107 protein-coding genes, 4 tRNA genes and 1 riboswitch (2 of these 112 running past the window's edge) are annotated in these 112254 nt (G+C 70.6%); of the genes, 70 read left to right on the forward strand and 41 right to left on the reverse strand.

The annotated features are described in order from the left end of the window. Positions 1 to 313, reverse strand: the 5' portion of a protein-coding gene (locus SB754_RS06110) for a YbhB/YbcL family Raf kinase inhibitor-like protein (protein ID WP_410781456.1). It extends 233 nt beyond the left edge of the window; only the first 313 of its 546 coding nucleotides appear in the window; it begins with the start codon at positions 311 to 313; its stop codon lies off the left edge, out of view. A 160-nt stretch (positions 314 to 473) separates the two neighbouring features. Between SB754_RS06110 and SB754_RS06115 the strand changes: the two genes are divergently transcribed. The 4 genes from SB754_RS06115 to SB754_RS06130 are packed head-to-tail and all read left to right on the forward strand — an operon-like array spanning position 474 to position 4694. Beyond that, a complete protein-coding gene (locus SB754_RS06115; protein WP_410781457.1) occupies positions 474 to 830 on the forward strand; it encodes a YraN family protein in 357 nt (118 codons plus the stop codon). Continuing rightward, positions 830 to 2371: a YifB family Mg chelatase-like AAA ATPase gene (locus SB754_RS06120; RefSeq protein WP_410781458.1), complete on the forward strand. Its 1542-nt coding sequence runs from the start codon at positions 830 to 832 to the stop codon at positions 2369 to 2371. The genes SB754_RS06115 and SB754_RS06120 overlap by 1 nt, the downstream gene beginning before the upstream one ends. A 23-nt stretch (positions 2372 to 2394) precedes the next feature. Next, a complete protein-coding gene (gene dprA, locus SB754_RS06125) occupies positions 2395 to 3672 on the forward strand; it encodes a DNA-processing protein DprA (protein ID WP_410781459.1) in 1278 nt (425 codons plus the stop codon). Between the two features lie 59 nt (positions 3673 to 3731). After that, positions 3732 to 4694, forward strand: a complete 963-nt coding sequence (locus SB754_RS06130; RefSeq protein ID WP_410783270.1) for a tyrosine recombinase XerC — start codon at positions 3732 to 3734, stop codon at positions 4692 to 4694. Between the two features lie 69 nt (positions 4695 to 4763). Here the strand turns inward: SB754_RS06130 and SB754_RS06135 are convergent, their stop codons facing one another. Then, positions 4764 to 5336 carry a murein hydrolase activator EnvC family protein gene (locus SB754_RS06135; protein ID WP_410781460.1) on the reverse strand — a complete coding sequence of 191 codons (573 nt, stop codon included), beginning with the start codon at positions 5334 to 5336 and terminating at the stop codon, positions 4764 to 4766. Positions 5337 to 5635: 299 nt separating this feature from the next. Here SB754_RS06135 and SB754_RS06140 point away from each other — a divergent pair, with 299 nt between their 5' ends. The 10 genes from SB754_RS06140 to SB754_RS06185 all read left to right on the forward strand — a co-directional run bounded on the left by SB754_RS06140 (position 5636) and on the right by SB754_RS06185 (position 14017). Next, positions 5636 to 7072: a sugar porter family MFS transporter gene (locus SB754_RS06140; RefSeq protein WP_410783271.1), complete on the forward strand. Its 1437-nt coding sequence runs from the start codon at positions 5636 to 5638 to the stop codon at positions 7070 to 7072. Between the two features lie 229 nt (positions 7073 to 7301). Then, positions 7302 to 8282 carry a 30S ribosomal protein S2 gene (rpsB, locus tag SB754_RS06145; protein WP_410781461.1) on the forward strand — a complete coding sequence of 327 codons (981 nt, stop codon included), beginning with the start codon at positions 7302 to 7304 and terminating at the stop codon, positions 8280 to 8282. A 51-nt stretch (positions 8283 to 8333) separates the two neighbouring features. Beyond that, positions 8334 to 9164 (forward strand): translation elongation factor Ts, encoded by an 831-nt coding sequence (tsf, locus tag SB754_RS06150; protein WP_410781462.1) that lies wholly within the window; start codon positions 8334 to 8336, stop codon positions 9162 to 9164. Between the two features lie 105 nt (positions 9165 to 9269). Beyond that, complete coding sequence (gene pyrH / locus SB754_RS06155) at positions 9270 to 10013, forward strand: UMP kinase (protein ID WP_410781463.1); 744 nt, start codon at positions 9270 to 9272, stop codon at positions 10011 to 10013. A 58-nt stretch (positions 10014 to 10071) separates the two neighbouring features. After that, entirely contained in the window at positions 10072 to 10626 is a 555-nt protein-coding gene (gene frr / locus SB754_RS06160) for a ribosome recycling factor (protein ID WP_410781464.1), read from the forward strand. 3 nt (positions 10627 to 10629) lie between these two features. Beyond that, positions 10630 to 11619, forward strand: coding sequence for a phosphatidate cytidylyltransferase (locus SB754_RS06165; protein WP_410781465.1), 990 nt, complete (start codon positions 10630 to 10632; stop codon positions 11617 to 11619). Between the two features lie 12 nt (positions 11620 to 11631). After that, on the forward strand, positions 11632 to 12177 hold the full coding sequence (locus tag SB754_RS06170; RefSeq protein ID WP_410781466.1) for a DivIVA domain-containing protein: 546 nt from the start codon (positions 11632 to 11634) through the stop codon (positions 12175 to 12177). 54 nt (positions 12178 to 12231) lie between these two features. After that, positions 12232 to 12945 carry a lytic transglycosylase domain-containing protein gene (locus tag SB754_RS06175; protein ID WP_410781467.1) on the forward strand — a complete coding sequence of 238 codons (714 nt, stop codon included), beginning with the start codon at positions 12232 to 12234 and terminating at the stop codon, positions 12943 to 12945. A 35-nt stretch (positions 12946 to 12980) separates the two neighbouring features. Continuing rightward, a complete protein-coding gene (locus SB754_RS06180; protein WP_410781468.1) occupies positions 12981 to 13280 on the forward strand; it encodes a hypothetical protein in 300 nt (99 codons plus the stop codon). After that, positions 13277 to 14017: an alpha/beta hydrolase gene (locus tag SB754_RS06185; RefSeq protein ID WP_410781469.1), complete on the forward strand. Its 741-nt coding sequence runs from the start codon at positions 13277 to 13279 to the stop codon at positions 14015 to 14017. The genes SB754_RS06180 and SB754_RS06185 overlap by 4 nt, the downstream gene beginning before the upstream one ends. Before the next feature lie 160 nt (positions 14018 to 14177). Here the strand turns inward: SB754_RS06185 and SB754_RS06190 are convergent, their stop codons facing one another. Both SB754_RS06190 and SB754_RS06195 read right to left on the reverse strand, forming a co-directional pair. Next, positions 14178 to 15215 carry an AI-2E family transporter gene (locus SB754_RS06190; RefSeq protein WP_410781470.1) on the reverse strand — a complete coding sequence of 346 codons (1038 nt, stop codon included), beginning with the start codon at positions 15213 to 15215 and terminating at the stop codon, positions 14178 to 14180. A 13-nt stretch (positions 15216 to 15228) separates the two neighbouring features. Next, on the reverse strand, positions 15229 to 18063 hold the full coding sequence (locus SB754_RS06195; protein ID WP_410781471.1) for a DivIVA domain-containing protein: 2835 nt from the start codon (positions 18061 to 18063) through the stop codon (positions 15229 to 15231). A gap of 186 nt (positions 18064 to 18249) precedes the next feature. Between SB754_RS06195 and SB754_RS06200 the strand changes: the two genes are divergently transcribed. From SB754_RS06200 to SB754_RS06210, 3 genes are all read left to right on the forward strand, one after another. Continuing rightward, complete coding sequence (locus SB754_RS06200; RefSeq protein ID WP_410781472.1) at positions 18250 to 20136, forward strand: hypothetical protein; 1887 nt, start codon at positions 18250 to 18252, stop codon at positions 20134 to 20136. Between the two features lie 62 nt (positions 20137 to 20198). Further along, positions 20199 to 21179 carry a tetratricopeptide repeat protein gene (locus SB754_RS06205; protein ID WP_410781473.1) on the forward strand — a complete coding sequence of 327 codons (981 nt, stop codon included), beginning with the start codon at positions 20199 to 20201 and terminating at the stop codon, positions 21177 to 21179. 70 nt (positions 21180 to 21249) lie between these two features. Further along, complete coding sequence (locus SB754_RS06210; RefSeq protein WP_410781474.1) at positions 21250 to 22047, forward strand: SDR family oxidoreductase; 798 nt, start codon at positions 21250 to 21252, stop codon at positions 22045 to 22047. 41 nt (positions 22048 to 22088) lie between these two features. Here SB754_RS06210 and glgB read toward each other — a convergent pair whose 3' ends face one another. Together glgB and SB754_RS06220 are read right to left on the reverse strand one after the other, a co-directional pair. Continuing rightward, entirely contained in the window at positions 22089 to 24314 is a 2226-nt protein-coding gene (glgB, locus tag SB754_RS06215; RefSeq protein ID WP_410781475.1) for a 1,4-alpha-glucan branching protein GlgB, read from the reverse strand. Between the two features lie 80 nt (positions 24315 to 24394). Beyond that, on the reverse strand, positions 24395 to 26482 hold the full coding sequence (locus tag SB754_RS06220; RefSeq protein ID WP_410781476.1) for an alpha-1,4-glucan--maltose-1-phosphate maltosyltransferase: 2088 nt from the start codon (positions 26480 to 26482) through the stop codon (positions 24395 to 24397). A 58-nt stretch (positions 26483 to 26540) separates the two neighbouring features. Here SB754_RS06220 and glgP point away from each other — a divergent pair, with 58 nt between their 5' ends. Continuing rightward, the gene (glgP, locus tag SB754_RS06225) at positions 26541 to 29114 is read left to right on the forward strand and encodes an alpha-glucan family phosphorylase (protein ID WP_410781477.1); all 2574 of its coding nucleotides are present in this window, start codon (positions 26541 to 26543) and stop codon (positions 29112 to 29114) included. A gap of 99 nt (positions 29115 to 29213) precedes the next feature. Here the strand turns inward: glgP and ybaK are convergent, their stop codons facing one another. Continuing rightward, positions 29214 to 29714: a Cys-tRNA(Pro) deacylase gene (gene ybaK / locus SB754_RS06230; protein WP_410781478.1), complete on the reverse strand. Its 501-nt coding sequence runs from the start codon at positions 29712 to 29714 to the stop codon at positions 29214 to 29216. Then, positions 29714 to 31801: a glycogen debranching protein GlgX gene (gene glgX, locus SB754_RS06235; RefSeq protein ID WP_410781479.1), complete on the reverse strand. Its 2088-nt coding sequence runs from the start codon at positions 31799 to 31801 to the stop codon at positions 29714 to 29716. Before glgX ends, ybaK begins: the two co-directional genes overlap by 1 nt. Before the next feature lie 48 nt (positions 31802 to 31849). On the opposite strand from glgX, the gene SB754_RS06240 reads away from it, so the two are divergent. The 12 genes from SB754_RS06240 to SB754_RS06295 all read left to right on the forward strand — a co-directional run bounded on the left by SB754_RS06240 (position 31850) and on the right by SB754_RS06295 (position 46589). Beyond that, the gene (locus SB754_RS06240; RefSeq protein WP_410781480.1) at positions 31850 to 33031 is read left to right on the forward strand and encodes a cysteine desulfurase family protein; all 1182 of its coding nucleotides are present in this window, start codon (positions 31850 to 31852) and stop codon (positions 33029 to 33031) included. Positions 33032 to 33241: 210 nt separating this feature from the next. Beyond that, complete coding sequence (gene mnmA / locus SB754_RS06245; RefSeq protein WP_410781481.1) at positions 33242 to 34342, forward strand: tRNA 2-thiouridine(34) synthase MnmA; 1101 nt, start codon at positions 33242 to 33244, stop codon at positions 34340 to 34342. A gap of 126 nt (positions 34343 to 34468) precedes the next feature. After that, positions 34469 to 35110: a hypothetical protein gene (locus tag SB754_RS06250; protein ID WP_410781482.1), complete on the forward strand. Its 642-nt coding sequence runs from the start codon at positions 34469 to 34471 to the stop codon at positions 35108 to 35110. Positions 35111 to 35200: 90 nt separating this feature from the next. Then, positions 35201 to 37459 (forward strand): NAD-dependent DNA ligase LigA, encoded by a 2259-nt coding sequence (gene ligA, locus SB754_RS06255; protein ID WP_410781483.1) that lies wholly within the window; start codon positions 35201 to 35203, stop codon positions 37457 to 37459. 273 nt (positions 37460 to 37732) lie between these two features. Beyond that, positions 37733 to 39028, forward strand: coding sequence for an alpha/beta hydrolase (locus SB754_RS06260; RefSeq protein ID WP_410781484.1), 1296 nt, complete (start codon positions 37733 to 37735; stop codon positions 39026 to 39028). A gap of 52 nt (positions 39029 to 39080) precedes the next feature. After that, entirely contained in the window at positions 39081 to 40910 is a 1830-nt protein-coding gene (locus SB754_RS06265; RefSeq protein WP_410781485.1) for an alkaline phosphatase family protein, read from the forward strand. A 118-nt stretch (positions 40911 to 41028) separates the two neighbouring features. Then, a complete protein-coding gene (gatC, locus tag SB754_RS06270; RefSeq protein WP_410783272.1) occupies positions 41029 to 41316 on the forward strand; it encodes an Asp-tRNA(Asn)/Glu-tRNA(Gln) amidotransferase subunit GatC in 288 nt (95 codons plus the stop codon). 6 nt (positions 41317 to 41322) lie between these two features. Then, on the forward strand, positions 41323 to 42870 hold the full coding sequence (gatA, locus tag SB754_RS06275) for an Asp-tRNA(Asn)/Glu-tRNA(Gln) amidotransferase subunit GatA (RefSeq protein ID WP_410781486.1): 1548 nt from the start codon (positions 41323 to 41325) through the stop codon (positions 42868 to 42870). Next, a complete protein-coding gene (gatB, locus tag SB754_RS06280) occupies positions 42870 to 44387 on the forward strand; it encodes an Asp-tRNA(Asn)/Glu-tRNA(Gln) amidotransferase subunit GatB (protein ID WP_410781487.1) in 1518 nt (505 codons plus the stop codon). Before gatA ends, gatB begins: the two co-directional genes overlap by 1 nt. A 12-nt stretch (positions 44388 to 44399) precedes the next feature. Further along, a complete protein-coding gene (locus SB754_RS06285; protein WP_410781488.1) occupies positions 44400 to 44957 on the forward strand; it encodes a YbaK/EbsC family protein in 558 nt (185 codons plus the stop codon). 10 nt (positions 44958 to 44967) lie between these two features. Next, positions 44968 to 45888 carry an oxygenase MpaB family protein gene (locus tag SB754_RS06290; protein ID WP_410781489.1) on the forward strand — a complete coding sequence of 307 codons (921 nt, stop codon included), beginning with the start codon at positions 44968 to 44970 and terminating at the stop codon, positions 45886 to 45888. 194 nt (positions 45889 to 46082) lie between these two features. After that, complete coding sequence (locus SB754_RS06295; protein WP_410781490.1) at positions 46083 to 46589, forward strand: PaaI family thioesterase; 507 nt, start codon at positions 46083 to 46085, stop codon at positions 46587 to 46589. A 16-nt stretch (positions 46590 to 46605) separates the two neighbouring features. On the opposite strand, the gene SB754_RS06300 is transcribed toward SB754_RS06295, so the two are convergent. Together SB754_RS06300 and SB754_RS06305 are read right to left on the reverse strand one after the other, a co-directional pair. Further along, positions 46606 to 48327, reverse strand: coding sequence for a long-chain-fatty-acid--CoA ligase (locus tag SB754_RS06300; RefSeq protein ID WP_410781491.1), 1722 nt, complete (start codon positions 48325 to 48327; stop codon positions 46606 to 46608). Positions 48328 to 48337: 10 nt separating this feature from the next. After that, positions 48338 to 49000: an SDR family oxidoreductase gene (locus SB754_RS06305; RefSeq protein ID WP_410781492.1), complete on the reverse strand. Its 663-nt coding sequence runs from the start codon at positions 48998 to 49000 to the stop codon at positions 48338 to 48340. 144 nt (positions 49001 to 49144) lie between these two features. Here SB754_RS06305 and SB754_RS06310 point away from each other — a divergent pair, with 144 nt between their 5' ends. The 4 genes from SB754_RS06310 to SB754_RS06325 all read left to right on the forward strand — a co-directional run bounded on the left by SB754_RS06310 (position 49145) and on the right by SB754_RS06325 (position 51519). Next, positions 49145 to 49450, forward strand: coding sequence for a DUF6412 domain-containing protein (locus tag SB754_RS06310; RefSeq protein WP_410781493.1), 306 nt, complete (start codon positions 49145 to 49147; stop codon positions 49448 to 49450). 82 nt (positions 49451 to 49532) lie between these two features. Continuing rightward, complete coding sequence (locus SB754_RS06315) at positions 49533 to 50306, forward strand: YidC/Oxa1 family membrane protein insertase (RefSeq protein ID WP_410781494.1); 774 nt, start codon at positions 49533 to 49535, stop codon at positions 50304 to 50306. Between the two features lie 135 nt (positions 50307 to 50441). Next, a complete protein-coding gene (locus SB754_RS06320) occupies positions 50442 to 50762 on the forward strand; it encodes a hypothetical protein (protein WP_410781495.1) in 321 nt (106 codons plus the stop codon). 52 nt (positions 50763 to 50814) lie between these two features. Further along, positions 50815 to 51519, forward strand: a complete 705-nt coding sequence (locus SB754_RS06325; RefSeq protein WP_410781496.1) for a hypothetical protein — start codon at positions 50815 to 50817, stop codon at positions 51517 to 51519. 191 nt (positions 51520 to 51710) lie between these two features. Here SB754_RS06325 and SB754_RS06330 read toward each other — a convergent pair whose 3' ends face one another. Next, positions 51711 to 52715 carry an aldo/keto reductase family protein gene (locus SB754_RS06330; protein WP_410781497.1) on the reverse strand — a complete coding sequence of 335 codons (1005 nt, stop codon included), beginning with the start codon at positions 52713 to 52715 and terminating at the stop codon, positions 51711 to 51713. A 58-nt stretch (positions 52716 to 52773) separates the two neighbouring features. Between SB754_RS06330 and SB754_RS06335 the strand changes: the two genes are divergently transcribed. The 7 genes from SB754_RS06335 (at position 52774) to SB754_RS06365 (ending at position 58411) form a co-directional block, all read left to right on the forward strand. Then, a complete protein-coding gene (locus tag SB754_RS06335) occupies positions 52774 to 54048 on the forward strand; it encodes a DNA polymerase IV (RefSeq protein ID WP_410781498.1) in 1275 nt (424 codons plus the stop codon). A 54-nt stretch (positions 54049 to 54102) separates the two neighbouring features. After that, a complete protein-coding gene (locus SB754_RS06340; protein WP_410781499.1) occupies positions 54103 to 54429 on the forward strand; it encodes a spore germination protein GerW family protein in 327 nt (108 codons plus the stop codon). Positions 54430 to 54483: 54 nt separating this feature from the next. After that, positions 54484 to 54594, forward strand: a riboswitch (TPP riboswitch). Between the two features lie 37 nt (positions 54595 to 54631). After that, positions 54632 to 55255, forward strand: coding sequence for an ECF transporter S component (locus SB754_RS06345; RefSeq protein WP_410781500.1), 624 nt, complete (start codon positions 54632 to 54634; stop codon positions 55253 to 55255). A 10-nt stretch (positions 55256 to 55265) separates the two neighbouring features. Continuing rightward, positions 55266 to 56762 carry an ABC transporter ATP-binding protein gene (locus SB754_RS06350; protein ID WP_410781501.1) on the forward strand — a complete coding sequence of 499 codons (1497 nt, stop codon included), beginning with the start codon at positions 55266 to 55268 and terminating at the stop codon, positions 56760 to 56762. Continuing rightward, positions 56759 to 57538, forward strand: a complete 780-nt coding sequence (locus SB754_RS06355; RefSeq protein ID WP_410781502.1) for an energy-coupling factor transporter transmembrane component T family protein — start codon at positions 56759 to 56761, stop codon at positions 57536 to 57538. The genes SB754_RS06350 and SB754_RS06355 overlap by 4 nt, the downstream gene beginning before the upstream one ends. Then, on the forward strand, positions 57522 to 58136 hold the full coding sequence (locus tag SB754_RS06360) for an ATP-binding protein (protein WP_410781503.1): 615 nt from the start codon (positions 57522 to 57524) through the stop codon (positions 58134 to 58136). The genes SB754_RS06355 and SB754_RS06360 overlap by 17 nt, the downstream gene beginning before the upstream one ends. After that, positions 58133 to 58411 carry a hypothetical protein gene (locus SB754_RS06365; RefSeq protein ID WP_410781504.1) on the forward strand — a complete coding sequence of 93 codons (279 nt, stop codon included), beginning with the start codon at positions 58133 to 58135 and terminating at the stop codon, positions 58409 to 58411. Before SB754_RS06360 ends, SB754_RS06365 begins: the two co-directional genes overlap by 4 nt. A 34-nt stretch (positions 58412 to 58445) precedes the next feature. Here the strand turns inward: SB754_RS06365 and SB754_RS06370 are convergent, their stop codons facing one another. The 4 genes from SB754_RS06370 to SB754_RS06385 form a co-directional block, all read right to left on the reverse strand. Next, entirely contained in the window at positions 58446 to 58727 is a 282-nt protein-coding gene (locus tag SB754_RS06370; protein WP_410783273.1) for a metallopeptidase family protein, read from the reverse strand. A 79-nt stretch (positions 58728 to 58806) separates the two neighbouring features. Next, positions 58807 to 59874: a hypothetical protein gene (locus SB754_RS06375; protein ID WP_410781505.1), complete on the reverse strand. Its 1068-nt coding sequence runs from the start codon at positions 59872 to 59874 to the stop codon at positions 58807 to 58809. 59 nt (positions 59875 to 59933) lie between these two features. Further along, positions 59934 to 60725: a hypothetical protein gene (locus SB754_RS06380; protein WP_410781506.1), complete on the reverse strand. Its 792-nt coding sequence runs from the start codon at positions 60723 to 60725 to the stop codon at positions 59934 to 59936. A 332-nt stretch (positions 60726 to 61057) separates the two neighbouring features. Next, the gene (locus SB754_RS06385) at positions 61058 to 62305 is read right to left on the reverse strand and encodes an MFS transporter (RefSeq protein WP_410781507.1); all 1248 of its coding nucleotides are present in this window, start codon (positions 62303 to 62305) and stop codon (positions 61058 to 61060) included. Positions 62306 to 62378: 73 nt separating this feature from the next. Between SB754_RS06385 and SB754_RS06390 the strand changes: the two genes are divergently transcribed. Further along, entirely contained in the window at positions 62379 to 62963 is a 585-nt protein-coding gene (locus SB754_RS06390) for an ArsR/SmtB family transcription factor (RefSeq protein ID WP_410781508.1), read from the forward strand. Positions 62964 to 62972: 9 nt separating this feature from the next. On the opposite strand, the gene SB754_RS06395 is transcribed toward SB754_RS06390, so the two are convergent. Beyond that, positions 62973 to 63287, reverse strand: a complete 315-nt coding sequence (locus SB754_RS06395; RefSeq protein WP_410781509.1) for a thioredoxin family protein — start codon at positions 63285 to 63287, stop codon at positions 62973 to 62975. 96 nt (positions 63288 to 63383) lie between these two features. Here SB754_RS06395 and SB754_RS06400 point away from each other — a divergent pair, with 96 nt between their 5' ends. From SB754_RS06400 to SB754_RS06410, 3 genes are all read left to right on the forward strand, one after another. Next, positions 63384 to 64217: an SGNH/GDSL hydrolase family protein gene (locus SB754_RS06400; protein WP_410781510.1), complete on the forward strand. Its 834-nt coding sequence runs from the start codon at positions 63384 to 63386 to the stop codon at positions 64215 to 64217. Positions 64218 to 64227: 10 nt separating this feature from the next. After that, positions 64228 to 64851 carry an oligoribonuclease gene (gene orn / locus SB754_RS06405; protein ID WP_410781511.1) on the forward strand — a complete coding sequence of 208 codons (624 nt, stop codon included), beginning with the start codon at positions 64228 to 64230 and terminating at the stop codon, positions 64849 to 64851. Positions 64852 to 64899: 48 nt separating this feature from the next. Beyond that, a tRNA-His gene (locus tag SB754_RS06410) sits at positions 64900 to 64975 on the forward strand. Between the two features lie 186 nt (positions 64976 to 65161). On the opposite strand, the gene SB754_RS06415 is transcribed toward SB754_RS06410, so the two are convergent. Together SB754_RS06415 and SB754_RS06420 are read right to left on the reverse strand one after the other, a co-directional pair. Then, positions 65162 to 65234: transfer RNA gene (locus tag SB754_RS06415), tRNA-Arg, on the reverse strand. 31 nt (positions 65235 to 65265) lie between these two features. Further along, positions 65266 to 66570, reverse strand: coding sequence for an MFS transporter (locus tag SB754_RS06420; RefSeq protein WP_410783274.1), 1305 nt, complete (start codon positions 66568 to 66570; stop codon positions 65266 to 65268). A 166-nt stretch (positions 66571 to 66736) separates the two neighbouring features. Between SB754_RS06420 and SB754_RS06425 the strand changes: the two genes are divergently transcribed. Continuing rightward, positions 66737 to 67591 (forward strand): LysR substrate-binding domain-containing protein, encoded by an 855-nt coding sequence (locus SB754_RS06425; protein WP_410781512.1) that lies wholly within the window; start codon positions 66737 to 66739, stop codon positions 67589 to 67591. Positions 67592 to 67612: 21 nt separating this feature from the next. On the opposite strand, the gene SB754_RS06430 is transcribed toward SB754_RS06425, so the two are convergent. Continuing rightward, positions 67613 to 68830, reverse strand: a complete 1218-nt coding sequence (locus SB754_RS06430) for a cation:proton antiporter (RefSeq protein ID WP_410781513.1) — start codon at positions 68828 to 68830, stop codon at positions 67613 to 67615. 89 nt (positions 68831 to 68919) lie between these two features. Here SB754_RS06430 and nadE point away from each other — a divergent pair, with 89 nt between their 5' ends. After that, positions 68920 to 69759, forward strand: a complete 840-nt coding sequence (gene nadE, locus SB754_RS06435) for an ammonia-dependent NAD(+) synthetase (protein ID WP_410781514.1) — start codon at positions 68920 to 68922, stop codon at positions 69757 to 69759. Between the two features lie 112 nt (positions 69760 to 69871). On the opposite strand, the gene SB754_RS06440 is transcribed toward nadE, so the two are convergent. Continuing rightward, positions 69872 to 70615: a hypothetical protein gene (locus SB754_RS06440; RefSeq protein WP_410781515.1), complete on the reverse strand. Its 744-nt coding sequence runs from the start codon at positions 70613 to 70615 to the stop codon at positions 69872 to 69874. Between the two features lie 146 nt (positions 70616 to 70761). Here SB754_RS06440 and msrA point away from each other — a divergent pair, with 146 nt between their 5' ends. From msrA to SB754_RS06465, 5 genes are all read left to right on the forward strand, one after another. Beyond that, the gene (gene msrA / locus SB754_RS06445; protein WP_410781516.1) at positions 70762 to 71286 is read left to right on the forward strand and encodes a peptide-methionine (S)-S-oxide reductase MsrA; all 525 of its coding nucleotides are present in this window, start codon (positions 70762 to 70764) and stop codon (positions 71284 to 71286) included. Between the two features lie 126 nt (positions 71287 to 71412). Further along, on the forward strand, positions 71413 to 71826 hold the full coding sequence (locus SB754_RS06450; RefSeq protein WP_410781517.1) for a single-stranded DNA-binding protein: 414 nt from the start codon (positions 71413 to 71415) through the stop codon (positions 71824 to 71826). 10 nt (positions 71827 to 71836) lie between these two features. Next, positions 71837 to 72346, forward strand: coding sequence for a DUF6993 domain-containing protein (locus SB754_RS06455; RefSeq protein WP_410781518.1), 510 nt, complete (start codon positions 71837 to 71839; stop codon positions 72344 to 72346). Between the two features lie 138 nt (positions 72347 to 72484). Next, positions 72485 to 74167 (forward strand): energy-dependent translational throttle protein EttA, encoded by a 1683-nt coding sequence (gene ettA, locus SB754_RS06460; RefSeq protein WP_410781519.1) that lies wholly within the window; start codon positions 72485 to 72487, stop codon positions 74165 to 74167. 14 nt (positions 74168 to 74181) lie between these two features. Then, positions 74182 to 74694, forward strand: a complete 513-nt coding sequence (locus tag SB754_RS06465) for an acyl-CoA thioesterase (RefSeq protein ID WP_410781520.1) — start codon at positions 74182 to 74184, stop codon at positions 74692 to 74694. Positions 74695 to 74739: 45 nt separating this feature from the next. Here SB754_RS06465 and SB754_RS06470 read toward each other — a convergent pair whose 3' ends face one another. Beyond that, a complete protein-coding gene (locus SB754_RS06470) occupies positions 74740 to 75255 on the reverse strand; it encodes a hypothetical protein (RefSeq protein WP_410781521.1) in 516 nt (171 codons plus the stop codon). 8 nt (positions 75256 to 75263) lie between these two features. Then, on the reverse strand, positions 75264 to 75731 hold the full coding sequence (locus tag SB754_RS06475) for a ubiquinol-cytochrome c reductase iron-sulfur subunit (protein WP_410781522.1): 468 nt from the start codon (positions 75729 to 75731) through the stop codon (positions 75264 to 75266). 122 nt (positions 75732 to 75853) lie between these two features. Between SB754_RS06475 and SB754_RS06480 the strand changes: the two genes are divergently transcribed. Continuing rightward, a complete protein-coding gene (locus SB754_RS06480; protein WP_410783275.1) occupies positions 75854 to 76369 on the forward strand; it encodes a sigma-70 family RNA polymerase sigma factor in 516 nt (171 codons plus the stop codon). Continuing rightward, on the forward strand, positions 76366 to 77121 hold the full coding sequence (locus SB754_RS06485; protein WP_410781523.1) for an anti-sigma factor family protein: 756 nt from the start codon (positions 76366 to 76368) through the stop codon (positions 77119 to 77121). The genes SB754_RS06480 and SB754_RS06485 overlap by 4 nt, the downstream gene beginning before the upstream one ends. A 2-nt stretch (positions 77122 to 77123) precedes the next feature. Here SB754_RS06485 and SB754_RS06490 read toward each other — a convergent pair whose 3' ends face one another. Beyond that, positions 77124 to 77996: an acyl-CoA thioesterase gene (locus SB754_RS06490; protein WP_410781524.1), complete on the reverse strand. Its 873-nt coding sequence runs from the start codon at positions 77994 to 77996 to the stop codon at positions 77124 to 77126. 42 nt (positions 77997 to 78038) lie between these two features. On the opposite strand from SB754_RS06490, the gene SB754_RS06495 reads away from it, so the two are divergent. Further along, positions 78039 to 78737 (forward strand): hypothetical protein, encoded by a 699-nt coding sequence (locus SB754_RS06495; RefSeq protein ID WP_410781525.1) that lies wholly within the window; start codon positions 78039 to 78041, stop codon positions 78735 to 78737. A 106-nt stretch (positions 78738 to 78843) separates the two neighbouring features. Here SB754_RS06495 and SB754_RS06500 read toward each other — a convergent pair whose 3' ends face one another. The 8 genes from SB754_RS06500 to pepN all read right to left on the reverse strand — a co-directional run bounded on the left by SB754_RS06500 (position 78844) and on the right by pepN (position 88680). Then, entirely contained in the window at positions 78844 to 80490 is a 1647-nt protein-coding gene (locus tag SB754_RS06500; protein ID WP_410781526.1) for an FAD-binding dehydrogenase, read from the reverse strand. Between the two features lie 52 nt (positions 80491 to 80542). Continuing rightward, positions 80543 to 80950 (reverse strand): globin, encoded by a 408-nt coding sequence (locus SB754_RS06505; RefSeq protein ID WP_410781527.1) that lies wholly within the window; start codon positions 80948 to 80950, stop codon positions 80543 to 80545. After that, positions 80947 to 82095 (reverse strand): mechanosensitive ion channel family protein, encoded by a 1149-nt coding sequence (locus SB754_RS06510; RefSeq protein ID WP_410781528.1) that lies wholly within the window; start codon positions 82093 to 82095, stop codon positions 80947 to 80949. The genes SB754_RS06505 and SB754_RS06510 overlap by 4 nt, the downstream gene beginning before the upstream one ends. 55 nt (positions 82096 to 82150) lie before the next feature. Further along, positions 82151 to 82825 (reverse strand): response regulator, encoded by a 675-nt coding sequence (locus SB754_RS06515; protein WP_410781529.1) that lies wholly within the window; start codon positions 82823 to 82825, stop codon positions 82151 to 82153. Next, on the reverse strand, positions 82822 to 84192 hold the full coding sequence (locus SB754_RS06520) for a sensor histidine kinase (RefSeq protein ID WP_410781530.1): 1371 nt from the start codon (positions 84190 to 84192) through the stop codon (positions 82822 to 82824). Before SB754_RS06520 ends, SB754_RS06515 begins: the two co-directional genes overlap by 4 nt. 8 nt (positions 84193 to 84200) lie before the next feature. Next, a complete protein-coding gene (locus SB754_RS06525; protein WP_410781531.1) occupies positions 84201 to 85061 on the reverse strand; it encodes an ABC transporter permease subunit in 861 nt (286 codons plus the stop codon). Then, positions 85058 to 85969 (reverse strand): ATP-binding cassette domain-containing protein, encoded by a 912-nt coding sequence (locus SB754_RS06530; protein ID WP_410781532.1) that lies wholly within the window; start codon positions 85967 to 85969, stop codon positions 85058 to 85060. The genes SB754_RS06525 and SB754_RS06530 overlap by 4 nt, the downstream gene beginning before the upstream one ends. A gap of 149 nt (positions 85970 to 86118) precedes the next feature. Then, entirely contained in the window at positions 86119 to 88680 is a 2562-nt protein-coding gene (gene pepN, locus SB754_RS06535) for an aminopeptidase N (protein WP_410781533.1), read from the reverse strand. A gap of 112 nt (positions 88681 to 88792) precedes the next feature. Between pepN and SB754_RS06540 the strand changes: the two genes are divergently transcribed. From SB754_RS06540 to SB754_RS06555, 4 genes are read left to right on the forward strand one after another with little or no spacing between them, the layout of a single operon-like run. Further along, positions 88793 to 89281, forward strand: coding sequence for a ribose-5-phosphate isomerase (locus tag SB754_RS06540; RefSeq protein ID WP_410781534.1), 489 nt, complete (start codon positions 88793 to 88795; stop codon positions 89279 to 89281). Then, entirely contained in the window at positions 89281 to 90270 is a 990-nt protein-coding gene (locus SB754_RS06545) for an Fpg/Nei family DNA glycosylase (RefSeq protein ID WP_410781535.1), read from the forward strand. The genes SB754_RS06540 and SB754_RS06545 overlap by 1 nt, the downstream gene beginning before the upstream one ends. Positions 90271 to 90278: 8 nt before the next feature. Continuing rightward, the gene (locus SB754_RS06550) at positions 90279 to 90917 is read left to right on the forward strand and encodes an FMN-binding negative transcriptional regulator (RefSeq protein WP_410781536.1); all 639 of its coding nucleotides are present in this window, start codon (positions 90279 to 90281) and stop codon (positions 90915 to 90917) included. Next, positions 90914 to 92374, forward strand: a complete 1461-nt coding sequence (locus tag SB754_RS06555) for an amidohydrolase (protein ID WP_410781537.1) — start codon at positions 90914 to 90916, stop codon at positions 92372 to 92374. The genes SB754_RS06550 and SB754_RS06555 overlap by 4 nt, the downstream gene beginning before the upstream one ends. A gap of 34 nt (positions 92375 to 92408) precedes the next feature. On the opposite strand, the gene SB754_RS06560 is transcribed toward SB754_RS06555, so the two are convergent. Next, a complete protein-coding gene (locus SB754_RS06560; protein WP_410781538.1) occupies positions 92409 to 93686 on the reverse strand; it encodes an alpha/beta hydrolase in 1278 nt (425 codons plus the stop codon). A gap of 117 nt (positions 93687 to 93803) precedes the next feature. Beyond that, complete coding sequence (locus tag SB754_RS06565; RefSeq protein WP_410781539.1) at positions 93804 to 94286, reverse strand: Dps family protein; 483 nt, start codon at positions 94284 to 94286, stop codon at positions 93804 to 93806. A gap of 156 nt (positions 94287 to 94442) precedes the next feature. On the opposite strand from SB754_RS06565, the gene SB754_RS06570 reads away from it, so the two are divergent. Both SB754_RS06570 and SB754_RS06575 read left to right on the forward strand, forming a co-directional pair. Then, positions 94443 to 95834: a sensor histidine kinase gene (locus SB754_RS06570; RefSeq protein WP_410781540.1), complete on the forward strand. Its 1392-nt coding sequence runs from the start codon at positions 94443 to 94445 to the stop codon at positions 95832 to 95834. A 128-nt stretch (positions 95835 to 95962) separates the two neighbouring features. Continuing rightward, positions 95963 to 96622 (forward strand): response regulator transcription factor, encoded by a 660-nt coding sequence (locus SB754_RS06575; RefSeq protein ID WP_410781541.1) that lies wholly within the window; start codon positions 95963 to 95965, stop codon positions 96620 to 96622. A 252-nt stretch (positions 96623 to 96874) separates the two neighbouring features. Here SB754_RS06575 and SB754_RS06580 read toward each other — a convergent pair. Next, positions 96875 to 96948 (reverse strand) — tRNA-Gly (locus tag SB754_RS06580). 118 nt (positions 96949 to 97066) lie between these two features. On the opposite strand from SB754_RS06580, the gene SB754_RS06585 reads away from it, so the two are divergent. The 6 genes from SB754_RS06585 (at position 97067) to clpX (ending at position 102182) form a co-directional block, all read left to right on the forward strand. Then, a tRNA-Pro gene (locus SB754_RS06585) sits at positions 97067 to 97141 on the forward strand. A gap of 60 nt (positions 97142 to 97201) precedes the next feature. Continuing rightward, positions 97202 to 98632, forward strand: a complete 1431-nt coding sequence (gene tig, locus SB754_RS06590; protein ID WP_410781542.1) for a trigger factor — start codon at positions 97202 to 97204, stop codon at positions 98630 to 98632. 153 nt (positions 98633 to 98785) lie between these two features. Continuing rightward, positions 98786 to 99271, forward strand: coding sequence for a tetratricopeptide repeat protein (locus tag SB754_RS06595; protein WP_410781543.1), 486 nt, complete (start codon positions 98786 to 98788; stop codon positions 99269 to 99271). A 142-nt stretch (positions 99272 to 99413) separates the two neighbouring features. Beyond that, entirely contained in the window at positions 99414 to 100007 is a 594-nt protein-coding gene (locus tag SB754_RS06600; RefSeq protein ID WP_310129002.1) for an ATP-dependent Clp protease proteolytic subunit, read from the forward strand. Positions 100008 to 100036: 29 nt separating this feature from the next. Further along, entirely contained in the window at positions 100037 to 100705 is a 669-nt protein-coding gene (locus SB754_RS06605) for an ATP-dependent Clp protease proteolytic subunit (protein ID WP_410781544.1), read from the forward strand. Between the two features lie 202 nt (positions 100706 to 100907). Further along, positions 100908 to 102182, forward strand: a complete 1275-nt coding sequence (gene clpX / locus SB754_RS06610; RefSeq protein ID WP_410781545.1) for an ATP-dependent Clp protease ATP-binding subunit ClpX — start codon at positions 100908 to 100910, stop codon at positions 102180 to 102182. Here the strand turns inward: clpX and SB754_RS06615 are convergent. Both SB754_RS06615 and SB754_RS06620 read right to left on the reverse strand, forming a co-directional pair. Further along, positions 102139 to 103443 (reverse strand): ion channel protein, encoded by a 1305-nt coding sequence (locus SB754_RS06615; protein WP_410781546.1) that lies wholly within the window; start codon positions 103441 to 103443, stop codon positions 102139 to 102141. The genes clpX and SB754_RS06615 overlap by 44 nt on opposite strands. Positions 103444 to 103537: 94 nt before the next feature. Beyond that, positions 103538 to 105577 carry a M3 family metallopeptidase gene (locus SB754_RS06620; protein ID WP_410781547.1) on the reverse strand — a complete coding sequence of 680 codons (2040 nt, stop codon included), beginning with the start codon at positions 105575 to 105577 and terminating at the stop codon, positions 103538 to 103540. A gap of 107 nt (positions 105578 to 105684) precedes the next feature. On the opposite strand from SB754_RS06620, the gene SB754_RS06625 reads away from it, so the two are divergent. The 3 genes from SB754_RS06625 to SB754_RS06635 are packed head-to-tail and all read left to right on the forward strand — an operon-like array spanning position 105685 to position 107773. Continuing rightward, positions 105685 to 106320 (forward strand): ArsR/SmtB family transcription factor, encoded by a 636-nt coding sequence (locus tag SB754_RS06625; protein WP_410781548.1) that lies wholly within the window; start codon positions 105685 to 105687, stop codon positions 106318 to 106320. After that, positions 106320 to 107576, forward strand: a complete 1257-nt coding sequence (locus SB754_RS06630) for an MFS transporter (protein ID WP_410781549.1) — start codon at positions 106320 to 106322, stop codon at positions 107574 to 107576. Before SB754_RS06625 ends, SB754_RS06630 begins: the two co-directional genes overlap by 1 nt. Further along, entirely contained in the window at positions 107573 to 107773 is a 201-nt protein-coding gene (locus tag SB754_RS06635; protein ID WP_410781550.1) for a hypothetical protein, read from the forward strand. Before SB754_RS06630 ends, SB754_RS06635 begins: the two co-directional genes overlap by 4 nt. A gap of 42 nt (positions 107774 to 107815) precedes the next feature. Here the strand turns inward: SB754_RS06635 and SB754_RS06640 are convergent, their stop codons facing one another. From SB754_RS06640 to SB754_RS06660, 5 genes are all read right to left on the reverse strand, one after another. Further along, entirely contained in the window at positions 107816 to 108088 is a 273-nt protein-coding gene (locus tag SB754_RS06640) for a hypothetical protein (RefSeq protein WP_410781551.1), read from the reverse strand. Next, complete coding sequence (locus tag SB754_RS06645) at positions 108088 to 108561, reverse strand: GNAT family N-acetyltransferase (protein ID WP_410781552.1); 474 nt, start codon at positions 108559 to 108561, stop codon at positions 108088 to 108090. The genes SB754_RS06640 and SB754_RS06645 overlap by 1 nt, the downstream gene beginning before the upstream one ends. Before the next feature lie 70 nt (positions 108562 to 108631). Continuing rightward, the gene (locus SB754_RS06650) at positions 108632 to 109078 is read right to left on the reverse strand and encodes a GNAT family N-acetyltransferase (RefSeq protein WP_410781553.1); all 447 of its coding nucleotides are present in this window, start codon (positions 109076 to 109078) and stop codon (positions 108632 to 108634) included. Next, complete coding sequence (valS, locus tag SB754_RS06655) at positions 109075 to 111681, reverse strand: valine--tRNA ligase (protein WP_410781554.1); 2607 nt, start codon at positions 111679 to 111681, stop codon at positions 109075 to 109077. The genes SB754_RS06650 and valS overlap by 4 nt, the downstream gene beginning before the upstream one ends. Before the next feature lie 95 nt (positions 111682 to 111776). Then, positions 111777 to 112254: the 3' portion of an MFS transporter gene (locus SB754_RS06660; protein ID WP_410781555.1), read on the reverse strand. Its footprint extends 845 nt past the window's final position; only the last 478 of its 1323 coding nucleotides appear in the window; its start codon lies off the right edge, out of view — the gene reads right to left on this strand; it ends in the stop codon at positions 111777 to 111779.

Genomic DNA, 112254 nt, shown 5'->3' on the forward strand with positions numbered 1-112254 from the left:
CGGCCGCGACACCCGTGAGCGACGGTGAGAACCGCGCCACCGCGTGGGTGATCGGGCGCGAGAGGGGAACGTCGGCGTCCTCGACGATGAGGACGAGCTGCGCGGTTCCCTCGGGGACACCCGACCAGGCCAGTGCGGGCGAGACATTGTCGCCGACGGGTCGCCCGGCGTTGCGCTGCGGGATCGCACTGCCGTCCACGAAGTCGGGGCTCGAGAGGGTCAGTGCGTCGGGGGCGTTCAGTCCCGGCACATGCCAGGCGAGCGTCGACTCACCGGCGCGACGGTTGCGGAGGAGGCGGCCGAGCCAGGTCATGGCGGTCCTTTCGTGAGACGGAGCGGGTCAACGCTAGCCGTTCGACGGCGTCTTTCGGGCATCCTGCTCACAGCCGGCGGACCGCCGGGTCTTCTCCACAGATCTCAACCCCTCCCTCCCTCGGCGCCGCCGACTGGCGAGGCTGGACGCGGAGGTACACATGGCACAGAAAGACGAATTGGGCAGGCGCGGCGAGCAGGTCGCGGCCGAGTGGCTGGAGGCGCGAGGGTACTCGCTCGTCGAGCGAAACTGGCGGTGTCCGTCGGGCGAGCTCGACCTGATCCTGCAAGACGGAACGACGATGGTGTTCGCCGAGGTGAAGACGCGCTCCTCGCTGGAGTTCGGGCATCCCTTCGAAGCGATCACTGCCCGCAAGGCCTCCCGGTTGCGACGGCTCGCCGCCGCGTGGTGCCGGGAGCGCGAGCCGGGAGCGGCCGATGTGCGGATCGACGCCGTCGCGGTCACCGACGCGTGGAGCGAGCGCCCCCTGGTCGAGCACCTGACCGGGATCGCCTGATGGCGCTCGCACGCACGTTCGCCATCGCTCTCGACGGCGTCCGGGGCCACGTGGTCGAGGTGGAGGCGGACATCTCCGCAGGGCTGCCCGCCTTCGTGCTGATCGGGCTGCCCGACACCGCACTGGGTGAGTCGCGCAAGAGGGTCGGTGCAGCAGCGGTCAATGCAGGGTGTCCGTTGAGCCAGAAGAAGGTCACGGTCAACCTGTCACCGGCGTCTCTTCCCAAGCAGGGTTCAGGGTTCGACCTCGCCATCGCCGTCGCAGCCCTTGCGGCGGCGGGAGCGATCCCGGTCGGGGCTGCGGCATCCGCGGTTCACGTCGGCGAGCTCGGGCTCGACGGTCGACTCCGGCCGGTTCCGGGCGTGCTGCCTTCGGTGCTCGCGGCGCGCGATGCGGGCTTCGCACGAGTGGTCGTCCCGGCCGCGAGCGTCGACGAAGCTCGGCTCGTGTCCGGCATCGAGGTGGTCGGCGTGACCGGGCTCCGGGCCGCGGCGATCGTGCACGGCGCTGAACTCGAACCGGTGGACGAAGACCCGGTGCCCGCTCCGCTCGCCGAGCTGCGGCCGGTTCCCGAGCCCGACATGTCCGAGGTGACGGGCAACGAAGAGGCGGTGGAGGCGCTCGTCGCGGCCGCCGCAGGTGGTCATCACCTCTCGATGGTCGGTCCGCCGGGAGCGGGCAAGACGATGCTGGCGAGACGTCTGCCTTCGCTGCTACCCGACCTGACGGATGCCGATGCGCTGGAGGCCACCTGCATCCGCTCCCTGGCGGCACCGGGCGCTGCCGGCGAACTGGTCCGCCGGCCACCGTTCGAGGCGCCTCACCACACCGCGTCGGCCGTCGCCCTGGTGGGCGGGGGGAGCGGCCGGATCGCACCGGGAGCGATCGTCCGCGCCACTCACGGCGTTCTGTTCCTCGACGAGGCGGCGGAGTTCCCGCCCTCTGTGCTCGACGCCCTCCGCCAGCCGCTCGAGAACGGCTGCATCACCATCCACCGTGCGAGCGGAGCGGCGTCCTTTCCGGCACGCTTCCAGCTGGTGCTCGCCTCCAACCCGTGCCCGTGCGGGCACTACGGCTCATCGGATGCCGACTGCACCTGCTCGCCGATGGCTCGGCGACGCTATCTCTCCCGGATGTCGGGCCCGCTGCTCGATCGCGTCGACATCCGTCTCACCGTCCACCGGCTGGGGCTCGCCGCGCTCCGGTCCGTGGCCCACCCTCCGGGGAACGGCAGGAGCAGCCGCGAACTGCGGCTCCGCGTGGAGGCGGCCCGTGCCCGCGCGGCAGAACGGCTCAGCGCGACGGAATGGACCCGCAATGCCGACGTCGCGGGAAGCTGGCTGCGGTCGGCGGAGCGGCGGCTGGGTGCGACGGCCATCGCGCCGCTGGATCGCGCGCTCGAGCGCGGGGCCATCACCATGCGGGGCTACGACCGCACGCTGCGCCTCGCCTGGACGCTCGCCGACCTCGACGATGCGGACTCGCCGGATGTGGACCACGTCGGGCGCGCCCTCTTCCTCCGACGGGGGATCAGCGCATGAACGAGGGCTGCAGGGACTGCGCAGTGGTCGATCACCTGGGGGCGCGACGAGTGGTGCCCGGGCTGACCGACACCGAGCTGCTTCGCGTTCTTCAACCGGTGTCGGCGGCTGAAGATGCCGACGCGTCGCGGCTCGACACGGCGGTTGCGGCGGAACGTTTCGCACGCGCAGCGCTCAGCACGGCGATCGAGCCGGGCGATCTCGACGCCGGGCGGCTGGTCGGGACGCTCGGCGCGGTCGGCCTCCTGAGGGCGATCACCGAGGGAGCCGATGCGGTCGGCGTGCACGAGGACGGCCGTATCGGCGAATGCCTGGCCCGCTGGCGGCCACGTCTGTCGTTGACGGAGGCCGTGAAGACGCTCGATCGCGCCGCACGGATCGGCGCTCGGCTGGTGACGCCAGAATCGACCCTCTGGCCAGGCGGTTTCGATGCCCTCGAGGATGGCCGGCCGCTCGCATTGTGGGTCCGCGGCGACACCGGGAGGATGTCAGGGCTTGCCCGTTCGGTGGCGCTCGTCGGCGCACGGGCCTCCACCCGGTACGGCGAGCACGTGGCGATGGAGAGCGCAGCAGGTCTGGCCGACCGCGGCTTCACCATCGTCTCCGGCGGAGCCTACGGAATCGACGCGGCCGCCCACCGGGCGGCACTTCTGAGTGGTGGAGTGACGATCGCCTTCCTCGCCGGGGGAGCCGACCGGCTCTACCCGGCCGGGAACAGCGAGCTGCTCCGCCGCGTCGCCGCCGAGGGCCTCCTCATCGCGGAGCTCCCTCCCGGGGCGACTCCCACCCGCTGGCGCTTCCTGATGCGCAACCGGCTGATCGCCGCGGCGGCTACAGCCACGGTCGTCGTCGAGGCAGGCCATCGGTCGGGCTCGCTCAACACCGCGGGGCATGCGGCCCAGATGGGGCGCCCGCTCGGTGCTGTGCCCGGAAGCGTCCTCTCTCCCGCATCGGCCGGATGCCATCGGCTGATCCGCGAGTACGGCGCCACCTGCGTGACGACGACGGAGGAGATGGCAGAGCTCGCCGATCCGCTCGGCACGGGCCCTCGTCCGGGCTCGGGCGACGATCCGGACACAGACGACTCCGCCGGATCCGGAGGCTCCGGGAGCTCGGACGACCCAAAGCGATCGGTCCTCGTCGAGCTGCGGCGATCGCGCAGGGTGTCCGCCGATGAGATCGCCGCCCGCTCCGCCCTTCCGTTCTCCACGGTCGCGGCCGTCCTCGGCCGGCTCGACCTGGCCGGCCGTGCCCGGGAGCGCGACGGCGGCTGGACCCTCGTCGACAAGAGGTGCGTCTAGGGAGGCCGGCTCGCGCGTCGCTGCGGGGGAGGAGGTGGGGGGAGCGCGAAGCTGGGGTGGTGAACCTGTCTGCGGCCATCGGCGCCTACGAGCGCCACCTCCGGGTGGAGCGCGGGTACTCGCCTCAGACAGTACGGGCCTACCGGGCCGATCTGACGGCGCTCGCCGAATTCGTGCAAGGGAAAGGCGTCACCTCGCCGGACGGTCTCACTCTCGACCTCTACCGCGACTGGCTCTGGGAGGGATCTCAGCGCGGCCTCGCCAAGGCGACCCTCGCCCGGCGCTCCGCCTCCGCCCGCGGCTTCAGCGCCTGGTGGGCGCGGGCAGCGACCGGCGACGCGGCCGCCGCCGGTGCCGTCGGCGGTGGGAGCGCGGGTCCGGGTGGGGACCTCCCGGTCGACGCGGCCGCGCGGCTTCGAGCGCCCAAGGCCGACAAGACGTTGCCCCGGGTGATCACCAGGGAGCAGATGGACGGCATCCTGGAGCAGCTGGCCGGCCGGGCGCAGGACGGCGACCCGGGTGCGCTGCGGGACGTGGCGGTGATCGAGCTGCTGTACGCGGCAGGGATCCGGGTATCCGAGCTCACCGGTCTCGACGTCGACGACGTCGACCTCGACCGGCTCACCGTTCGGGTCGTCGGCAAGGGGTCGAAAGAGCGCGTGGTGCCGTTCGGCGTTCCGGCGCTGCGGGCGATCCGGGCGTGGCTGGACGGCGGCCGGAGCAGGTTCGCGGTTACGGCCTCCGGCCCCGCCCTGTTCTTGGGCACGCGGGGCGCGCGCCTCGGGAGCCGGGCGGTCTACCAGCTCGTCGCCGGTCTCCTCGCCGACGTTCCCGGCCGCGGGCCGTCGGGGCCGCACGCACTCCGCCACACTGCCGCAACCCACCTGCTCGACGGGGGAGCGGACCTCCGCGCTGTCCAGGAACTGCTCGGTCACGCCAGCCTCGGCACCACGCAGATCTACACGCACGTCTCCACCGAGCGCCTCAAAGAGGCCTACCGCATCGCCCACCCGCGCGCCTGACCAACCGCGCCCGCCGCTTCCGCGCTCCGGCCGCTTCCGCTCTCCCGCCGCTTCCCGAGCGTGCGGCCCTCACGGCCGCCCGAGTGGAAGCAGGATCGCTGCCGGAACGCGATCGAAGAACAGCAACGGCGACACGTACTCGCCATCGACGCGGACACCGACGTGCAGGCACGCCTCCGCACAATGACCTCCGGACGCCACCGCACCGACGACCGCCCCGCGCGCGACCAACGCGCCCACCGGCAGTTCCGACGCGACGGGCTCATAGCTGGACAGCACACCGCCGCCATGGTCCAGGGTCAGCACCGGACGGTCCACCACCACACCCGAGAACCGCACGACGGCATCGCTCGGCGCGATCACCACGGCGCCCGGTACGGCAGCCAGGTCGATGCCGCGATGGCCCGCGGCGTACGGCGTCGCCGGTGCGGCGTACGGGGCCTGGAGAACATGCGGGGAGAGCGGCCATTCCCAGCGCGCGGCCGCGACGGCCGTCCTGACCTCCCCGCGATCCCGCTCCATCGCTTGCGTGGGCGCGCCTCCTGCCATCAGCTGCGACCACAGCAGCGGCACGCTCAGGATCCACCTCGCCCGACGACGGGCGCGCGCACCGGCACCCCGACCGACCGCACCTGTTCGCATCTCCAGCCCCTTCCGTCACCACGAGCGATCCATCCAGGCTCGGTCGACGACGCACCGCAGAGCGGCCGGCAGCGTGATCGGTGCACAAGTCCGCGTGCGACACGCCTGTGAGCACACGCCGAAACCGACGGTTCTCCATGACCGGTTCCCGGCGTACCGTGATGTTCGCCCTCGCGGCGCCCTCACGAGGGGTGACGCGGACAGCGAGGCGACGACAACCGAAAAGGGATGACATGTCTGAACAACGAAGGAACGCAGGCACCACGAGCGACGAGGGCTACCCCCAGCCCACCGCCAAGATGAGACGGCGGGTCACCGGACTCGCGATCGCGGCCGCGGTCGGAGGCTTCCTCTTCGGCTTCGACTCCTCGGTCATCAACGGCGCCGTCAATTCTGTTCAGAAGAACTTCGGCCTCAACGCGTTCATCACCGGCTTCATCGTCGCCGTCGCGCTGCTCGGCTGCGCTGTCGGCGCCTTCATCGCCGGCCGACTCGCCGACCGCTGGGGCCGCCTCAAGGTGATGCTGCTGGGCGCCGTGCTGTTCCTCGTCAGCTCCATCGGGGCAGGACTCGCGTTCTCCGCCTGGGACCTCGGCCTCTGGCGTATCGTCGGCGGCCTCGGCATCGGCATCGCGTCGGTCGTCGCGCCGGCCTACATCGCCGAGATCTCGCCGCGCCAGTCGCGCGGCCGTCTGGCGTCGCTGCAGCAGCTCGCCATCACCATCGGTATCTTCGTGGCCCTGCTCTCGGACGCGCTGCTCGCCGGAATCGCCGGATCGGCCTCCGACCAGCTGTGGTTCGGCCTGGAGGCCTGGCGGTGGATGTTCCTGGTCGGCATCATCCCCTCGGTCGTCTACGGCATCCTCGCGCTGACGCTCCCGGAGTCGCCGCGCTTCCTGCTCGCCAACGGGCGCCACGACGAGGCGCGTGCGATCTTCGCCACCCTCGTCCCCGAGGGCGACATCGACCGGCAGATCGGCGACATCGAGAACGCGATCAAGGAGGACAGCCAGGGCGCGAAGGCGACCCTGGCCGGCAACCGCTTCGGCCTCAAGCCGATCGTCTGGATCGGGATCATCCTGTCCGTGTTCCAGCAGTTCGTCGGCATCAACGTGATCTTCTACTACTCGACGACCCTGTGGAGGGCCGTCGGGTTCACCGAGAGCAACTCCCTTCTCATCACGGTGATCACCTCGATCACCAACGTGGTGGTGACGATCGTCGCGATCCTGCTCGTCGACCGCGTCGGCCGCCGGCCCATCCTCCTCACCGGATCGGTGGGGATGGCGCTGTCGCTCGGTGTCATGTCCCTGTCGTTCGCCTTCGCCGTCAAGCAGGACGGCGCCGTCAGCCTCCCGAACCCGTGGGGCCCGATCGCCCTCATCGCGGCGAACGTCTTCGTCGTCTGCTTCGGTGCGTCGTGGGGACCGCTGGTCTGGGTGCTCCTCGGCGAGATCTTCCCGAGCCGGATCCGCGGAAAGGCACTGGGTGTCGCAGCGGCCGCCCAGTGGATCGCGAACTTCCTGGTGACCATCTCGTTCCCGCCGATGGCCGACTTCTCGCTGCCGTTCACGTACGGGATGTACGCCATCTTCGCGGCGCTGTCGTTCTTCTTCGTGTTCTGGAAGATCCCGGAGACGAACGGCATGGCCCTCGAGCAGGCCGAGACCCTCTTCAAGAACTCCGGAGGCCGCGGTCGCGGCGTGCAGGTGCGGTCGAGCGGCGACCCTGCCTAGTCCCGGTTCCTGCTAGACTCTTTCCAGCACTCCGCTCGTCGGAGTGACTACGCGTGCCCGCATTCCCTGCGAAGGGCGCCCTCCTCGAGGGCGGCGCACGCATCCACCGGTCTCCCATCCTCTCCACGGCTGCGTCGTGCGGGCGGAGGGCTGCGGATGCGCGCGGGGGCACCAGGAGTGGCGGCCGTCCCGGCCGTCGCAGACAACCGCAACCAAAAGGAGAACGGCAATGGCCGTCGTCACCATGCGCCAGCTGCTCGACAGCGGCGTCCACTTCGGACACCAGACCCGCCGCTGGAACCCGAAGATGAAGCGCTTCATCCTCACCGAGCGCTCGGGCAGCTACATCATCGACCTCCAGCAGTCGCTGGCCTACATCGACAAGACGTACGACTTCGTGCGCGAGACGGTCGCCCACGGCGGCACCATCCTCTTCGTCGGCACCAAGAAGCAGGCCCAGCAGGCGATCGCCGAGCAGGCGACCCGCGTCGGCCAGCCGTACGTCAACCAGCGGTGGCTGGGTGGTCTGCTGACCAACTTCTCGACCGTGTCCAAGCGCCTCGCCCGCATGAAAGAGCTCGAAGAGCTCGACTTCGAGGGCACGACGAGCGGCTTCACCAAGAAAGAGCTGCTCATCAAGAAGCGCGAGCTGGACAAGCTCCACAAGTCGCTGGGCGGCATCCGCAACCTCAGCAAGACGCCGAGCGCGCTCTGGGTGGTCGACACCAAGAAGGAGCACCTGGCGATCGACGAGGCCAAGAAGCTGGGCATCCCGGTCATCGGCATCCTCGACACCAACTGCGACCCGGACGAGGTCCAGTACCCGATCCCGGGCAACGACGACGCGATCCGCTCCGTCACGCTGCTGACCCGCATCGTGGCCGACGCGGCCGCCGAGGGCCTCATCCAGCGCCACCAGAAGCCCGAAGAGGGCGCAGAGCCGGCCGAGCCGCTCGCCGAGTGGGAGCAGGAGCTCCTGAAGCAGGGCTCCGACGAGGTGCAGTCGAGCGCCGAGACCACCAAGGCGGCAGACGCCGACCTGGCCGACGCGAAGGCCGACTCGGCCGACGTCGTCGCCGAGGGTGAGGCCGACGCCGCTGAGGCCGACGCCGCTGAGGCCGACGCCGTCGACGCAGCTGAGGCCGACGCCGCAGAGGCCGAGGCTGCTGCTCCCGCCGAGGACGAGGCCGACGCCTCCGCCTCCGCCTGAGCACCCCTCCCCACCACAAGTCTTCGAGAAGAAGAAGGTTCCAGTCAGAACATGGCAAACATCAGCATCGCCGACATCAAGGCTCTCCGTGAGCAGCTCGGCACCGGCATGGTCGACACCAAGAAGGCGCTCGAGGAGGCCGATGGCGACATCGAGAAGGCCACCGAGATCCTGCGCCTGAAGGGTGCGAAGGGCAACGCGAAGCGCGCCGACCGTTCCACCAGCGAGGGACTCGTCGCCGCCAAGGACAACGGCACCGGCACCGCCACGATGATCGAGCTCGCCTGCGAGACCGACTTCGTCGCGAAGGGCGACAAGTTCGTCGCCCTGGCCGACAAGGTCCTCGACGCGGCAGCCGCTGCGGGTGCGACCACCGTCGAGGAGGCCCTCGCGGCCGCTGCCGGCGGCAAGACCGTCGCCGAGCTCATCGGTGACGAGGCCGCCATCCTGGGCGAGAAGGTCGAGCTCCGCCGTATCGCCGTCGTGAACGGCGAGCAGTTCGCGATCTACCTGCACAAGACCTCCAAGGACCTGCCGCCGCAGGTCGGTGTCGTCCTCGGCTACGCCGGCGACGACGCGGAGACCGCCCGCAGCATCGCGCAGCACATCTCGTTCGCGAACCCGACCTACCTCGCCCGTGAGGACGTGCCGGCCGACGAGGTCGAGAACGAGCGTCGCATCGTCGAGGAGATCTCGCGCAACGAGGGCAAGCCGGAGGCCGCGCTCCCGAAGATCATCGAGGGACGCCTCGGCGCCTACTTCAAGCAGGTCGCCCTCCTCGAGCAGGAGTACGCCCGCGACAACAAACTGACCATCAGCCAGGTGCTGAAGGACTCGGGTCTCACCGTGTCCGGCTTCGCCCGGTTCAAGGTCGGCGCCTAGCAGACGATGAAGGAGTCCGGATCGTGTCAACGATCCGGACTCCTTTTCTGTGCCCGGCACCATTAGCGTTAACCAGAACCACAGACGGAAGGACGTTGATCACGCATGTCGACAGCCACCCAGGGGAATCCTTCACTGAGACACCCCTCACAGCGGCGCAGAGTCCTTCTGAAGCTCTCCGGCGAGGCGTTCGGCGGAGGCCAGCTGGGCGTCAACCCGGACATCGTCAGCAGTATCGCCCGTGAGATCGCCCAGGCGGCGGAGGATGTCGAGATCGCGATCGTGGTCGGCGGCGGCAACTTCTTCCGCGGCGCCGAGCTCTCGCAGCGCGGCATGGACCGTGGCCGGGCGGACTACATGGGCATGCTCGGCACGGTGATGAACTCGCTGGCCCTGCAAGACTTCCTGGAGCAGGCGGGCGCCGAGACGCGCGTCCAGTCGGCGATCTCCATGACCCAGGTCGCGGAGCCGTACATCCCGCGCCGCGCCGAGCGCCACCTCGAGAAGGGCCGCGTCGTCATCTTCGGCGCAGGCGCCGGACTCCCGTACTTCTCCACCGACACGGTCGCCGCCCAGCGCGCGCTCGAGATCAGCGCCGACGTGGTGCTGGTCGCGAAGAACGGCGTCGACGGCATGTACGACGACGATCCGCGCACGAACCCGGACGCCCGCAAGATCGACCAGATCAGCCACCAGGAGGCGCTGCAGCAGAACCTGAAAGCGGTCGACTCCACAGCGCTGAGCCTCTGCATGGACAACGGCATGCCGATGCGGATCTTCGGGATCGAGCCGGCGGGCAACGTCACCGCCGCCCTGCTGGGCGCCGAGATCGGGACACTGCTCGGCTGAGCCGAAGCACCCGCGCAATAGACTAGAGACCGACCCACCTGAGTTTGAAGGAGACACCGTGATCGCGGATGTGATTTCCGATGCCCGCCAGCGCATGAGCAAGACCGTGGACGCGGCGAGGGAGGACTTCGGCACCGTGAGCGCGGGCCGTGCCAACCCGGCACTGTTCCAGAAGGTGCTGGTCGACTACTACGGCTCCCCGACGCCGCTGGCCCAGCTGGCCGGCCTCCAGAACCCGGAGGCGCGGGTCCTCCTCGTCACGCCGTACGACAAGTCGGCGCTGAAGGAGATCGAGCGGGCCATCGTCACCATGCCGAACCTCTCGGCGAATGTGGGCAACGACGGTGAGATCGTCCGGGTCACCCTTCCGGAGCTGACGGAGGACCGCCGCAAGGAGTTCGTCAAGATCGTCCGCAGCAAGGGCGAAGACGCGAAGGTCGCGCTGCGCAACATCCGCCGCAAGGCCAAGGACGACCTCGACGCCCTCAAGGGCGAGGTCGGCGACGACGAGCTGGCGCGCGGCGAGAAGGAGCTCGAGGCCCTGACGCGCACCCACGTCGACGCGGTCGACGAGGCGCTGAAGCGCAAGGAAGCCGAACTTCTCGAGGTCTAGCCCATGACCGACGACAGCAGCCCCGGGATGCCGGATCCCGCTCCACGCGGCAAGGCGAGGTCCCGGGAGGAGTTCCGCGCCCAGGTGCAGGCGACGCGAGCCGACTTCGAGCGCCAGGTCCAGGCGCGGAAGGCGCAGCTCGACGCGACGAACGAGCGGATCGCCGAGCGCACCGGGCGCAATCTGATCCTCGCGACCCTGATCGGTCTCGCGGTGGGCGCCCTGGTCGTGGTCAGCCTCATCTTCATCAAAGAGCTGTTCCTCGTCTTCGGCATCGCGATGGCCGGATTCGCCAGCTTCGAGCTGGCGCAGGCGTTCCGCATGGCGGGGCGGCGCGTCCCGCGCATCCCGACGATCGTCTCCGCCGCCGGCATGGTCCCCGTCGTGTTCTTCCTGCACGCAGGCGGGCAGCTGGTCTCGCTCTGGGCCGGAATCGTCCTGATCGTCGTCTGGCGGCTGGTGGAGGAGCTGGCGGTCCCCGCCGCACGCCGCGGCCCCAGGGCCCTGGGCCGAGACCTCCTCTGGTCGGTCTTCGTCCAGCTCTACGTGACGCTCCTGGCGAGCTTCGTCATCCTGCTGCTCGCCGAGCCGGGTGGGGAGTGGTGGGTGCTCGCCTTCCTGATCCTCGTCGTCTCGGTCGACACGGGCGCCTACGTGAGCGGGCTCTCGTGGGGGAAGCACCCGATGGCGCCGACCATCAGCCCGAAGAAGACCTGGGAGGGATTCGCGGGTGCGGCAGCCGCGGCGATCATCGCGGGCATCCTGCTCTCGATCTTCATGCTCGGCGAGTCCTGGTGGTTCGGCATCGTCTTCGGTGTCGTCATGCTGCTGACGGCGACGGCCGGCGACCTGGCGGAGTCGCTGATCAAGCGCGATCTCGGCATCAAGGACATGAGCTCGTGGCTGCCCGGCCACGGCGGCTTCCTGGACAGGCTGGACTCCATCCTGCCGTCGGCAGCGGCCACCTACGTCCTGTTCCTCATCTTCCGATGACAGAATGGGGGAGTGAGCACCTTCCCCCGCAGCCCCAAGTCGAAGCCGGGCTACGACGTCGAGCAGGTGGACGAGTTCCTGTCTGCGGCGCGCCGCGCGTACGACGCAGACCCGGCCGCGCCGGATCTGACCGCGGCCGACATCCGGCACACCGCCTTCGCCATGATGAAGGGCGGCTACTCCACGACGCACGTGGACGCTGCCCTCGAGCGCCTCGAAGACGCCTTCTCCGCCCGTGAGCGCGAGACGGCGCGCGCCCGCCAGGGCGACGGCGCGTGGTTCGAGGAGGCGCGGACGACGGCGCAGGTCATCCTGAACCGGCTCGACCGCCCGCTCGGGCATCGCTTCGAGCGCGTGAGCTTCCTCACGCTCGGCTACAACCGCAACGACGTCGACCGCTTCGCGAACCGTCTGGTGCGTTACTTCCAGGACGGCCGCCCGATGAGCGTGGAGGAGGTCCGGACGGTGACGTTCCGCGAGCAGCGGGGCGGATACCGCGAAGTTCAGGTCGATCTCCTGCTCGACAGCGTGACCGACGTGATGCTGGCGGTTCGCTGAGTGCGGGGGTCGATTCTTGGGTTTTCCGGTGATCTCCGTTATCGTTCTGTGATCGTGGGTAGACGAGCAGAAGCAGCAGCAGAGATCGTGCCGCTGACTCCGGCCAACCCGGTCGGCGTCGCGTTCAAGCGTTCCCGGCGACCGCACATCCGGTCGCGGGCAGCCGTCTGGGGCTTCGCGTTCACCGCGGCCGTCGGCTTCGCCCTCGTCAACGTGGTCGATCCGTTCTCTGGTGCGACGACGACTCCCGCCTACGCGGAGTCGCTGCAGCAGATCCCGACGACCTCCCGGTACGAGGGTGCTGCGACCCAGAATCTGACCGCGCCGGACGCTGCGGCCCTGACGATCACACGCGACGCGGTGACCGTGAAAGAGAAGCCCAAGCCCACGCCGACCCCCACTCCGACTCCGACGGCCTCCAAGAAGTCGTCCTCTTCGTCGTCCGGCGGCAGCGCGCCGTCCGCACCCGTGCCTGACCCGGGGACCGCGAAGGCGATCGCCTACCAGATGGTCCACGACCGCGGGTGGGGAGACGACCAGTACTCCTGCCTCGTGCAGCTCTGGAACCACGAGTCCGGCTGGCGCGTGAACGCGTCCAACCCGAGCGGGGCCTACGGCATCCCGCAGGCTCTACCGGGAAGCAAGATGGGTCCGGGCTGGGAGACCGACGCGAGCGTGCAGATCAGCTGGGGCCTCGGGTACGTCGGCGGCCGTTACGGCACGCCGTGCGGTGCGTGGGGCGTCTGGCAGTCGCAGGGCTGGTACTGAGCGGTCCGCGGTCTCCGCGCGCCTAGACTTGAGGCATGCCGCGCTCCAACCGTCCCCGAGGCCGCTCCGGCGGCCGGCCGGCGGAGGACCCGGACGGCCTGGAGCGTCTCCTCGCCGGCTGGCGACGCATCGAGACCCGTCGTGGCGCCGAATGGAATGTGCAGCCGGTCTCGGCCGTCCAGGCGCAGAAGGTCTACATCTGCCCCGGCTGCGGTCGTGACATCGCGCCCGGCACGGCACACCTGGTCGCCTGGCGCGCCGACGGCGTCCTCGGCGACGCCGCCGACCTGGCGGCGCGACGGCACTGGCACGAGTCCTGCTGGAGGATCGCATGAGCGCAGAGAGCACGACGATCGAGATCCGCGGAGGCGTCGAGCTTCCCGCGCGTCGTGAGGAGATCGAGCTCCACACCGACGACGGCCTGACGCTGGTGGGGGAGCTGTCGAGCCCGCTCGACGGGGAGCCGGTGGCCACGCTGGTCACGCTGCACCCGCTCCCGACGGCCGGCGGCTTCATGGACTCGCACATCCTGCGCAAGGCCGCTGCGCGCCTTCCCGCGCTGGCGGACATCGCCGTGCTGCGCTTCAACACCCGCGGAACCTCGTCGCCGCGTGGCCGCAGCGAGGGCTCGTTCGACGACGGCGTGGGGGAGCGCTACGACGTGGAGGCCGCGATGGCATTCGTCGCCGATCGCGGCCTGCCGCATCCGTGGCTGCTGGGCTGGTCGTTCGGGACGGAGCTGGCGCTCATGTACGGGCGGGAGTTCCCGGTCGACGGCGTCATCCTGCTGTCGCCGCCGCTGCACCGGGCCAAGCCGGCGCATCTCGCCGCGTGGGCGGGGGACCACCGCCCGGTGGTCGCCCTCATCCCGGAACTCGACGACTTCTTGCGCCCGGCGGAGGCCGCTGAGCGGTTCGCGCCCGCGCCGCAGATCGAGCTGGTCGACGTGGAGGGCGGCAAGCACCTCTGGGTGGGCGAGAACCAGACGCGCCGCGTCCTCACCGAGATCGTGCAGCGCACCAACCCCGCCGCTCTGCCCCTCCCCACCGAGTGGCCCGCAGCCTCCTCCTAGCCTCCGCCCACCCCCCGATTCGTGACGATTGTGGTGTTACCGCGCGCGTAACCCCCGATTCGTGACGAATGTGTCTCTGGGTCCGTTACCCCGATTCGTCACGAATGTGGGCTCTGGCAGCGCAGAAGCCCCGATTCGTGACCAATCGGGGTGGGCGGAGTCAGAGCTCGTTCTGGCGGGGGATGACGACCTGCTTGACGATGAGCAGGATGGCCGCGGCGAACGGGATGGCGACCAGCGCGCCGAGGATGCCGAGCAGCGTGCCGCCGGCAAGGGCGGCGACCACCACGAGCGCACCGGGCACCGAGACCGCACGATTCATGATGCGCGGGCTGAGAACGTACGCCTCCACCTGCATGTACACGAGGTAGTAGATCGCTGCGGCGATGGCGGTCGGCGGTCCCGAGAGGAAGCAGACCGCGACGATGATCACGGAACCGGTGATGGTTCCGACCAGCGGGATCAGCGAGAAGAAGAAGGCGATCGACGCGAGCAGGATGGGGAACTTCGCGCCGATGACGGTCAGGAAGATCGCGCTCAGCACGCCGTTGACCAGGGCCAGCGAGACCTGACCCATGACGTACTTGCCGACGGAGTCGGTGATCTGGTCGCCCAGGTCGGCGAACCGGGCCCGGCGCGAGGCCGGAACGAGCTGGTAGGCGGAGCGCTTGATGCTCGGCAGCGAGGCCGTGAAGTAGATCGTCAGGATGACGACGATGATGACGCCGAAGGCGCCCTGGATTATCCCGACGCCGGTCTGGAGGACCTTCGACGTGATGTCCGGCAGGTTCTTCTGCAGCCACTGGGTGACGGCATCGATGTTCTGCTGGTTGACGATGGAGGGGAACTGGTGCTGGAGGCTGAGGAACCACTGCTCGGCGCTGCCGTTGTTTACCCAGGAGACGGTGTTCTGCACCAGCTGCGACGCCTGGTCGACCGCGATCGGGACGATGGCCCAGATCAGGCCGATGAACGCCCCGATGATGACCGCGAGCGCGACGACGAGCGCCAGCCACCGCGGGAAGCGGCGCCGTTCGAGGAACGAGATCAGGGGCTCGATGCCGAGCGCGAGGAACAGCGCGGCGCCGATGTAGGTGATGATCGTCGCCAGGCTGGTGACGGCGCTGAGGATGAGGATCCCGAGTCCGACCCCCAGGGTGCCGATGAGGCCGAGGCGGAACGGATTCTGGATCTTCACGTGTTCCCCCTGGTCAGTCGCGGTCGACAGTCACCTTCTCGGCCTGCTGGAGGACGCCTCGGAGGTTCTCGAAGTAGCCGGCGACGGCCTCGCGCTCAATCCTAATCTGCGCCAACCGCTCCTCGGCGTCAGCCACGAGGCGTTCCGTGCGCTCCTCGGTCTCAGCGAGAAGCGCCGCTGCGCGCTCCTCGGCGTCGTGGATGACCTCGGCGGCCGTGTCCTCCGCCTTCTTCCGGGCCTCGGTGACGGTGCGGCGCGCCTCCGTCTCGAAGGCTTCCGCTTCGGATCGCGCCTGCGCCGTGCGCTTGACGGCGTCGGCCAGCTGGACGTTCGCCTCGTCGAGGTACTTCTGCGTCTGCGCGACGGCCTCCTGGTGGCGGGACAGGTACTCCTTCTCGGCCTCGTCGCGCCGGGCGCGGAGCTCGACGTCGAGGTCGATGCGCGCCTGCTCCATCTCGCGGGTGCGGGCCTCCACCTCTTCGAGCGTGGTGTTCCGCAGCTCCGTTAGCTCGGTGTCGAGCGCGGCACGGGCGGTCGCCGCCTCCTTCTCGAAGGCGGCGGTGCGCTCGGCCAGCTCGGCGTGCAGGGAGGTGCGCGCCTCCGCGACCTCGCGGGCGAGCTCGGCGCGCGCTTCCGCGGTCTCCTTCTCGAGGGCGACCCTGGTCTGCTGCGCCTCGTCTGCCAAGGCGACGCGCGTGCGCTCTGCCTCGCGCTCCAGCTCCAGCCTCTGCTGTTCGCGCTGGTCGGCCAGCTCGTTGGCGGTGGATTCGCGCCGGTCGGCGAGCTCTGCCGTCGTGCGCCGGACGTCTTCGGCCAGCCGGCTGCGCGTCTGCTCCGACTCGGCGGCGAGCGCGCTCGTGGTCTGCTCGACGTCGGTGGCCAGCGCCTTCTTCGTCTGCTCGACCTCGGCGGCGAGCGCCGACTTGGTCGTGGTGACCTCCGCCTCCAGAGCGGACTTCGTCTGCTCGACCTCGGCGGCCAGTGCCGTCGTGGTCTGCTCGACCTCGGCCGCGAGTTCGGTGCGCGTGCGCTCGACCTCGTCCGCCAACCCGGCCTTGGTGGTGGTGACCTCGGTCTCGAGCGCCTTCTTGGTCTGCTCGACCTGGGCAGCCAGGGCGGCCTTCGTGGTGGTGACCTCGGTCTCCAGCGCCGATTTCGTCTGCGAGACCTCGGCAGCGAGTGCGGAGGTCGTCGTCTCGACCTCCGCGGCCAGACGTGCCCGCTCCCCGGCGAGCTCCGCGTCGACGGTGCTCCGCTGGCGGGCGATTTCGTCGGCGAGGGCGGTGCGGGCGGAGTCGACCTCGGCGGCGAGCTCGGCACGCAGCTCGGCGGCCTCCGTGTCGAGGGCGCGGCGTTGACGCTCCGCCTCGGCGGCGAGGCGCGCGCGCGTCTGCTCGACCTCGGCCGCGAGTTCGCTCGCGGTCTGCTCGCGGTCCGCCGCCAGCCGGGCGGCGGTCTCGGTGCGGTCCGCCTCCAGGGCGGCGCGGGTCTCCGTGGTCTCCTTCTCGAGGGTGGTCCGGGTCTGCAGCCTGTCGTCCTCGAGCTGCTTCGTCGTCCGCTCCACGTGCTCGGCAAGGGCCGACTTCGTGGTGGTCACCTCGTTCTCCAGCGAAGCGCGCGTGGAGGTGACCTCGTTCTCCAGAGCCGCGCGCGTGGTCGAGACCTGGGTCTCGAGCTCTGAGCGGGTGCGCGTGACCTCTTCGGTGAGCGCGGAGCGGGTCCGGGTGACCTCGTCGGCCAGCTCGGCCTTGGTGCGCTCGACCTCGTCGGCGAGGGCACTGCGAGCCGTGGTGACCTCAGCGTCGAGTGCGGAACGGGTCTGCTCCACCTCGGCCGCCAGGCCGGCCTTCGTCTGCTCCACCTCGGCGGCGAGAGCCTTGGTGGTCTGCTCGACCTCCGTGGCGAGGGCGAGCCTCCTGGTCTTCTCCTCGTTCTCGAGGTCGGCGCGGGTCTGAGCGGCGGAGGCCGCGAGCTCGGAACGCTGCTCCTCCACCTCGGCCGCCAGGTCGGCGCGGGCCTGCGCGGCCTCTGCGGCCAGCGCGTTGCGCGTCTCGGCCTCCTCGGCGGCGAGGCGGTCGGTGGTCTCGGCGACCCGGCGGTCCAGCTCGAGGCGGGTCTGCGCGGCCTCGCGCTCGAAGGCGGCGCGATCCTCCGCCAGGGCGGTCTCGAGCTCTGTGCGGCGCGCGGCGATCGTCCGGTCGAGCTCCGCCGCCTCGGCGCGCGCCCGCTCGGCCTCGCGGGAGGCGACGGCCTTGAGCTCTGCGGCCTCGCGGTCGGCCTCCGCACGCACGGCGGCGGCCTCGCGCTTGCTCGTCGCGCGGAGCTCTGCTGCCTCGGTGGCGACGGCGCCGCGAATGGCGGCGGCCTCGCGCATGGCGTCGTTGAGCAGCGTCTCTTTGTCGGCGCGCGTCTTGGTGAGCAGCTCGCCGGACTCGATCTGAGCGTCCTCGAGCAGCGTGGTCGCCCTGGCCTGCGCGTCGGCCAGGATGCGCTCCGCCTGGGCGGCCGCGGCCTTCTTGACCTTCTCGATCTCGGCGGAGACGCCGGCGCGCAGCTTCTCGGCGTCGATGTCGGCCTGGGCGATGAGCCGGGTGGACTGCTCCTCGGCGACGCGGAGGGTGTTCTCGAGCTTGGTGCCGAGGCCGGAGTAGGTCGGGCTGCCCACTTCTTCGATCTCGGCGTTGAGGTCGTCGATGCGGGCCTGGAGGCGCTTGAGCTCTTTGGCAGAGTCGGCCGCCTGCGTGTTCGACTTGATGAGCTCGCGCCGCAGCTCCTGGAGGGCCTTGTCGACCTCGTCCTTGTCGTAGCCGCGGAAGACTTGCGTGAAGGTGGAATCGTCGGTGGCCACTGTGGTCGCTCCTGAGGGATGTTCGGGTGGGCCCGCTGCGCGCGTGCCGGATCGATCCTACAAGCGGCCGCTCGGCGCCCGCACGGGAGGGGGTGGGCGTCCAGCCAAGGGTTAGCTCCCTTTCAGGTGGTTCCGGTATCGTCGGGTGACTGTGCCCGCCCCCGAATGGCACATGAGGAGCCCTGTTTGCGTTTCGTACTCGCCATCGTCGCGTTCGTCGTCGCCGCGGTCATGATCGTGGCCGGTATCGCGCAACGAACCGTTTTCGCCCCGCCGAGCCACATCGAAGCAGCGACCACCGTCTCCGGAGACCCCCGCTACGTGGTCATCGACGGCTCGGTGCTCAACGCCCATCCCGGGCAGCAGACGCTGACCGTCACGGGTGCGCCGCAGGGTGCCAAGCAGCTCGTCGCTTACGGCCGTACAGCGGACGTGAAGGCGTGGCTCGGTGACCAGAAGTACGTCGCCGTGCGCTATCAGAAGGCGACAGGCGACCTGGCCACGAAGGCCGTGACTCCGAAGCCCGCCCGGTCGACGGGCACCGGCACGTCGGGCTCCACGGCGACCCCCACTCCGGCTGCGACCCCAACGCCCACTCCGTCCGCGACCGCGGGCGCCGCCTCCTCCGGGAAGACGGCTGCCACCACGGCGGGCCCGAACCCGGCGGGCAGCGACCTCTGGCTGGAGGAGTTCGACGGCACCGCCGCGCAGGTCACCCGCATGAACATCCCCGACGACGTGAGCGTGATCGTCGCCTCCGACGGGCAGAAGCCCGCGCCCTCGAACGTCAGCGTCACGTGGCCGGTCGACTCCAGCACGCCGTGGGCGTTCCCGCTCATCATCGGCGGCCTCGTCCTGCTCGTGATCGGCATCGCCCTGTACCTGTGGGGCCTCTACACCCACCGCCGCTCGCGCGGCCCGCGCCGCAAGAGCGGACCGAAGATGCCGAAGCTGCCCAAAGCCCCGAAGTACAAGCCCACCGCCATGATCGAGACGACTCCCCGCGGACGCCGTTCCACTCGCCGCGCGCGCGTCATCCTGCCCGTCGCCCTGGCCGGCGCGCTCGCCCTCACCGGCTGCACAGCCGGGACGAACGCGGCGTCCACCCCCTCGAAGACGGCGACGCCGCTCGCCACGGAGGCGCCCGACGCCGCAGGCCAGCTGCCCCCCGCCGTGACCGTTCCGCAGCTGGAGCGCATCGTGAAGCGGATCTCCGAGTCGGCCGCGCAGGCCGACGCCAAGGCGAGCGCCGACCTCGCCAAGGAGCGCTTCGTCGGGCCGGCGCTCGAACTGCGTGAGGCCAACTACGCCATCCGCGCGCACAAGTCCGACGAGCCGGCGCTCCCGGCGATCCCGGCCAGCCCGATCGTGCTGTCGCTGCCGCAGGCGACGGACACGTGGCCGCGCACGGTCGCTGCCGTGATCCAGAGCCCGAAGGACGCCAAGGGCAATGAGCAGGCTCCGATCGCGTTGACGCTCGTGCAGAAGACGCCGCGCGACAACTACCAGGTCGAGTACGCCGTGTCGCTCGAGCCGAAGGCCAAGGTGCCGAACCTGGCCCCGGCGAGCATCGGCGCCGCCGTCGTCCCGCCGGACTCCAAGCTCCTGGAGCTGCCGCCGGAGAAGGTCGCGGCCGCCTACGGCGACATCCTGATGAACGGCGACAAGAGCCAGTACGCGAGCCAGTTCAACCCGGAAGGCGACACTCTGCGCACGCAGGTCGGAGCGGACTGGAAGGCGAAGCAGAAGGCCGCCGTCCCGGCGACCGCATCGCTGACCTTCACGAGTCAGCCAGGTTCGGGCGCCGACGTGGCCATGGCGACGAACGACTCCGGCGCGATCGTCTGGACCGACCTGCAGGAGTCGCAGATCCTGAAGGTCGTGGAGGCCGGGGCCGACGCCAGCGCCGGGGCAACCGCCGCGGCTCTGAGCGGTGTGGCGTCGTCGAAGACGGGCATCCAGTCGGACTTCGGCTACCAGCTGGCGTTCTACGTGCCGCCGGCGGGGTCGAAGGAGAAGATCACCCTCCTCGGCTTCGCCCAGGGCATGGTCGCAGCGAAGCAGATCCCGTAACGGGAAGCCCGTTCGCGAGTATCCTTGACTCTCGTGCCGTACCGCGCTCGTCTGGAGGATCAATGAGCAACGTCCCGCCCCCGCCCACCAGCCTGCGGGGGGCTGTCGACCTCAGTTCCCTCGTCAACCGCCCGGCCCCGGCCGGAGCGGCAGCGCCCGGTGGGGCGGTGTCCGGCGCCGACGCGCCGGCCGCCCTGTCCCTCCCGAGCCTGTTCTTCGAGGGCACCGATGCGAACTTCAACGACTTCATCGACCTGTCCGCTCGGGTGCCCGTCGTGGTCGACCTGGGCACCGCCCGCTCCGAGCAGTCCGCCCAGTTCTCCGCGGTGCTCGACCGCGTCGTCGGCGGCTTCGGCGGCCGGCTGGTGCTGGTCAGGATCGACGCGGACGCCAACCCGCAGCTGACCCAGGCGTTCCAGGCGCAGGCGCTGCCGACCGTCGCCGCGCTGGTGGCTGGCCGTCCGGTCCAGCTGTTCGCCGGCGTCGTGCCGGAGGAGCAGCTGCGCGATGTCTTCGAGCAGCTGCTGCAGCTCGCCGCCCAGAACGGCGTGACCGACACGGTCACCGTCGAGGGCGCCCCCGGCGAAGCAGACGGCGATGCAACGCCGGAGGCTCCCGCCGAGCCGCCGCTCCCTCCGCTGCACGCCGAGGCGTACGACGCGATCGACCGCGGCGACTACGAGGGTGCGATCCGCGCCTACCGGACCGCCCTCGCGCAGGATCCGCGCGACACGATGGCCGCCGCCGGGCTCGCGCAGGTGAGCCTGCTGGCACGACTCAGCGGCCACTCCGCCGACGAGCTCCGTGCCGCGGCAGCGGCCGCGCCCCGGGACGTGACGGCGCAGCTCGGCGTCGCCGACCTCGATGTCTCCGGCGGTCACGTGGAGGACGCCTTCGACCGGCTCCTCACCCTGTTCCCGGCGCTCGACGCCGCGGGCAAGGAGGAGGTGCGGACGCGCATCCTGGACTATTTCGAGATCGTGGGTGTGGACGACCCCCGCGTGGGCAAGGCCCGGGCTAGGCTGGCGTCGCTGCTGTACTGAGGCCGTCCGCTCCCGGACGGCGCCCGGCGGCATCCCACGCTCGCCTCATCGCCTGGAGGAGTGATCGCGCATGTCCCGTGTGCTCGTCGTCGGAGGCACAGGCCTGGCCGGCCGTGCCGTGACCGCCGAAGCGATCGGGCGCGGTCATGAGGTGGTGGTCGCGGCCCGGCGTGTTCCCGACGACGACGCCGAGTCGTACGTCACGGGCGCCGCGTACGTGACGGCCGACCTCGTCACCGGAGACGGGCTCGAGGAGGCCGTGGACGGCGTCGACGTGATCGTGGACACGAGCAACGCGGTGGGCAAGCAGGCGGCGCACGTCTTCGCCACCGGTGCGCAGAACCTCGTCCATACCGCTGCGCGGTTCGGAGTGCACCGTGCGGTGCTGCTCTCCATCGTCGGCGCGGACCAGTCCGGCTACGCGTACTACCGCGCGAAGGCGGCGCAGGAGCGCGCCTACCTCGACTCGCCGCTCGACACGCGCATCGTCCGGGCGACGCAGTTCCACGACTTCGTCACCGCTATCTTCGACCGCGGACGTCCGCTCGGCGCCGTGCTCGCCCCGACCGGGACGCGGTTCCAGCCGATCGCGGTGAGCGATGTGGCATGCGTGCTCGTCGACGCGGCCGAAGGCGGCGGGGAGGGCCGAGGAGAGCCGGACACCGTCATCCACGTGGGCGGTCCGCGCGTCGAATCCGCGCGCTCGCTCGCAGAGCAGTGGAAGCGGGGGAGCGGCAGCCGCCGCTACATCCTGCCGATCCGGCTCGGGGGAGCGCTCGGCTCCACCTGGCGTGCCGGACGCAACCTGGTGCCGGAGCACGCGGTCGACGGGCTCGGCTACAGCGCCTGGGTCGACTCCCGCGCCTGAGAGCGCTGCGGGACGCCGAGACGTCCCGCAGCGCCACACGCTCAGCGCCGAGGCTTCAGCCAGAGCGCTCCGAGCGGCGGCAGGGTGACCAGCGCGGAGGCCGGCCGGCCCATCCACGGCTCGTCGACCGCGGTCACTGCGCCGAGGTTGCCGACGCCCGAGCCGCCGTACGCCTCCGCGTCGGTGTTGAGCAGCTCCTCCCACTCGCCGGCGAACGGCAGCCCCATCCGGTAGTTCGCGTGCGGCGCGCCGGAGAAGTTGAAGAGCACCGCGATGGGGTCGCCCTGGCGGTCCTTCCGCAGGAAGCCGATGACGTTCCCCTGCGCGTCGGAGCCGTCGAGCCACTCGAAGCCCGCCGGGTCGTTGTCGCACGCCCACAGCTGCGGGTTGTCGCGGTAGACGGCGTTGAGCTGCGCCACCAGGTTCCAGAGCCCCTGGTGCGCCGGCTGGTCGAGGATCCACCAGTCGAGGCCGCGCTCCTCGCTCCACTCGGACGGCTGCCCGAACTCCTGGCCCATGAACAGCAGCTGCTTGCCGGGATGCGACCACATGAACGCCAGGAACGCCCGCACGTTCGCCAGCTGCTGCCAGTGGTCCCCTGGCATCTTGGTGAGCAGCGACCCTTTGCCGTGCACGACCTCGTCGTGGCTGATCGGCAGGAGGAAGTTCTCGCTCCACGCGTACACGAACGAGAACGTCAGCTCGCTGTGGTGGTAGCTGCGGTACATCGGGTCCTCGTGGATGTACTGGAGCGAGTCGTGCATCCAGCCCATGTTCCACTTCAGCCCGAAGCCGAGGCCGCCGGAGGAGGTGGGCGCGGTCACGCCGGGGTAGCTGGTGGACTCCTCGGCGATCATCACGGTGCCGGGGTTGCGCTTGTACGCCGTCGCGGTGACCTCCTGCAGGAAGCCCATCGCCTCCAGGTTCTCGCGACCGCCGTGGATGTTCGGCTCCCACTCGCCGGCGTTCCGCGAGTAGTCGAGGTAGAGCATCGAGGCGACGGCGTCGACTCGCAGGCCGTCGACGTGGAACTCCTCCAGCCAGTACAGGGCGTTGGCGACGAGGAAGTTGCGCACCTGCGAGTTGCCGTAGTCGAAGATGTAGGTGCCCCAGTCCTTGTGCTCGCCGCGGCGGGGGTCCGGGTGTTCGTAGAGCGGCTGGCCGTCGTAGCGGGCGAGCGCCCAGTCGTCCTTGGGGAAGTGCCCGGGGACCCAGTCGAGGATCACGCCGATGCCGGCCTGGTGCAGGCGGTCGATCAGGTACTTGAGGTCGTCGGGGGAGCCGAACCGGCTGGTCGGCGCGTAGTACCCGGTGACCTGGTAGCCCCAGGAGCCGCCGAAGGGATGCTCGGCGAGCGGAAGGAACTCGACGTGCGTGTATCCCAGCGCGCCCACGTAGTCGATCAGCTCGTCTGCAGCCTCGCGGTAGCCGAGTCCGGGCCGCCAGGAGCCGAAGTGCAGCTCGTAGACGCTCATCGGGCCGGCGTGCGGGTCCGTGTGCGCCCGGCGGTCCATCCACTCGTCGTCGGCCCAGTCGTGCCGGCTGACGGTGATGCGGGAGGCCGTGGCCGGCGGGATCTCGGCCAGCTGCGCCAGCGGGTCGATCTTCCGCACCCACCGGCCGTCCTGGGCGAGCAGGTCGAACTTGTAGATCTCGCCCTCGCCGAGGCCGGGGACGAACAGCTCCCAGACGCCCGAGGCGCCCATGTTCCGCATCGAGTGCAGGGTGCCGTCCCAGCCGTTGAAGTCGCCGACGACCCGCACGGCACGCGCGTGCGGGGCCCACACCGTGAACGACGTGCCGACGATGCCGCCGAGGTCGCGCACGTGGGCGCCGAGGGCCGTCCACAGCGTCTCGTGACGACCCTCCCCGATGAGGTGGAGGTCGAGCTGGCCGATGGTCGGCAGGAAGCGGTACGGGTCGTCGGCGGTCCACACGGAGCCGTCGTCGTACCGGGCCTCGATCTGGTACGCGCCGGGACCGGTGATGTCGATGCCCTGCCATACCCCGTGGCCGAGGTGACCGAGTTCGACGTGGGCGCCGTTCGAGAGGACGGCGAAGACCTCCTTCGCCAGCGGCCGCAGGGCGCGGATGACCGTCACCGGGTCGGCGATGCCCGGAGCGGCGACCGCGTGCTGACCGAGCACGGAGTGCGGGTCGTGGTAGCTGCCGGACGCGATCGCGGCCAGGAGGGAGTCGTCGAGGCCGGGCAGGTCGACGGCGGCAGCGCCACTGTGCGGGTCTGTCTCTGGGCGGATCGGGGACATGGCGGGACTCCTCTGCTCTGGTTCGGCGGTCGGTTCCGGGCCGGCGGTGGGTTCCGGGTCGGCGGTCGGGGTGTGGTCGGTCACAGCGGCCGGACGGACAGGATGTGGACGGGCTCCGTGAAGGCGTCCAGGCGCACGTAGTTCTCGGTGCCCCAGGTCCAGCGCTGGCCGGTCACGCGGTCCTTCACCTCGAACTGAGCGCCGAACGGGATTCCGAACTGGGACGGGTCGAGGTGGACGATCGTCTCGCGCACCGAGTGCGGGTCGACGTTGGCGACGACGATGACCGCGTCGGCCTTCCCGCTCCGGGTGAACCGGCCGTCGAGGTACTTGGAGTAGACGAGGATGCTGTCGTCGTCGCTCCAGTGGATGCTCAGGTTGCGCAGCTGCCGCAGGGCGGGGTGCTCGCTGCGCGCGCTGTTCAACATCGTCAGGTAGCCCGCGAGGGAGCGGCCCTGGGACTGCGCCTTGGCGTAGTCGCGCGGGCGGAACTCGTACTTCTCGTTGTCGATGTACTCCTCGGCGCCCGGGCGCGCCACGTTCTCGAACAGCTCGTACCCCGAGTAGACGCCCCAGGTCGGAGCCGCCGTCGCGGCGATCGCTGCGCGGACCTTGAACGCCGGCTGGCCGCCGAACTGCAGGTACTCGGTCAGGATGTCCGGCGTGTTGACGAACAGGTTGGGCCGCAGGTAGTCGGCAGTCTCGTGCGCGAGCGAGTCGAGGAACTCCTCGAGCTCCTCCTTGGTGTTCCGCCAGGTGAAGTACGTGTACGACTGCTGGAACCCGGCCTTGGCGAGGGTGCGCATCAGTGCGGGGCGCGTGAACGCCTCCGCGAGGAAGACGACGTCCGGATCGGTCGCGTTCACCGTGTGGATCAGCCACTCCCAGAAGTGCAGCGGCTTGGTGTGCGGGTTGTCCACCCGGAAGATCCGGACGCCGAGCGACATCCAGTGCCGGACGATCCGCAGCACCTCCTGACGGAGGCCCTCGTAGTCGTTGTCGAAGTTGATCGGATAGATGTCCTGGTACTTCTTGGGCGGGTTCTCGGCGTACGCGATGGTCCCGTCCGGGAGCGTCGTGAACCACTCCGGATGCTCGGTCACCCAGGGGTGGTCGGGTGAGGCCTGGAGGGCGAGGTCGAGGGCCACCTCGAGGCCGGCCTGTTTCGCCTTGCCCACGAAGAAGGTGAAGTCCTTCTCGGTGCCGAGATCGGGGTGGATCGCGTCGTGGCCGCCTTCAGGGCCGCCGATGGCCCACGGCGAGCCCGGGTCGTTCTCACCGGCGTCGAGGGTATTGTTCGGTCCCTTGCGGAAGGTGCGGCCGATCGGGTGGATCGGCGGCAGGTACACCACGTCGAAGCCCATCGCCGCGACCTCGGGGAGGCGCTTGGCGGCCGTGCGGAAGGTCCCCGACTGCCAGGAGCCGTCCGCGAGCTTCTTGGCGCCCTCCGAGCGCGGGAAGAACTCGTACCAGCTGCCGACGCCGGCCCGCGTGCGCTCCACCTGGATGGCCCGGGTCGCCGACAGCGACGGCAGGCTGATCACGGGTCGCTCGGTGAGTGCGTGCTGGATGCGGTCGTCGACGGCCGCCTGGAAGCGCTCCTCGACCGTCCGCTTGGTGTCCGCAACGACCTTCGCCGCCTCGGACAGATACCGCCGCTCGGCCGTGCTCCGGCGCTTGTCCTTGGAGGCCGTGACCAGGAGGCCGTGGCCCATCAGCAGCATCAGCTCCACGTCGATGCCGGCGGGGACCTTCACCTCGGCGTTGTGATGCCAGGTCGCGTACTCGTCGGCGTACGCCCGCACCTGATAGCGCCAGAGCCCCGTCTGCTCGAGCTGGACCTCCACCTCCCATCGGTCGGTGCCGGGCGTCAGCGCACGCATGTGGTGCTCGGTCTGAGCGCCCTCCGGGTCGGTCAGCAGGAGGTCGACGCCGATCTTGTCGTGGCCCTCGCGGAAGGCGGTGGCGCGGAACGGGATCACCTCGCCGCTGAACGCGGTCGCCGCCCACAGCCCCTCGTCGACCTGGGGGGAGAGCTCCAGGATGGGGATGCGGGGGAGCAGGGGCTCGTACGGCTCCTGCGGCGGCTGGGCCGCTTCTGCGGGCTGATCCGCGGGAGCGGGCTGGGCCGCCCGGGCTGCTGACCTGGTCGCTGCGTTCTTCACCACGCTCCCGAACGTACACTCATTAACCTGCGCGCAATGAGGCTCGTTTACAGTGGACCGAGTGAAGGCCATCCGTCGATTTACCGTCCGTGCCGTCCTCCCTGAAAACCTCTCCGCATTGGAGGAGATCGCCGCGAACCTCCGCTGGTCGTGGCATGAGCCAACGAAGGAGCTGTTCGCCCGGATCTCTCCCGAGCTGTGGCAGCAGGTCGAACACGATCCGATCGCGCTTCTGGGCGTCGTCGCGCCCTCCCGGCTCGCCGAGCTCGCGGCCGATCAGGGCTACGTGGACTGGGCGAACCACATCCGCGACGACCTCCGCTCGTACCTGAGCGAGCCCCGCTGGTACCAGTCGCTGGGCGACGGCGCGCCGCAGACCATCGCGTACTTCTCTCCGGAGTTCGGCATCGCGGCCACCCTGCCGCAGTACTCGGGCGGCCTCGGCATCCTCGCCGGAGACCACCTCAAGGCGGCGAGCGACCTCGGCGTCCCGCTGATCGCCGCAGGGCTCTTCTACCGCTCCGGCTACTTCTCGCAGGCGATCACGCCCGACGGCTGGCAGCTGGAGAGCTACCCCGTCCTCGACCCGGACGGCCTGCCGCTCAGCGTCCTTCGCAACCCCGACGGCTCGCCGGTCCAGATCTCGCTCGCGCTGCCCGACGGCGTTCTCCACGCCCGCATCTGGCAGGCCGCCGTCGGCCGCGTGAAGCTGCTGCTGCTCGACACCGACATCCCGGACAACGAGGAGCGCCTGCGCTCGGTCACCGACCGGCTCTACGGAGGAGGCGGCGAGCACCGCCTGCTGCAGGAGTTGCTGCTCGGCATCGGCGGCGTCCGCGCCGTCAAGGCGTGGACCGACCTCAGCGGAGTGCCGGAGGCGGAGGTGTTCCACACCAACGAGGGCCACGCCGGCTTCCTCGGGCTCGAGCGCATCTCCGACCTCATCGGCGAAGGCCTCACCTTCGACCAGGCGCTCCAGGTCGTGCGGGCGGGCACCGTCTTCACGACGCACACGCCGGTCCCCGCCGGGATCGACCGGTTCGACCGCTCGCTGGTGCAGCGCTACTTCTCCACCTCGCTGCTCCCTGGCGTCAGCGCCGACCAGGTGCTCCCGCTCGGTGCGGAGGACTACGCGGGCGGGTCGCCGGACGTCTTCAACATGGCCGTCATGGGCCTCCGTCTCGGACAGCACGCCAACGGCGTCTCCCAGCTCCACGGCGAGGTCTCGCGGCACATGTTCAACGGCCTCTACCCGGGCTTCGACCCGCAGGAGGTGCCGATCGACTCGGTCACCAACGGCGTGCACGCGCCGACCTGGACCGATCCGATGCTCCGCGCCCTCGCCCTCGAGCGGCTCGGCACCGAGGACACGACGCACGCCGACTGGGCCAACTCCGCGGCGGTCACCGACATCGACCTGTGGGGCGTCCGCAACCGGATGCGCGAGCAGCTGGTGCAGGACGCCCGCCGCCGGCTGGAGGCCGCGTGGGAGGAGCAGAACCCTGGCGGCATCGCGCCGGCCTGGATGGACGACCTCCTCGACCCGAACGTGCTCACCATCGGCTTCGCCCGGCGCGTCCCGACCTACAAGCGGCTGACGCTGATGCTGCACGACCCGGACCGGCTGCGGAGGATCCTCACCGACCCGCTGCGACCCGTGCAGTTCGTCATCGCCGGCAAGTCGCACCCCGCCGACGACGAGGGCAAGCGCCTCATCCAGATGCTGGTGCAGTTCGCGTCGGAGGCCGATATCCGGCAGCGGATGGTGTTCCTCCCCGACTACGACATCGGGATGGCGCAGCTGCTCTACCCGGGCACCGACGTGTGGCTGAACAACCCGCTCCGGCCGCTCGAGGCGTGCGGCACCTCCGGCATGAAAGCGGCGCTCAACGGGGCGCTCAACCTGTCCATCCTCGACGGCTGGTGGAACGAGTTCTACGACGGCGAGAACGGCTGGGCCATCCCGTCCGCCGACGCGGCCGGTGACGGCGCCGAGCGCGACGCCCTGGAGGCCGCGGCGATGTACGACCTGATCGAGCACCAGATCGCCCCGCGCTTCTACGACCGCGACGGCGACGGCGTCCCGACGGCGTGGGTCTCGCGCATCCGGCACACGCTCGCCACGCTGTCGTCGCCGCTGTCCGCCGAGCGGATGGTCCGCGAGTACGTCGAACGGCTGTACCTGCCCGCCGCCGGCTACGAGAACCGCCTCAGCGAGAACGAGTTCGCCCAGGCCCGGTCGCTCGCGACCTGGAAGCAGCGCGTGGAGGCCGCCTGGCCGGGCGTCGACGTCGCACACGTCGACGCAGGTGGCGTGGATGCGGTGCCGCAGGTCGGCGACGAACTGCACGTGCGCGCTCTCGTGCACCTGAACGGGCTGGAGCCCGGCGACGTGGAGGTCCAGGTCGTCTACGGTCGCAGCCAGGAGGGCGACGAGCTCGTCGACGTGCACCGGCAGGCGCTCGCGGTCGACGACAGCGTTCCGGGAACGCACGACGCGTCCGTCCCGCACGAGTTCGTCGGGACGGTCCGTCTCGCCTGGGCCGGCTCCTTCGGCTACACCGTCCGCGTGGTCCCCGTGAACGACCTCCTGCTGACCCCCGCCGAACTCGGCCTCGTCACCCTCGCCTCCTGACCCGTCGCCCCGGTCGCCCACCGTCGAGTCCACACTTTCTGCACACGACACGCCGCGGCGGCGTGCAAGAAGTGTGTACTCGACGGTGGGGGGTGGGGGCTACTTGGCGAGAGGGGCGTAGGTGGCGGCGGTGATGCGGAGGAGGTCGGCGGGGGAGAGCTCGAGGTCGAGGCCGCGCTTGCCGCCGGAGACGAAGACGGTGTCGAACAGCTGCGCCGTCTCGTCGACGACGGTCACATGCTGCGTCTTCTGGCCGACGGGGCTGATCCCGCCGACGACGTAGCCGGTGCGGCGCTCGGCGACAGCCGGGTCCGCCATCGCCGCCCGCTTGGCGCCGACGGCCGTGGCGAGCGCCTTCAGGTCGAGCGTCCCGGTGACCGGCACCACACCGACGACGAGTCCTGTGTCGGTGTCCGCGAGCAGGGTCTTGAACACCCGATCGGGTTCGACCCCGAGCGCCTCAGCAGCCTCCAGCCCGTAGGAGGGGGCGGACGGGTCGTGCTCGTACGGGTGCACGGTGAACGGGATGCCCGCGGCGGTCAGCGCGACGGTCGCCGGGGTGCCGGCCGAGGCACCGGCCGCCGCCTTCCGGCGCGCCATCAGGGCTCCTCCACCCGCGGCCCGTTCGCGCGGTACAGCTGCATCGAGGTGCCGCCGACCAGGCGCGCAGTGCCGGGGGAGAACTCCGTCGGGTCCTCGGCGATGGGGACCTCGGTGGCCGAGTCCCACAGCAGCTGGTACGAGGTGACCCCCGGCGCGACCGGCAGGGACACCTCCACGTCGTCCTCGACGCCGTGGACGATGAGGAGGATGCGGTTGAACTCCTCCGTGACCGGCGTCGAGGCGGCGAGGTACTGCAGCGTCCGGTTCTCGGGCGAGTTCCAGTCCTCGTCGTCCATGCGCTGGCCGGTGGCGTCGTACCAGTCCATGTGGCTGGCATTGGGCGTCTCCTGCCCGGAGACGGCGTACCGGCTGGGGCGGAGCGCCGGGTTCTCTCTGCGCAGCTGCAGGAGGCGCCGCGTGGTGTCATGCAGTTCGCGCTGCTCGCGGGTGCGCAGCCAGCTGAGCCACGTCAGCTCGCTGTCCTGGCAGTAGGCGTTGTTGTTGCCGCGCTGGCTGCGGCCGTACTCGTCGCCGGCCGTGATCATCGGGACGCCCGCCGAGAGCAGCAGCGTCCCCATCAGGTTGCGGATGGCCTTCGCCCGGGTCAGCAGCACCGCCTCATCCACGGTCGGGCCCTCGACGCCGTGGTTGAAGGACCGGTTGTTGTCGGTGCCGTCGCGGTTGCCCTCCCCGTTGCCGAGGTTGTGCTTGACGTCGTACGCCGTCAGGTCGGCCATGGTGAAGCCGTCGTGCGCGGTGACGAAGTTGATGGAGGCCAGCGGCCCGCGCTCCGGAGAGAACGTGTTGGACGATCCCGCAAGCCGGGTTGCGAATCCGCCGATGCCGACCGGTGCCTGCCCGTTGCGTCGTGTGTCGGCGATGTCGGCCAGCCAGAAGGAGCGGACCCGGTCGCGGTAGCGGTCGTTCCACTCCGACCAGCCCGCCGCGTCGGCCGTTCCGCCGGGGAAGTTGCCGGTCTGCCAGCCGCCGAGTCCGACATCCCACGGCTCGGCGATCAGTTTGACGCCCTGGAGCGCCGGGTCGGACTGTGCGGCGACCAGAAGCGGGTGGTCCCGGTGGAAGGAGGCGTCCGGTCCCCGTCCCAGCGTCGCGGCGAGGTCGAAGCGGAAGCCGTCGATCTGCACTTCGTTCGCCCAATAGCGCAGGGAGTCGAGGACGAGCCGCTGCGGGACGGGGTTGCCGAAGTCGACGGTGTTGCCGCATCCGGTCACGTCGATGTAGGCGCCGGTGTCGTCGTGACGGTAGTAGGTGGCGTTGTCGATCCCGCGGAAGCTGGTCCGCGGCCCGTCGATGCCCTCCTCGGCGGTGTGGTTGTAGACGACGTCGAGGATGACCTCGATGCCGGCCAGGTGGAGCAGCTTCACCATGCCCTTGAATTCGGCGAGCACCGCCTCGGGACCCGCCGCCTGCGCCGCCCGGGACGCGTACGGGGTGTGCGGGGTGAAGAAATTGAGGGTGTTGTAGCCCCAGTAGTTGGTGAGGCCCTCCTGCTGGAGGCGCTGCTCGGACACGAACGCGTGCACCGGCAGCAGCTCAACGGCGGTGACGCCCAGGTCTTTCAGGTAGCCGATGGTGGACTCGTGCGCGAGACCGGCGTAGCTGCCGCGCAGCTCCTCCGGGACGCCCGGGTTGAGCTTGCTGATTCCCTTGACGTGCGCTTCGTAGATCACGGTGTGGTCCAGCGGGGTCGCCGGCTTGCGGGCCTCGCCCCAGTCGAAGCCGTCGGCGACCACGACCGACCGCCAGCCGTCCGTCCCGACCCGCGCCAGCCCCCGCGCGTACGGGTCGATGAGCAGAGCCTCCGGGTCGAACGAGTTGGCGGGGGCGTTCGGGCCGGAGGCGCGCACGGCGTACCGGGTGCCGACGGTGAGGGAGCGCGAACGGCCCACCCACACGCCGTTCGCATCCCGGGTCATGGGAACCGCCTTGACCAGCCAGTTCGGGTCGTTCGCGTCGAACAGGCACAGCTCCATGGCGTCGGCAGTCGCGGAGAACACCCGCAGTTCGCCCCCGTGCGGCCCGACACGGACACCCAGGTTGCGCAGGGGATCGGTCGAGGTCATGCGATCTAGAGTAGTGACACACGCCTGGACACAGCTTCGGAGGGCACCGTGCCGGTCTACCTCGACCACGCCGCCACCACGCCGATGCGCCCGGAGGCGATCGCCGCCTACACCGAGGCCATGGGCGTCGTCGGCAACCCCTCCAGCATCCACAGCCAGGGCCAGCAGGCGCGGCGGATGCTCGAGGAGGCGCGCGAGACGGTCGCGGCGACGCTCGGCGCCGACCCGATCGAGGTGGTCTTCACGTCCGGAGGGACGGAGGCGATCAACCTCGCGATCAAGGGGATGTACTGGGCGCGCAACGACGGCGGTCGCCGGCCGCGCATCCTCGTGCCCGGTGGGGAGCACCACGCGACGGTCGACACGGTGGAGTGGCTGGAACGGTCGGAGGGCGCGGACGTCTCATGGCTTCCGCTCGACGAGCAGGGGCGCATCTCCGTTCCGGAGACGCTCGCGGGAGAGGATGCCGCGCTGCTGACCTTCCTCGCCGTGAACAACGAAGTGGGGACGGTCCAGCCGGTGCGGGCGCTCGCCGCTGTCGCCCGGGAGGCCGGCGTCCCCGTCCACGTCGATGCGGTCGCCGCCTACGGGCACCTGCCGCTCGACTTCGGGGCACTCGGGGTGGACGCGCTGAGTGTTTCCGCGCACAAGATCGGCGGGCCTGTCGGCATCGGCGCGCTCGTGCTGAGCCGCACCTCCACGGTCGTGCCGCTCATCCACGGCGGAGGGCAGCAGCGGCAGGTGCGCAGCGGGACGCAGGATGTGGCGGCCGCGGTGTCGTTCGCCGTCGCCGCGCGGCTGGCGGAGCAGGAGCGGGAGGCGGAGTCGGCGCGGCTCGCAGGCCTCCGAGACCGGCTGATCGCCGGTATCCGGGCGACCGTGCCGGAGGCGGTGCTGAGCGGTCCGGAGCCCTCATCGGGAGAGCGGGTCGCCTCCAACGCGCACTTCACCTTCCCCGGGGCGCAGGGCGACTCGCTGCTGTTCCTGCTGGACCTCGCCGGGCTGTCGGTCTCGACGGGGTCCGCGTGCCAGGCGGGCATCCCCGAGCCGTCGCACGTACTGCTGGCGATGGGCCGCGACCAGACGGAAGCCCGCAGCGCCCTCCGGTTCACGCTGGGCCGCTCCTCCACCGAGGAGGACGTGGATGCGCTGCTCGCCGCGCTCCCCTCGGCCTACGCGCAGGCCTCCCGCGCCGGCCTCGCCGAGCGGACCACCCGCCTCGGCCGCTGACCCGCGCGCCGATTCGTGACGAATCGGGTCTCTAGCGCCTCCTGAGCCCGCATTCGTCACGAATCGCGCCGCTCGCGCCTCTTACCACATTCGTGACGAATCGGGGTTCTCGCGCCTCCAAAGGGCACATTCGTCACGAATCGGCGCGAGCGACGGGCGGGCGGGCGGGAGCGGAGCGGAGGCGGAGGGAGCGGCGGGTAGAATCGTCGGGTGAAAGTTCTGGCGGCGATGAGCGGGGGAGTCGACTCCGCGGTTGCGGCGGCGCGCGCCGTCGAGGCGGGGCACGACGTGGTGGGAGTGCACCTCGCACTGTCGCGCATGCCCGGCACGCTGCGCACCGGGAGCCGCGGCTGCTGCACGATCGAGGACTCGATGGATGCGCAGCGCGCGGCGAACATCATCGGCATCCCGTACTACGTCTGGGACTTCTCGGAGCGCTTCAAGCTCGACGTGGTCGACGACTTCATCGCTGAGTACTCCGCCGGTCGCACCCCGAACCCGTGCATGCGCTGCAACGAGCGGATCAAGTTCGCGGCCCTCCTCGAGAAGGCCCTCGACCTGGGCTTCGACGCCGTCTGCACCGGTCACTACGCGGCCATCGTGACGGATGAGGACGGCAACCGCGAGCTGCACCGCGCGAGCGCGTGGGCGAAGGACCAGTCGTACGTCCTCGGAGTGCTGACCTCCGAGCAGCTGGCGCACGCGATGTTCCCGCTCGGGGCGACGCCGTCGAAGGCGGAGGTCCGCGCCGAGGCCGCAGCACGCGGCCTGAGCGTGGCGAACAAGCCGGACTCGCACGACATCTGCTTCATCCCCGACGGCGACACCCGCGGCTGGCTCGCCGAGCGCGTCGGCACCGCGACGGGCGACATCGTCGACCGCGAAGGCAACCGCCTCGGCTCGCACGAGGGCGCGCACGCCTACACGGTCGGCCAGCGCAAGGGTCTCAACGTGGGATACCCCTCCCCGGACGGCCGCCCGCGGTTCGTGCTGGAGGTGCGGCCGAAGGAGAACCAGGTCGTCGTCGGTCCGCGCGAGGCGCTCGACATCGCCGAGATCGCCGGCTCCCGCTACACCTGGGCGGGCCTGCCTCCCGAGCATCCCGAGACCGCGTTCGCCTGCGAGGTGCAGATCCGTGCGCACGCCGACCCTGTGCCCGCCGTGGCGCGCGTGGCTGGTGGCGAGCTCGTCGTGCGGCCAGAGGTTCCGCTCAACGGTGTCGCTCCGGGCCAGACGGCCGTCGTCTACGTCGGCACGCGTGTGCTCGGCCAGACCACGATCGACCGCACGGTCTCGGCCGTCCCCGTCTGACACCGCGGCGGCCGGACGCCGACCCGACGTCACGCGACAGCGACCCGCCGCCGGGCCCCGTCCGCGGAATCCCGTCCGCGGAATCCCGCACTGCCGCGCACCCTCCGGGAGCCCTAGTCTCTGGGCATGGCGGCAGCGCGTACCATCCGGCTCCGGCGCGAGGCGTGGGGATTCGCGATCGGCTCGCTGTGCTTCCTGGTCGGCGCCGTCCCGATGTACCAGCGCGCGGTCGGCATCGTGGTCACCGACCTGACCTTCTTCGTCGGCGCGCTGTTCTTCACGGCCGCCGCGCTCATCCAGCTGGCGCTGAGCGGTCGGCGGCCGCCCCGGCGCGGCGGCAGCCGGCCCGATCGCAACGACTGGTGGGCGGCGGCCGTGCAGTTCGTCGGGACGCTGTTCTTCAACGTCAGCACGACGGACGCGCTCATCCTCGCGGTGAACGGCGACGCGCACGTGGGCACCGGTTGGCGCCCGGACGCGCTCGGCTCCATCTGCTTCCTGGTCGCGAGCGGCTTCGCGGTCGCCGCCACCGTGGAGCGCGAGGGGCTGTGGGACTCGTTCGCCCGGACGTGGCGGGCCACCTGGCTGAACCTGGCCGGCTCGGTGCTGTTCGGGCTGTCCGCGATCGGCGCGTACATCCTGCCGTCGACCGGGGATGTGGTGAGCCTGCTCTGGGCCAACCTGGGCACGTTCCTCGGCGCCGCCTGCTTCCTCGTGGCGGCGCTGCTCAGCCGCCGGTCGATCCCGGTCGCGGCAGCGACGGCCTGACACGGCTGGCTGCCGCTGCAGGGCTGGAGGGCTGACGGACCTGGCGGCGTCTGACCGGCCGGCGTCGGAGGTCGCGAATAAGCTGGACCCGTGGCGATCGAGACGACGACCGACGACCAGTCCGCCGATGCGCGGGCCGAGGCGCAGCAGCTGACGACGCGCATCCTCGAGTTGCGCGATGCGTACTACGAGCGCGACACCGTGCTCGTCAGCGACGAGGAGTACGACCGCATGATGCGGCGGCTGGAGGAGCTGGAGCGCCTCCATCCGGAGCTGCAGTCGCAGGACAGCCCGACCCAGACCGTCGGCGGCCGCGCACAGACGACCCTGTTCGCGCCCGTGGAGCACGCCGAGCGGATGCTCAGCCTCGACAACGTCTTCTCCCTCGACGAGTTCGAGGCCTGGGCGGCGCGGGTCGAGCGCGACGCCGGCCGCCGCGTCGACTACCTCTGCGAGCTCAAGATCGACGGGCTCGCCATCAACCTCCGTTACGTCAAGGGCGTGCTCGTCTCCGCGGCCACCCGTGGCGACGGCGTGGTGGGGGAGGACGTGACCGAGAACATCCGCTCGATCCCCGCCATCCCGGCACGCCTCGCGACCGATGATCCGCCGGAGCTCGTCGAGGTGCGCGGCGAGGTCTTCTTCCCGGTCGCCGAGTTCGAAGAGCTGAACGCCCACCAGCAGGAGGCCGGCGAGCGCGTGTTCGCGAACGCCCGCAACGCCGCGAGCGGGTCGCTCCGGCAGAAGGCGGAGGGCAAGAACCGGGCGCAGCTGGAGCTGATGCGCAACCGGCTGCGTCGCCTGCACATGCTCGTCCACGGCATCGGCGCCTGGCAGAATCCGCCGGTGGCCGCGCAGTCCCAGGTCTACGAGCTGCTCCAGAGCTGGGGCCTGCCGACGTCGACGCACTATCGCGTCGTCGACGACGTCGCGAAGGTCGACGAGTTCATCGAGTACTACGGCGCCCACCGCGGCGCCGTCGAGCACGAGATCGACGGCATCGTCATCAAGGTGGACGAGCTGGCCCTCCACGACGAGCTCGGTGCGACCAGCCGCGCCCCGCGCTGGGCGATCGCGTACAAGTACCCGCCGGAGCAGGTCAACACGAAGCTCCTGGACATCGTCGTGAGCGTGGGCCGCACCGGCCGGGCGACGCCCTTCGCGGTGATGGAGAAGGTGCGGGTCGCCGGCTCCGAGGTGCGCCAGGCCACCCTCCACAACCAGGAGGTCGTGAAGGCGAAGGGCGTGCTCATCGGCGACACGGTGGTGCTGCGCAAGGCCGGCGACGTCATCCCCGAGGTGCTCGGCCCGGTGGTCGAGCTGCGCGACGGCTCCGAGCGTGAGTTCGTCATGCCCGAGGACTGCCCGGAGTGCGGCACCCGGCTTGCTCCCGCGAAGGAGGGCGACATCGACCTGCGCTGCCCGAACGCCGAGTTCTGCCCGGCGCAGGTGCGCGGTCGCGTCGAGCACATCGGGTCCCGCGGGGCGCTCGACATCGAGGCTCTGGGCGAGGTTGCTGCTGCGGCACTGACTCAGCCCCGCTTCCCTGAGAAGCCGCCGCTGCCGACCGAGGCGGGACTGTTCGGACTGACGCTCGCCGACCTGTTCCCGATCGAGGTCGTGGTGCGGGATTCGGAGACCGGGCTGCCCAAACTGTCCGATTCGGGGGACGAAAAGGTAGACACTCCGTTCCGCCGTCGCCGGCAGAAGAAGGATGGGCCGCTCGACCCCGAAGCGGACGGCTTCGCAGGGAGCGAGCTGTACGTTCCGTCGAAGAACGCCGTCGAGTTGTTGAGCAATCTCTCGGCGGCGCGCGAGAAGCCGCTGTGGCGCATCCTCGTCGCGCTGAACATCCGGCACGTCGGTCCGGTCGCCGCCCGGGCGCTCGCCAGCCACTTCGGGTCGCTCGACGCGATCCGCTCCGCGTCGCGCGATGAACTCGCCGCGGTGGATGGCGTTGGCGGCATCATCGCCGACGCCGTCCTGGCCTGGTTCGAGGTGGACTGGCACCGGGAGATCGTGGAGCGCTGGGCCGCGGACGGCGTGCAGTTCGCCACGCCGGGCCACCCAGGACCCGGTCGCGCCGACGACACCGGGGGAGTCCTCGCCGGGCTGACCGTGGTGGCCACCGGCTCCCTCGAGGGCTACACGCGGGAGGGCGCCCAGGAGGCGATCATCGCGGCCGGCGGGAAGGCGGCCTCGAGCGTCTCCAAGAAGACCGACTTCGTGGCTGCTGGACCGGGTGCCGGGTCCAAGCTCGCCAAGGCGGAGGAACTCGGCTTGCGCATCCTGGACGCGGCCCAGTTCAAGACGCTCGTCGAGCAGGGTCCGGCGGCTCTCGACGCCTGAGCAGTGCTGAGGAGCCGAAACCCGCCGAAACCGGTCCGTCATCTCGTGGACAGGATCCGAATTCTCCCCCTGAATCGGGGGTAGAACGACCCGCCGTCCGCCACCCATTCATGGGTAGAGTCGAAACGTGCGCTCCCCCGGGCGCACTGCGCAAGGGCTTAGCTCGCTCGCTCTCGGAGGGACCCGGACGGAGTGCTGGTCGGCTTTGCAGCTGTTCTCACTGTTACCTCGGTAGTCTCCGGACTGACCGGGGCCTTCGTGCTGCCTGCGGACATGCCGCAGACGGCATCCGTCTCCGTCGCGGCTCCCGTCTCGGCCGCCACGGCCATTTCGCCCGCATCGTACGCAGCGGCGTCGTACGGGGCGGACGTTCCGACCGCGCCGACCGGCGGGAGCGCCTCCGCGTCGGTGCTCGGCGCCATGGCCGGCATCGACGCCTCCGCCCTCCCGTCCTTCATCGACGCGAATCGCGCCAAGCTGGAGAACCTGCTGAAACAGTCACCGGCGCCCGCCGACGTCAGCCGGATGTGGAAGCTCATCGACCCGGCCAAACAGAAGGTGCTCATCGAGGCCGCCCCTCACGTCATCGGCAACCTGGAGGGGGTGCCCTACGCCGTGCGAGGCCGGGCGAACTCCCTCGACCTCTCGCAGACCGTGTCGCGGGTGACCACCCGGTTGAAGTCCGAGCACGGTCGCACCGAGCGCGTCGCGCTGCAGCGTCAGCTCGAGACGCTCCACAACGTCTCCGCCGCCCTCTCGAAGCACGACGGCGTCCACCGGACGCTCGTCTCGCTCGACCCCTCGGCCGACGCGAAGGCCTCCATCGTCGTCGGCGACCTCAGCACGGCGTCGTACGTCAGCGTGCTGGTCCCGGGGATGTACATGTCGGTGGGCGAGCAGATCGAGGACTGGGCAAAGGTCGCCCAGGAGCAGTACGACCTGCAGACCGGCTTCCTGCGGCGGTTCCTCGGCCCGCGTGGCAACGGCGGGGCGCCGGGGGTCGCGGTGGTCGCCTGGATCGGCTATCAGACCCCGGTGCTCACCAACATCGGTTCCACGGCGCTCGCAACGCAGGGCGCTGACAGCCTGGAGCGCACCCTGGAGGGCATCCGCGCTCTGCGCACCTCCGATCAGCCGTACCTCAGCGTCTTCGCCCACTCCTACGGCTCGACGGCGGCACTGATGGCGCTCGAACGACACTCGGTGACGGTCGACGCGCTCGCACTGATGGGATCGCCGGGGAGCACCGCTCAGTCGGTGGCGGGTCTCTCTGTGACCGGCGGCAACGTCTTCGTGGGGGAGGCCCCCCTCGACCCGGTCGTGGACAGCGCCTTCTTCGGCAGCGACCCCGGCTCTCCCTCGTACGGGGCGAAGAAGATGGGCGTGAGCGGCGCCGTGGACCCGCTCACCGGAGCGGACCTCAGCGGATCCTCCGGCCACAACGCCTACTTCACCGCCGGTACGGAGTGCATGCGCAACCTCTCGATGATCGGCATCGACCGTGGCGACCTGGTGCTCACCGGGGACGGGTCGCCACAGCAGTCGACGCAGGCGGCCGCCGCCCACTGAATCGCGGCTCGTCCCGCACCGGCTGTCGGCGGCGCCGCCCATAATGGAGGGGATGCCACTGGACGACGAGCATTCCCCCGAACCCGCGAATGAGGCGGGTCCCACGGATGAGGCGGGTCCCACGGATGAGGCGGGTCCCACGGATGAGGCGGGTCGACGAGGGTCGAGCCGGCGCGCGTTCCTGAAGAGCGCAGGTCTCGTCGCGGCGGGAGCGGTCGCCGGCGGCGCCGCCGGGGGAGCAGCGGGTGCTGCGCTGGGGGCCAGCGCCGGTCGGAGCGCACCGACCGCGAGTGAATCAGGCGAGGAGTACCCGCCGCTCCCGCCCCGCGCGGGAGGCGCCGGCTTCGACCACCTGGTCGTCCTGATGTACGAGAACCGCTCCTTCGACAACCTGCTCGGCCAGCTGTACGACGCGAAGAATCTCCCGAAGGGCGCGCGCTTCGAGGGCCTGGCGTTCGGCGACCACAGCAATCCGGATCCGGCAGGCGGCCCCGACATCCCGTCGCACATCTACCAAGGCACGACGGACTTCGTCATGCGTCAGCCCTCACCCGATCCCGGCGAGGTCTACCCGCACGTGAACACGCAGCTGTTCGACGTGGTCGACCCGCCCTCCAACGCGGATGCCCGCGTCCGTGAGATGCAGCCTCCCTACAACGCCCCGAAGCCGGGCGCGAAGCCGACCATGCGCGGCTTCGTGCGCGACTACCTGGGAGTGCTGCGCAAGGACACCGGCCGGGAGCCGGCGCTCGACGACTACCGGCGGGTGATGGGAGGCTTCAGCCCGGAGATGCTTCCGGTGTTCTCCACGCTGGCGCGTCAGTTCGCGGTCTACGACGCGTGGCACTGTGCTGTGCCGTCGCAGACGTTCTGCAATCGTTCGTTCTTCCACGCCTCCACCTCGCACGGCTACGTCGACAACGCCGGGGCCGAGGGTCTCGGCAAGTGGTTCGACCCGAAGAACGACGCGCCGACCATCTTCAACCGGCTGCAGGAGGCCGGCCGGAGCTGGCGGGTCTACTTCGACGACCGCCAGCTGATCTCGCTGACCGGCTTCATCCACGCGCCCGCCCTTCAGCCGTACTGGAAGACGCACTTCCGCACGATGACGCAGTTCTACGCCGACGTCGCCGAGGGGACGCTGCCCGACTACGCCTTCGTCGAGCCGCGACTGCTCTACGACCACAACGACATGCACCCGCCAGGCGGACCGATGACCGAGGAGGAGGTCGCCGGCGACGTCGTCGTCGGGGGCGCCATCTCCGACGTACGGGCCGGGGACCTGCTGCTGCACCGCATCTACTCGGCGATCCGGTCGTCGCGCAGCGCGAAGGGCTCGAACGCGTTGAACACGATGCTCCTGGTCACCTTCGACGAGCACGGCGGCACCTACGACCATGTACCGCCCGGGCCGGCGGCGCCGCCGGACGACAGCGGACCGGGCGAGAACGGATTCGGGTTCGACCGCCTGGGCGTCCGCGTCCCCGCGATCGCCATCTCGGCCTACACCGAGCGCTCGACGATCATCCACGACGGGATGCACCACGGCGCGGTCATCGCGACCCTCTGCCGCAAGTTCGGCCTGAAGCACCTGACAGCGCGCGACAGGGGAGCGCGGACGATCGACAACGCCGTGAACCGGTCGACCCCCCGGCAGCCCGGGACCTGGCCGGACACGCACCCGCAGTACCTCCCGGCGAACCCGGAGGCCGACGCCCCGGCCCCGCAGGACGAGGACCGGCCGCTCAGCCCGCCCGGCGTCGGCCTCGCCGGTCTGCTCATCGCCCGCTACGCCCCTCCGGGAACAGCGGTGCCCCGCACGTACAAGGAGGCCTACGAAGCCGTCGCCCGGCTGGGGCGCGGCCTCTTCGGCACGCCCTAGACTCCTCGCCCCGGAGTCCGCGCCCTAGAATCGAAGGGGCGGTTCGCAGTGCGAAGCCCGCCACTCACTCACCGAATCCCACGGAGACCCACCCTTGTCTGAAACCAGCGCAGGCGACATCACCGCCGAACAGGTCGCGCACCTGGCGAACCTCGCCAGGATCGACCTCAGCCCGGAAGAGCTCGAGAGCCTCACGAAGGAGCTCGGCCAGATCGTCGAGTCCGTCGCGAAGGTCCAGGAGGTGGCCGGCCCCGACGTCCCCGCCACCAGCCACCCGCTGCCGCTCACGAACGTGTTCCGCAGCGACGAGGTGCGTCCTTCGCTGACCGTCGAGCAGGCGCTGTCCGGCGCTCCGGCACGCGAGGGCGACCGCTTCAAGGTCGCCACCATCCTGGATGAGGAGTAAGACGAGATGACCGATCTGACCCGTCTCTCCGCCTCGGACCTCGCCACGAAGCTCGCCGCCGGCGAGGTGTCCTCCGTCGAGGCCGTCCGCGCCCACCTCGACCGCATCGAGTCGGTGGATGCCGACGTCCACGCCTTCCTGCACGTCGCCGGTGACGCAGCGCTCCGTACCGCCTCCGACATCGACGGCCGCCGCGCAGCGGGCGAGCCGCTCGGACCGCTCGCCGGCGTGCCGATCGCGATCAAGGACGTCCTCGCCACGCAGGACATGCCCTCCACCTCCGGGTCGAAGATCCTCGAGGGCTGGATCCCGCCGTACGACGCCACCGTCGTCCGCAAGCTCCGCGAGGCGGGCCTGGTGCCGCTCGGCAAGACCAACATGGACGAGTTCGCGATGGGCTCCTCCACCGAGCACTCCGCCTACGGCCCGACCCGGAACCCGTGGGATCTGGAGCGCATCCCCGGCGGCTCCGGCGGCGGTTCGGCCGCTGCCGTGTCCGCTTTCGAGGCGCCGCTCGCCCTCGGCTCCGACACCGGCGGCTCGATCCGCCAGCCCGCGGCCGTCACAGGCTCGGTCGGCGTGAAGCCGACCTACGGCGGCGTCAGCCGGTACGGCGCCATCGCGCTGGCCAGCTCGCTCGACCAGGTCGGCCCGGTCTCCCGCTCGGTGCTCGACGCCGGCCTCCTGCACGACGTGATCGGCGGCCACGACCCGCTCGATTCGACGTCGCTGACCGACACCTGGCCGTCCATGGCGGATGCTGCGCGTGCCGGGCTCCGTGAGGGCGCCCTGGACGGCGTCCGCGTCGGCGTGATCCGCGAGATCGCCGGAGAAGGCTTCCAGGCCGGAGTGAAGCAGCGCTTCGACGAGTCGCTGGCCCTGCTGGAGTCCGCCGGCGCCGAGATCGTCGAGGTCAGCGCGCCGAGCTTCGAGTACGCCGTGTCCGCGTACTACCTGATCCTCCCGGCGGAGGCGTCCAGCAACCTGGCCCGCTTCGACTCGGTGCGGTTCGGCCTCCGTGTCGACCCGTCCGACGCCCCGGTGACCGTCGAGCGCGTCATGGCCGCCACCCGCGACGCGGGCTTCGGGCCCGAGGTCAAGCGTCGCATCATCCTGGGCACCTACGCGCTCAGCGCCGGCTACTACGACGCCTACTACGGCAGCGCGCAGAAGGTGCGCACGCTGATCCAGCGCGATTTCTCGGCGGCGTTCGAGAAGGTGGATGTGCTGGTCAGCCCGAGCGCGCCGACGACCGCGTTCAAGCTGGGCGAGAAGATCGACGACCCGATGGCGATGTACCTCAACGACATCACCACCATCCCGGCCAACCTGGCCGGTGTGCCCGGGATGGGCCTGCCGATCGGCCTCGCCCCGGAGGACGGCCTGCCGGTCGGCCTGCAGCTGATGGCGCCCGCCCGCGCGGACGCCCGCCTCTACACCTTCGGCGCGGCGCTGGAGCGCCTGCTGGAGGAGAAGTGGGGCGGCACGCTGCTCAGCCAGGCGCCGGATCTGAGCGCCACCGAGATGTTCGCAAGCGAAGAGGGAGCCGTCTGATGGCGAAGGCCACTGCCCCGGAACTGATGGATTACGAGAAGGCCCTCGAGCTGTTCGAGCCGGTCCTCGGCTTCGAGGTCCACGTCGAGCTGAACACGAAGACCAAGATGTTCTGCGGCTGCGCCAACGAGTTCGGCTCCGGCGCCAACACGAACACCTGCCCGACCTGCCTCGGCCTCCCGGGCGGAATGCCGCAGGTGAACGAGAAGGCCATCGAGTCCAGCATCCGCCTCGGTCTCGCCCTGGGCTGCGACATCGCGGAGTCGAGCCGCTTCGCCCGGAAGAACTACTTCTACCCGGACCTCGCGAAGGACTTCCAGACCTCCCAGTACGACGAGCCGATCGCCCACGACGGCTCGGTCACGATCGAGCTCGAGAACGGGCGGCAGATCACGGTCGAGATCGAGCGCGCCCACATGGAGGAGGACGCCGGCAAGCTGACGCACGTCGGTGGCGCCACCGGGCGCATCCAGGGCGCCGACTACTCGCTCGTCGACTTCAACCGCGGTGGCGTGCCGCTGGTCGAGATCGTCACCAAGATGATCGAGGGCGCCGAGGCGGACGCTCCGGAGGTCGGCCGCACCTACGTGCGCGCGATCCGCGACATCGTCAAGGCCCTGGGCGTCTCCAACGCCCGCATGGAGGAGGGCAACGTGCGCTGCGACGCGAACGTGTCCCTCCGCCGCCGCGGGTCCGACCAGCTGGGCACCCGCACCGAGACCAAGAACGTCAACTCCCTGCGTTCCATCGAGCGCGCGGTGCGCTACGAGATCCAGCGTCAGGCGGCCATCCTCGAGGCGGGCGGCACGATCGTGCAGGAGACCCGCCACTGGCACGAGGACACGGGCACCACCAGCGCAGGCAGGCCCAAGTCGGACGCCGACGACTACCGCTACTTCCCGGAGCCGGACCTCGTCCCCGTCGCCCCCAGCCGGGAGTGGGTGGAGGAGCTCCGCGGCACCCTGCCGGAGCAGCCGTCCCTCCGCCGCAAGCGCCTGATGGAGGAGTGGGGCATCACCGCGCTCGAGTTCCAGGACGTCGCCAACGCCGACCTGCTCGACGAGGTGGAGGCGACCATCGCCGCGGGTGCCACCCCCGCCGCCGCCCGCAAGTGGTGGACCGGCGAGATCGCCCGACTCGCGAACGCGCAGAACGTGCCGGCAGGCACCCTGGTCAGCCCGCAGCACGTCGCCGAGCTCGCCTCCCTGATCGACGCCGGAACGCTGACGGACCGCCTGGCGCGCCAGGTGCTCGAAGGTGTCATCGCCGGCGAGGGAGGCCCGCAGCAGGTCGTCGACGCCCGCGGCCTCGCTGTCGTCTCCGACGACGGCGCTCTGATCGCCGCCATCGACGACGCGCTGGCCGCCCAGCCGGACGTGCTGGCGAAGATCCGCGACGGCAAGGTCCAGGCCGCCGGTGCGGTCATCGGCGCCGTCATGAAGGCGATGCGCGGTCAGGCCGACGCGGCCCGCGTCCGCGAGCTGGTCCTGGAGCGCGCGAGCGCGACCGCCGAGTAGCGGAGGACATCCATGGGCGTGTTCACTCTCGGCGGCCTCACCTCCGCTCCCGCGTCGTCGCGGACCGACCTGCTCGCTGCGCCGACGCTCGCCGCGCTGGAGGCGCTCGGCTGGCTGGACCAGGTCGGCGTCGTGGAGATCGACCCGGACATCTCGGACACCGCTGCGACCCGCGAGGTGTTCGGACTGGACGCGGCGCACCTGGCGAACTGCGTGGTCGTCGCCGGCAAGCGGGAGGGCGTGGAGCGGATCGCCGCGTGCGTCGTCCTCTCGACGACCCGCGCCGACGTGAACAGCACCGTGAAGCGGCTGCTCGACGTCCGCAAGGCGTCGTTCCTGCCCATGGAGCGCGCGGTCGAGCTGACCGGGATGGAGTACGGCGGCATCACCCCGATCGGGCTGCCCGACCTGTGGCCGGTGCTGGTGGATGCGCGCGTCCCGCAGGCGGAGGTGGTGGTCATCGGGTCCGGCGTCCGTCGGTCCAAGATCCTGCTTCCAGGACGACTGCTCGGCGAGCTCCCGTCCGCCCAGGTCATCGACGGCCTCGGGCTCGAAGCGGTGACAGGATGAGCCGCCGCCGATGACGGGCACCGCCGTCGACCGGGTGCTGACACCGCTCCGCTCCCGCCTGATCGAGACCCTCGCGGGCCGGTCGGACGAGGTCCCGGCGTGGGTGCTGCGGCTGGAGGACGGCGAGGACGAGGGCTTCTTCGCGCCGGACAGCGCCGCGTGGGCGGTGCACGGCGGCATGCCGACGTTGGTCGCCGGGGTGCGCGCCCTGCTGTTGCAGGCGCTCCACCCGGGGGCGCTGGCGGGGGTGCGCGATTTCTCGCGGTTCCTGGAAGATCCGCTGGGCAGGCTGGCCGGCACGATCCAGTGGATCCACACCGTCACCTTCGGCAGCCGCGGCCAGGCGGTCGCCGGCTCGGAGATGGTGCGGTCGCTGCACCGCCGGGTGACGGGCAGCTACATCGACGGACACGGGGTGACCCGCCCGTACTCGGCGAACGACCCCGAGTTGGCGCGGTGGGTGCATCTCGCCTTCACCGACGCCTTCCTGACAGCGCATGAGCACTGGGGAGGCGCCCTTCCGGGAGGCGCGGACGGGTACGTCGCCGAGTGGGCGAAGGCCGGGGAGCTGATGGGCGTCGCGGAGCCGCCGCGGTCCGCCGCCGCCCTGCGAGCGGAGATCGACGCCGTCACCGACGCCGGGGAGCTGCGCGGGGGACCGGAGGTGGAGGAGATCGTCCGCTTCATCCGCCGTGCGCCCCTGCGACGGATGCTGCGGCCGTCGTACCGCATCGTGTTCCGCGCGGCCGTGTCCACGCTGGAGCCGCGCCATCGCGAGCTCCTCGGGCTGCCGTCGACCCCGCTGGAGCGGATGCTGCCCCTCCACGCGGCCACCGGAGCGGTGCTGAGCGGCGCGCGCGTCCTCCTCGGCCCGCAGACCCAGGCCGAGCTCGCTGCTCGCCGCCGCCTCGCCCGGCTCGCCGCCGCCTGACTCGTCGCTCACCTCCCGGCGAGCCCCGATTCGTGACGAATCCGCCCTCACCAGCAGCGTAAGGGCACATTCGTCACGAATGTTACCGGGGCCGATTCGTGACGAATGTGGGGTTTGGGGCGGCGTAAGGGCACATTCGTCACGAATGTGGGATCGCGGAGGCCGTCGAGCGGAGGATGCGACAGGATGGGGCCATGCAGGAAGACGTGAGCGAGCGCAGCCGGACCGTCGCCTGGCAGGACCCGGCGCCCGGCGTCGCGGTGATGCCGACGATGAGCGGACTCGACTACCTCCGTGCGATGATCCGCGGAGAGCTGCCGCAGCCTCCCATCGCCGCGCTCATGCGGATGACACTGGTCTCGGCCGACACGGGAACCGCGACCTTCGTCTGCGAGCCGGACGAGTCGCACTACAACCCCATCGGGACCGTGCACGGCGGCCTGATGTGCACCCTCCTCGACTCGGCCCTCGGCTGCGCCGTGCAGTCCACGCTCGCGCAGGGCCTGGGCTATACGTCCATCGAGATCAAGGTCAACTACCTGCGGCCGGTCTACGCGCACAGCGGGCAGCTGACCTGCACGGCGACAGTGACGAAGCCGGGCAACCGGGTCGCTTTCGCGGACGGGGTCATCACGGATGCGTCCGGGAAGACGGTCGCGACGGCGACCGGGTCGCTGCTGGTCTTCCCGATCGGCGGCTGACGGCCGCGGCTGACCCCTACTTCGTCTGCCCGGCCAGGAGCTGGTCGCGCACCTTCCGGCGGATCACCTTGCCGACGATGGAGCGCGGCAGCTCCTCCACCGGGATGACATGCTTCGGCACCTTGTACGGCGTCAGGCAGTCGCGCGCGTAGGCCCGCATCGCCTCCTCGTCAAAGGAGGCGCCCTTCTCCATCACCACGGCGGCCACGACATCCTCGCCGCCGCGCCGGTGGGGGAGGCCGACCACGGCGACGTCCGCGACACCTGGGAAGGAGCGCAGTGCGTCCTCCACCTCGGTCGGCGAGACGTTGAAGCCGCCGGTGACGATGAGCTCCTTGATCCGGTCGACGATGCGGACGAAGCCGTCCTCGTCCATCGTCACGATGTCGCCGGTGCGGAACCAGCCGCCCTCGGTCAGCACCTTCGCCGACTCGTCGGGCTTGCGCCAGTAGCCCGAGAAGACCTGCGGCCCGCGGGCGAGGAGTTCGCCCTCCTCGCCGAACGGCCGGTCGACCGACGGGTCGTCGGGGTCGGCCACGCGAAGCTCCGTGCTCGGGAGCGGCAGGCCGACGGTGCCGGGCTTCCGTGTCGCACCGACCGGATTGGCCATCAGCACGGGCGAGCACTCGGAGAGCCCGTAGCCCTCGACCAGGTAGCCGCCGGTCTCGCCCTCCCAGAGGTCGACGATGCCCTGCGGCAGGCTCATCGCTCCCGAGATCGCGATCTCGATTCCCGACAGCGACACCGTGCGCTTCTCCGCCGCCTCCACCAGCCGTTCGTAGATGGGCGGGACCGCGGGGAGGAAGGTCGCCGGATGCTTCTTGACCACATCCAGGACCAGGTCGGGGTCGAACTTGGGGAACAGGACCAGGCGCGCGCCCATGCTCATCGCGAAGGTCAGGCAGAGGGTGAGGCCGTACGCGTGGAAGAGGGGGAGCACCGCGTAGACGACGGAGCTGCCGCGCTCGATGGTCGGCACCCACGCTCGGGACTGCGCAGCGTTCACCGTGAGGTTGCCATGGCTGAGCATGGCGCCCTTCGGCAGGCCCGTCGTACCGGACGTGTACTGGATGAGCGCGAGATCGTCCCGCTCCGGCCGAGGTGCGGAGGCCTTGATGCGGCGGGAGGCGACCAGCGAGTCCCACGAGATGGTGCCGCTCGTCTTCGCGGTCAGCTGCTCGCGGGCCTTCCGGGCTGCCGGCACGGGCAGCCGCAGCGCGAACCGCTTGGAGGCGGGCATGGCGCGGGTCAGGTCGACCGAGATGACCGTCGTGACGCCGAGGTCAGCCGGGAGCTCCTGGACGGTCGCGGCGACCTTGTCCCAGACGATCGCCACGGTCGCGCCGTGATCCTCGAACTGGTGGCGCAGCTCCCGGGGCGTGTAGAGCGGGTTGTGCTCGACGACCACCGCGCCCAGCCGGAGCACCGCGTAGAAGGCGGCGACGTGCTGCGGGCAGTTCGGGAGGACGAGGGCCACCCGATCGCCCTTCGCCACGCCGAGCTTCCTGAGCCCCTCGGCAGCGCATGAGATCTGCTCGCCGAGCTCGGCGTAGGTGGTGGTGGCGCCGAAGAACTCGAGCGCGACGTGCTTGCCGTACGTGCGCACGGACTCGTCGATCAGGTGGGAGAGCGAACCCTGCGGGACCTCCACCTCGGCGGGCACTCCTGGCGCGTAGCCGGACACCCAGGGCTTCGCGCTGTACGGGGACGGATCGCTCGTCACACTGTCGGTCGTCACGCGCGCAAGCCTACGCGGAGGCGACCAGCGACCGCACCGCGTCCTCGATCGGGGTGTCGCCTCCGATGACCTCCCACTGGTGGCCGATCGTCGCCTGTTCGTGCAGCGCGAGCGCGATCAGCCGGGCGACATCCTCCCGGGCGATGCTGCCGCGCGGGACGCTGTCGCCGAGGGTGATCAGCCCGGTGCCCTCGTCGGTGGTGAGACCGCCCGGACGGAGGATGGTCCAGTCCAGGCCCGAGTCGCGGAGGGCGGTGTCGGCGTCGCGCTTCGCCTCGACGTAGGCCTTCCAGACCGGATCGGAGTCATCCACTGGAGCGTCGGCTCCCCAGGCGGACACCTGCACGAAGCGCCGGACGCCGGCCTGCCGTGCCGCCGCCTGCGACGTGATCGAGCCGCCGTAGTCGACAGTGCGTTTCCGTTCGATGCCCGACCCTGCACCGGCGCCCGCGGTGAAGACGATCGCGTCGCAGCCGGCGATCGCCGATGCGAGCGCCTCAGGGCCGGACCTCTCCAGATCCACCAGGACGCCCTCGCCGCCGAGACGGTAGACGTCGTCGGCGTGTTCGTCGTTCCTCACGACGCCGACGAAGTCGTCGCCGAGGTCGTAGAGCACCCGCATGAGCTGCTGGGCGACTTTTCCGTGGGCACCGATGATCGCGACTCGAGTCATGTCCCCATCCTTCCACCGCAGGGCGGCTCGCGCTGGTCTGCGGCCGGCAGAGGACACGCCGCGGCCGTGTCGGCGGCCGACACGCGCGTCCGCCGGTCGCGAACGCTCTGGGCAGGGGGTGCCGGCTCTGTTACGGTCGAGACCATGAACGCCCTCCTCGAGCTCGTCGGACGCGCCCTCGCGTCGGTCGTCGGCTCGTTGGGCGTGGGCGGTGGCACCGCCGGCTTCGTCGCCCTCGCGGGTGTCGCCGGTGCCCTGGGCCTGATGGCGGTGCTCGCCGCAGCAGCGGTCCGTTCCGTCGCCGCGCTGGCCGCCTCGCTGCGCCTGCGCGCGGTGTGGGCGCGCCCGGTCGAGCCGGTCGCCGGCTGGCTCGCCGAGAGCCAGGCCGACCCCGACGCCGACGGCCGGCCGCGACCCCGAGCGCCCGGTCTCTCCCTGCCGATCGCGTAGCCGCATCGAGCCCGTCGAGGGCCACGTCGGTGCCGCGGTCAGACGCGTCCGCACTCCGACGAATCGCAGGGAACACACACTCATGGACTTCTTCTCCTGGCCGCCCATTGCGGCCATCCTCGACGGCGCCTACGGGCTCGTCACCGGCCTCTCCGCCACCATCCAACCGGTGGCCGGAACCCTCGCCGGCCTCATCGCCGTCGCGATGCTGACGGTCATCGTCCGGCTCCTCCTCCTTCCTGTCGGCGTCAGCCAGGTGCGCGCCGAGTACAGCCGCCGGCGACTCGCCCCGAAACTCGCCGAACTCCAGCGCCGGCACGCGGGCGACCGCGAGACGCTGGCGCAGAAGACGATGGAGCTGTACCGCGCAGAGCAGGTGTCGCCATTCGCCGGGATGCTGCCGCTGCTGGCGCAGATCCCCGTCATCACGCTGGTGTACGCGGTCTTCACGCACGCGACTATCGCAGGGCACGCCAACGCCCTCCTCGGCGAGCACGCATTCGGCGCGCCGCTCGGCACGAGCTTCGTCGGCCTCACCGGCGCGGGGGCGGGCGTCTGGCCCGCGATGCTGGTGTACGTCGGCGTGCTCGCCCTCATCGCCGTCGTCACGACGGTGTCCCGCCGGGTGCTCACGCTGCCGCAGCCGGAAGGCTCGACGGCGCCGGCCGGGATGCTGCGGGCGCTCTCGTTCCTGCCGTACGTGACGGTCGTCTTCGCGGCGTTCGTCCCGCTCGCGGCTGCGGTGTACATCCTCACGTCGACGGCGTGGACCGTCGGCGAGCGGTGGACGCTGCGCCGCCTCCTCGACCCGGCGCGCCGCGCCGGCGGCACGACGCGCCCGACGACCTCCCACTGAGGATGCGGCCGCTCCTCGCATCTACTCGTCCCGACACGCCGTCAGCCGCTGGGCGATGACGGCGTGTCGGGACCACTAGTTCGATCGGCGGCGTCATCCCGGCTCGTGCACATCGAGGGATGCGACGATGGGAGCATGTGGAAGCGCGAAGCGAAGGAGGGGCGTCCCGCCGAGGGGGCGCCCGGAAAGAGCCTGCCGGGGCTGGGCGTCGGAGTCCAGGTCTACGTGCGCGAATCCGAGCAGGCGTCGCCCTCCGACTGGGTGGGCGAGCCGACCGGCGTGATCGTGTCGCCCGGGGACCGCAGCCTCCGCAACGTCTACGGGCCGATCGACGGGTTCACCACCTGGACGGTCTCGTTCTTCGAGCCGCAGCACCGCCGCGACGGCCGGGGTCCGTACGAGCGCGCCGTCATCCCGGCGGGGCTGCTGGTGGTGGAGGAGCCGGTCGGCGACTGAACCGGTTCGCCTACCTCTACCTGCGCGGTCGGAGCGAACCTAGAATGACGGCATGTTCGTCGAGGGCACCCTTCGATGGCAGGTCACGGAGGACTGCCCGTGGGACCTGCTGATGGCCCTTGCCGTGCGTGACCTGGCAGGCCTCGAGGAGCGGGTGCGCCCCGCCCTGCCGCCGCTGGATCCGGCAGTCGCGCCGGTGCTGCGGGCGCATCGGAACGAGCCCGTCGACGGCAGGATGCGCGTCCGCCCGGCGCCGCTGGCCGGCTCGCCCGGTTCGGCCGGATCGCGGGTCGGCGGCTCCGGCAGCCCGACCGGGGCAGACCGGGGCGATGCGCTCGCACGCCAGTGGCAGGCCTGGTTCGAGGTGGCCTCCGACCGGCACCGCCGGCTCACCGGCCCGCTGCTGCAGCCTCCGCACTTCGAGGCGTTCGACCGCGCGATCGAGCTGCAGGACGCCATCATCGCCCACTACGACGCCGCTGCAGGATGGGCGGACGCCCGACACGCGGAGTACCTCGCCACGAGCCTGGAGCAGCACGCGCGCCGCGCCGCGGACATCGTCGAGGTGGTGCACGCCAGGGAGTTCGAGCTCCGCAGGCAGGCCGGCTACTTCCGGCTCGACATCGACGTGCTGCCCCTGGCGGCGAAGGGCGCCTGGATCGTCGGCCCGCACACCGTCGCCATCAGCGCGACCCTGCGGAGCGACTCCGCCGCCTTCCGCGACTGGCTGCGCCCTCTCGTCTCCGCCCTCGTCTGACCGCCCGGTCTCGCCGGGCTCCCGTCCCGTCCCCTCCCGTCCCGTCCCGTCCCGTCCTGTCCGTTCCGGTCCGCGGTCCGTTCCGATCTCTTCCTCCGCCGAGGTGCACGTCGTTGCGGTCGACACGCCGTGCGAGTGCGCAACAGCGTGCACCTCGACGAAAGGGACAGGGGAGGCCGGCGGCGCGCGGGTTACGCGGGGCGCTTGGCGGGGGAGGTGGTGAGCGCCGGGTCGGTCTGCGCCACGTCGCCCACGGCTTCGTCGATGCGCGCGAGCACGTCACCGGACAGCTTCACGCCCGCGGCGGCCGCGTTCGACTGCACCTGCTCCGGGCGGGAGGCCCCGACGATCGCACCGGCGACGTTCGGGTTCTGCAGCACCCACGCCACGGCGAGCTGCGCCATGGTGATGCCCAGCTCGTCCGCGATCGGCTGCAGGCGCTGGACGGCGGTGAGCACGTCCTCCCGCAGGAAGCTGCGGATCGCGTCCGCCCCGCCCTTCTGGTCCGCCGCACGGCTGCCCTCCGGCGCCTCCTGTCCCGGCTTGTACTTGCCGGTGAGCACGCCCTGTGCGACCGGCGACCAGACGATCTGCGAGATGCCCAGCTCGGCCGAGGTCGGCACGACCTGCTTCTCGATCACGCGCCACAGCATCGAGTACTGCGGCTGGTTCGAGATGAGCTGGATGCCGAGATCCTTCGCCAGGGCGTGTCCTGCACGCAGCTGGTCGGCCGTCCACTCGCTGACGCCGATGTAGAGCGCCTTGCCCTGGCGGACGACGTCGGCGAACGCCTGCATCGTCTCCTCGAGCGGCGTCTCGGAGTCGTACCGGTGCGCCTGGTAGAGGTCGACGTAGTCCGTCTGCAGACGCGAGAGCGATCCGTCGATCGACTCGAGGATGTGCTTGCGCGACAGCCCGACGTCGTTGTGGCCCTTGGGGCCCGTGGGCCAGTAGACCTTGGTGAAGATCTCGAGGGAGGCGCGCCGCTCGCTCTTCAGCGCGTCGCCGAGCACCTGCTCCGCGACGGTGTTTGCGTAGGCGTCCGCGGTGTCGAACGTGGTGATGCCGGCTTCGAGGGCTGCGCGCACCGACTGGGTGGCGGTGTCGTTCTCCACCTGGGAGCCGTGGGTCAGCCAGTTGCCGTAGATGATCTCCGAGATCTTGAGTCCGCTGTTGCCGAGGTACCTGAATTCCATGACTCCCAACGTATCCCGGTTCCGCACGGCTGTCGGTCGCAGGTGAGAAGCTGGAGGGGTGGGACGAGCGGACGGCAGTGAGCGGCAGGTGAGCGCGCCCGATGTCGACGACTCCGAGTCCGCCATCCTGCACGTCGACATGGATGCGTTCTTCGCGTCGGTGGAGCTGCTGGAGCGCCCCGACGCGCGCGGCAAACCGGCCATCGTCGGCCATGCCGGTGGCAGAGGCGTCGTCACCAGCGCGACGTACGAGGCGCGGCGGTACGGCGTCCGCAGCGCCATGCCCATGTCTCAGGCGCTGCGGCTGTGCCCGAACGCGATCATCCTTCCGCCGCACTACGAGCGCTACACCGAGTACTCGGCGAAGGTGATGGACATCTTCCACGAGGTGACCCCGCTGGTCGAGCCGTTGAGCATCGACGAGGCGTTTCTCGACGTCTCGGGCGCGCGCCGGCTGCTGGGCTCGCCCCGCCGCATCGCCGAGCTGATCCGCTCCCGCGTGAAGGAGGAGACGGGGCTGACCTGCTCGGTGGGTGTCGCCGCCACCAAGTTCATGGCGAAGCTCGCGTCCGGCCGGGCGAAGCCCGACGGCCTGCTCGTCATCCCGCGGGCCGAGACCCTCAGCTTCCTCCGTCCGCTCCCGGTCGGCGCGCTGTGGGGTGTCGGCGCCAGCACGCAGGCCTCCCTGGAGAGGATGGGCCTCCTCACGGTGGCCGACCTCGCCGACGCGCCCTTGCACGTCCTGCAGAAGGCCGTCGGGGACGCCGGCGGCCGTCGCCTGCACGAGTTGGCGAACGGCCGCGACCCTCGGCGGATCGTCACAGAGTCGCGCGAGAAGAGCATCGGCCACGAGAACACCTTCGGCACCGACGTCGGCGAGATCGACGTGCTGCGCCGCGAGTTCCTGCGCCTGTCCGGGCGCGTCGGCGAGCGGCTGCGCAAGCACGGGATGGTCGCACGCACGGTGGCGGTCAAGGTCCGGTTCTCCGACTTCCGCACCATCACCCGCTCGCGCACCCTCGCCGAGCCGACCAACGTGGGCCGACGGCTGTTCGAGGAGGCCTGGGACGTGTTCGGCGTGCTCGGCCTCGACGTGCGCCAGACGCCCATCCGGCTCATCGGGGTCCGCGCCGAGCAGCTGGCGGATGCGGGAGGCGACGCCCTCGCACTGTGGGACCCGGACGAGGAGTGGCGCGAGACGGAGCGCACCCTCGACGCGGTGAGCGCGCGGTTCGGCCGGGGTGTCATCGGGCCCGCCTCCCTGGTGCGGCGGTCGCAGGAGGCCGACGACGAGGAGCGGGACGGGCGCAACCCGAAGTACGTCAGCGACTGACGCCCGACCGTCCGCGCCCTGTTCAGCCGGTGGCGGGAGCGCTAGCGTGGCCTCATGACGAACATCTCGCTGAAACTCGCCGAGACCGTGAGCGGCTCGGGCATCAAGTCGGTCTACGGCGAGCCCGTGGTCATCGACGGCACCACGATCGTGCCCGTCGCCGCCGTGCAGTTCGGCTTCGGCGCGGGCGGCGCCGGTGACGAGGACGCCCCGGGCGGCGCGGGCGGAGGCGGGGTCGCCATCCCATTCGGCGCGTACGTCTCCGACGAGCTGGGCGTGCGCTTCCGCCCCAACCTGATCACGCTGCTCGCGGTCGGCATCCCCTTCGTCTGGGTGGCCGGTCACGCCTGGGCGCGCGTCATCCGGGCGCTCAAGAAGTAGGTCGAGAGCAGTTCGAGCCCGCGGCGGCAGGCGTGCCGCCGGTCGGGCTACACTGAGTGCGAACACGGGAGTCCGGTGAGCCGGGCTGAGAGGAGACTTCTCCAAGTCTCGACCGTCGAACCTGATCTGGGTCATGCCAGCGCAGGGAGGCCATTTCTCACATCCCGTGCCCTGTTCCACATCGACAGAAGGGGCACGAACAGTGCACGCAACCATCTCCACCGTGGGCGCACGCCCGCGTACTCTCCGCTGGCGGGTCGTCGACATCGTCGTCGCCAGCGTCGTCGCCGTCGCGAGCGGCGTCGTCTTCTGGGTCTGGGGGGTCGTCCAGAATCCGATCTCCGGTCCGGCCGGCGCTCTGCTGCCCGGGTTCCAGGGAATCCTGAACGGCCCGTGGCTGTTCGCCGGCGTGCTCGTGGCGCTGATCGTGCGCAAGCCCGGCGCCGCCCTGTACGGCGAACTGGTCGCGGCGATCGTCTCCGCCCTGATCGGGACGCAGTGGGGCTTCGCGACGCTGCTCTCGGGCGTCGTACAGGGGCTGGGCGCCGAGCTGGTCTTCGCGCTCTTCCTGTATGCGAACTGGCGGCTCCTTCCGGCCATCCTCGCCGGCGCCGGAGCGGGCGTCGCCGAGTCGATCCTCGACCTCCTGTACTGGTACCCCGGCTCGAAGCCGGAGTTCGCCATCACCTACGCGATCACCACCACGGTCTCCGGCGCGGTCGTCGCCGGGCTCGGCTCGTGGCTCCTCGTCCGCGCCCTCGCCCGGACGGGCGCCCTGAGCCGCTTCGCCGCGGGCCGGGAGGCGCGGACGGCCGCGGAGGTCTGACGCCATGGGCATGAGACTGCCGGTCCCGGCCGCCGTTCGGGTCGACGGCTGGGGCTGGCGCTACTCCGGGCGCAGTGGATGGGCGGCGCGCGGCGTCGACCTCCGCATCGAACCGGGGGAGCGGGTCCTGCTGCTCGGTGCGTCCGGCGCGGGCAAGAGCACGTTGCTCGCGGGCCTGGCCGGCGTCCTCGGCGGCGACGACGATGGCGAGGCGGAGGGCGTCCTGACCGTCGCCGGCCGTCCTCCCGCTGCGGCGCGCGGCGAGGCGGGGCTGCTGCTGCAGGACCCGGACGCCCAGGTCATCCTCGCCCGCGTCGGCGACGACGTCGCGTTCGCCTGCGAGAACCTCGGCGTTCCGCGCGACGAGATCTGGCAGCGCGTTCGGTCGGCCCTGGCGCAGGTGGGACTCGACGTGCCGCTGGATCGGCCGACCGCCCACCTGTCGGGTGGTCAGAAGCAGCGGCTCGCCCTCGCCGGACTGCTCGCCATGCGGCCCGGTCTGCTCCTGCTCGACGAGCCGACCGCCAACCTCGACCCCGACGGGGTGCTCGAAGTGCGGGAGGCGGTGCGCGCAGCGCTCGATGCGACCGGCGCCACACTCGTGGTCGTCGAGCACCGCGTGGCCGTCTGGCGCGACCTGGTGTCGCGCGTCGTGGTGCTCGACACCGACGGGGGAGTGCTCGCCGACGGCGCCCCGGAGGCGGTGCTGAGCGACGCGGCCGGCGAGCTTCGCCGCGCCGGCGTATGGCTGCCGGGCACGCCCATCCCGGACCCGCCGACCATCGAAGAAGGCGCGCCGCTGCTCACGGCGCGCTCGCTCACCGTCGGGCGCGGCCCCGCGGTCACTCGTGGACGCCGCCGGGGTCGCCCGGTGCAGGCGACGCCGATCGGCGCACCGGTCGACCTCGCCCTGCGGGAGGGTTCCGCCCTCGCCCTCACCGGCCGCAACGGCGCGGGCAAGTCCACGCTGGCCCTGACGCTCGGCGGCCTGCTGCCGGCGGCGGCCGGCGAGCTCGTCGCCGAGCCCGCTCTTTCCGCTGGCGCGTCGCCCGATCCGTCCGCCTGGCGGTCGCGCGAGCTGCTCACCCGGGTCGGCAGCGTGTTCCAGAATCCCGAGCACCAGTTCATCGCCTCCACCGTTCGGGAGGAGCTGGCCGCGGGTCCCCGCGCGCTGGGCCTCCCGGACGCGGAGATCCAGGAGAGAGTGGAGGACCTGCTCGCCCGCCTCGCGCTCGAGGGTCTGGCGGAGGCGAACCCGTTCAGCCTGTCCGGCGGGCAGAAGCGGCGGCTCTCGGTCGGGACCGCCCTCGCCACCCGCCCCCGGCTGCTCGTGCTCGACGAGCCCACGTTCGGGCAGGATGCGCGCACCTGGGAGGCACTGGTCGGGCTGATCGCGGCGCTCCGCCGCGACGGGCACGCGGTGGTCGCGGCCACCCACGACGCCGAGTTCGTGGCGGCGGTCGGCGCCGCCTCCCTCCGGCTGGATGCTGCGGAGGTGACCGCGTGAGCCTGATCCAGCCGGTCCGCTCCGGTCCGCTGGCGACCCTGAACCCGGTCGCCAAGCTCGGCGCAGCGCTGATCGTCACCGTCGCCCTGCTGCTGTCGATCGACCCGGTGTCGGCGGGGGTCGCGCTGCTCCTCGAGCTCGTGCTGCTCACCGTCGCGGGTCTGCCGCTCCGGACGGTGTTCGCCCGCACGGCGCCCGTCTGGATCGCCGCGCCCCTTGCCGGGTTGACCACGCTGCTCTACGGGCAGACCTCCGGAACGGTGTACGTGCAGTGGTGGGCGGTCGAGATCAGCGACGGCTCCATCGCGCTGGCGCTCGCCACGGCGCTGCGCGTGCTGGCGATCGGCCTCCCTGCCGTGCTGCTGTTCATCACGATCGACCCGACCGACCTGGCGGACGGACTCGCGCAGCTGCTTCGCCTGCCCGCGCGGTTCGTGATCGGCGGTCTCGCTGGACTGCGGCTTGTGGGCCTCTTCGCCGAGGACTGGCGGGCGCTCACGCTGGCCCGGCGGGCGCGCGGGGTCGCCGAGTCGGGTGCGCTGCGCCGGTTCCTCGGGCAGGCCTTCGCGCTCTTCGTGCTGTCGCTGCGGCGTGGAACGAAGCTTGCAACAGCGATGGAGGCGCGCGGCTTCGGAGCAGCGCCGTCCCGCACGTGGGCCCGGCCGTCGGTGTTCCGCCGCCGCGACTGGGCGGCGTTGGTGGTGGCGGTGCTGGTGGCCGGTTGCGCCGTGGGTGCGGCCGTGGCGACGGGGAGCTGGAATGCCCCGCTCGGCTGAGGTCGTCGCGCTGGATGCGGCGGTCGCGGCGGCGGTGAGCAGTGCCGAGCAGGCAGGTCGCGTGCCGGTGATCCTCATCGACGGCCCGAGCGGCGCGGGAAAGAGCTCGCTCGCCGACCTGCTGCTGCGCGCTTGGCCCGCCGGCGGCGAGCCGCGCCTGGTGCGGATGGACGACCTCTACCCCGGGTGGGACGGGCTCGACGCCGGAAGCGAGGCGGTCGGCCGCGACCTGCTCGAGCCGCTGCGTGCCTCCGGAGCCGGCTCCTGGCAGCGCTGGGACTGGGAGCGGCACACCCCGGCCGGGCGTGTCGACGTCACCGGGGACGGACCGCTCGTCATCGAGGGATGCGGCACCCTGTCCCGGGGTAACGCGGCCCTCGCGGACCTGACGGTGTGGCTGCGGGCCGACGACGACCTCCGCAAGCAGCGGGCCCTGGCGCGCGACGGGGAGACGTTCGCCGCCGAGTGGGACCGCTGGCAGTCGCAGTTCGACCGCTTCGTCGCACGCGAGCATCCCGTCGAGCACGCCATGCTGGTGCTGGATGTCACGGGCGTCGACCTCGCGGATCCCCGCGCGAGGACTACGGTGGAGTCATGACGGACGCACGACAGGACCCCGAGTACATCGTCGAATACGCCGACGGACCCCTCGCCGGCCAGACCGACCGCCGCTTCCTGGTAGACGGCAAGCCGGACGAGCGGATCGGCGTGATCGCCGCCGTGGAGGGCCTCGAGTCCACCTTCTGGTACGTCGCCGCCGACGATCGCGAGGTCGAGGGACAGCACCTGGTGACGTACACATTCGACCAGCCGGACTCCGACCCGGTGGAGTCCGATCAGGAGGACGAGTCGATCTTCGGGTACGGCGCCTGAGCCATCGGGCCCAGAGGAGCTACGCCCAGCCGCGTTACGCCCAGCCGAGCTCGTGGAGGCGGTCGTCGTCGATCCCGTAGAAGTGCGCGATCTCGTGCACGAGCGTGATGTGGATCTCGTCCCGTAGTTCGTCCTCGTCGGCGCTGATCGCGAGCAGCGGCTCCCGGTAGAGCACGATGCGGTCCGGCATCTCGCCGAACCCGTACGTGTCCCGCTGCGTGAGCGCGACACCGTCGTACAGTCCGAGGAGGTCGAGCGAGCCGTCCTCCGGGCGGTCCTCGACCACGAACACGACGTTGTCGAGCCCGTCGACCATCTCGTCCGGGAGGCGGTCGAGCTCGTCCGTGACGAGCGCCTCGAAGGCCTCGTGGTCGACGGAGAGGCTCACGGCCGGCTCACCAGGCGGCCGCGACGGCGGCGTGCAGGTCCAGGAGGCCGGGGGTGCGCTCGCTCGGCCCACGGCCGAAGCCGCACTCCGTGCCGACTCCGAACGACGGAACGGCCGTGGACGCTGCGGAAGCCCGGCGGACCGCTCCCTCGACGCCGTCCTCGTGGTGGATCAGCCCCAGGAACAGCTCCGTGCCCTCGGGGATGTCGACCGACGCGAGCGGCGCGAAGTACGCGGAGTCGTCGCGCTCGATCGGCACGGGCAGGTGCACCCAGGTGACCGGACGTGGTGCGCTCGTGAGGATGCCGTTCAGCACCTCGGCGAGCCGGCCGGCGTCGGTAGGCTGCACGAAGTGCTGCTCCTCGACGTCGCCGTAGCAGAGGTGGTATCCCAGCTGCACGTCCGCGGGCACGGCGGCCGCTTGCCGCCCGGCGCGTTCGATCACGCCGGCGAGCACATCGTCGCCGAACCAGGAGGGCATCCGCCCCTCGAGCAGCGCGAACTCGACCGCCGTGTCCCACTGGATCGCGAGATCGTCGTGCGGGATGCCGTCGAGGATGCGCTGCAGCTCGCCGAACAGAGCGTGCTCGTAGGCGGGCTCGAACGCGGCGCGGTCCTCCGGCACGATGAACGGTCCGACGACGCCCGCCGGTGTCGGGAGGGACACCTGGAAGCGCGTTCCGGGGGCGATGACACCGTCGTCGCGCAGCCGGCGGAAGACCGCGTAGGAGTCGAGTGCCGCGTCCGCGTAGCCGAGGTCCGGGAACACCAGCCGATCGGCCGTCACGCCGTCGTCGAGCCGGAACGGCCTCCCGTCGAACACGCCGCGCAGCAACGACGGCGGTGCGTCGATGCGCGAGATGCCCTCCATCCGGTCGAGCCGCTTGGTCTGGAACTGGACCCAGTAGAAGCGTTCGCCCACCTCGCCGTCCGGGATGCGGTGCAGCCGGTCGCCGAGGTGGGCGCTCACGGTGCGGAAGACGCTCTCGGCGTCCGGCAGGTTGACGCTGCCGACGAGGTGCGCTCCGCGGATGACGGGGGATGCGGTCTGCGATTCGGGGGTGCGGGTGCTCACCCGCGCGAGTCTACCGGCGGGCGGTCAGGCGCCCGACGGCAGCCTGACCGCTCAGCCGATCAATACCAGTTGTACGACTCCGAGTGGCCCCAGGCGCCGCACGGCGTCCCGTAGCCACGCGCGATGTAGTCGAGGCCCCACTTGATCTGCGTGGTGGCGTTCGTAGCCCAGTCGGACCCGAAGGAGGCCATCTTGCTGCCGGGGAGCGCCTGGGGGATGCCCGTGGCGCCGCTGCCGGAGTTGGAGGCCTGGTAGTTCCACTGCGACTCGCGCTGCCACAGCTGCGAGAGGCACTGGAACTGGTCGGCGCCCCAGCCGTACTGGCTGGATGCGAGGCTTGCGGCGGTCGCCTTGGCGCCCTCCACCGTGTTGGCGTTCGCCTGGGCTGCGGCCGCTGCTGCAGCGGCGGCTGCTGCGGCTGCGGCGGCCTTGCGGTCCGCCTCTGCGCCGGCAGCGGCCAGCGCGTCGGAGGCCGCCTTGGTCTTGTCGATCGTGCTGCGGAGCGAGGTGTCGGGGAGCTTCGTGAAGCTGCTCAGACCGGCGATCGCCGTCTTCGCGGCCGACGGATCGGCCTTCGCCTGGTTGGCCGCGACGGTGGCCTCGGCGCCGGCGAGGGTGGTCTTCGCCTCGGCTTCGAGCCGCTCGCGGACGATCGACCCGTACACGCCGAGCTGGTCGTGGTGCATCCCGGTGCCCTCGGAGAGCTCGCGGGTCTGGCGCTCGCTGGCCTGCTGCTGCGCCATGACGGGGGCGATGAGGCTGGCGCTCATGATCACGGCTGCCGCGCCGGTCACGATGCGGCCGAAGGGGACGGGACTGTTCTTGAGGGTGGAACGGAGAGTACTGAGCATTGTCTTCCTGGATCGGGCTGACCCGGCTTCAGCACGCGGACGACGTGGCGCTTCGCGTGGGGACCGTGGCTCATCGGGAGCGGTCCTGCGGGTGGAACCGCGCGGCACGCGCGGAAGCGCCTCGCGGATCGGGGTCCAGAGGGCGCGGCATGCGACGCGGGTGTGCCGGCTGGGAAGGTCAGAGCATCCAGGAGCGGGCGCGGGGGCGCCTCAAGGGTTGGGGGCTGGATGCCGCCTGCGCGGCACGGACGGCCCTCGCGGCCGTCGATCAACGACTGTAGGCCGCGTTTCTGGACGGATGGGGCATGGAGCCTGGCAAAGTCGTGTACGCGTCAACGACTCGCGGGGGCCTCCTCGGCCTCCACTTGGGCCTCCGCCTCGTCGATCCTGCGGTCGGTGATCCACACCATCGGGATGAGCTGCAGCAGGACCAGCGCGCCCATGATGACGAAGACCCAGCGGACGCCGAGCGTCTGCCCGATCAGCCCGCCGGCCACCGCGCCGAGCGGCATCGTGCCCCAGGCGAGCAGCCGGTACGCGCTGTTCAGCCTCCCGAGCAGGCGGGTCGGCGTCACGCGTTGGCGCAGGGACACCGTGATCACGTTCCAGACGGAGACGGTCACGCCGCCGACCAGGAAGGCGGCCGCGATGATGAAGGGATTCGCCGTGAATGCGGGCGTTGCGACCGTGAGCAGGGAGCCGGCGATGGAGAGCAGGAGCGCCCGCGATCGTCCGAGGAGCCGCTCCGCGGGCTCGGCGAGAAAGGTGCCGAGCACGCTTCCGACGGCGGAGGCGGTGAGCAGCAGGCCGTATGCGGGATCGCTCAGCTTCATGGTCGAATTCGGCCCGGCGGCGTAGAGGACGAACACCGTGAAGGCGGCCGACGACGCGAAGTTGAAGACGCCGACCATGATCGCGAGCGTGCGCAGGAGGGTGTTCCCGGCGAGGAAGCGGAGACCCTCGCCGATGTCGGCGCGGATGGTGGTGGATCCGGTCCGGCCGGATACGTAGCGGCCCCGGACCAGCAGCAGCACGCCGATCGCCGCGACCCAGAGCAGGACGGGCGTGCCGAAGGCCACTCCGACGCCGATCGCCACCAGGAAGCCGCCGAGCGGCGGACCCACGAACTGGTTCGCCGTGAGCTCGGCGGCGTAGAGGCGGCCGTTAGCCCGCGACAGCAGCTCGCGTGGAACCAGCTGCGGGAGGATCGACTGCGAGGACGTGTCGTACACCGTCTCGGCGATGCCGATGCAGATCGCCGCCGCGTAGAGCAGCCACAGCGACCCGGCGCCCGCGACCGTGACGACGGTGAGGCAGGCGAGGAACAGGGCGCGCGCGGCGTTCGCGACGAGCATCAGCCGCCGTCGGTCCATCCGATCGGCCAGCGCGCCGGCTGTCAGCGCGAAGAACAGCCACGGCAGGGTGAACGCGAAGCTCAGTCCGGCGATCAGGGCGGGGGAGTCGGTGTGGCGGATGGCGACCAGGGGCAGCGCGACCTTCATGGCGCCGTCGGCCAGGTTCGAGAGCCCGGCGGACGTCCAGAGCTTCGCGTAGCGTTCGCCGAGGCCGTTTGCGGTCATGAGGACAGGCTTGCACAGTGATTTAGAGAAATCAATCGATGTACATGGTTCAATCGGTCGCTATCGTGGAGGGATGAGCGAAGAGTCTTCGAGCGTGTCAGCGCCCGGTCCCGACAACAAGCGGCGACCGGCGACGCCGCAGGAGCTCAAGGCGATGTCTCACCCGCTGCGCGTCCGCATCCTGCGACTCTGCGGCGACAGCGAGCTCACCAACAAGCAGCTGGCCGATCGGCTGGGCGTCGACCCGGGAACGGTCTACTACCACGTCCGCCAACTCGTCGAGGCGGGTTTCCTCGAGCCGGCAGCGGTGCGCACGGGGGAGTCCGGGGCGCTGGAGAAGCCCTACCGGTCGACGGGCAAGAGCTGGTGGCTCACGGTCTCCCTCGAAGACCTCGACCTGAGCGACGGTCTCGCGCCGGTGGAGGCGTTCCAGCAGGAGCTGGCGGAGGCCGGGCCGGCGTCGGTCGCCACCTTCGCGCGGTTCTCCCTGCACCTATCGCCGGAGGACGTCGCCGAGCTGGACCGCCGCATCGTCGCCGTCCTGGACGACTTCATCGAGACCGACGCGGAGCGGGCGCACCTTCCGGCGCACGGCGGCATCTTCGTGCTGCACCGGACGGCGGCCCGGGACGGCGACGGCGCACAGACCGGCGGCTGACGTCTCGCCTCAGAGCGCCTTCGCGGCGGCGGCGAGGACCTGCGCGAGCGTGGGAACGCCCTCCGCGCGGAACACCTCGCTGCCGTCCTGGCCCGAGACGATCACGGTCGGGGTCGAGCGGATGCCGTCCTGCTCCGCGCGCTCGATGTTGCGTGCCACATCCAGCTCGGTCACCGCGATGCGTGGGGCCAGCCGGGCTGCCTCCGCGAGCACCGCCCGCGTCTGCATGCACGGCTCGCAGAAGGCGGACGTGTAGAGCGTCAGCCGCGCCCGCGACTCCTCGCGCCCGGTGACGTCGGGGGCAACGGCCGGTGTCGAATCCACACCGTCAGTGTACGTCCGGAGAAATCGCGGCGACGATCCGGCGGCACAGGGCGTCCCGACGCGCCTGCCGGGCGTCGTCCGGCCCACAATCGACCCGTGAGCCGAACGACCTACACGCGCTACGTCGCCCTCGGAGACTCGCTCACCGAGGGGCTGTGCGACAGTGCGCCCGGACAACCGGACGCCTTCCTCGGCTGGGCCGACCGGCTCGCCGGGATCCTCGACGGCGACGCCCGGCTCGCCGGCGAGTCCGTCGAGTTCGCCAACCTCGCGGTGCGCGGCCGCCGCATCGCGGACGTGGTGGATGCCCAGATCCCGCACGCGCTCCAGCTGCGACCCGACCTGGTGTCGGTGATGATCGGCGGCAACGACCTGATGAGCCCGGCCGCCGATCCGGATGCGCTCGCCTCCCGGCTGGAGACCGGCGTCAGAGAGCTGCGCCGGTCGGGGGCCACCGTGCTGCTCGCCAACATCTTCGATCCGCAGTTCGCGTTCTTCCTCAAGCCCTTCCGCGGCCGGGCCGCGGTCTTCAACGCCAACATCTGGAGCATCGCCCGGGACCAGCGGGCGGTCGTGCTCGACGTGTGGGGCGTCCGGGAGTTCCGCGACCCGGCAATGTGGGCCTCCGATCGCGTCCATCTGAGCACCCGAGGTCACCGGCTGCTCGCGGCGCAGGCCGCTCATGCCCTCGGCGTCCCGTACGCCGAGGTGAGTGGACCGGAGGCCGCGGCCGCCGGGCCTGCGGAGCCTCCGACGCCTCCCGACGAGGTGCCGCTGCGGACCTGGTTGCGGGTCTACGCCATCCCATGGGTCGCCCGGCGGCTCCGCCATGTGTCCACCGGCGACGGGCGCGGGCCGAAGCTGCCGGTGCCGCAGCGCGTGGAGCTCTCCGGCCTCTCCGTGCCGGGCGCCGTCGGAGGCCCGCACTAGACTCGCTGGTATGGCTACCTCCTCGGATCGACTGGTCTGGATCGACTGCGAGATGACCGGCCTCGACCTCGAGGTCGACGAGCTCGTCGAGATCGCAGTGGTGATCACCGACTTCGAACTCAACGTGCTCGACCCCGGGCTCAGCATCGTCATCAAGCCCGACGACTCGGCCCTCGAGCACATGGGGGAGTTCGTCCGGCAGATGCACACCACGTCCGGTCTCATCGACGAGATCCCGAACGGCAAGAGTCTCGCCGAGGCCGAGTACGAGGTGCTGGAGTACGTGCTGAAGTTCGCGCCGACCGCGCGCACCGCTCCGCTTGCAGGCAACACCATCGGCACCGACCGCATGTTCCTGGCGAAGTACATGCCGCGGCTCGACAGCCACCTGCACTACCGAAACGTCGACGTGTCCTCGATCAAGGAGCTGGCCCGGCGCTGGTTCCCCCGCATCTACTTCAACGCGCCGGAGAAGAACGGCGGCCACCGGGCGCTGGCCGACATCCTCGAGTCCATCCGCGAGCTCGACTACTACCGTGCCGCCGCCTTCGTCGCGCCTCCCGGCCCGACCACCGACGACACGCACGCGCTGGCCGCGGGTGTCGTGGAAAAATGGGCTCCCCGCATGGGCTAGAATCGTTGAGTTGCTTGCGCAGTGGTCCTTCGGGCCGGCGCACACATGGTGGGTATAGCTCAGTTGGTAGAGCGCCTGGTTGTGGTCCAGGAGGTCGCGGGTTCAAGCCCCGTTACTCACCCCACGCAGAAGGGCCGGACTCGTCGAGTCCGGCCCTTCGTGCATCCCGCCCCGCCCCCGTCGAGCCGCCCCCGTCGAGCCGCCCCCATCGAGCCGCCCACCGTCGAGTCCGCGATTTCTGCACGTTTCGGGCGCAGAAACGTGCAGAAATCGTGTAGTCGATGGTGGGGCGCACGTCGGGCGCAGGAGGTGCCCCCGGCAGGAATCGAACCTGCGACCAAGAGATTAGAAGGCTCCTGCTCTATCCGCTGAGCTACGGGGGCGACAGCTCCACGATACCGGAGCGGTACCGGGTCAGAGGGTCGCGCCGGACTTGCCCGCGCGGTTCACGATCGCGATGACGGGCCGCCGCCCGCGCAGCCCGAACCGCAGCCGCAGCTTGGCCTGACGCGCGATCAGCACGGCGACGACGGCCGCGGCCGCCGCGGGCACCAGCCCCGAGATCGCCATCGCGATGTGCGGGCCGACCTGCTCCACGATCCAGCCCATGAGCGGGCCGCCGAGCGCCTGGCCGCCGAGCAGCACGAGGATGTACAGCGAAATGACGCGTCCGCGGATCTGCACGTTCGACGACATCTGCACGAGCGAGTTCGCCGCGGTGATGAACAGGAGGTTGCCGACGCCGACGCACACCAGCAGCATCCCGAAGGCCAGCTCGCCCGGAGCGAATCCGGCCAGGGCCTGCACGACGCCGAGCGCCGCCGCCGTCCCGACCACCATCGACAGCCGCACGCTGGTGCGCCGTGTGGAGGCCAGGGCCCCGGTCAGCGCGCCGGCGGCGACAAGGGCGTTGAACATCCCGTAGCCCTGCGCCCCGACGTGGAACACATTGTTCGCGTAGGCGGCCAGGAAAACCGGCATGTTGAAGGCGAACACGGCGATCACCGCGACCATCACGACGGTCCAGAAGATGACCGGCTTGCGGCGCACGTAGCGCATCCCCTCGGTCAGCTGCCCCTTGCCGCGGGGCGCAGCGGGGGAGGCGTGCAGTTCCGACCGCTTCAGGGTCGCGACCGCGAACACCACCGCGAGGCAGGCGACGGCGTTGATCGCGAATGACCAGCCGCCTCCCACCGCGGTGATCAGGATGCCGCCCAGCGCCGGCCCGATCAGCCCGCCGAGCTGGAAGATCGACGAGTTGAGGCTGATCGCGTTGCGGAGGTACGTCGGTCCGACCAGCTCGTTGACGAACACCTGCCGGGCCGGGTTGTCGACCACGGTCACGAGCCCGAGCACGAACGAGATCGCGTAGACGTGCCAGACCTGGATCACCCCGGTGAGGGTCAGGACGGCGAGCAGCGCCGCGATCGCCGCGGCGCACGATTGGGTGACGATCAGCAGGCGCTGCTTGGAGTAGCGGTCGGTGATGACGCCGCCCCACAGCCCGAACAGCAGCATAGGCGTGAACTGCATGAACACGGTGACGCCGACGGCCGCGACGCTGCCGGAGAGCTGGAGGACCAGCCAGTCCATCGCGATCCGCTGCATCCACACCGCCGTGTTGGCGACGAGGTTGCTGGCGGCGAAACGGCGGTAGTTCGGTACGCGGAGCGAGGCGAACGTCTCGCGCCACGGCGGCCTGGTGGAGAGGACCGGCATGGGTCCGGTGGGCGGGGCCGCTGCGGTGGAGTGCGCCACGTGTGTTCTACCTCGATGTCGTCGCTGGTTCCGTATGAAGGGTCTCCTTCGACAGTACGCAGATCCGGCTATTCTTGTTCCCGATCAGGGCTATAACTCCCATTGACTTTTCGAATGGATGCGCGCGATGTTCGACCCGGTACTCCTGCAGACCTTCCTCGCCGTCGCCGACACGCGCAGCTTCACCCGCGCCGCCGCCCGGCTGGGCATCAGCCAGCCGACGGTGAGCCAGCACATCCGCAAGCTGGAGCTGGCCGCCAAGCGGCAGCTGATCGCGCGGGACACCCGGGAGGTGCGGCTGACGGACAACGGCGACGCCATGGCGGGTTTCGCCCGGACGATCCTGGCCGCCCTCGCCGAGGCGGACAGCTACTTCAGCGGCTCCGCCATGCGGGGGCGGCTGCGGTTCGGCGCGGCCGACGACCTCGCGATCACGACGTTGCCGCGCATCCTGCGGCACTTCCGCCAGCAGAACCCGCAGATCAATCTGGAGCTGACCGTCGACCAGTCGGGTCCGCTGCACCGGAAGCTGAAGGCCGGTCACCTCGACCTGATCTTCATCAAGCAGACGCCGGGCACCACGGAGGGCACGGTCGTCGCGACCGACGAACTGGTCTGGATGGGTCAGGAGAAGACCATCCTGGACCCTGACGGCCCGGTGCCGCTCATCTCGTACCAGGGGCCCAGCCTGAGCCGCCAGGTCGCCATCGATGCACTGGAGTCCGCCGGCCGCTCCTGGCGGATCACCTGCAACACCCGGGAGGTCAACGGAGTGCTCGCCGCCGTGCGCGCCGGCATCGGGGTCGCCGTCTTCCCGCGGTCGCTCATCCCGGCGGACCTGATCAAGGTCACCAACCGGTTCGGCCTTCCCGAGCTCGGCCATGTCGATTTCACGCTGCTCTCGAACCCGTCCGCGGCGCGGGAGCCGGTGGAGGCGCTCACCACGGCCATCCTGGCCCGGGCGGTCAGCCGGGTGGCCTGAGCGCGGACCCCGCCGGGCCGCTCATCCCTCCACAGGGATGGCATCCGGGTCTGCGGGCCGGATCCCGCCGTCCGCAGACCTCCGTCGCAGCAGCAGCGCGACGAGCGGGAAGATCAGCACCGAGAGCATGCCCGCCCCGACCAGGGCCGTCGCCGTCCCGCTCGCCAGGTCGTGGTCCGCGACGCCGATGGCGGTGACGGCGACGATGATCGGCAGGCCGGTCGCGCCGAACAGCGTCAGCGCGGCCCGGTCGCGCCCCGTCGAGCCCGGCGGCGCGACGAATGACCCGGGCACGCCGCGCACGAGGAGGAGCAGCACGAGGAAGATCGGCAGCAGGATCAGCGCGCGCGGGTCGCTCACCAGGGTCTTCAGATCGAAGCCGACTCCCGTGTTGATGAAGAACACCGGGACGAGCACGCCGAAGGCCACCGCCTCCAGCTTGCTCTCGATGTGGCGGGTGTCGGCGGGGGAGGCGCCCGCGAGCAGGATGCGGCAGAGCACGCCGGCGGCGAATGCGCCGAGCAGCATGTCTAGCCCTAGGACGATGCTGAGCCCGACCAGTGCTGCGATGACGAGCACGACCAGCCGGACGGCGAACTGGCCGCTGGTGTGGAGCGTCGCCGACACCAGGTCCTGCAGCCGGCCATGAGTGCCGCGGGACGCGAACCAGATCGCCCCGCCGGCGATGAGCACGAATCCGATCAGGACCAGTGCCGCGGCCAGCGGCTTCCGTCCGCTGAGGAACAGCGAGATGGCGATCAGCGGACCGAACTCGCCGACCGCGCCGACGGCGGTGACGGCCCGGCCGAACGGTGTGCGCAGCTCGCCCGCATCCCGGAGCACCGGCATCAGCGTGCCGAGCGCTGTGGAGGTGAGCGCGATCCCGATGTAGACACCGGTGATGAGCTGGCCGGCGATCAGGGAGGCGAGGAGGATGCCCACGGCGAGCGAGATCAGCCAGGTCAGCGACGCGCGTCGCAGCGGGCGGCCCGCGATCGCGCCGAAGTCGATCTCGTTCCCCGCCATGAAGAACAGGAAGGCGAGGCCGAAGTTCGAGACCGCCTGCAGGGCGTCCGTCTCGTGCACCCACCCGAGCACGCTGGGGCCGGCGACCAGCCCGAGCACGATCTCGAACACGACGAGCGGGATCTTGACGACCCGTCCGACCACCGCGGCCAGCAGGGCTGCGGCGACACCGAGCAGCGGGACGAGCACGACGGTGGAGACGGCGGGGTCCATGCGCGCATGCTAGCGACGTGGCCGGGGGTCGCGGCAGTCCGCTTCTCGCCGTTCACACGGACGAAATCCAGCGGGGCTATCGTGGCGTCATGCGTGAACTCCAGGCGAAGATCATCGAGGACCTGCACGTCCGTCCCGAGGTGGACCCGGCCGAGGAGGTCGAGCGCCGCGTCGGCTTCCTGGCGGACTATCTGAAGACGACCGGAGCCAAGGGCTTCGTGCTCGGGATCAGCGGCGGGCAGGATTCGTCCCTCGCGGGAAGGCTGTCCCAGCTCGCGGTCGAGCGGCTCGCTGCGGAAGGGACGGAGGCCGACTTCGTCGCCGTCCGCCTGCCCTATGCGGTTCAGCACGACGAGGACGACGCCCAGCTGGCGCTCTCCTTCATCCGGCCGAAGAGCTCGGTCGTGTTCAACATCCAGCGCGGTACCGACGGCGTCCAGGACGAGTACGCCGATGCGCTCCCTGAGGCGATGTCGGACTTCGTCAAGGGCAACGTGAAAGCGCGCATCCGCATGGTCGCGCAGTACGCGATCGCCGGGCAGCGGGGGCTCCTCGTCGTCGGCACCGACCACGCCGCCGAGGCGGTCACCGGGTTCTTCACGAAGTACGGCGACGGTGGGACGGACGTCCTCCCGCTCAGCGGGCTGACCAAGCGGCAGGGCAAACAGCTCCTCCAGTACCTGGAGGCGCCCGCTCGGCTGTACGAGAAGGCGCCGACCGCCGATCTGCTCGACGCGAATCCCGGGCAGACCGACGAGGACAACCTCGGGCTCAGCTACAACGACATCGACGACTTCCTGGAGGGGAAGGACGTGCCGGACGAGGTGGCCGAGGCGCTCGAGACGCGCTACCGGTCGACCGAGCACAAACGGCAGCCCCCGGCGAGCATGTTCGACGGCTGGTGGGCGGAGACCACCTACACCCGCTGAGTAGCGAGCAGGAACGACGAAGGGCGCCGGCGTGAAGCCGGCGCCCTTCGTGATTCGGGTGGAGTGCTGTGCCGTCGGGCAGGTCAGTGCCTGGACAGGCTGGCCGAGGCGCCTAGACCGGCTGCCCGAGGCGCGAGGTCGGCGAGGTGTCCGCGGACGCGTTCGCCTCTGCGGCGGCTGCGACGAACGGGTTGGCGGCGGTCTGCTCCTGGTCGCGCTGTGCGGCGGGCGCCGGCTGCGCGGCCGGAGTCTCCGCTCCGGTCGCTCCCACAGCTCCCGTCGCAGGCGCGGCGTACTGCTCGTGGTGCTGCTGCGCCACCCACGCGTCCTGCTGGGCGAGCAGGGAGCGCTCGCTGTCGGTGTTCTCGAAGCGCCAGCGCTCGAGGTCGCTCTGGAAGATCTTCCTGGCCCGGCGCGGGTTGTTCTGCCACTCGATGAGACGGTCGCGGAATTCGGCGATCGCCGGGTCCAGCTGGTAGCCGAAGGTGGCGGAGGCCCGCTTCATCTCGGCGAGCTGGTGTCCCGCCCACGTTGCGGCAAGGCCGGAATTCTTGATCGGGAGCAGGCGGACCATGATGTCGGCCTGCCCCACCGCCCGGTCGGACAGGATCTGCTCGGCCGGCGAGAGCGAGTTCCAGACGGACGCCTCGGTGGCCGCATCGACCAGCGCGGCGATCGCTGAGGCCTTCTGCTGGCGGTCGGTACGGGAGAGGAGGCCCTTGAGGGCGCCCCGGGCGATCCAGGCGGCGATCAGGCCGGAGAGGATCACGGCGACCGCGAGGACCACCGCATTGAAGATCGCCGGGCCTGCGGCCGGCGATGTGAACCAATCGACGAAGTCATTCCACCACTGCATGCCGTGATGGTAACGGCGGACCCCCGGTCGCCCCGGGAGCCCGCCCGTCGTGTCGCCAACCCGGGCATCCGTGCACCCGTCCGCCGACGTGCACCCGGGCACGTCGGCGCGGCAGAATGGGACGGACGGAACGAAAGGGGACCTTCATGCAGACCTTCGTGGTGGCAGGCGGATGCTTCTGGTGCCTGGATGCGGTGTACCGCGTCCTGCGCGGAGTGGAGGATGTGGTGTCCGGCTACACCGGCGGAACGGTGGTCGACCCGTCGTACGAGGATGTCTGCACCGGCCGCACCGGTCATGCCGAGGCGGTCGCGGTCACCTTCGACCCGGAGGTCGTCCCGCCGAGCGTGATCCTCGACGTGTTCTTCACCCTGCACGACCCGCGCCAGGTGAACCGGCAGGGCAACGACATCGGAACCCAGTACCGTTCGGCGATGTTCTCCGACGGGGAGCACCAGCGCGAGCTGTTCGAGGCGGCCCGCGACCGCGCGTCCGAGTACTGGGACGGCGGGATCGTCACCACGATCGAACCGCTCGGCCCGTTCTACCGCGCAGAGGATTACCACCAGGACTTCTTCGCCAAGAACCCGGGCCAGGGCTACTGCCTCGCCGTCGCGCTGCCCAAGGTGAACAAGATCCGCGCCTCGTACGCGGAGTACGTCGCGGCCTGACCCGTCCCCAGAACTTCCGACGAAGCGGTTCTCCACAGATCCGGCCTCCCGCCCCTGCGCGGGTTGCGGCCCCGCGAGAGTGGTCGTGCGGCCGCCGCAGGGGCGGCCCCGCCGAAAGGGGAGACCATGTCAGATACCGTCGCCGTGCGAGGCTTCGTCGCCACCGAACCGCGCCACCTCGTCACCGAGGCCGGCTTGCCGATCACCAGCTTCCGGCTCGTCACGACGCATCGCCGCTACAACCGTCAGGCGTCGACGTGGGAAGACGGCGGAAGCAACTGGTACACCGTCAGCGCCTTCCGGCGGCTCGCACTGAGCACCGCCGAGTGCGTCGCCAAGGGCGACCCCGTCCTGGTCTCGGGCCGGCTCTGCCTGCGGGAGTGGGCGGGTGAGAAGCAGGGGATGACGGTCGAGATCGAGGCGGAGTCGATCGGGCACGACCTGACCTGGGGCCGGTCGCAGTTCACCCGGTCGGCGGGTGGCGAGACGGGGGAGGAGGCGGTGACCGCTTCTCAGGGAACCACAGCGGCGTCCCCCTAAGATGCGGGATATGACGCCTCCCGTGGTCCGCCGGACCGGATCTCTCGCGGTGCCCGCCACGATGCTCGCTGCTGCAGCAGCGGTCGCGCTGGCGCTCACGGGATGCACGGGCGCTCCGGCGCCGACGGCCTCGGCCACGGTCGTCGCCTCTCCGACTCCTGCTCCCACGAGCACGACGCCGGCGGCGATCGCGCTCGTGCCCGGCGGCACGGCCACGCAGAATCTGCCGTACTTCGACCAGGTGAACCACGCGACCCTCGCGAAGAACCCGAATGCGCAGGGGCGCGACTTCATCGACGGGCTCGTCGCCGCCGGATTCACGAAGAGCGACATGCAGCTGACCGTCGACACGACCACCATCGGCCTCAAGGCGAACAGCATCCAGTTCTCGGTGCGCATGGGCGACACCTGCCTGATCGGGCAGAACGGCGCCGACGCCGGCGGGTACTGGAGCGAGGCGACGCCGGTGCTGTCGACGGGCAACTGCCTGATCGGGCAGACGCGCCCCATCGACTGGTGATCCCCGCGGGGTGATCCGACCGGGCGATCCGACCGGGTGATCCTGCCCGCGTGACCCCGCGACCCGCCCGAGAGAAGGCGTAAGCCCGGTATCCTCGTATACGGCAGTCAGCCGACGACAGGGAGTTTGAGAAGAAGAGTGGCCGAATACATTTACTCGATGGTGCGGGCCCGCAAGGCGGTCGGCGACAAGGTGATCCTCGACGACGTGACGATGGCGTTCCTGCCGGGAGCGAAGATCGGCGTCGTCGGACCCAACGGCGCCGGAAAGTCCACCATCCTGAAGATCATGGCAGGCCTCGACACGCCCTCCAACGGCGACGCCAAGCTCTCCCCAGGCTACAGCGTCGGCATCCTCATGCAGGAGCCGCAGTTGAACGAGAGCAAGACCGTCCTCGAGAACGTCCAGGAGGGCGTCGGTGAGATCAAGGAGAAGGTCGACCGGTTCAACGAGATCTCCGGCCTGCTCGCCGAGCCGGACGCCGACTTCGACACGCTGCTCGCCGAGATGGGAACCCTCCAGGAGCAGATCGACGCGGCCGACGCGTGGGACCTCGACTCCCAGCTGGAGCAGGCGATGGACGCGCTCCGCTGCCCGCCAGGGGACTGGCCGGTCAACACCCTCTCCGGAGGTGAGAAGCGCCGCGTGGCCCTGTGCCGCCTGCTGCTGCAGAAGCCGGACCTCCTGCTCCTCGACGAGCCCACCAACCACCTCGACGCCGAGAGCGTGCTCTGGCTCGAGCAGCACCTGGCCAAGTACCACGGCGCCGTGCTCGCCGTCACCCACGACCGGTACTTCCTCGACCACGTGGCCGAGTGGATCGCCGAGGTCGACCGCGGACACCTGTACCCGTACGAGGGCAACTACTCGACGTACCTCGAGAAGAAACGCGAGCGGCTCGAGGTCCAGGGCAAGAAGGACGCCAAGCTGGCGAAGCGCCTGTCCGAGGAGCTCGACTGGGTGCGGAGCAACGCAAAGGGCCGTCAGGCCAAGTCGAAGGCCCGACTCGCCCGGTACGAGGAGATGGCGGCCGAGGCGGAGCGCACCAGGAAGCTCGACTTCGAAGAGATCCAGATCCCGCCGGGGCCGCGCCTCGGCCAGGTCGTGATCGACGCGAAGAACCTCGAGAAGGGCTTCGACGACCGCCGGCTCATCGACGGCCTCACCTTCACCTTGCCGCGCAACGGCATCGTCGGAGTGATCGGCCCGAACGGCGTCGGCAAGACGACGCTGTTCAAGACCATCGTCGGCCTCGAACCGCTCGACGGCGGCGACCTGAAGGTCGGCGAGACGGTCAAGATCTCGTACGTCGACCAGACCCGCGGCGGCATCGACCCGAACAAGAACGTCTGGGAGGTCGTGTCCGACGGGCTCGACTACATCCAGGTCGGCAAGACCGAGGTTCCGTCGCGGGCCTACGTCTCCACCTTCGGGTTCAAGGGACCGGACCAGCAGAAGAAGTCGGGCGTCCTCTCCGGTGGTGAGCGCAACCGCCTCAACCTGGCGCTGACGCTCAAGCAGGGCGGCAACCTGCTGCTCCTCGACGAGCCGACCAACGACCTCGACGTCGAGACCCTCTCCAGCCTGGAGAACGCGCTGCTCGAGTTCCCCGGATGCGCCGTGGTCATCACCCACGACCGGTGGTTCCTCGACCGGATCGCGACCCACATCCTCGCCTACGAGGGCAGCGAGGAGGACCCCGCGAACTGGTACTGGTTCGAGGGCAACTTCGAGGCGTACGAGGAGAACAAGGTGGAGCGCCTCGGCCCGGACGCAGCCAAGCCGCACAGCTCGACCTACCGCAAGCTCACGCGCGACTGAACGGGACACCCGCCATGCGACTGCACGTACCGATCAAGCTCCGCTGGAGCGACCTCGACGCGTACGGTCACGTCAACAACGCCGAGATGCTGCGCCTCCTCGAAGAGGCACGCATCGAGGCGTTCTGGGTGACCGACGACAGCGCCGGCGACACAGGCGGCGACGCCGTGCAGGGGAGCGGCCAAGCGGTCGGCGCGTCGACCGCAGTCCTCGACGGACGCCCAGGGGCGGACACGCTCACGCTGATCGCGCGGCAGGAGATCGAGTACCTCGCGCCCATCCCGTACCTCCGGCAGCCGCTCGACGTGCAGCTCTGGCTCGGCAGGCTCGGCGGAGCCAGCCTGGAGGTCTGCTACGAGGTGTGGTCACCGGAGGGCACCGATCCCCGCACGCTGTTCTCGCGGGCGGCGACCACGATCGTGCTCGTCGACGCGACCAGCCAGCGACCGCGCCGCATCAACGAGCGCGAGCGGGACGCCTGGACCCCGTACCTCGACGAGCCGGTCGCATTCGCCAAACGCAACTGACCGGCGGCGCGGTCCCAGTCGCTGCTGCGGCGCGGGGCCGCGCCATCAGGGCGTCGGGGCGGGGGTCGTCGGCAGGGGCGTCGGGCTGAACGAGTTCTCCCAGATCGCCCGCGAGCCCGCCTCGCCGATCAGCACGACCTCCACGACGGTCCCCACCGCGAGCACCAGCGCCGCAACGGTCAGCACGACGATCGCCACCCGGCGCACCACGGTGGAGGGGCGCCGCGGCGACCCCGGACGGTCGAAGAAGGAGAACCACGCCCACTGCAGCACGGTGAACGCGAACAGCACGATCACCCACGGCAGCAGGGTCCGTCCGAGCGCGGCGTGCTGCAGGATCAGCGGCGTCGACGGGACCCGCGCCTGCAGCCACTCCCCGGCGGACGTGACGACCGGCACCAGCACCAGGTCCGCCAGCGCCAGCAGCGGCACGACGATCCCGAGACGGCGCCGCGCTGCCGGCCACACCGGTACCAGCAGTGCGGCGACCGCCGTGAGCGGCACCAGCACGACCACGAAGTGGACGAGCAGGACGTGCAGCGGTAATCCGTTGACCTCCACGTCGGGCCCTATCCCGTCACGGTCACGGAGTCGCCCGAGACCTGGGCGTTCAGCTTCGGGAGCGGGTCGCGCGCCGGCCCGTCCAGCACGTCGCCGGTGGTGCCGTCGAAGCGCGAACCGTGGCACGGGCAGTCGAACTCCTTGCCCTGCGGCGCCACCGTGCAGCCCTGATGCGTGCACACCGCGCTGAAGGCGACGACCTTCCCCGCGCTCGGCTGCGACACCACGATCGGCTTGCCCGCGAGCGTGGCCGAAACGGCGCCGCCCACCGGGATGGACGCCAGCGACACCTGCGTCGTCCCTGAGCCGCCGGAGCCTCCCGAGCCTCCTGAGCCTCCCGAGCCTCCGGACCCTTCCGCGCCGGACCCCGAACCATCCGCACCCCCCGGGGTGCAGGCGGCGAGCAGCAGTGCGCCGGCGGACACCCCGCCGATCGATACGAGGGTGCGGCGGGTGAGCGGTGCGTGGTCGTTCATGCGGGTTCCTCCCGTTCGGCGGTTTCGTCTCTTACGGTATTCACGAGACGATGCGGAGATCGGTTCAACCGTGGCGTGTGAACCTTTCCGTCGGCTGCATCGTGTACAGGGCGGAGGTGACCATGCCGGAGGAGGACTCCCGCCTGCTGCGCGAGCTGCACGACCAGCACGCGCAGGCCGTCTGGCGGTACGTCGTGCACCTCACCGGCGACCGCGCCATGGCCGACGACATCGTGCAGGAGACGCTGCTGCGCGCCTGGCGCAAGCCGAACGTCCTCGACCAGTCCCAGCAGTCCGCGCGGACCTGGCTGTTCACGGTGGCGCGCAACCTGGTCATCGACGGGCGCCGCAGCGCCCACTACCGGCACGAGTTCGGCACGGACACGCTCCCCGAACGGCCGACCTCCGACGACGACGCCGCCGACGCGGTCCTCGACGCCTGGCTGGTGTCGGATGCGCTGGCCGAGCTGTCGGTCGAGCACCGCGCCGTGATCGTCCACTCGTACTACGGTGGACGGTCTGTGGCCGAGATCGCCCGCGAGCTCGACATCCCCGAGGGCACGGTCAAGTCGCGCCTCCATTACGGTCTGCGCGCGCTGCGGCTCGCGCTGCAGGAGAGAGGGGTGACCTCGGCATGACGACGCACGACGAATTCGCGACCTGGGACGCCGCCTACGTCCTGGGCTCCCTGAGCCCGACCGAGCGCCGGGAGTTCGAGGCGCACCTCCGCGAGTGCGAGCGCTGCTCGGAGTCTGTCGCCGAACTCGCCGGGATGCCCGGACTCCTCAGCCAGGTGCCGCGGGAGGAGGCGTTCGCGCTGCTCGACGCGGACGGGCCCGCCGCCACCGGCGAGACGGAGGCGACCGGCGCGACCGCTGCGACCGCCGCGGCGGACCACGCCGGCGGCCCCGGCCCGGATGTGCTGCCCGCCCTGCTGCACCACGCCCGCCGCCGTCGCGTTCGCGCCCGGTGGCTGATCGGGGGCCTCTCAGCGGTCGCGGCCGCTCTGCTCATCGGTGTGGCGGCGTTCGCGCTGCCCGGCGTGCTGAGCCCTCCGGCCTCCCCGCAGGCGGTCGTGGTCATGCAGCAGGTCGAACCGAGCCCGCTCACGGCCGACCTGAAACTGACAGAGGAGCCGTGGGGCACGCGCATCGAGTCCGCTTGCCGCTACGCGCGTGTCGGAGCCGCCGACGGGGGGCGCAGCTGGGAGTACGCGATGGTCGTCACCGACCGGTCGGGTACGCAGCACACGATCTCGACCTGGACGGCCGACGAGGGCACGACCGCGACACCGGTCGCGACGACCAGCATCCCGCTCAAGGACATCGCCGCGGTCGACATCCGCGCAGCCGGCGACGGGACGGTCCTGCTCCGCAGCAGCTTCGGCTGAGGTCAGTCTTCGCGCGGGAGGCGGATGGTGGCCTCCTGCGCGACGCTCGCCACCAGGCGTCCATCGCGGGTGAAGATGCGTCCCTGGGACAGCCCACGGCCTCCGCTCGCCGTGGGGGACTCCTGCACGTAGAGCAGCCACTCGTCCACGCGAGCAGGCCGGTGCCACCACATCGCGTGGTCGAGGCTGGCCGCCTTGAGGCCGGGCGTCGCCCACGCGATCCCGTGGCGGCGCATCACCGACTCCATGATCGTGTAGTCGCTGGCGTAAGCGAGGGCGGCGCGGTGCAGGCCCGGGTCGTCGGGCATCTCGCCGATGGTGCGGAACCACACCGCCTGCTGCGCGACGCGCTCGCCCTCCACCGCGAGGTAGATGGGCGAGGTCACGTGGCGCATGTCGAATGGCCGCTGGCTGGCCCAATACTGCGCCACGGGATTGCGGACGTCCTCGAGCGTGGACGCCGTCGAGGGCAGCTCCTCGGGCTCCGGCAGTCCGTCCGGCATGGCGTCCTGGTGTTCGACGCCCTCGTCCTCCGTCTGGTACGACGCGATCATCGACAGGATGGGCAGGCCGTTCTGGTACGCCTGGGTGCGCCGCGTCGAGAACGAGCGGCCGTCATGGATGCGGTCCACCGAGAACGTGATCGGAAGGTTCACGTCGCCCGGCCGCAGGAAGTAGCCGTGCATCGAATGGATGCTGCGGTCGTCCTCCACGGTCCGCGTGGCGGCGACGATGGACTGCGCGAGCACCTGTCCGCCGAAGACTCGGCCCAGCGGCATCCACTGCGACGGACCGGTGAAGATGTCCTCACTGGTGCGGGCGCCGGTGTCGGTGAGATCGAGCGCGGTCAGTAGGGAAGCCAGGGGCTCGGTCACAGTGCCTCCAAGTCGGTGGTCTGTTGGTAGTTTAGACACCCGATGAACCAGTCGTTTTCCCTGATGGATGCCCTCGCCGTCGCCGACCTGCAGACGTATCTGTCGCGGGCGGCCCGTGTCGAGGAAGGTTCCGTGCGCCTGATCGCCGGGTCCGGGGTGCTCGCCGTCTACACGGCGATCCTGTACCCGCGAGGCCTGCTGGACGAGACCCCCACCGTGCTGGGCCTGCGGACGTTCGCGATCGCCGGCGACGTCGAGTTCGACGCCGTCGTGCCGATCCGCTCGCTGCTCGACCGCGTCGCGCGGGTGCACGAGAGTGCGCAGGCGCGCGAGGCCGAGGGCGAGACTCCGGAGGGGCCGATCGAGATCCGGCTGCCGCTGGAGGTCTCCACCGTGACGTGGGCCGGCATCTCGCCGCCCCGGGGAGGCTGGCGCAAGGTCGACGAGACCGACGCGGCCCGGCTGGAGTCGGCGGCCCGCACGGGCATCGCGGAGGTCGCGGAGGCCGTGCCGACCGGCACGGGGGAGCAGCTGGTCCAGCGCGTGCGCGCCGAGGTCTGGGGCCGCCCGATCGACGGCCTGGAGTACATTCCCGCCGGCGCCGGCTTCGCCGCAGAGAGCCTGGGCTTCCTCGGCGACGACGACCCGGTCACCATCCACGAGACGGGCCCGTGGACCCGCCTCACGACCCGCCGCGGCCACACCCTCGTCCGCCGCGCCTCCTGGTCCCTCCGCCGCTGACCCCCGCGCCGCACCGCCCACCGTCGAGTCCACACTTTTTGCACGCCGCTGCGGCGTGTCGCGTGCAGAAAGTGTGTACTCGACGGGGGGCGGTTCGGCGAGGGGGTCAGGCGCGGGCGGCGGCGCGGCCGGCCTGGCGGCCGGAGAAGAGGCAGCCGCCGAGGAACGTGCCCTCCAGGGCGCGGTAGCCGTGCATCCCGCCGCCGCCGAAGCCGCTCGCCTCGCCGACCGCGTAGAGGCCCGGGACGACGGTGCCGTCCGCGTTCAGCACACGGCCGTCGAGGTCGGTCTCGATCCCGCCGAGGCTCTTCCGGGTGAGGATGTGCAGCTTCACCGCGATGAGCGGTCCGGCCGACGGGTCGAGCAGCTTGTGCGGCGACGCGACGCGGATGAGCCGGTCACCCCGGTACTTCCTGGCCGACCGCACCGCAGCGAGCTGGAGGTCCTTCCCGAACTCGTTGTCGAGCTGCCGGTCGCGCTCGTGCACGTGCCGGGCGACCAGCTCCGTGTCGAGCGGGACGTCCGCGATGCGCTGCATCCCGGCGAGAAGCTCGTCCAGCGTGTCGGCGACGACGAAGTCGGCCCCGTTCCGTTTGAACGCCTCCACCGGCCCGGGCGCTCCCGGCGCGACCCGCTTGGCGAGCAGCCGGACGTCCTTGCCGGTCAGGTCGGGGTTCTGCTCGCTCCCGGAGAGCGCGAACTCCTTCTCGATGATCTTCTGCGTCAGCACGAACCAGCTGTAGTCGGAGCCCGTCTTCCGCAGGTGCTCCAGCGTCCCGAGGGTGTCGAAGCCGGGGAACAGCGGTGACGGCAGCCGGTCGCCGTGCGCGTCCAGCCAGAGCGACGACGGCCCGGGGAGGATGCGGATGCCGTGCCGCTCCCAGACCGGGTCCCAGTTCTGGATGCCCTCGGTGTAGTGCCACATCCGATCGCCGTTGATGAGGTGCGCGCCCGCGGCCTCGGCGATGCCGAGCATCCGTCCGTCGACGTGGGCGGGCACGCCGGACAGCATGTGCGCGGGCGGCTCTCCGAGCCGGGACGGCCAGGCCCCGCGAACGAGGTCGTGGTTGCCGCCGATCCCGCCCGAGGCGACGATGACGACCGGCGCCCGTAGCTCGAACTCGCCCGCGACGTCGCGGTTGCTGGGAGCACCGCGCTCGGCGGGGTCCGGTGAGAGCACGGCGCCGCGGACACCGACCACGCGGCCGCCTTCGACGATCAGCTCGTCCACCCGGTGACGGTTGCGGATGCTCGCGCGCCCGGTGGCCGCGGCCGACTGCACCCGGCGTGCGAACGGCTCGACGACCCCCGGCCCGGTGCCCCACGTGATGTGGAACCGAGGCACGGAGTTGCCGTGCCCGCCGGCCTCGCCGCTTCCGCGCTCCGCCCATCCGACGACGGGGAAGAAGCGGACGCCCTTCTCACGCAGCCAGGCGCGCTTCTCGCCGGCCGCGAACTGGAGGTACGCCTCGGCCCACTGCCGCGGCCAATGGTCCTCCGCGCGGTCGAATCCCGCCGTGCCGAACCAGTCGTCCCGGGCGAGCGCGAGCGAGTCGCGGACACCCATCCTGCGCTGCTCGGGCGAGTCGATCAGGAACAGCCCGCCGAACGACCACCACGCCTGCCCGCCGAAGGAGGCCGACGGCTCCTGCTCGACGATGGTGACGCGGCGTCCCGCATCCAGAAGTTCGGAGGCGGCGACCAGCCCCGAGAGGCCCGCGCCGACGACGATCGCGTCGGGTTCAGCTGTCATCCGTGTCTCCTTCGGCACCGGAATCGCCCGTCGTCCCCAGGGCGGCGGAGGGCTACTCCTCGAATGTGTTGACCATAGCGAACGCCGCGCGCTCCAGGTAACTCCAGAGGGTCTCCTCGTGCAGCGGGGCCAGTCGGAGCTCGTCGACGGCGACCCGCATGTGCGCCAGCCAGCGGTCGCGGGCGTCCGGGTTCACTTTAAACGGGTTGTGGCGCATCCGCAGCCGGGGGTGCCCGCGCTGCTGGCTGTACGTCGTCGGGCCGCCCCAGTACTGCTCCAGGAAGAGCACCAGGCGCTCCTTCGCCGGCCCGAGGTCCTCCTCCGGGTACATCGGGCGCAGCACAGGGTCGTCGGCGACGCCGCGGTAGAACGCGTCCACCAGGCGGACGAACGTGTCGTGACCGCCGACCTCGTCGTAGAACGACTTCTGCGGCCCGGTGGGGATCAGCGGGAGGCTCATGCCGGGTCTCCGTCCGGTTTCGGCGTGTGCGGCGGCTTCGGCGCCGACGACTGCGTCGGCTGCGGCGGCGTCGTCGGCGTGATGCGGATGGCACCCGGGTCCTGAATACGGGTGCGCCCCGCTGCCTGCCGCTTCGCCGCCGCGCGCGCCTTCCGGCCCGTCGCGGGAGGTTCCGGCGTGACCGTCGAGGTCGGACGGGTCCGCGGCGGCTTCGCCCCCTGGACGCTCGCCGCGCTGTCGAACCCGCTGAGCACGACCGCCGAGAGCGAGGGCAGCTTGACCTGCATCTCGTCGAGCGCCTGCTTCAGCCGGAGGCGCAGCTCCCGCGAAACATCGTCGCGTGCGGTCGTACGGGTCTTCAGCACGATGCGGATGACCATGGCGTCGGCCGAGATCGACTCCAGTCCCCACAGCTCCGGCTTCTCGAGGATGCGGGAGCGCCACTTCGTGCTGGTGGCCAGCGCATTCGCCGTCTCCAGCATCTTCGCCTGCACGGCCTCCATGTCGGCGTCGTACGGCACCGCCAGGTCGATGATGACACGGGCCCAGCCCTGCGACATGTTGCCGACGCGGAGGATCTCGCCGTTGCGGACGAACCACAGCGTGCCGTTGACGTCGCGCACCTGGGTGACGCGGATGCCGACCGCCTCGACGACGCCGGTCGCGGGGCCGAGGTCGACCACGTCGCCGACGCCCAGCTGGTCCTCCATCACCATGAAGAGCCCGTTGAGCACGTCTTTCACGATGTTCTGCGCGCCGAAACCGAGGCCGGCGCCGAGGGCGGCCGTGAGCAGGGCGAAGGATCCGAGCACGTTCGGCACGAACACGTTCAGGATGAGGATGAGCGCGATGATGCCGATCGTCACGTGGACGATGTTGGTCAGCACCGAGCCGAGGGTGCGTGTGCGCTGCACGAGGCGGACGGCCGCGAGGGGCGAGGCGACGAGCGCCTGCGTGTCGCTGACGTTCTGACCCTTCTTCACGCCGCTGACGATGCGCGCGACCACGTTGCGGATCACGACGCGCAGGATCCAGGCGAGCAGGAACGCGCCGCCGATGATGCACGCGGCGTTGACCAGGTTCCAGCCCGCCTCCGCGGCCCACGACCCGAGTTCGGTCCAGAAGGTTGCTTTCAGGATCTCCATACCGTTCCGAGCCTAGCGAGCCGCGCCTTGGCGGTCGCTGGGCCCGGCGGGCGGTTCACCGTTCGAGCAGCCCGTGCTCGTAGGCGAAGATCACGGCGTGCACCCGGTCGCGGAGCTGCAGTTTGGCGAGGACCCGCCCGACGTGCGTCTTCACCGTCGACTCGGTCAGGAAGAAGCGCGCGCCGATCTCGCCGTTGCTCAGCCCCTGGCCCATCGCGACAAGGATCTCGCGCTCCCGCGGCGTCAGCCCGGCGACCGGGTCATGCCCGCCCGGCCCCGGCGCGCCGCCGGACGGCAGCCGGTCGGCGAACAGCTCCAGCATCGCGCGGGTGACGCGTCCGGAGACGGCGGCGTCGCCCGCGGCTACACTGCGGACGGCGGAGGTCAGCTCCTCCGGCCGCGCATCCTTCAGCAGGAAGCCGCTCGCGCCGGCGCGCAGGCCGCCGAAGGCGTACTCGTCGAGGTCGAAGGTGGTCAGCACGATGATCCGGGAGGCGGGGTCGGCCTCCACGATACGGCGGGTGGCCTCGATGCCGTCGAGCACGGGCATCCGCACGTCCATCAGCACCACGTCGGGTCGCAGCTCGCCGGCCAGCCGGACCGCTTCTGCGCCATCGGCCGCCTCGCCGATGACGACGAGGTCGGGCTCCGCCTCGAGCACCATGCGGAAGCCGAGCCGGACGAGCTGCTGGTCGTCGACGAGCAGGATGCGGATGCGGCCGTCGGTCACGGGTTCTCCTTCGTGGGCGCAACGGATGGGGTGGCGGAGGTGGATGCGGTGGCCGCGGTGGATGCGGTGGATGGGGTGGATGCAGTGGGTGCGATCGGCGCGAACACGGCGCGCACCCGCCACCCGCCTCCGAGGCGCGGCCCGGCCTCCAGCTTGCCTCCGTACAGTCCGACGCGCTCGCGCAGCCCGAGGAGCCCACGGCCAGAGCCCTGCCTCGCCGGCCCATGCATGGTCGCGTCGTCGTCGATGGTGAGGATGACGTTCCCCGGCTGGAAGACGATGACGACGCGCACTGCGGTGGAGGTCGCGGCGTAGCGGAGGGCGTTCGTGAGTCCCTCCTGGACGATCCGGTAGATCGTGAGCTGCTGCCCGGCATCCTCCGGCGGGGTGCCCGACACGGTGATGCGCACCGGGAGCCCGGCGGACCGGAACGTCTCGACCAGGGCCGCCAGGTCGGAGACCCCGGGCTGCGGGACCCGCGCCGCGCCTCCTCCCAGCGCTTCCTCGCCGTCGCGCAGCACGCCGAGCAGCCGCCGCATGTCGCCGAGCGCGCTTCGCCCGGTCTCGGCGACGAGCCGCATCGTCTCCGCCGCACGGGTGGGTGCGCTCTCGGCGAGCCGGGCGGATCCGTCGGCGAGCGTGATCATCACGGTGAGGCTGTGCGACACGATGTCGTGCAGTTCGCCGGCGATGCGGCTGCGCTCGGCGGCGGCCACGATATCGGCCTGCTGGTCGCGCTCCCGGGCCAGCTGCCTCGCCCGGTCGATGAGCGCGGCGAGGTAGCGCCTCCGGTTGCCGACGTTGCTGCCGATGAGCACGGCCACCACCGAGAACGACAGGACGATGATGCCGGACGGGATCGCCGCCGTCTGCAGCTGGGTGAAGACCTTCGCCTGTGCGAGCAGCACCTCGGTCGTGAGCATGGTGACGGTCACAGTTGCCGTGACGGCGAAGGCGATCCACGCGGAGCGGATGGAGCGGTAGACCGCAAGCGCGTACAGCGCGAACAGGGTGGGCGCGACATCCACATCGCGCCCGAGGAAGACGCTCGCACCGAGCACCACGGTCGCGGCGGCGAACACCACCGCCGGCCGCTGCCTCCGGGCCAGCAGGGCCACGCCCGCCGCGGCGGACAGCACGAGGAGGACGATCGTCTGGACGCTCGGCCGCTCCGTGAACTCGATGAGCGAACCGACGACGGCGGGCACCAGGTAGACCGCGGAGACGAAGATGTCGAGCGCGAGGGGGTGCGCCAGCAGGAAGCGACGGATCACCCCGGGCGGACTCGGCAGTTCGAGTCCGCCCGGGGCGTCGGTCGTGGTCGCGCCGGTCCCGATCGGCTCGGCGGGCGCGGGGGAAGCGGTCACGTGGCGGGTCAGGCGTCCCTGCGCTGCAGGAGCACCGCGCCGACGACGAACGCCACGACGGCCCATGCCAGGGCGGTGACGACGTTCGCCCACGGTTCGAGCGTCCCGTTGGCGATACCCGCCATCCCGGAGCCCGCGTTGCTGATCAGGTAGTGCTGTGCATCGGTGACCCACTGGGTGCGGGTGAGGCTGCCGACCAGGCTCGCGATGATCGGAAGCACCAGGAGAACGCCCAGTGCCCCCGCGACGCCGCCGGCGGTCGACTTCAGGATGGCGCCGACGCCGAGCGCGAAGACGGCGACGAGGCCCAGATAGAGCGCGGCGCCCAGGATCGCCCAGAGCGTGTCGATCGAGAACAGGTCCCCGGTGTAGCCCTTGGCCTTCAGGATCGGCACCGCGACGCCCCACGAAGCGGCCGAGCTGACGAGGCCGACCACGAAGGCGACGACGAACAGTACCAAGGTCTTCGCGGCGAACACCGGGAACCGGCGGGGCACGGCGGTGAACGACGAACGGATCATCCCGGTCGAGAACTCGCCGCTGATCACGAGCACGCCGAGTACGGCGATGACGAGCGACGCGAACGTGAGCCCGGCGGTCGCTGCGGTCTGCGCGAAGTTCGCGGCCTGCGCCTCCACGGCCGCCTGGCGCGCGCCCTGCACCTGTCCGATCAGTGTCGACTTGTCCGGGATGGCGAAGGAGACGAGGGAGGCGATGCCCACCACGAGCACGACGGCGCTGATCAGCGACCAGAACGTCGATCGGAGAGTGCGGAGCTTGATCCACTCCGAGCGCACGACGCGCGCGAAGTTGAGGTGCCCGAGCGAGGAGTGCGGGTGCGTCTGCGGTGTGGCGGTTGCGGTGCTCATCGGCTGACCTCCGTGCGGTACTCGACGTCGTCCTGGGTGAGCTCGAGGTAGGCCTCCTCGAGCGATGCGCTGATCGGCGTCAGCTCGTGCAGCACGATGCCGTCGCGTGCGGCGGTCTCGCCGATCTGCGCGGCGGTGAGGCCGGTGATCTCGAGCAGCTGGGCCTCGACGCCGGTGACGGCGACGTCGGCTCCTGCCACTGCCCGAGCGAGCTGCTCGGGCTGCGGGGTGCGCACGCGGACCGCGTGGCGCGTCGCTCCGGCGAGGATGGTGTCGACCGGTGCGTCCGCGAGCACACGGCCGCGGCCGAGGACCACGATGTGGTCGGCGGTCTGGGCCATCTCGCTCATCAGGTGCGACGAGAGGAACACGGTGCGACCCTGTCCGGCGAGGTGGCGCGCGAACTGCCGCACCCAGAGCACGCCCTCCGGGTCGAGACCGTTGACCGGCTCGTCCAGGATGAGGGTCGCCGGGTCGCCCAGCATGGCCGCGGCGATGCCGAGCCGCTGGCCCATTCCGAGCGAGAAGCCGCCGACGCGCTTGGACGCCACGGACTCCAGACCCGTCATGCCGATGACCTCGTGCACGCGGGACTTCGGGATGCCGTGGGTGGCCGCCAGGGCCAGCAGGTGGTTGTAGGCGGAGCGTCCGGTGTGGATGGCCTTGGCGTCGAGCAGGGCTCCAACCTCCGTGAGGGGGGAGCGGAACTCGGAGTAGCGCTTGCCGTTGATGAGGGCGGTGCCGCCGCTCGGCCGGTCGAGTCCCATGATCATCCGCATGGTCGTGGACTTCCCTGCGCCGTTCGGGCCGAGGAAGCCGGTGACCTTGCCCGGCTGGATGGTCACGGTGATGTCGTCGACGGCGGTCTTCGCGCCGAAGCGTTTCGTGAGGTGATCGAGTTGGATCATGCCTCCGAGACTAGGGGGCGTTGGCGCGCAGCAACATCCACCCGCGGTACCACGACGGGCGCGTTCCGCCGCCGGGCTTCGTACGACGCCGGTACGACGAAGGGGCCCCGCCGCGGCGGGACCCCTTCGAGACGTGCAAGCGGCCAGGCTCAGGCCAGCGCGTCGCGCTTCTGCGCGGCGAGCGCGCGCTCGACGCCGGCCAGGTTCTCGACCACCATGCGGCGCAGTGCGGCCGGCTCGGAGTTCGCGTCGAGCCAGGCACGGGTCGCGTCCCGCAGCTCCTCGTTCGCCAGCGGGGCCGGGTACATGCCCTCGACCAGGTACTCGGCGATCTTGTAGCTGCGCGAGGTCCAGACGCCCTGCAGCGCGGCGAAGTACGGCTCGACGAACTGGGCGAGCACGCCCTTGTCCTTCGCGCGCTGGAACCCGATGCCGGTGTAGCGGACGATCGTGTTCGGGAGGCCGTCGGAGCCGAACACCGAGTCCCAGGCGGCCTGCTTGCCCTCGAGGGTCGGGATGCTCGCGCGGGCCTGCGCGGCGAACTGCCCGCCGTTCGCGGTGTTGTCGGCCGCGAGCGCCGCGTCGATCTCGGCCGTACCTGCTGCGCCGCCCGCGACCAGCGCGATCAGGAGCTCCCACGCCAGGTCGGTGTCGACGGTCAGGCCGTCGAGGGTCACCGAGCCGTCGCGCAGGCCCGCGATCGTCGCCAGCTGCTCGTCGGTGGAGGCGAGGGCGGCGAAGAACTTCACGAACTGGAACTGCGCGTCGCTTCCGGCCTCCGCTCCCTTCGCCAGCTCCCACAGCGCGTCGGCGGCGCTCTGGGCGGTCTCCCGCTGACGTTCCGGCGCGACGTACGCCGTCGACGCGAGCACGAGCTGGTTCAGCGTGGTGCGGATGGTCGTCGACTCGGTCTCGGAGGCGATGTTGCCGAGCACCAGCCGCACGTAGTCGCTCGCGCTCGTCTCGGCGTCGCGCGTCGCATCCCAGGCGGCGCCCCAGACCAGCGAACGGGCCAGCGGGCTCTCGATGTCCGACAGGTGCTCGATGGCGACCTTCAGCGACTCCTCGTCGAGGCGGATCTTCGCGTAGGCGAGGTCGTCGTCGTTGATCAGCACGAGGTCCGGGCGGCGGACGCCGACCAGCTCGGCGACCTCGGTGCGCTCGCCGTCGACATCCAGCTCGAAGCGCTCGTCGCGGACCAGGCGCTGCGTGCCGTCACCGGTGTCCTGGAGGTTGTAGAGCCCGATCGCCAGGCGGTGCGGGCGGATGGTCGGGTAGTCGGCCGCGGCCGACTGCAGCACGGCGAACGACGTGATCGTGCCGTCCGCATCCACCTCGAGCTCGGGGCGCAGCGTGTTGACGCCCGCGGTCTCCAGCCACTTCTCGGACCATCCGGTCAGATCGCGGCCACTGGTGGCCTCCAGTTCGACGAGGAGGTCCTTCAGCTCGGTGTTCGAGTGCGCGTGCTTCTTGAAGTACTGGGCGACGCCGGCGAGGAAGTCGTCCTGACCGACCCAGGCGACCAGCTGCTTGAGCACCGAGGCGCCCTTCGCATAGGTGATGCCGTCGAAGTTGACCTGCACGTCCTCCAGGTCGTTGATCGTCGCGACGATCGGGTGCGTCGACGGGAGCTGATCCTGCCGGTACGCCCAGCTCTTCTCCATCGCGGCGAACGTCGTCCAGGCCTCCGTCCACTCGGTCGCCTCGGCGGTGGCGAGCGTGGAGGCGTACTCGGCGAACGACTCGTTCAGCCAGAGGTCGTTCCACCACTTCATGGTGACCAGGTCGCCGAACCACATGTGGGCGAGCTCGTGCAGGATCGTGACGACCCGGCGCTCCTTGATGGCGTCGGTCACCTTCGAGCGGAAGACGTACGTCTCGGTGAAGGTCACCGCGCCCGCGTTCTCCATCGCGCCGGCGTTGAACTCCGGCACGAAGAGCTGGTCGTACTTCTCGAACGGGTACGCGTAGTCGAAGCGCTCCTCGTAGAAGGCGAAGCCCTCGCGGGTCTTGTCGAAGATGTAGTCGGCGTCGAGGTACTCGGCGAGGCTCTTGCGCGTGTACACGCCCAGCGGGATGGTGCGGCCGTCGCGGCTGGTCAGCTCGCTGTGCACCGACTGGTACGGGCCGGCGATCAGTGCGGTGATGTACGACGAGATGACCGGGGTCGGAGCGAACGACCAGACCGTGGCGCCCTCGCCGACCGGACGGGGCTCCGGCGTTGGGGAGTTGCTGACGACGGCCCAGTGCTCGGGCGCGGTGACGGTGAAGGTGAACTGCGCCTTCAGGTCCGGCTGCTCGAAGACCGCGAACATGCGCCGAGAGTCCGGCACCTCGAACTGGCTGTAGAGGTACACCTCGCCGTCGACCGGGTCGACGAAGCGGTGGAGGCCCTCACCGGTGTTGGTGTAGAGCGCGTCGGAGACCACGGTCAGCTCGTTCTCGTCTTCGAGGTCGTCGAGCTGGATGCGGACGCCGTCGCTCACGGCCGCCGGGTCGAGGTCGGAGCCGTTCAGCGTGACCGAGTGCACCGACTTCGTGATCGCGTCGATGAAGGTGGACGCGCCCGCCTTCGCGGAGAAGCGCACCGTCGTGGTGCTGAGGAACGTCTCCGGCCCCGTCGTCAGATCGAGGGCGACCTCGTAGCTGTGGGTGCGGATGAGGGACGCGCGCTCCTGCGCTTCGACGCGGGTGAGGTTTTCTCCGGGCAACGCTGACTCCTTTGAGGGGATGGCTGAGAGGTCTGGTGCGTGGATCGTGTCCACCGCATCCACCTTAGCCACCGCGCCTTCGCGGGTCTGTGGTCCTCCCTAAACTGTGGATATGCGCATCCATATCGCCACCGATCACGCCGGCCTCGACTTCAGCACGCATCTGCAGGAGCACCTGACGGCGGCCGGTCACGAGGTGATCGACCACGGGCCGACGGAGTACGACCCGATCGACGACTACCCGGCCTTCTGCATCAACGCGGCGGCGGCCGTGGTCCGCGACCAGCAGGCCGGTGTGCAGGCACTCGGCATCGTCTTCGGAGGCTCGGGCAACGGCGAGCAGATCGCCGCGAACAAGGTCCGCGGCGTGCGCGCCGCCCTGGTCTGGAGCGAGTCCACTGCGCTGCTCGCCCGGCAGCACAACGACGCCAACGTCATCGCCATCGGCGCCCGTCAGCACACGGTCGACGAGGCGACGGGCTTCATCGACGCCTTCATCGCCGAGCCCTTCTCGTTCGAAGAGCGGCACGTCCGCCGCATCGCCCAACTGGCGGAGTACGAGGCCACCGGCGACATCGCGGGCAAGAACGTGGACCGCTGATGCCCGAGGGCCACTCCGTCCATCGCATCGCCCGGCAGTTCGCGGTCAACTTCGTCGGGCACCGGGTCGCCGCGTCGTCGCCGCAGGGGCGCTTCGCGGCCGATGCGACGCGCATCGACGGGCACGTGATGACGGACGCTCGGGCGGTCGGCAAGCAGATGTTCCTCGAGTTCGACAACGGGCTCTTCCTGCGCGTTCACCTCGGGCTGTACGGCGCGTGGGACTTCGCGGGCGACATCAGCATCGACCCGACGATCGCCAGCGCGAACGGGCGGATGGGCCAGACCAACCAGCGGGGGACCGACCTCGGCGAGCCGATCCTCGACGCGGCGGGCGAGAACTCGCTCCACTCGATCGGTGCGCCCCGCCGCACGAGGCTCCGCATGGCGGAGTCCGAGAAGGTGGAGGCCGAGATCACCTCGTTCCCGCCCGAGCCGATCGGTCAGGTACGGGTGCGCCTGCTGACCGACACCGCTGTGGCCGACCTGCGCGGGCCGACCGCCTGCGAGGTCCTCGACCCGGCGCAGGTCGATGCGGTCATCGCGAAGCTCGGGCCCGATCCGCAGGTCGACGACAGCCAGGAGGCCGAGGACCGCTTCGTCGCCATCGTGCGGCGCAAGCCGACCTCCATCGCCCTGCTGCTGATGGACCAGAGCGTCGTCAGCGGCATCGGCAACGTCTACCGCGCCGAGCTGCTGTTCCGGGCCCGGCAGAACCCGCACACCCCCGGCAAGAAGGTGCCGGAAGAGACCGTGCGCGCGCTCTGGCGCGACTGGGTGCACCTGCTGCGCATCGGCGTCGAGACCGGTCAGATGATGACGATGGACGACCTCGACGACGAGTCGTACCGCAAGGCGATGGCCAGCCGCGACGACCGGCACTGGGTGTACAAGCGCGAGGGCCTCCCGTGCCGGGTGTGCGGCACGCACATCGTCATGGAGGAGCTGGGCGGCCGCAAGCTGTACTGGTGCCCGGTGGACCAGGCGTAGGAGGGGCGATGCGACAGAACCCGAGCTTCACCCTCGGCGACCCGGCCGAGCTCAAGCGGCTCGTCCGCGAGAACCCGTGGGCGACATTCGTCAGTGCGCCGTCGACCGGGCTGGTGGCCTCCCACTATCCGGTGCTGCTCGACGAGACGCGCGACGAGCTGTCGCTGCTCGCCCACGTCGGCCGGCCGGACGAGCAGCTGCACGAACTGGGCGAGCACGAACTCCTCGTCATCGTGCAGGGGCCGCACGGCTACATCTCCTCCGGCTGGTACGACGAGAAGCCCGCCGTGCCGACCTGGAACTTCATCGCGGCGCACTTCTCCGGGGTGCCGGAGATCCTGAGCGACGTCGAGAACCTCGATGTCCTCGAGCGGCTGGTGGATCACTTCGAAGACGAGCTGCCGTCGCCGCGCCGCATGCGCGGGACGCTGCACGACTCCGAGTACGCCGAGCGGATCGCCTCCGGCACCGTGGGCCTGCGGCTCACGCCGACGAAGGTCGTCGCGAAGCAGAAGATGAGCCAGAACCGGCCGGACCACATCGTCGAAGCCATCATGAGCGAGCTCGGCGGTGACGGTCCGTACGCCAGCGCGGGGCTGCTGCGCGAGATGCGGATCGTGCACGACCGGCGGCGCGCGGCACGATGACGCTGGTGCTGGCCGGGGCGCGGGTGCCCGGTGAGGCGCACGTCGACGTGGTGATCGATGGCGGCCGGATCACCGCTGTCGTGCCTGCGGGCTCCCTGCCGGGTGACTCCGCGGAGCGGATCGAGCTGGACGGCCGCTGGCTGGTCCCCGGGCTCTGGGACCAGCACGTCCACTTCACGCAGTGGGCGCAGACTGCCCGCCGGCTCGACGTGTCGCGCGCGGCGTCGGCGGCGGAGGCCGCTGCTCTCGTGCGGGAGAGGGCGGCCGCCGATCCCGGCGGCGACGTCCTCGTCGGCTTCGGCTTCCACGACGCCCTGTGGCCCGACCTCCCCACCCGTGAGCTGCTGGACGCCGCCGCCGAGCGGCCCGTGGTCCTGATCGCCGGCGACCTCCACTGCTCCTGGCTGAACTCCGCGGCGGCCCGCCGGTTCGCCCCCGGCTCGACGGAGGCCGTGCTGCGCGAGGACGACAGCTTCGCCGTCACCAGCCTCCTGACCGCCGCCGACGACGCGACGCTCGACCGGTGGGCGGCCGACGCCGCGCGTGCTGCCGCGCGCCGCGGTGTCGTCGGGATCGTCGACCTCGAGTACGGCTGGAACCTCGACGTCTGGCAGCGCCGGATGGCGGCGGCCGTGGGCGGCGCCGACGGCGCCAGCCACCTCCGCGTCGAGTTCGGCATCTACGGTGACCACCTCGATCGGGCCGCCGAGCAGGGCCTGCGCACCGGCGCGGTCATCCCGGGTACCGACGGCCTGGTGACGGTCGGCCCGTTCAAGGTCATTTCCGACGGCTCCCTGAACACGCGCACGGCGCTCTGCTCGCACGCCTATCCGGACGGCGGCCGAGGCGTCGCCAACCTCACCCCGGACGAACTGGTGGAGAGGATGCGGTTCGCCGTCGCACACGGGCTGGAGCCCGCCGTGCACGCCATCGGCGACGAGGCGAACCGCCGCGCCCTCGACGCGTTCGAGGTCATCGACGCGGGCGGCCGCATCGAGCACGCGCAGCTGATCGACGCCTCCGATGTCGCACGCTTCTCGCGCCTCGGCGTCACCGCGAGCGTGCAGCCGGAGCACGCCATGGACGACCGCGACGTCGCCGATCGCCTCTGGAAGGGACGGACCGCGCGCGCCGTCCCGCTGGCGGACCTCCACGCCGCCGGCGCACGGCTCGCCTTCGGCTCCGACGCTCCCGTCGCGCCGCTCGACCCGTGGGCCGCGATCGCGTCCGCGGTCGGCCGCTCACGCGACGGCCGCGAGCCCTGGCATCCCGAGCAGGCGATCGCCGCGGACGTGGCGCTGGCCGCCTCCGTCCGCTCCGCCGTCGCTCCGGGCGAGCCCGCCGACCTCGCCATCCTCGACCGCGACCCGCTCGCCGCCACTCCCGACGACCTCCGCACGATGCCGGTGGCCGCCACCCTCCTCGCGGGCCGCTTCACCCACGACACTCTCCGCTGACCCGCGCCGCCGGCCGCGCGGACACCGCTCGGCCTCAGTGCCCGCGGAGCAGCAGCCGGTCCGCGCCCGGCGTCGTGGCGACCGCGGTGTTCCGCAGCGACTCCGTGTACGCGTCCAGGTATCCGTAGTTGGCGAGATGCTCGGCGAACTTCTTCTCGAACAGCACCGTGTCGGTGATCTTCGACCAGGCGGAGGACAGCGGGTCGTCGTTCCACGCCGAGTGCAGCACCGGTGCATGGCCGGTCACGGGCAACAGGTCGGCCTGTTCGTCCCCGTCCACGCTGATCACGGTCGCTCCGAACGACGGCGAGCGCGGATCCCGCCGCGTGATGCGGCCGAACCGCGCCTCCCCGTCCGCCTCCGCCTCGCCGGCGTACGTGTGCTCCACGTGCAGCGCCCCGGCATTCGGAATCCGCCCCTCGATCCCCGCCGATCCCAGCATGACGAAGGCGTAGACGCCCAGGTCGCGGGCGTCGGCCAGGGCGTTCGCGCTGGTCGTCGTCCCGTACGAGTGCGCGACCACGTTGAGGGCCTTCGGTGGATGGTCCACCCGCGCAGCGTTCACGCCGCGCAGGTCCGCCGTGAGCAGAGGAGCGCCCCGAGAGGCGTAGTCGCCGAGGGCGGCGTCGATGCCGGGCGGGGGAGTGACGTACCCGATCCACGACACGACCGCCCGCCGCTTCGGGCCTCCGACGTCGCCCTGCTCGTCGTACAGGTTCTGGGCGGACTGCGTCCACAGCTGCATGTCGTCCGTATAGGTGCCCATGCCGGGAACGAGGAACGTGACGTTCGCCGCGGCGTCCAGGTCGCCGATCGCGATGGAGGCGAGCGGAGGCCGGTCCAGGCTGAGCGCGACGAGGTGGCGCGCCGGCGTGCGCTTGCCTTTCATCGTCTTCTGGATGGCGGTCAGCGACCCGAGGACGCGCTGGTTGAGCTGGTCGTCCGGGTGGTCCCGGAGGAGCCGTTGGGCCTTCGCGACCGCCTGCTTCAGCGCCTTCCGGTTGGCAGTGTCGCGGTCGCGGTAGTCGACCCCGTCGAGGTTGCCGATCACTTCCGGGATGGTGTCGACCGCGTCCTTGCGCTCTGCCGCATCCATCGACTCCCAGTCGTCGTGGACAGCATCCGGGTCGGTGTTGGCGAGTTGGATGAGCAGCTCGGGATGCTTCTGGAGGTACGCCTCCTGCTGCTGGTCGTTCATCGCGTTCAGCACGTCGAAGGTCGTGATCGGGGCCGCGCCGGCCGCCGGGGCCACGAGCAGTCCGATGGCCGCGACGGCGACCAGACCGCACGCGACGATCACCCGGCGCACCATGGGCGTGAGCGTACTGCGCCTCGGGAGCGCATGTCCATGGTCGGCAGGCTGCCGCACCGCTCCGCATACGCGGAAGGGGCCGCCCGCTCGCGCGGACGGCCCCTTCCGAAGACCCTGCTACTCGCTGATGTGCGCGAACAGGAACCAGCGGTCCTTGTCGAGCCCGCGTGCGATCTCGATGGCGACGTCCTGGCTGGTCTGGTCGAGCTCGGCCAGCTCGCGCACCGCGGTGTTGACGCCGGCGAGCGCCGCATCCAGCTGGGCGATGACCTCGGCGATGGTCTCGTTCGACGGGCGGAACCCGGCGGTCAGCTCGCCGGTCGTGGTCTTCGCGGCGACGGTGCCGAGGCGGGCGTCGACGGGGAGGCCGAGGGCGACGATGCGCTCCGCGGCCAGGTCGGCCCACTCCTGGGCATGGTCGACGATCGTGTCGAGCAGCTCGTGCACGCCGATGAAGTTCGCGCCGCGCACGTGCCAGTGCGCCTGCTTGCCGTTGACGACGATGGCCGTCAGATCGATGACCGCAGGGGTCAGGAATTGCGCGACCCCGGCCGCGACGTCCGGGTTGGAGACACTCTGGGTTGCAGCGATGTCCGTCATGGTGGCGTCCTTTCTTCTGCCTGCCTCAACGCTAGCGAGGCGGCGGAATTCCGACAACGAAGCGAAGGCTGCGCTAAGTAAGGGAGGGTTAACCCCCGCACGCATCCGGAGGGAGGCGGGATGGGGACCGCGGGCGCATCCCGCGAGGCTGGGGTCATGTCCACTGAACCGCTGTCCTCTTCTGCCACGCTGGATGCTGTGACCGCATCCGCTCCGGCTCCCGCACCGGCTCCCGCCCGCGCCCGCTACGGCGAGCTGTGGCGCGGTGTGCCGCGGGAGCTGGGCTTCCTGCTGCTCACCATGCCGATCGCGATCATCGGTCTCTCCGTGCTGATGTCGCTGTTCTGGACCGGCGTCGGCACCATCATCATCTACGTCGGCTTCTTCATCGTCGTCGCCGCCTTCTACACCGCCCGCGGCTTCGGCGTCGTGGAGCTGACCCGCCTCGACTGGGCCGGGCGGCCCTCCATCCCGCGCCCGGTGTGGGAGAAGCCGGGCGTGCCGCGCACGTTCCTGCGGTCGCTGTTCGGCCCGTTCGCGAACGGCCACTACTGGCTGTACCTGCTGCACGGCATCCTGATCAACCCCATCCTCAGCATCGTCTCCTGGACCGTGACCGTCGTGTGGGCGTCCGTCGCACTCGGCGGCCTGACCGGCTGGATCTGGGAGCCGTTCATCCCGGAGAGCGGCCGCGACGTCTTCCTGTCGCAGACGATCGTGGATGCGGTGTTCCGCACGCACTCCACGTTCGACCCGGTGGTGGGCGACCGCATCCTGTACCTGATCGTCGGCGCGTTGCTGGCGGCGACCCTCCCGTTCGTGACCCGCGGTCTGACGCTGGCGCACGAGGGTGTGGCTCGCGGGCTGCTCGGCCGCTGGCCGTCGGAGGCGCTGCAGCGCGAGGTCGCGGACCTGTCCGCTTCCCGCGGTGCCGCCGTCGCGGCCGAGGACCAGGCGCTCCGCCGCCTCGAGCGCGACCTCCACGATGGTCCGCAGCAGCGGCTGATCCGCTTGCAGATGGACATCGCCGCCGCCGAGCGCAAGCTCTCCGACGACCCGGAGGCCGCCGCCACTCTGCTCGCCGAGGCGCGGCAGCAGGCGGGCGACACGCTCGAGGAGCTGCGGGCACTGTCCCGCGGTTTCGCCCCGCCCATCCTGCAGGACCGCGGCCTGGTCGCCGCCGCCGAGTCGCTCGCCGCGCGCAGCCCCATCCCGATGACGGTGGAGTCGTCGCTGCAGCCGGGGGAGCGGTTCAGTCCCGAGATCGAGCGGAACGCCTACTACGTGCTGGCGGAGCTGGCCGCGAACCTGGCCAAGCACTCCGGCGCCACGGGCGCGCGCCTGTTCGTGGAGCAGTCCGCGGACGCGGCAGGGCAGCCGTGGCTGGACGTCTGGCTGACCGACAACGGCAGCGGGGGCGCCTCGCTGGTCGAGGGCCACGGACTCCGCGGACTGCAGGAGCGCGTGCGGGGTCTGCGCGGTGAGCTGCTGCTGGAGAGCCCGGTCGGCGGACCCACCCGGATCGGGGCGCGCATCCCGCTCGGTTGATCCCTGCTGCGTCTCGTCCGCGCGACACGCCGTCCGTCCTCGCAGACACGCCGTCGCGTCCTCCGGGACGCGACGGCGTGTCGTCGTGCGGGCGGACCGTGCGGGCGGGTCGCCCCTAGGCTGGGGGCGTGCCGAGCGAAGCCCGACCCCTGCGCATCGTCGTCGCCGACGACTCCGTCCTCCTCCGGGAGGGACTCATCCGCCTGTTCGACGAGGCCGGCTTCGACACCGTCGGGGCTTTCGGCGACGCGGACACCCTCCTCGAGTCGCTGCCCGACCTCATGCCGGAGGTGGTGGTGCTGGATGTGCGGATGCCTCCGACGTTCCGCGACGAGGGCGTGCGTGCCGCGCTCCGCATCCGCAGCGAGCATCCCGACATCGCAGTGCTGCTGCTGTCGCAGTACGTCGAGGGCACGTATGCGCAGGAGCTGCTGGCCGGCGGCGAAGGCGGGACCGGCTACCTCCTGAAGGACCGCATCGCCTCCCTCGACGAGCTGAAGGATGCGGTCGCCCGTGTCGCGGCGGGCGGCACCGTCCTCGACCCGCAGGTCGTGCGCGAACTCCTCACCCGCCGGACCGACCCGCTGGCGGCGCTGACACCGCGCGAGCGGGAGGTGCTGGAGCTGATGGCCGAGGGCCGCACGAACGCCGCGATCGCCGCCCGCATGGTCGTCGGCGTCGGAGCGGTCGAGAAGAACGTCACGTCGATCTTCCAGAAGCTGGGCCTCGAGGACTCCGGCGACGACCACCGCCGCGTGCTCGCGGTGCTCGCGTTCCTGCAGCGCTGACGCGCGCCGCCGCGCCGCGCCGCGCCGCGCCTCCGCGCCCGCGACTGCTGCGTCTCGTCACGAGTGCGCCTGCGCGCGCAGCCGCAAACGTTACGCGACGCCGCACTCACCGTGCGGTTTGGCAGCAGCAGCGTGAGTGCCGCCTGACGTCACGAGTGCGCCTGCGCGCGCAGCGGCGAACGTTACGAACAGCGGCGCTCGCCGCTCGGGAGGCGTAACCGGCCCCCGGGAGGAGGGAATGGAGGGCGGGAATGGAGGGGATGACGGGAATCGAACCCGCGTAATCAGTTTGGAAGACTGAGGCTCTACCATTGAGCTACATCCCCGAGCGCCGCACGCGGCACCGGGCCGCCCGTGTGCGCGGCGGCCGGAGACCATCGTAGTACACGCGGGGGATGCGGGCGTGCAGTAGACTCGGTGACGGTCTTTCGCACCGCTTGAAGCCGGGGCGTAGCTCAGCTTGGCTAGAGCGCCCGCTTTGGGAGCGGGAGGTCGCAGGTTCGAATCCTGTCGCCCCGACGAGGACCTCGTTCCTTGCGAGAAGACCATCGTTCGATCATTCAGGAGAACCCACACATCGTGAAGACCACGGTCGAGAAGCTCAGCCCCACCCGCACCAAGCTCGTCATCTCGGTGACGCCGGAGGAGCTGAAGCCTTCCATCAACCACGCGTACGAGCACATCGCCGAGCAGGTGACCATCCCCGGTTTCCGCAAGGGCAAGGTGCCGCCGCCCATCATCGACCAGCGGGTCGGCAAGGCCGCCGTCCTGGAGCACGCGGTCAACGAGGGTCTCGACGGGTTCTACCGTCAGGCGATCGAGGAGAACGACGTGCGTCCCCTCGGCCGCCCGGAGGCCGACATCACCGAGTGGCCGAACGAGAAGGACTTCTCGGGCGACCTGCTCCTCACCATCGAGGTGGATGTCCGCCCCGAGGTGAAGCTGCCCGACTTCGACGACATCACCATCACGGTCGACGCGGCCGAGGTCGGCGTGGACGACGTGGAGGAGGAGCTGGACCGGCTCCGCAGCCGCTTCGGCACCCTCGTCACGGTCGACCGTCCCGCCAAGACCGGTGACTTCGCGCAGATCGACCTGACCGCCGTGATCGGCGAGGAGGAGGTCGACACCGCCGCGAACATCTCGTACGAGATCGGCTCCGGCGAGCTCATCGACGGCATCGACGAGGCGCTCGACACGCTGACCGCCGGCGAGACCACCACCTTCGAGGCCCCGCTCATGGGCGGCGACCACGAGGGCGAGAACGCGCAGATCACCGTCACCCTCAACGCCGTCAAGGAGCGCGAGCTCCCGGAGGCCGACGACGAGTTCGCGCAGATCGCCAGCGAGTTCGACACCATCGGCGAGCTGCGCCAGAGCCTGCGCACGCAGGTCGAGCGCGCCAAGGTGTTCGGCCAGGGCACCGCCGCCCGCGACCAGCTGGTCGACAAGCTCCTCGAGCTGGTCGAGATCCCGGTCCCGGCGCAGCTGGTCGAGGACGAGGTCCACCGCCACCTGGAGCAGGAGAACCGCCTCGAGGACGACGTGCACCGCGCCGAGGTCACGGAGTCCAGCGAGAAGACGTTCCGCACGCAGATCCTCCTCGACGAGGTCGCGCAGGAGAACGACGTGAAGGTCAGCCAGGACGAGCTCACCCAGTACCTCGTGCAGGGTGCCGCCCAGTACGGCATGGACCCGAACGAGTTCGTGAAGATCCTCAGCGAGAACGGCCAGATCCCGTCGATGGTCGGAGAGGTCGCCCGCAACAAGGCGCTCGCCATCATCCTCGGCAAGGTGAAGGTCGTCGACTCGAACGGCAAGCCGGTCGACCTGGCAGAGTTCACCGCCATCGCCGACGGCGACGACGAGGCGCAGTCCGACGAGGCCGCAGCCACGGATGAGACGGCGGAGACGGCCGAGACCGCCGAGGCCCCCGCGGCCGAGGAGGCCCCCGCCGCCGAGGAGAAGCCGAAGAAGCGTTCCACCAAGAAGAAGGCCGACGACAAGTAGTCGTCGCCTCCTCACCGAAAGCCGGGCCCGCGCCTTCCACGCGGCCCGGCTTTCGCGTTCTTCGACGAAACCATGGGACGCGACACGCCGTCTGGCACCATGGGGTGACGGCGTGTTGCGACCCATGGATGCACAGGCACGAAGGAGCAGCGGATGGACGACTGGCGACAGCGGGTGGATGCGGTCTGGGCCGCTGCCGACGACGCGGGGGAGGAGGCCACCCTCGCCGCGATCGACGCTCTGGTCGCCGAGCGTGGCCCACACGACCCCGAGGCGCTCTTCGAGGCGGCCGGCGCCCGCGACTTCGCCGGCCGGGAGGCGGAGGCCGAACCGCTGTACCGGGCCGCCCTCGCGAACGGCCTGGCCGAGCCGCACCGCGGGCAGGCGATCGTGCAGCTCGCGAGCACGCTCCGCAACCTCGACCGCCCAGGGGAGGCGCTCAGCCTGCTCCGCGACTTCCTGCTCGCCGAGCCCGGGCATCCCCTCGCCGACGCCGCACGCGCGTTCGCGGCCCTCTCGCTGTTCGACGACGGGATGCCAGCCGACGCGCTGCGCGAAGCCCTGGAAGCGCTCGTCCCGCACCTCCCGCGCTATGGCCGCGCGGTGACCGCCTACGCCGCGGCGCTCGACGACGACTGACGGCCGGGCGGCGACAGCGACGCGGGAGCGACGCCGGGCGACGCCCGCCGCGACACCGCTCTCTGCCGAGGGCGAACAGCACCGAATTGGGCTCGGCGCTCCGATAGATTCGATGCCAAGCGACAAAGGAAATGGAGCGAACATGGCCGACATGGGTATCCAGCCCAACGTTTTCGATCGACTGTTGAAGGACCGCATCATCTGGCTCGGGTCCGAGGTCCGGGACGAGAACGCGAACGAGATCGCCGCGAAGCTGCTGCTCCTGGCCGCGGAGGACCCGAAGCGGGACATCTACCTCTACATCAACTCTCCCGGCGGCTCGATCACCGCCGGTATGGCCATCTACGACACGATGCAGTTCGTTCCGAACGACATCGTCACCGTCGGCATCGGCATGGCCGCATCGATGGGCCAGCTGCTGCTCACCGCGGGCACCAAGGGCAAGCGGTACATCACCCCGAACGCGCGCGTGCTGCTCCACCAGCCGCACGGTGGCTTCGGTGGCACCGCCAGCGACATCCAGACGCAGGCGCAGCTCATCATCGACATGAAGAACCGGCTCGCCGAGATCACGGCGGCCGCGACCGGCAAGACCGTCGAGCAGATCAATGAGGACGGCGACCGCGACCGGTGGTTCACCGCCCAGCAGGCTCTCGAGTACGGCTTCGTGGACCACATCCGCGAGTCGGCTCTGGATGTCGCCGGCGGCGGCGGCACCGAGCCGGAGAAGAACTGAACGACCGCCGGAAGGATAAGGACAACAGAATGAACATCCCCATGCTCGGCGGACAGGCCGCAGGCGGAGTGCAGGCGCCAGGCGCCCGGTACATCCTCCCCAGCTTCGAGGAGCGCACGGCCTACGGCTACAAGCGCCAGGACCCGTACGCGAAGCTCTTCGAGGACCGCATCATCTTCCTCGGCGTGCAGGTCGACGACGCGTCGGCTGACGACATCATGGCCCAGCTCCTCGTGCTCGAGAGCCAGGACCCGGACCGCGACATCGTCATGTACATCAACTCGCCCGGTGGCTCGTTCACCGCGATGACGGCGATCTACGACACGATGCAGTACATTCGCCCGCAGATCCAGACCGTGGTCCTCGGCCAGGCGGCCTCCGCCGCTGCCGTGCTGACCGCGGCGGGCACCCCGGGAAAGCGCCTGGCGCTGCCGAACGCCCGCATCCTCATCCACCAGCCCGCCGTCGGCGAGGCCGGCCAGGGGCAGGCCTCCGACATCGAGATCCAGGCCAACGAGATCATGCGCATGCGCACCTGGCTGGAGGAGACGCTGGCGAAGCACTCCAACCGCTCGGTGGAGCAGGTCAACAAGGACATCGACCGCGACAAGATCCTCTCGGCCGAGGAGGCGCTGGAGTACGGCCTCATCGACCAGGTCCTCACCAGCCGGAAGACGCTGCCGGCGCTGGTCAAGTAGTAGCCTTCGCTGCATGGCGGAACGGGGCGGTCTCTTCGATGACCGCCCCGTTCGTCGTCTCTGCAGTCAGGCGGGCCTGCGGTATCTCCGCCATCTGCTGTGAGCAGAACCGCCGCGCGACGCAAAACGTCCGACATGCGCCCCAATGTCGTCCGCACGGGTTAGGCTCGTTGGAACAGACCCGAAGAAGGTGGGGAGAGGGATGGCACGCATCGGGGAAAGCGCCGATCTGCTCAAGTGTTCCTTCTGTGGCAAGAGCCAGAAGCAGGTACAGCAGCTCATCGCCGGTCCCGGCGTGTACATCTGCGACGAGTGCGTCGAGCTGTGCAACGAGATCATCGAGGAGCGGCTCGCCGAGGCGGGCGAGGAGGCTTCGAGCGAGTTCGACCTGCCCAAGCCCAAAGAGATCTTCGGGTTCCTCGAGGAGTACGTCATCGGCCAGGAGCCGGCCAAGCGGGCTCTCGCGGTCGCGGTGTACAACCACTACAAGCGGGTTCGCGCCAAGCAGACGATCACTTCGGCAGACACGCTCGACGACGTCGAGATCGCGAAGTCGAACATCCTGCTGATCGGCCCGACCGGCTGCGGCAAGACCTACCTCGCGCAGACGCTCGCCCGTCGCCTCAACGTGCCGTTCGCCGTCGCGGACGCCACCGCGCTGACCGAGGCCGGGTACGTCGGTGAAGACGTCGAGAACATCCTCCTGAAGCTGATCCAGGCCGCCGACTACGACGTCAAGCGCGCTGAGACCGGCATCATCTACATCGACGAGGTCGACAAGATCGCCCGCAAGGCCGAGAACCCGTCGATCACGCGCGACGTCTCGGGCGAGGGTGTGCAGCAGGCGCTGCTCAAGATCCTCGAAGGCACGGTCGCCTCCGTGCCGCCGCAGGGCGGGCGCAAGCACCCGCACCAGGAGTTCATCCAGATCGACACGACGAACGTGCTGTTCATCGTGGCGGGCGCGTTCGCGGGGCTGGAAGAGATCATCTCCTCCCGTGCGGGCAAGAAGGGCATCGGCTTCGGCGCCCCGCTGCATTCCAAGGGCGACGACATCAACCTCTTCAGCGAGGTGCTGCCAGAAGACCTGCACAAGTTCGGGCTCATCCCGGAGTTCATCGGCCGCCTGCCGGTCGTGACCACCGTGACGCAGCTCGACCAGGACGCGCTCATGCAGATCCTCACCGAGCCGAAGAACGCGCTGGTGCGCCAGTATCAGCGCATGTTCGAGCTCGACGGTGTGCAGCTCGAGTTCGAGCAGCCGGCCCTCGAGGCGATCGCCGATCTGGCGGTGCTCCGCAAGACGGGTGCCCGTGGTCTCCGCGCCATCATGGAGGAGGTGCTCGGCCCGATCATGTTCGAGGTGCCGTCCAGCTCCGAAGTGGCGCGCGTGGTCGTGACGCGCGAGGCCGTGCTCGAGAACGCGGCTCCGACTATCGTCCCGCACCGCCCGCGGCGCGAGGAGAAGTCGGCGTAAGCTCCGGCGCAGGCCGGATCAGCATCTCCGGCGCCTTCGTCACCATGAGCCACGCCGGGAGAACGGCGAGGCACAGGATCGGCAGGATCAGCAGGTTGTCGGTGACGGCCACGCCCACGAAGAGGGCGACCCAGCCATCCCGCGTCACCACCAGTGCCAGCCCCATCACGCCCGCCGCCACCGCCACCTGCAGCGGAATCGCCGGGACCAGCGCAACCGCCAGTGTGCCCAGCGCCGTGCCGATGAACACGGCAGGGAACACACGGCCGCCGCGGAAGCCCGCACCGGCCGCAACAAGCAGCGCCACGAGCTTCACCAGGACGATCACAGTGAGCTGGCCGGCCGAGTAGTCGGCCCGGTCGGTCACCAGCTGACCCATCTGCGACAGCCCCTTGAACAGAGTGATCGGTCCGCCGAGCACCCCGAGCAGACCGAGCACGGCGCCGCCGAGCAGCGTCATCAGCAGCGGATTCCGCAGGGCGTGGAACAGCCGGTGCACGATGGGGAACAGGTACACACCGACCAGCCCCAGCGCGGTCGCCACGACCCCGATCACGATGGCCGCCAGCAGGTCCCAGCCGTTGACCTTCGTGTACGCCGGCATGGGGATGATGAGCGAGGGATGCGCGAGCAGCGTCATCGTGATCGCCCCGGCGCCGGCCGACACCAGCGGGAGGAAGAGGCGGTCCCACAGGGCGCCGCCGCCCTTCGCCGCCGCGACGATGCCCGTGAACAGCAGGGCGGCCGCGACCGGCGTGCCGAACAGTGCTCCGATGGTGCCGGACGCGGCCATGAGCACGACGAGTTGCGTCGGCACCGCCTTCCACAGCAGTCCGACGAGAGTCACCAGCACGCTGATGTTGATCGCGATGATCGGGTTCTCCGGACCCAGGCTCACCCCACCCGCCAGGCCCAGGATGGCCGCCAGAGCGAGCGACGGCACCGCGGCGATCCGTAGGATCGGCCCGACCAGCTCCGTCGTCGCCGAGTCGGGCCCGGCATGGCCCGGCACCAGCCACACCACGAGCCCGACCGCGGCGCCGGTGACCGTCAACACGGCGAAGATCCACCAGCCGGACGTCGGGTCGATGCCCAGAGCGCCGGGGAGCGCCTTCCAGACGCCCTGCTCGATCACACCGGAGACCTCGTCCACCGCCCACAGCGACAGCGCGCACAGCACGCCGACGACCACGGCCGGGATGCACAGCATCACCAGCTGACGAACGGTCGGTGCGGCGAGCTGCGGTTCGGTCGTGGCCACGGTGTCCCCTTCGCGCGATCAGCCCAGGTGCGGGTGGGCACAGCGTAGAGCGCGAGAAGGGAGGGCGGCTAGCTACGTCCGCACGACGTGCCGCTCAGGTGTCCAAGCCCCGGCGCTTCAGCAGCGGCTCGATCTCGGCGTCACGACCGCGGAAGTCGCGGTAGGCCACCAGCGGGTCCTTCGACCCGCCGACGCCGAGGAGCCGCTGCCGGAACCGGTCGCCGTTCTCGCGCAGCAGCCCGCCGTTCTCACGGAACCACTCCACCGTGTCGGCGTCGAGCACTTCGCTCCAGATGTACGAGTAGTAGCCGGCGTCGTAGCCGCCCGAGAACGTGTGCGCGAAGTAGGTGCTGGCGTACCGCGGCGGCACGGCAGGATTGTCCAGTCCGACCGCGGCGAGGGCCTCCGTCTCGAAGGTGGGGACGTCGGCCACCTCGTCGTCCGCGGTGATCCGGTGCCAGGCCTGGTCGAGCAGGGTGGCCGCCAGGTACTCGCTGGTCGCGAAGCCCTCGTTGAAGCCCTCGGCGGCGTGGATCCGGTCGACCAGCTCCTGCGGCATCCGCTCGCCGGTGCGGTGGTGCACGGCGTAGTTCTCGAGCACCTCCGGCCACAGCATCCACATCTCGTTCACCTGGCTGGGGAACTCGACGAAGTCGCGGAACACGTTGGTGCCGGCGAACTTCGGGTATGTCACGCGGGCGAACAAGCCGTGCAGGGCGTGCCCGAACTCGTGGAAGAGCGTGTTCGTCTCGTCGTAGGTGAGCAGCGTCGGCTCGCCGGCGGCCGGCTTCGGCACGTTCAGGTTGTTGACCACGACCGTCGGTGTGCCGAGCAGGTCGGACTGGGCGATGAGCGGGTTCATCCACGCGCCGCCGCGCTTCGAGTCGCGGGTGTAGAGGTCGAGGATGTACAGGCCGAGCTCGGATCCGTCCTCGTTGCGCACCTCGAAGACGCGGGCTTCGGGGTGGTAGGCGACAAGGTCCGGCCGCTCGGCGAAGGTGATCCCGTAGAGCCGGTTGGCAGCGTAGAAGACGCCGTCGTGCAGCACGCGCTCGGCCTCGAAGTACGGGCGCATCGCGGCGAAGTCGACGTCGAACTTCTCGGCGCGGACCGTGCCCGTCAGATGGGCCCAGTCCCAGGCCTCGACCGTCTGTCCCTCCGGGAGGAGGCGCTGCAGGTCGGCCTGCTCGGCGCGGGCGTTCCGGGCGGCAGCTGGCGCGAGCCGGCCGAGCATGTCCGCGACGGCTTCGGGAGTGCGGGCGGTCTCGTCGGCCGTGACGTACGCCGCGTGCGTGTCGAACCCGAGAAGCCGCGCCCGCTCGGCGCGCAGGCGCGTGATCTCCAGGACCAGGTCGCGGTTGTCGTTCTCGCCGCCCCGGATGCCGCGCGAGCGGGATGCGGCCATGATGCGCTCCCGGGAGGAGCGGTCGGTGAGGTCGGCGAGCCACGGGTGACCCGTGGGGAGCACGAGCGTCACGACGTACTTGCCGTCGAGGCCGCGCTCAGCCGCGGCCTGTGCGGCGGCCGACAGCTCGCCTTCGCCGAGGCCGTCCAGCTCCTCGGCCGTGTCGAAGACGACGGCGAGGTCGTTGGTGTCGGCGAGGAGGTTCTTCTCGAACCGGGTGGTGAGGGTGGAGAGCCGCTGGTTGTACTCCCGCAGCCGCTCCTTGCCCGCGTCGTCGAGGCCGGCGCCGGCCAGCGTGAACTCGGTGAAGTAGCGCTCGACCAGGTAGCGCGACTCGGCATCGAGCCCGAGCTCGTCGAGGCGCCCGTGCAGGTCGGCGATGCGCGCGTACAGCCGTGGATCGAGCCGGATCGTGTCGCTATGGGCGGCGAGCCGGGGAGCGATCTCCTCCTCCAGCGCGTTGGTGAAGTCCGTGCTGTCCGACGAGCTCTTGTTGAAGAACACCTCGGCGACCCGCTGCAGCGTCTGGCCCGAGCGCTCCAACGGAAGCATCGTGTTCTCGAAGCTCGGGGCCTCGTCGGTCTCGACGATCGCGGCGATCTCTGCCAGCTGCTCCTCGAATCCCCGCTCGAAGGCCGGACGGTAGTGCTCGTCGCGGATGTCGCCGAAGGGCGGGAGTCCGTACGGCAGGGTGCTGGGGCTGAAGAAGGGGTTCGCGATATCGGCCATTGCTCCAGCCTAGACACCGGACGCCGCGGGGAGCAAAGGAAGCGTTGCAAAGGTACGAATGCAAAGTAGCGGTTGCAAAGAACTCTTTGCATGGCTACTGTGGTCACATGACGAACGAAGAGCAGCAGGAGCCCGCGGACGGAGTCGCCGGGGGCCGCGCCCTCTGGGAGGACGCGCTCGGGATGGCCGCCCTGCGAGCCCTCGCGCATCCACTTCGTGTCGAGATCATGAACGAGCTGTCCGACTTCGGGCCGGCGACCGCCAGCATGCTGGCCGAACGCCTGGGGGAGTCGAGCGGCGCCACCAGCTACCACCTGCGCCAGCTCGCCAAGCACGACATCATCGTCGAAGACGCCGAACGCGGTTCCGGCCGCGAGCGCTGGTGGCGCATGGCGCCCGGCGGCGTGACGATCGGTTCGCCCGAGACTTTGGACACTCCGGCAGGCCGCGAGGCCAACGAGATCATCTCGCTCGGCTGGCAGCAGAACAACGAGCGCCGCCTCTCCGCCTTCCTGCGGCGCGGGCTCGACACGTTCGGTTTCGAGTGGATGGAGTCCAGCACGCTGTCGACCTCCCACCTCGAACTCACCCGTGAGCAGCTCGAGGAGTTCGGCCGCGAGTACTACGCCCTGCAGGACCGCCTGAAGAAGAAGTGGAAGGCGCAGGAGGCCGAGACCGACGAGCGCAAGCGCGTCCAGGTCCAGTTCAACGCGTTCCCCCTGGTGGAGCAGGAAGACCGCTGATGTCGACGACGGCGAGCACTCCGTTGGGGAGCGGTTTCGCGCGCCTCTGGACCGCGGCGATCGCGAGCAACCTTGCGGACGGCCTTGGACGTACCGCCGTGCCGCTGATCGCGACGACGCTGACCCACGACCCTGCACTGATCGCGGGCGTGAGCGCGGTCACCTTCCTGCCGTGGCTGCTGTTCGGCATCCCGGCCGGGATGCTGCTCGATCGTGTCGACCGGCGCATCGCGATGGCGGTCGCCAACTCGCTCCGCTTCGCCGTCGCCGCCCTGCTCGCCGTGCTCATCACGACGGACTCGCTGACCATCTGGCTGCTCTACGCCTGCGTCCTCGCCTTCGGGCTGGGGGAGACGGTCTTCGACAATGCGACGACCACCGTCGTGCCTGCCCTCGTCGGTCGTGATCAGCTCGATCGCGCGAACGGGCGGATGCAGTCGGCCGAGATCACCATCCAGAACTTCATCGCCACGCCGATCGCGGGCTTCCTGTTCGCCGTCGCGATCGCGCTGCCCATCTGGCTGACCGGCGCCGGCTTCCTGGTCGCGGGGCTGCTGGCGCTGACGATCCCGGTCGCGGCGGCTCATGCGCACCGGGCGGGGCATGCTTCGCACGAGGAGGAGGAGCGACCCTCCCTCTCGGCGGTGGTCCGGTTCCTCTGGGACTACCGGTTCCTGCGCTGGATGATCGTGCTCACCTCGCTCACCGCTTCGGCGCTGGCCTTCGCGCAGGGAAGCGTCGTGCTCCTCCTGCTGCAGACCTTCGATGTCCCGGCCGCACTGATCGGTGTGGTCACCGCGGCGATCGGAGTCGGCGCGCTCGTGGGTGCTCTCGTCTCCAGCCGGTTCGTCGCGCGCTTCGGCCGAGGCCAGGTGATGTTCTGGGCGATCCTGGTCAGCGGCGTCGGCATCCTCGGGGTCGGTGTGACGTCGAACGTCGCCGTCGCCATCGGCGCCTACGCGATCGGCGCCTTCGGTGTCGCGGTCTGGAACGTGCCCTGGGGCGCGCTGCGCCAGGCCGTCATCCCCGGCGCGATGCTGGGTCGCGCCCTCGGCATCGTCCGCACCATCGGCTGGGGGATGACCCCCATCGCCACCGTCCTGGGCGGCTTCGTCGCCCGCATCGACCTCCGGCTGCCGTTCGTCATCGGCGGCGGGCTGGTGGTCGTCCTGACGCTGATCGCGTCCCGTCTCATCCTCTCGGCGACGGCCCAAGCGCCGGCGGCCGAACCTGTTCCGGAAGGACAACCGTCATGACCGCCGTCCTCGTCTCCCCGAGCCGTGATTCCGCAGCCCGCCCGCTCACGCATCGCCTCGCCGCTCGCATCGGCGGCGCGCTCACCGCCTGGGCCGACCGGCCATTCGCTCCCGAACCGCGGCACACCGACCGCGTCGCCCGGATGGAGTCCGCTCGCGACACCGCCGCGCGCACGCTGCCCCAGCTGCCGCGGTGACGCCGGCCGGAAGAGGCCGGCCCGACGACGACGGAGGAGGCCCTACGCCTCTTCCTCGTCGTAGTCGGACGTGTCGACCTCGACCGGCTGCGTGATGGTGGCCGAGTCCTCCTGGGCGTTGTACCGGATCTCCGTGCCGTCGTCGAGCGTGACGACGGGCTTGGCCTCCAACCAGGTGAGCGTCCAGTTCCAGCCGGTGGTCTCGACGTCGGTCGCGACCAGCTCCTCCTCGACGGTCTGCACGGCGTATGCCACGACCTCGGGGAGGGAGGCGGGGGCCGAGCCGCCGACCGACCAGCGCGTTCCGAGCTGCATCAGGCGCGTCCCGCCTGGCTCGGGGCCTTCGCGAGATCGATCTCGTAGGTGACCCACGCAGTGCGGTCCGCGACCGCGTCGTAGAGCTTCTGGGCCGTCTGGTTGTCGTGCGCGGTGATCCACTGCACGACGCCGAGGCCGCGCTCCTCGGCGAGCGAGCGGGCCTTCTGGATGAGCGCGCTGCCGACTCCCTTGCCGCGCTCGTCCTCGACGACGAACAGGTCGTCGATGAAGAGTCCGCGGTCGCCTTCGAGCGGTCGCGCGAACTCGCGCAGGTGGGCGAGGCCGACGATGCGGTCGCCGTCGACCGCCACGTAGCCGTTCTCCTCGTGCTCCGGGTCGGTCAGCCAGGACCAGAGCAGGAGCGCCTTCTGGTCGGTCAGCTGGGTGTCGTAGAACTCGGCGTACTTGGCGTACACATCGAGCCAGGCGAAGAAATCGCCGTCCTTGACCGGTCGAACCTCGATCGACATGGATTCCTCCGTTCGCGTTTCACGCCCGGCTGTGAGTCCGGTGCGTGTTCCGACCATATAACGCCTGCGTTCAGGGGACGAGGTCGTACGTGACCCACTTGGTCTTCTCAGCGAACCTGTCGTACAGGCGGCGAGCGGTCTCGTTGTCCTTCGCCGTGATCCAGCGCACGACCGAGAGACCGCGCTCGCGGGCGGAGTCGCGGAGCGCCTCAAGCAGGGCGGAACCGGCCCCGGCTCCCCGCGCGTCGGGCGAGACGAACAGGTCGTCGAGGTAGAGGCCCTTGCTGCCGTCGAGCGGACGGACGAACTCGCGCACGTGCGCCAGGCCGATCGGAGCACCCTCCTCGTCGACGGCGAAGTAGGCCTCCAGCTCGTTCTCCGGGTCGGAGATCCAGCTCCAGACCAGGAGGGCCTTCTCGTCGGTGACGGGCTTCTCGTAGAACTCGCCGTACCCGGCGTAGAGGTCGAGCCAGGTGAAGAACTCGTTGTCCTGGACGCTCCGGACGCTGGTGGTCATCGTTCCTCCTCGGTCGGTGCCGCGGCGAGCAGGATATCGGTGACCGCCAGCTCATCGGCGGAGGCGAAGCGCAGGTCGGCGATTCTGCCCACCGAGCGGAGGTCGCCTGCGGCAGCCTCCACTGCGGCGATCTCGGCAGGGGGGCCCGCGATGACGGCGGAGTCGACGGGCGTGCGCTGGGAGGCCTTCGCAGCCGTCTTGGCGCCGCGGATCCCGGTCAGGGCGCGGCCGACGATGTGGAGCACCTCGCGGTCCGCACTCCAGTCACCGGCGACATCCGAGGCAGCGGGCCAGGGGGCGACGTGGACCGACCCGTCCTCGAACCAGGACCACGCCTCCTCCGAGGCGAACGGCAGCACGGGCGCGAAGAGCCGGAGGAAGCCTGAGAGCGCGACCCGCAGAGCGACGACCGCGGAGGTCTTCTCCGGGGTGTCCTCGCCGTAGGCGCGCTCCTTCACGAGCTCCAGGTAGTCGTCGCAGAAGGTCCAGAAGAACGTCTCCGCGATCTCGAGCGCCCGGGCGTGGTCGTAGTTCTCGAGCGCGGAGGTGGCGTCGGCGACGACCGTCGCGAGGTTCTGCAGCATGCTCCGGTCGAGCGGGCTGGTGACCTGACCGAGGTCGAGCGACGCGGGCGCGTCGAAGCCGAGGATGAACTTCGCCGCGTTGAGCAGCTTGATCGCCAGGCGCCGGCCGATCTTGATCTGGGTCGGGTTCTGCGGGTCGAACGACGCGTCCGTGCCGAGCCGGCTGGAGGCCGCCCAGTAGCGGACCGCGTCGGAGCCGTGCCGCTCCAGGATGTCGGCGGGCGTGACGACGTTGCCCTTCGACTTCGACATCTTCTTGCGGTCGGGGTCGACGATGAAGCCGGAGAGGGCGGCATTGCGCCAGGGCGCGACATCCGCCTCCAGCTTGGCGCGCAGGAGGGTCGAGAACAGCCAGGTGCGGATGATGTCCTGGCCCTGGGGACGCAGGTCGAACGGGAAGACGGCGTCGAACAGCTCGTCGTCGCGCATCCAGCCGCCCGCGAGCTGCGGGGTGAGCGAGGAGGTCATCCACGTGTCCATGACGTCGTGCTCGCCGACGAAGCCGCCGGCCTGGCCGCGCTGGCTCTCGTCGTAGCCGGGGGCCGTGTCGGAGGACGGGTCGACGGGCAGCAGGTCCTCCGTCGGGAGGATCGGCTGGTCGAACACCGGGTTGCCGTCCGCGTCGAGCGGGTACCAGATCGGGATGGGAACGCCGAAGAAGCGCTGGCGCGAGATCAGCCAGTCCCCGGTCAGGCCGTTCACCCAGTTCTCGTACCGGACGCGCATGAAGTCGGGGTGCCAGTCGATCTCACGGCCGAGCTCGATGAGCCGCTGGCGCAGCTCCTCGTCGCGGGCGCCGTTCTTGACGTACCACTGGCGCGTGGAGACAATCTCGAGCGGGCGGTCGCCCTTCTCGAAGAACTTGACCGGGTGCTGGATGGGCTTCGGCTCGCCTTCCAGGTCGCCGGAGGCGCGCAGCAGCTCCACGACGGTCTGCTTCGCCGAGAACACGGTCTTGCCGGCGAGCTGCGCGTACGCCTCCCGGCCGGCCTCCGACGTGATCGCCGCGGGCGGTTCGGGCAGGATTCGCCCGTCGAAGCCGATGATGGCCCGGTTCGGGAGGTCGAGCTCGCGCCACCAGGTGACGTCGGTGATGTCGCCGAACGTGCAGATCATGGCGATGCCCGATCCCTTGTCCGGCTGCGCCAGGTGGTGGGCGACGACCGGAACCTCCACGTCGAACAGCGGCGTACGGACGGTCGTCCCGAACAGCGGCTGGTACCGCTCGTCGTCGGGATGCGCGACCAGGGCCACACAGGCGGGCAGCAGCTCCGGACGAGTGGTCTCGATGAAGACGGGGCCGTCGGCGCCGTGGAAGGCGACGCGATGGTACGCGCTCGGCTGCTCGCGGTCCTCCAGCTCGGCCTGGGCGACCGCGGTGCGGAACGTGATGTCCCAGAGGGTGGGAGCAAGTGCCTGGTACGCCTCGCCGCGCTCGATGTTGCGGAGGAACGCCAGCTGCGACGTACGCAGCGACTCGTGGCCGATCGTCCGGTACGTCTGCGACCAGTCCACGGAGAGGCCGAGCGAGCGCCACAGCGCCTCGAACTGCTTCTCGTCCTCCACCGTCAGCCGCTCGCACAGCTCGATGAAGTTGCGGCGCGAGATCGGCTTCTGGTCGGCGGCCTTCGTGCTCTTGTTGTCGCCGCCCTCGAAGGGAGGCTCGAAGCCCGGGTCGTAGGGGAGCGACGGGTCGCAGCGCACGCCGTAGTAGTTCTGGACGCGGCGCTCGGTCGGCAGGCCGTTGTCGTCCCAGCCCATCGGGTAGAACACCTTCTGGCCGCGCATGCGGTGGTAGCGCGCGATCACGTCGGTGTGCGTGTAGCTGAAGACGTGGCCGATGTGCAGCGAACCGGAGGCCGTCGGCGGCGGGGTGTCGATCGAGTAGACGCCCTCACGACCCGCGGCGAGCGCACCCTCCCGGTCGAACCGGAAGGTGCCGTCGCTCTGCCAGCGGTCGCCCCATTTGGCCTCCAGGCCTTCCAGTGCGGGCTTGTCCGGCACGTTCTGGGCGCTCATAGGGGTCCTCCGATTCGATATATGCGGCACCGTGTCCTCGGGGTGCCTGAGTGTGGGATCCCTCCCAGAGTACCGAATCTCGGGGTACGAACGCGTCAGACCTCGTCGACGATGGGCTTCCGTCGCGCCGCGAACAGGGCGGCGGCCAGGGTGATCGCCGACATGACGGCCAGCACGATGCCGGGGTGCCACCAGGCGTTGCCGGTGGCCTGGCCGAACACCAGGGTCAGGGCCGGAACGAAGGAGGTCAGGAGCGCGGCGATGCTGTACGCGACCGAGAGCCCGCTGTAGCGGACCTCGCTCGGGAACAGGTCGGACATCAGCCCGCCGAGCCCCGCCCAGGACAGCGTGGGCAGGATCCCCCCGATGATCATGCTGGCCACCAGGATGCCGAACGTCGCGGACTGCAGCAGGAAGTACATCGGGAACGCGACGATCAGAGTCCCGACGGCCCCGATCGCCACGACGCGCGCCGAGCCGATCCGGTTGGCCCAGAGGCCGAACAAGGGGATGGTGACCAGCTGCAGCAGACCGCCGATCGTCGTCGCGACCAGCAGATCCTGGTACTTGAAT

This window comes from Leifsonia sp. SIMBA_070 (assembly GCF_046534635.1).
Classification (GTDB): domain Bacteria; phylum Actinomycetota; class Actinomycetes; order Actinomycetales; family Microbacteriaceae; genus Leifsonia.

Excerpts from the sequence above, each read along its gene's own strand:
- SB754_RS06205 (WP_410781473.1), top strand. The coding sequence starts at position 20,199 with ATGAGCAACGTCCCGCCCCCGCCCACCAGCCTGCGGGGGGCTGTCGAC.
- SB754_RS06480 (WP_410783275.1), top strand. The coding sequence starts at position 75,854 with ATGCCGGAGGAGGACTCCCGCCTGCTGCGCGAGCTGCACGACCAGCAC.
- SB754_RS06550 (WP_410781536.1), top strand. The coding sequence starts at position 90,279 with ATGCGACAGAACCCGAGCTTCACCCTCGGCGACCCGGCCGAGCTCAAG.
- SB754_RS06450 (WP_410781517.1), top strand. The coding sequence starts at position 71,413 with ATGTCAGATACCGTCGCCGTGCGAGGCTTCGTCGCCACCGAACCGCGC.
- SB754_RS06390 (WP_410781508.1), top strand. The coding sequence starts at position 62,379 with ATGAGCGAAGAGTCTTCGAGCGTGTCAGCGCCCGGTCCCGACAACAAG.
- SB754_RS06310 (WP_410781493.1), top strand. The coding sequence starts at position 49,145 with ATGAACGCCCTCCTCGAGCTCGTCGGACGCGCCCTCGCGTCGGTCGTC.
- glgB (WP_410781475.1), bottom strand. The coding sequence starts at position 24,314 with ATGTCCCCGATCCGCCCAGAGACAGACCCGCACAGTGGCGCTGCCGCC.
- SB754_RS06475 (WP_410781522.1), bottom strand. The coding sequence starts at position 75,731 with ATGAACGACCACGCACCGCTCACCCGCCGCACCCTCGTATCGATCGGC.
- SB754_RS06295 (WP_410781490.1), top strand. The coding sequence starts at position 46,083 with ATGCAGGAAGACGTGAGCGAGCGCAGCCGGACCGTCGCCTGGCAGGAC.
- SB754_RS06185 (WP_410781469.1), top strand. The coding sequence starts at position 13,277 with ATGAGCGCAGAGAGCACGACGATCGAGATCCGCGGAGGCGTCGAGCTT.
- SB754_RS06360 (WP_410781503.1), top strand. The coding sequence starts at position 57,522 with ATGCCCCGCTCGGCTGAGGTCGTCGCGCTGGATGCGGCGGTCGCGGCG.
- clpX (WP_410781545.1), top strand. The coding sequence starts at position 100,908 with ATGGCACGCATCGGGGAAAGCGCCGATCTGCTCAAGTGTTCCTTCTGT.
- ybaK (WP_410781478.1), bottom strand. The coding sequence starts at position 29,714 with ATGGCGCGCCGGAAGGCGGCGGCCGGTGCCTCGGCCGGCACCCCGGCG.
- SB754_RS06635 (WP_410781550.1), top strand. The coding sequence starts at position 107,573 with ATGACCGCCGTCCTCGTCTCCCCGAGCCGTGATTCCGCAGCCCGCCCG.
- SB754_RS06440 (WP_410781515.1), bottom strand. The coding sequence starts at position 70,615 with ATGCAGTGGTGGAATGACTTCGTCGATTGGTTCACATCGCCGGCCGCA.
- SB754_RS06505 (WP_410781527.1), bottom strand. The coding sequence starts at position 80,950 with ATGAGCCTCCCGCTGATCCCCACCGGGCCGCAGAAGTCGTTCTACGAC.
- SB754_RS06420 (WP_410783274.1), bottom strand. The coding sequence starts at position 66,570 with ATGCCGGTCCTCTCCACCAGGCCGCCGTGGCGCGAGACGTTCGCCTCG.
- SB754_RS06330 (WP_410781497.1), bottom strand. The coding sequence starts at position 52,715 with ATGGAATTCAGGTACCTCGGCAACAGCGGACTCAAGATCTCGGAGATC.
- rpsB (WP_410781461.1), top strand. The coding sequence starts at position 7,302 with ATGGCCGTCGTCACCATGCGCCAGCTGCTCGACAGCGGCGTCCACTTC.
- SB754_RS06500 (WP_410781526.1), bottom strand. The coding sequence starts at position 80,490 with ATGACAGCTGAACCCGACGCGATCGTCGTCGGCGCGGGCCTCTCGGGG.
- SB754_RS06340 (WP_410781499.1), top strand. The coding sequence starts at position 54,103 with ATGACGAACATCTCGCTGAAACTCGCCGAGACCGTGAGCGGCTCGGGC.
- SB754_RS06165 (WP_410781465.1), top strand. The coding sequence starts at position 10,630 with ATGACCGACGACAGCAGCCCCGGGATGCCGGATCCCGCTCCACGCGGC.
- SB754_RS06600 (WP_310129002.1), top strand. The coding sequence starts at position 99,414 with ATGGCCGACATGGGTATCCAGCCCAACGTTTTCGATCGACTGTTGAAG.
- SB754_RS06605 (WP_410781544.1), top strand. The coding sequence starts at position 100,037 with ATGAACATCCCCATGCTCGGCGGACAGGCCGCAGGCGGAGTGCAGGCG.
- SB754_RS06430 (WP_410781513.1), bottom strand. The coding sequence starts at position 68,830 with ATGGACCCCGCCGTCTCCACCGTCGTGCTCGTCCCGCTGCTCGGTGTC.
- SB754_RS06540 (WP_410781534.1), top strand. The coding sequence starts at position 88,793 with ATGCGCATCCATATCGCCACCGATCACGCCGGCCTCGACTTCAGCACG.
- SB754_RS06115 (WP_410781457.1), top strand. The coding sequence starts at position 474 with ATGGCACAGAAAGACGAATTGGGCAGGCGCGGCGAGCAGGTCGCGGCC.
- SB754_RS06565 (WP_410781539.1), bottom strand. The coding sequence starts at position 94,286 with ATGACGGACATCGCTGCAACCCAGAGTGTCTCCAACCCGGACGTCGCG.
- nadE (WP_410781514.1), top strand. The coding sequence starts at position 68,920 with ATGCGTGAACTCCAGGCGAAGATCATCGAGGACCTGCACGTCCGTCCC.
- SB754_RS06510 (WP_410781528.1), bottom strand. The coding sequence starts at position 82,095 with ATGGAGATCCTGAAAGCAACCTTCTGGACCGAACTCGGGTCGTGGGCC.
- SB754_RS06370 (WP_410783273.1), bottom strand. The coding sequence starts at position 58,727 with ATGGTCGACGGGCTCGACAACGTCGTGTTCGTGGTCGAGGACCGCCCG.
- valS (WP_410781554.1), bottom strand. The coding sequence starts at position 111,681 with ATGAGCGCCCAGAACGTGCCGGACAAGCCCGCACTGGAAGGCCTGGAG.
- pyrH (WP_410781463.1), top strand. The coding sequence starts at position 9,270 with ATGTCGACAGCCACCCAGGGGAATCCTTCACTGAGACACCCCTCACAG.
- SB754_RS06350 (WP_410781501.1), top strand. The coding sequence starts at position 55,266 with ATGAGACTGCCGGTCCCGGCCGCCGTTCGGGTCGACGGCTGGGGCTGG.
- SB754_RS06180 (WP_410781468.1), top strand. The coding sequence starts at position 12,981 with ATGCCGCGCTCCAACCGTCCCCGAGGCCGCTCCGGCGGCCGGCCGGCG.
- SB754_RS06555 (WP_410781537.1), top strand. The coding sequence starts at position 90,914 with ATGACGCTGGTGCTGGCCGGGGCGCGGGTGCCCGGTGAGGCGCACGTC.
- SB754_RS06385 (WP_410781507.1), bottom strand. The coding sequence starts at position 62,305 with ATGACCGCAAACGGCCTCGGCGAACGCTACGCGAAGCTCTGGACGTCC.
- msrA (WP_410781516.1), top strand. The coding sequence starts at position 70,762 with ATGCAGACCTTCGTGGTGGCAGGCGGATGCTTCTGGTGCCTGGATGCG.
- SB754_RS06135 (WP_410781460.1), bottom strand. The coding sequence starts at position 5,336 with ATGCGAACAGGTGCGGTCGGTCGGGGTGCCGGTGCGCGCGCCCGTCGT.
- SB754_RS06290 (WP_410781489.1), top strand. The coding sequence starts at position 44,968 with ATGACGGGCACCGCCGTCGACCGGGTGCTGACACCGCTCCGCTCCCGC.
- SB754_RS06120 (WP_410781458.1), top strand. The coding sequence starts at position 830 with ATGGCGCTCGCACGCACGTTCGCCATCGCTCTCGACGGCGTCCGGGGC.
- tsf (WP_410781462.1), top strand. The coding sequence starts at position 8,334 with ATGGCAAACATCAGCATCGCCGACATCAAGGCTCTCCGTGAGCAGCTC.
- SB754_RS06465 (WP_410781520.1), top strand. The coding sequence starts at position 74,182 with ATGCGACTGCACGTACCGATCAAGCTCCGCTGGAGCGACCTCGACGCG.
- SB754_RS06260 (WP_410781484.1), top strand. The coding sequence starts at position 37,733 with ATGCCGCAGACGGCATCCGTCTCCGTCGCGGCTCCCGTCTCGGCCGCC.
- SB754_RS06625 (WP_410781548.1), top strand. The coding sequence starts at position 105,685 with ATGACGAACGAAGAGCAGCAGGAGCCCGCGGACGGAGTCGCCGGGGGC.
- SB754_RS06560 (WP_410781538.1), bottom strand. The coding sequence starts at position 93,686 with ATGGTGCGCCGGGTGATCGTCGCGTGCGGTCTGGTCGCCGTCGCGGCC.
- SB754_RS06210 (WP_410781474.1), top strand. The coding sequence starts at position 21,250 with ATGTCCCGTGTGCTCGTCGTCGGAGGCACAGGCCTGGCCGGCCGTGCC.
- SB754_RS06305 (WP_410781492.1), bottom strand. The coding sequence starts at position 49,000 with ATGACTCGAGTCGCGATCATCGGTGCCCACGGAAAAGTCGCCCAGCAG.
- SB754_RS06285 (WP_410781488.1), top strand. The coding sequence starts at position 44,400 with ATGGGCGTGTTCACTCTCGGCGGCCTCACCTCCGCTCCCGCGTCGTCG.
- SB754_RS06645 (WP_410781552.1), bottom strand. The coding sequence starts at position 108,561 with ATGTCGATCGAGGTTCGACCGGTCAAGGACGGCGATTTCTTCGCCTGG.
- orn (WP_410781511.1), top strand. The coding sequence starts at position 64,228 with ATGGCTACCTCCTCGGATCGACTGGTCTGGATCGACTGCGAGATGACC.
- SB754_RS06630 (WP_410781549.1), top strand. The coding sequence starts at position 106,320 with ATGTCGACGACGGCGAGCACTCCGTTGGGGAGCGGTTTCGCGCGCCTC.
- SB754_RS06320 (WP_410781495.1), top strand. The coding sequence starts at position 50,442 with ATGTGGAAGCGCGAAGCGAAGGAGGGGCGTCCCGCCGAGGGGGCGCCC.
- SB754_RS06530 (WP_410781532.1), bottom strand. The coding sequence starts at position 85,969 with ATGATCCAACTCGATCACCTCACGAAACGCTTCGGCGCGAAGACCGCC.
- SB754_RS06380 (WP_410781506.1), bottom strand. The coding sequence starts at position 60,725 with ATGCTCAGTACTCTCCGTTCCACCCTCAAGAACAGTCCCGTCCCCTTC.
- SB754_RS06495 (WP_410781525.1), top strand. The coding sequence starts at position 78,039 with ATGAACCAGTCGTTTTCCCTGATGGATGCCCTCGCCGTCGCCGACCTG.
- SB754_RS06525 (WP_410781531.1), bottom strand. The coding sequence starts at position 85,061 with ATGAGCACCGCAACCGCCACACCGCAGACGCACCCGCACTCCTCGCTC.
- SB754_RS06315 (WP_410781494.1), top strand. The coding sequence starts at position 49,533 with ATGGACTTCTTCTCCTGGCCGCCCATTGCGGCCATCCTCGACGGCGCC.
- SB754_RS06620 (WP_410781547.1), bottom strand. The coding sequence starts at position 105,577 with ATGGCCGATATCGCGAACCCCTTCTTCAGCCCCAGCACCCTGCCGTAC.
- SB754_RS06545 (WP_410781535.1), top strand. The coding sequence starts at position 89,281 with ATGCCCGAGGGCCACTCCGTCCATCGCATCGCCCGGCAGTTCGCGGTC.
- SB754_RS06595 (WP_410781543.1), top strand. The coding sequence starts at position 98,786 with ATGGACGACTGGCGACAGCGGGTGGATGCGGTCTGGGCCGCTGCCGAC.
- SB754_RS06455 (WP_410781518.1), top strand. The coding sequence starts at position 71,837 with ATGACGCCTCCCGTGGTCCGCCGGACCGGATCTCTCGCGGTGCCCGCC.
- gatB (WP_410781487.1), top strand. The coding sequence starts at position 42,870 with ATGGCGAAGGCCACTGCCCCGGAACTGATGGATTACGAGAAGGCCCTC.
- SB754_RS06265 (WP_410781485.1), top strand. The coding sequence starts at position 39,081 with ATGCCACTGGACGACGAGCATTCCCCCGAACCCGCGAATGAGGCGGGT.
- glgX (WP_410781479.1), bottom strand. The coding sequence starts at position 31,801 with ATGACCTCGACCGATCCCCTGCGCAACCTGGGTGTCCGTGTCGGGCCG.
- SB754_RS06325 (WP_410781496.1), top strand. The coding sequence starts at position 50,815 with ATGTTCGTCGAGGGCACCCTTCGATGGCAGGTCACGGAGGACTGCCCG.
- SB754_RS06365 (WP_410781504.1), top strand. The coding sequence starts at position 58,133 with ATGACGGACGCACGACAGGACCCCGAGTACATCGTCGAATACGCCGAC.
- SB754_RS06485 (WP_410781523.1), top strand. The coding sequence starts at position 76,366 with ATGACGACGCACGACGAATTCGCGACCTGGGACGCCGCCTACGTCCTG.
- SB754_RS06640 (WP_410781551.1), bottom strand. The coding sequence starts at position 108,088 with ATGCAGCTCGGAACGCGCTGGTCGGTCGGCGGCTCGGCCCCCGCCTCC.
- SB754_RS06425 (WP_410781512.1), top strand. The coding sequence starts at position 66,737 with ATGTTCGACCCGGTACTCCTGCAGACCTTCCTCGCCGTCGCCGACACG.
- SB754_RS06250 (WP_410781482.1), top strand. The coding sequence starts at position 34,469 with ATGGCGGCAGCGCGTACCATCCGGCTCCGGCGCGAGGCGTGGGGATTC.
- SB754_RS06570 (WP_410781540.1), top strand. The coding sequence starts at position 94,443 with ATGTCCACTGAACCGCTGTCCTCTTCTGCCACGCTGGATGCTGTGACC.
- gatA (WP_410781486.1), top strand. The coding sequence starts at position 41,323 with ATGACCGATCTGACCCGTCTCTCCGCCTCGGACCTCGCCACGAAGCTC.
- SB754_RS06140 (WP_410783271.1), top strand. The coding sequence starts at position 5,636 with ATGAGACGGCGGGTCACCGGACTCGCGATCGCGGCCGCGGTCGGAGGC.
- SB754_RS06650 (WP_410781553.1), bottom strand. The coding sequence starts at position 109,078 with ATGACCACCAGCGTCCGGAGCGTCCAGGACAACGAGTTCTTCACCTGG.